Consider the following 83,382-nt stretch of genomic DNA (forward strand, 5'->3'; position numbering starts at 1 on the left):
CGACGTAGAGACGGTTGTTGGTGGAGGTGACCCACTCACAGAACTGGTTCCACACCGAAGCGCCGGAGCGCTGCTGGAGAGTGGCGGTCATGAGTGCGTAGAAGGAAGTCACCGAGCGCTGGCGTCGAAACGCCGGGCCGGTGGAAGGAGATGGGGGCGGTATCCCGTCCCCGCAGCACTGTAACAGTGTGTTGCGGAGTGTGAGGGCCGCCTTCATGAAGAAAAGCTTTGCTTCCCGGCGCGCCTCCCCCGGCCCCCTCCCCTGGTACCTCCCGGGCCCGGTAAGCCAACCGCCCACCGGCGGCCCGGGCGCGCTTGTTAGCGTCCAGACACCCCCTCGAGCTGCGTCAGCCGTGAGCGATCAACGGGTGCTGCTCGTGCGGCTGCCCTGCAATCCGATCTTCCCGATCGGCCCGATCTACCTGGCCGATCACCTGCACAAGTGCTTTCCAGGCTTGCCCCAGCGGATCCTGGATCTGGCGGCGGTGCCCCTGCTCGATGTCCAGCGCGTGCTCCTGGAGGTGGTCGACCAGTTCCGCCCCACCCTGCTGGTGTTCTCCTGGCGGGACATCCAGATCTACGCCCCGGTCGATGGCCGGGGCGGCAATCCGCTGCAGAACTCCTTCGAGGTGTTCTATTCCGCCAGCCCCCTCAAGCGTCTGCGGGGGGCGATCGGCGGGCTGCGGCTGATGGGCTCCTATTACGGCGAGCTGTGGCGCAACCTGCGGCTGGTGCGCCGGGGCCTGCGGCGCGCCCGCCGCCACAACCCCGGGGCCCGGGTGGTCATCGGCGGCGGGGCGGTGAGCGTCTTCTACGAGCAGCTGGGCCGCGGCCTGCCCACCGGTTCGGTGGTGTCGGTGGGGGAGGGGGAAGGGCTGCTGGAGAAGCTGATCCGTGGCCAGTCGCTCACTGGCGAGCGCTGCTATGTGGTGGGCGAGGCGCCCCGTCCGGGCCTGATCCATGAGCAGCCGGCGGGCCTGGAGAAGACGGCCTGCAACTACGCCTACATCGAAGCGATCTGGCCCCAGCTGAACTGGTACCTCGACGGCGGTGACTTCTACGTCGGGGTCCAGACCAAGCGCGGCTGCCCCCACAACTGCTGCTACTGCGTCTACACGGTGGTGGAGGGCAAGGCCGTGCGCGTCAACCCGATCGCCGAGGTGGTGCGCGAGATGCGCCAGCTCTACGACCGTGGCGTGCGTGGCTTCTGGTTCACCGATGCCCAGTTCATCCCGGCCCGGCGCTACATCGACGATGCCAAGGACCTGCTGCGGGCCATTCAGGCGGAGGGCCTCACGGACATCCGCTGGGCGGCCTACATCCGCGCCGACAATCTCGATGCAGAGCTGGCCGAGCTGATGGTGGCCACGGGGATGAGTTACTTCGAGATCGGCATCACCTCGGGGTCCCAGGAGCTCGTGCGCAAGATGCGCATGGGCTACAACCTGCGCACGGTGCTGGAGAACTGCCGGATGCTGGCGGCGGCCGGTTTCCGTGAGCATGTCTCCGTGAACTACTCGTTCAACGTGATCGATGAACGGCCGGAGACCATCCGCCAGACGATCGCCTATCACCGGGAACTGGAGAGCATCTTCGGCGCCGGGTCGGTGGAGCCGGCGATCTTCTTCATCGGCCTCCAGCCCCACACCCACCTTGAGCAGTACGCCTTCGACCAGGGGATGCTCAAGCCTGGCTACGACCCGATGAGCCTGATGCCCTGGACGGCCCGCAAGCTGCTGTGGAACCCGGAACCGATGGGTCGGGTGTTCGGCCGGATCTGCCTGGAGGCCTTCGAGCGCAACCCTGCCGACTTCGGCCGCACCGTGATGGACCTGCTGGAGAGGGAGTACGGCGTGGCTCCCCTGGATCAGGCGTTGCGGGCGCCGGTGGAGGGGCGCCGGGCCCTGGCCACGGCGACGCTCTGAGCAGCGAGCAGCCCGAAACCTGTCATGATTGCCGCAAATAGGCGGCTATTAGAGAATTTTAAGGTATTTAAGGTAAACTCATCACTCAAGCGGCATGGCCGCGGTCGCAGGCGCCTGCCCTGCAGGCCTCTTCCACCCAAGGCTCCCCCAAGCGCTTCCCCAGCATGGCCACCATCAACGTCACCCCCTCCGGAATCCCCACCCTCCGTGAGGTGATCAATGCGGCGGCCGCAGGGGACACCATCCTTCTGGCGGATGGCACCTACGCCTCCGTCCGGTCCCTGGCCAAGCAGACCTCTGCCCCTGGGGTCGTCCAGGCCTCCGGCTACGCCGTGACCGGCACCTCCGAGGCGGGCACCATCGTCAGGGACACCCGCATTTTTCAGCGAAACACGGATGGCCCCAACGGGCCCGGCACGGTCGCGAACCTGACCCTGGACTACAGCGCCGGTGGCCTCGCCGATGGCAACGCCCTGCTGCGGGCCACCTCCGGCGCGTTCGTGGTGCAGGATGTCACCTTCCGAGGCACCCACACCGGCTGGAACGGCAACGGCAACCTCTACATGTCGTTGACCTCGTTTTCGGCCACCTCGCCGATCACGACGAGTCTGACCCTGGACGATGTCACGGTCACGATCAAGGGGCAGGGTGGGTTCAACCCCTTGACCGGGGCTGGAGGTTCAGCCTTCCTTCACAGCTGGAACAACAGCGGCAGCCTTCTCATCCGCGACAGCCTCTTCGATGAAGCCGGCTTCCTGAGCAGCTTCAATATCCTCAACTTCACCGGTTCCGTTGCCACCGGTTCGGTTCAGATCTCCGGCAACACCTTCACCCGGTCAGAGAACCAGGCCGTGGTGCGCCCCACGGGCAATATCCTCGGCAATGTCACCGCGACGCTGAGCGGAAATATCTTTGAGAACGGCTCCTATCTTGATCTCTATGACGTCAGCAAGCTCATCACGCTGACATCGAACACGTTTTCGACCATTGCCAATGGCTTCGGCCTTCGCATCAATGGCCCCACCGTCGGGGTGCTGCCAGTCCTGGCCGGCACGAACGTCTTCAGCGGACCGGGCCTTGCCCTGAAATACGTCGACCCTGGGAACAACAAGTCCATCAGCCTGACCGGGACCAGCATTGTCAACGGTGCGTCCTTCACCAAGCTCACCGCCGGTGGGCAGGGCAACGACACCCTCACCCTTGCCGCAGGCTTCACCGACTGGGTGAGCGGGGATGACGGCAATGATTCGATTTCCACCGGTGACCTGGCCGACGTCCTGCTCGGCGGCGCCGGGAACGACACCCTGACCGGTGGCACCGGTAACGACACCATCCGCGGTGGCGCTGGTAATGACACCATCAATCACACCGTCGATTCCGATGGAGTCGACGCGGTGGATGGCGGCGCTGACACCGATGCCCTTGTGCTCACCTCAGGTTCAGGTAATCAGACTCTCACAGTCTTTTTTGACGGGGTCTCCATTACAGGCTTTGAAGGTGGTTCCGTGACGAATGTGGAGTCGGTGACGGCCAACCTTGGCAGAGGCCCGGCTGACCTGCTGGCTTACGATTCAACAACAGCTGCTGTGACCGTCAATCTTGCCCTCGGAAGTGCAAGTGGGTTTACCTCAATCGCAGACATTGAGTATGTTCGCTCGGGTGCGGGCACTGATTCTCTAACGGGTAGCAATGCTGCCAATATTCTGGATGGTAGTACCAATAACGATACGATTGATGGTGGCGGTGGAGACGACACGTTGATTGGTGGCCTCGGGGTCGATCTCTTGACAGGTGGTTCGGGGAATGACTCCTTCCGTTACTTCTCGACCGATGAATCGGGCACGACGGCTGCAACCCGTGACGTCATCACGGCCTTTGAAGGAGCTGGCATTGCCGGCGGAGACCTGATCAATGTCAATGACGTTGACGCGAACACCGGTGCGGGTGGCAACCAGAACTTCACCTTCATCGGCAATGCAGCGTTCACCGCTGTGGGCCAGTTGCGTTTCTTCCAGGACGGCACCAACACCTTCGTTGAGGCCAACACCACTGGAGCCAGTGGAGCGGAATTCACCATCCAGGTGAATGGGTTGCATACCTTCATCGCCACCGACTTCGTCCTGTAGGACCCGTCTTCAGCCGTTGGTGTCGGCGATCCCGTTCTCTCGACACCGCTGCTTCAGGTAGCTCCGCAGCACCAGCAGACCCCCGAGGCCGATCCACCCCACCAGGCCCCCGATCGGGTTGGGCTGGCTGCCCCCCGGGCCCGCCAGCCATGGGGGGGCGCTCGGCAGCAGCTCCAGCAGGCCCGCCTGCAGGGCGAACCAGCCCCCCACCAGTCCGCCGTGCAGGCCGACCGCCCCCCAGAGCACCCCGCCATCGTCCCTGCGCACCAGGGCCAGGTTCAGTCCCAGCAGCAGCAGACCCCCCAGCAGGCCCACCGCCCCCAGTCCGCCGGGCTGACTCCAGGGGTGGACGAGGGCGAAGACGGCCGCCTGCAGCAGCAGCGCCCCCCTGGGGGCCATCTGATGCTGCAGTTCACCCCACAGCCAGCCGCGGAACACCAGTTCCTCGGCGAAGCCCACGCCCACCATCAGGGCCAGGGCGTTCAGCACCTCGCCCCCGTCCAGGCCACCCGGCCCGATCCAGCGGGCGCCTCCCGAGGCCAGCAGGGCACCCACCACCAGGGCCAGCAGCGCCAGGGTTCGCAGCAGCCCCCGCCCGAAGGCCCCCAGCGCCACGGGCAGCGGGGCCAGCACCCCGAGAGCGCGCCACGGCTGGGATTCGCCCCAGACCCGGCGCAACCGCGGCGGCAGGGTCAGCAGCAGCAGCAACAGGGCCACCACCGCGCCGGCCAGATCCACCTGATCGGGGCGCAGGCCCGGGGCGAGGCCGGCCAGGGGGCGCACCAGCAGCCAGCCGAGGCCGTAGAGCAGCGGCACGTAGAGCAGGGTGCCGCTCCAGCGGGGGCCCACTCAGTTCTCCGGCTCGATCGTGCTCGTCAGGCCCTTGGCCTTGAGGGTTTCGCAGTAGAACTCCGCCGGCTCCAGATCGCAGACGATCACCAGTCCCACCCCCGTGTTGTGGGCCTCCAGCATCACGGCGATCGCATCCTGCTCACTCAGGGACGGCACCACCTGGCGCAGGGTGTTCACCACATACTCCATGCTGTTCACGGGGTCGTTGTGAAGCAGCACCTTGTAGCGGGGTGAGGTCTTGCGCACCCGCTCCGGCGCCTTCTCGATCACGGCGGCCCCCCCCGGCGAACGGGAGGGGGTTTCGGTGGCCGCCGGGGTGGTGGAGGCGGTGGCAAAGGGCGGGATGGTCATGGGCATGGCCGCTCCGGTCCTGACAGTGGCCAACTCTAAAGAGCCCGGATCCGACGCATCGCCTCGTCCACGTTGGCGCGGGAGTTGAAGGCGGAGAGGCGGAAATAGCCCTCGCCCGCCGCGCCGAAGCCGCTGCCGGGGGTGCCCACCACATGGGCCTGGTTCAGCAGGTGGTCGAAGAAGCCCCAGGAATCCAGACCCTCGGGGGTCTTGATCCACACGTAGGGGGCCTGCTGGCCCCCGTACACCTGCAGGCCGGCGGCCTCCAGTTCACGGCGGATGATGGCCGCGTTCTCCATGTAGAAGCCGATCAGGGCCCGCACCTGCTCCTGGCCTTCCGGCGAGTACACGGCCTCGGCGCCCCGCTGCACGATGTAGCTCACCCCGTTGAACTTGGTGCTCTGGCGCCGGTTCCAGAGGCCCCACAGCTCCACCGGCTCGCCGGCGGCCGTGGTGCCGGTGAGTCCCCGGGGCACCACGGTGAAGGCGCAGCGGGTGCCGGTGAAGCCGGCGTTCTTGGAGAAGGAGCGGAACTCGATCGCGCAGCGCCGTGCCCCTTCGATCTCGTAGATGGAGTGGGGCAGCTCCGGATCGGAGATGAACGCCTCGTAGGCGGCGTCGAACAGGATCAGGGCGTTGTTGGCCAGGGCGTAGTCGACCCACTGCTTCAGCTGCTCCCGGGTGGCGACGGCGCCGGTGGGGTTATTGGGGAAGCAGAGGTAGATGAGGTCGACCGGCTGCTCCGGCAGCGGGGCCACGAAGCCGTTGGCCGCCGTGATCGGCAGGTAGGTGAGGCCCCCGTAGCGGCCGCCCCCGTCGGCGTCGCCGGTGCGGCCCGCCATGACGTTGCTGTCGACGTACACCGGATAGACCGGATCGGTGACGGCGATGCGGTTGCCGGCCCCGAGGATGTCGAGGATGTTGCTGCTGTCGCACTTGGAGCCGTCGGAGATGAAGATCTCCTCGGCGCTCACCTCGCAGCCGCGGGCCTGGAAGTCGTGGCGGGCGATCGCCTCCCGCAGCCAGCCGTAACCCTGCTCGGGCCCGTAGCCGTGGAAGCCCTCCCGGGTGCCCATGGCCTCGATCGCCCGCTGCATCGCCTCCCGGCAGGCCGCCGGCAGGGGTTCGGTGACGTCGCCGATGCCCAGGCGGATCACGGCCGCCTCGGGATGGGCCTCCGTGAACGCCTTGACGCGCCGGGCGATCTCGGGGAACAGGTAGCCCGCCTTGAGCCGGAGGTAGCTGTCGTTGACCTGAACCATGGGTGGGAAGCGGAAGGCGGGGCGGCGGGGCCAGGCGGCATCTTCCTATGGCGCGGGCCGGCCTGCCTACGCTCGGGTCGCAGCCCGCCGGTCGCCGCCGTGTCCTTCGCCACCGCCACGCCCGCTGCGACGGCCGACGCACCCGTCGCCTTCGCTGAGCTGGTCGACGGCGGCATCGCCCGGCCCGCCCGCTACCTCGGCAATGAGCGGGGGGTGGAGCCCCGCGACTGGTCGGCGGCCCGGGTGCGCTGGGCGCTCACCTACCCGGAGGTCTACGAGGTCGGCGCCAGCAACCTCGGCCACGTGCTGCTTTATTCCATCCTCAATGCCGTTCCCGGTCAGCTGTGCGACCGGGCCTACCTGCCGGCGCCCGATCTGGCGGCCCGGCTGCGGGAGCGGGGGGCGCCCCTTTTCGCGGTGGAAAGCCACCGGCCCCTGACGGCCTTCGACATCCTCGGCTTCAGCCTCAGTTACGAGCTCGGCGGCACCAACATCCTGGAGATGCTGGATCTGGCGGGCATCCCGATCCGCGCCGCCGACCGGGGCGACCTGCCCCTCGACGACCCGGCGGCGCCGCCGCTGATCTTTGCCGGCGGCCCCACCGCCACGGGCAATCCCGAGCCCTTCGCGCCCTTTTTCGATTTCCTCGCCCTGGGGGATGGGGAGGAACTGCTGCCCGAGATCGGCCTGGTGGTGGCCGAGGGGCGGGCCGCCGGCCTGGGCCGCCGGGCCCTGCTGCGGGACCTGGCCGAGGTGCCGGGGGTCTATGTGCCCTCCCTGTACGCCCCCGGGCCCGACGGCGTGAGCCTGCTGCCGCTGGAGCCGGGCCTGGCGCCCCGCATCCAGCGGCGCACCGCCACCCCCATGCCCCACTACGCCATGGGCCTGGTGCCCCACATCGAGACGGTCCACGACCGGCTCACGGTGGAGATCCGCCGCGGCTGCACCCGCGGCTGCCGCTTCTGCCAGCCGGGGATGCTGACCCGCCCGGCCCGGGACGTGGAGCCGGAGGCGGTCATCGAGGCGGTGGAGGAGGGCATGCTGCGCACCGGCTACAGCGACTTCTCGCTGCTGTCGCTCAGCTGCAGCGATTACCTCTCCCTGCCGGCGGTGGGTGTGGAGCTGCGCAACCGGCTGGCGGAGCACAACGTCAGCCTCACCCTGCCCAGCCAGCGGGTCGACCGTTTCGACAACTCCATCGCCCACATCCTCGGCGGCACCCGCCGGGCCGGGCTCACCTTCGCCCCCGAGGCCGGCACCCAGCGCCTGCGGGACATCGTCAACAAGGGCCTCACGGACGCGGAGCTGCTGCGCGGCATCCGCACCGCCATGGAGAACGGCTACAACCGCGTGAAGCTCTATTTCATGATCGGTCTGCCGGGCGAGACCGACGCCGACGTGCTCGGGATCGTCGACACCTGCCGGGGGCTGCAGCAGCAGTGCCGTGATCTGGGTCGGCTGCAGCTCAACCTGACGATCAGCAATTTCACCCCCAAGCCCCACACGCCGTTCCAGTGGCACAGCGTGTCGACGGCGGAGTTCCGGCGCCGGCAGCAACTGCTGCGCGACGCCCTGCGGCCCCTGCGGGGCATCAAGACCAATTACACCGACGTGCGGCTGTCGGCGGTGGAGGACTTCGTCGGCCGCGGCGACCGGCGGCTGGCGCCGGTGATCGAGGCGGCCTGGCGGGCCGGGGCGGGGCTGGATGCCTGGTTCGAATCGGCCGAGCGCACCCATGCCGCCTGGACCGGCGCCATCGAGGCGGCTGGCCTGGGGGGCTCCTATCGGGCCCTGGAGATGGGCGGCTGGAGTGCGGCGGAGGCCTTTGCCACCGGCGACCTGGAGGCCTTCTGCCGCCAGCCCCTGCCCTGGGACCACATCGATTCCGGGGTCGACAAGGCCTGGCTGGCGGAGGACCTGGGTCGGGCCCTGGCGGCCGCCGTGGTGCCGGACTGCTCCTTCGAGGGCTGCAGCAGCTGCGGGGTCTGCGGTCCGGAGCTGGGGCACAACGTGGTGATCCCGCCGCCCCCCGTGCCGCTGCCGCTGCCGCCGCGGGCGCCGTCCAGCGAGCGGGTCTGCCGGCTGCGCTTCGCCTTCGCCAAGACCGGCTCCCTGGCCCTGATCAGCCATCTCGATATCCTGCGGCTGATGGAGCGGGCCCTGCGCCGCAGCGGCCTGCCGGTGAGCTTCACGGGCGGCTTCCATCCCCTGCCGCGGCTGCAGGTGGCGCTCCCTTTGCCCCTGGGGGTGGAGGGCCTGCACGAGTGGCTTGACCTGGACTTCGCCGCCCCGGTCGACCCCGAGACGGCCCGGGAGCGTCTGCAGGCGGAGCTCAGCCCTGAACTGCTCCTCCTGTCGGTGCAGGCGGTGCCCCTGGCGACCCCCGGTCTGGCCCAGCAGATCCGTTCCGCCGAGTGGCGGTTCACCCTGCGGCCCGCCCCCGATCCGGCGGCACCGGCTCCGGCTTCACTGACCCAGGAGCGCTGGGCGGCGGCGGTCGCGGCGCTGCTGGCGGCCACCAGCCTGCCCTGGCAGGACCAGGACAAGAAGGGGCGCCCAAGGGAGCGGGAGTGTCGCCCCTACCTGCTCGACCTCCGCCTGGTGCCCGCTGAGGGCCCGTCCGGGGCGGACCAGGTGCTGGATCTGGAGGCCGCCGTGGATCCCCAGGGCCGCAGCCTGCGGCCGGACCATCTGCGCCACTGGCTGAGCACCGGCCTCGGCCAGCCGCTGGTGCTCGGTCCGGTCCAGCGCCGTTGCCTCCGGCTGGACGCATGCTAAGTTCGCCCTAGACGGAGACAGGAATAGCGGGGTTCCCTCCCTTCTTCCTCCCCCGCCCAGACGCTTCTGCATCAGGGACGCTTTCTAGAAGCTCCTCGGCGAAAGCGCTATCAAAGTCAACATTGCTTGGTTCGGTCTTCGTCGCTTTGCATCGGGAAGGAACGTCATTCCTTCCGTCACGCTGCCGGCCCGACGACATCCCTGCTCCCCTCCGGGCCCCTTGGCTTCTGGGGGCCAGACCAGGCAACCAGCCGATTCCCTTGTTTCCGGGGTCCGGCCTGATCCTCTCCAGTGGCTGAGCGACCGCCACGGTCGCCGCCCGATTCCTTCCCCCACCTGCCCCCCGGCAGGGCTCCACTGAGCCCACCATCTCTTCCATGCCCCAGCAGATCGTCATCGCTGAGCAGTTGCGGATCGCCGCAGTGCTCAACGACGAACGCGTCGATGAACTGATCGTCGCCCAGGGTCGTTATCAGATCGGTGACGTCTACCTCGGAACCGTCGAGAACGTGTTGCCCGGGATCGATGCCGCCTTCGTCAACATCGGTGAAAGCGAGAAGAACGGCTTCATCCACATCACCGATCTCGGTCCCCTGCGCCTGAAGAAGGGGGGGGCCGGCATCACCGAGCTGCTCGAGCCCCGCCAGAAGGTGCTTGTCCAGGTGATGAAGGAGCCCACGGGCACCAAGGGGCCGCGCCTCACCGGCAACCTCTCCCTTCCGGGACGTTTCCTGGTGCTCCAGCCCCACGGCCAGGGGGTCAGCATCTCCCGGCGCATCAACGGCGAGAACGAGCGCAACCGGCTGCGGGCCCTCGGCGTGCTGATCAAGCCTCCCGGCGCCGGCCTGCTGATCCGCACCGAGGCCGAGGACGTCAGCGAGGAGATGCTGATCGACGACCTCGAGGCCCTGCTGCGCCAGTGGGAATCGATCCAGCAGGCGGCCGAGACGGCCTCGCCGCCGGTGCTCCTCAACCGCGATGAGGACTTCATCCATCGGGTGCTGCGCGACCTCTACAGCCCTGACGTGCTGCGGGTGGTGGTCGACAGCGCCGATGCGGTGGCCCGCGTCAACGCCTTCCTCGGCGCCGACCAGGCCAACCTCCTGGTGGAGCACCACGGTGAACCCACCGAAATCCTTGAGCACTACCGGGTCAACGCCGCCATCCGCGATGCCCTCAAGCCCCGGGTGGATCTCCCCTCCGGCGGCTACGTGATCATCGAGCCCACCGAGGCGCTCACGGTGATCGATGTCAACTCCGGCTCGTTCACCCGCTCGGCCAACGCCCGCGAGACGGTGCTCTGGACCAACTGCGAGGCGGCGGTGGAGATCGCCCGCCAGCTGAAGCTGCGCAACATCGGCGGCGTCGTGATCATCGACTTCATCGACATGGAGTCCCGGCGCGACCAGCTGCAGCTGCTGGAGCACTTCACCCAGGCCTCCCGGGACGACACGGCCCGCCCCCAGATCGCCCAGCTCACCGAGCTCGGTCTTGTGGAGCTGACCCGCAAACGCCAGGGCCAGAACATCTACGAACTGTTCGGCCGGGCCTGCCCCAGCTGTGGCGGCCTCGGCCACGTGGCCGTGCTGCCCGGCAAGGACACCCTCCAGCCCCTGGCCACGGTCTCCGGCCTGGTGCGCTCGGCGGCCTCGGCCCGGGCCGAAGTGGCCAGCCCCTCCACCGGCGCCGGCGAGTCCGGCGGTGGCGGCCGGCGCCGCCGTGGCGGCCGCGGTGGCCGCGGCTCCGACGGGGCCGAGACCCCCGCCCTGGGCGGCTACGGCGAGGGCGGCGGCAACGGCAGCGCCGTCCTCCCGGCGGCGGCCCAGGAGAGCCCCGCCAGCGATGCCCCTCAGCGCCGCCAGGAGCCCGAGGTGCTGGCCGTGCCGATGGATCCCGAACAGGAGCTGGTCTTCGGCTGGATGGGGCTGAGTCCGGCCTTGCTGCTGGATCCGCTCCCCACCGGCGACAGCCTGATGGTGCGTGTGGTGCGCCCCGACGCCGACCCCGAGGCCGTCCTGGAGGAAGCCCGTCAGCAGCTGGCCGCCAGCGGCTCCCGTCGCCGGCGGCGCGGCCGCGGCGGTGAGGGCCGCAACGGCATGGCCGACGCGAATGGCATGGCCGACGCGCCCGAAGCTGCCGAATCCCCCGTGGTCTCCGGATCCTTCGACTCCCCGGTGCCGGAGGCGATGCCCATCTTCGAGATCACGCCGGCCCCGTTCGAACCCCTGCCCACCCCCGTCCCGTCCGAACTGGTGACGGTGGCCGTGCCCAGCCGCCGCTCCTCCAGCCGGTCCACACCGGCGGCGGTGGCGGCCCCGGTGGCGACGGCGGCTCCGGTCCCGGTGGCAGCCTCTGCCGCCGCAATTCCCGCGGCCGATGCCGCTGCCGCCGACGCGGGTGAACCCCGCCGCCGCCGCCGCCGCTCCTCCGCCGCTGGCTGATCGCCCCGGCCGCAACGCCCTCGGGCGCCCCGGCCCCGAGGTCCTCGCTCACCCCGACGCAGATGTCTGGGGGGGGCTTGAGCCCGCGGATTGTGCCGGAGTGGACGAGGTCGGCCGGGGCAGCCTGTTCGGACCGGTGTTCGCGGCGGCGGTGGTGTTGCCGGCCACGGCCCTGGCGACCCTGGCGGCGGCGGGCCTGAACGACAGCAAGAAGCTCAGCGCCCGGCGCCGCGAGGCCCTGGTTCCCCTGCTGCGCCACCATGCCCTGGCCTGGGCCCTGGGGCAGGCGAGCGCCGGCGAGATCGATCGCTGGGGGGTGCGCCAGGCCACCGAATGGGCGATGCTTCGGGCCCTGCAACGGCTGGCCCGCCCCCCCCGGCTGTTGCTGGTGGACGGGGTCCTTCCCCTGCGGGGCTGGCCCGGCCCCCAGTCCGCCCTGGTGGGCGGGGATGGACGCTGCGCTGCAATCGCCGCCGCCAGCGTGCTCGCCAAGCAGGAGCGGGATGCCCTGCTGCGGCGCCTGGCGTTGCGCCACCCCGGCTATGGCCTGGAGCGCCACGCCGGCTACGGCACCCGCCAGCACCGGGAGGCGATCCAGCGGCTGGGACCCACACCCCTGCACCGCCGCAGCTTTCTCAGGTCGATCGGCACCAGTGCTGGAAATCCCCCAGCAGCTGCTGACTCACCCGGGTCCTGATGCCCAGCAGGATGCCGCCGAGCACCGAGCGGCCCGTGGCCTCCAGCACCTTGGGCGGGATCAGCTTCAGCAGGGTGGGGCGGCTCACGGTCACCGAGAGGCTGGCCTCACCGGTGAGGCCGCCGTCGGCCGCGGCCAGCCAGGAGCAGAGCCCGAGGCGGAAGTCCTCCACCAGCCCGAGTCCTTCGAGCTGGCAGTCGAGGGCCTCCAGCTCCAGCCGGCCATGGCGACGCACCACCTGCAGCTCCACCACCGGCTGGATCTTCAGCTGGAACACCCGCACCTGGCTCACGGTGTAGCGGTAGCGGCCGGGGCCGAGGGGTTCGAGCTGGGTGGGGTCGAGCAGGGCCTGCACGACCCGCTGCTCATCGTCGAGGTAGGCGGGCAGGCGATCCGCCTCGCTGGCCACCGGAAGGTCGAGTTGCTGGCTGGCGCTGAAGGCCAGGGACATGGCCTGCGGGCCGGCAGGCCATGATCCTACCGATCACCCCAGAGCGTCCCACCGCCATGCGTCTTGCCTTTCTCGGTCCCGTCGGCACCTACGGTGAGCAGGCGGCGCAGCGACTGGCGGCCCTCGAGGGCCTCGAGGCGGTGGACTTTGTGCCCCAGCAGGGCATCCGCGCCGTGATCCGGGCCCTGGCCGACGGCGACTGCGATCTGGCGGTGGTGCCGGTGGAGAACTCGGTCGAGGGGGGCGTCACCAGTTGTCTCGATGCCCTCTGGGAGCACCCCGACCTGGCGGTGGCCCGGGCCCTGGTGCTGCCCATCCGCCACGCCCTGGTGGGCAGCGGCCCCCTCGACGCCATCAGTGAGGTGCTCTCCCACCCCCAGGCCCTGGCCCAGTGCAGCCTGTGGCTGGGCGAGCACCTTCCCCAGGCCCTGCAGCTGCCCACCAGCTCCACCGCTGAAGCGGCCCGGCTGGTGCGGGGCAGCCGCTTCCGGGGCGCCATCGCCTCGCTGGAGGCGGCCGCCGAGCACGGCCTCGAGGTGCTGGCCCACCCGATCAACGATGTGCCGGGCAACTGCACCCGCTTCCTGCTGCTGCGTCGCGGCGAGCGCTCCCACCAGGGCCCCTATGCCAGCCTGGCGTTCTCGCTCCATTCCAACCAGCCCGGTGCCCTGCTGGAGTCGCTGGGCTGCTTCGCCGGCCAGGGGCTGAACATGAGCCGGATCGAATCCCGTCCCTCCAAGCGGGAGATGGGCGAATACATCTTCTTCGTCGATCTCGAGCTTCCCGAGGGGGCCGCTCCCCTGGACGGGGCGATCGCCGACCTCACCCCCCTCTGCGAGCACCTGGCCCTGTTCGGGGCCTATCCCCTCACCAACCTCGCCGCCGAGGAGAAGGCCGACTGAGTCAGCCCGGCCCGGGCACCGGTCCGCGGAAGACGCCGAACTGCATCAGCCCGTTGCGGAAGGCCCAGTCCATCAGCAGCAGCGTCGGCGTTTCCCGAAGCCCCTGGATCACGGCCCGGGGGCCCAGCCCCAGCACCGCCCCGGGGCGACGCACGCCTTCGAGGATCGAATCCACCCAGGAGGGCAGGGTGGCCACCGTCCAGTCGCCGGTGCTGATCGGCAGGCCCCGGTTCCAGGGGCTGATTTCCAGATTCCTCTTCAGGGAGGGGATGCTGGCGAACTCCGGATGCGCCCACTGGTCGAGCAGCTGGCGCATCACCCAGCGCTCCAGCCGGTTCATCGGGGCGACGCCCGGGTCGCGGCGGTTCCAGTCGGCCACCGCCAGAGCGCCGCCCGGCCGGAGCACGCGCAGCATCTCATCGGCGTAGCGCTGCTTGTCGGGCATGTGGGGGCCGGCTTCGACACTCCAGACCGCATCGAAGCCCGTGTCGGCGCCCCCGTCCGGCAGCTCCAGGGCCAGGGCATCCATCACGGCGAAGCGGCAGTTCGGCAGGTCGGCCGGTGTGAGCTCCCGGGCCCGGGCGATCTGGGCCGGGCTGATGCTGATGCCCAGCACCTCGAAGCCGTAGTCGCGGGCCAGGATGCGGGCGCTGCCGCCGATGCCGCAGCCCACGTCCAGCACCCGGCTGCCGGGGGGCAGACGGTCGAGGCCGCTCCAGCGCACCAGCTCGTGGACGAAGGCGGCCTTGGCGGCGCGGAAATCCCGGCTACCCGGCGGATCGCCGTAGTGGCCCAGGTGCACGTGCTCGCCCCAGAGCCGCTCCAGCAGACGGTCGTCCGTCCAGCGGTCGTAGGCGGCGGCGACGCTGGCCGGCGACAGATAGGCCCGGGAGCGCCGCTGCCACAGCAGGGCAGCGAGGAGGGTCGCCAGGGCACCCCCCGTCAGGAGGAGGGGCAGCAGGGCGCCGCCCGGAAGAAGGCTCGGCATGGGTCAGGTCTCGCTGCTGCCGTCGCCGAGGGTGGAGAAGGTGTCCTTCAGGACCGTGCGGGCCGCCAGCTGGCGCCGGGTCTGGTCGAGCAGTTCGAATTCCTGGCGCAGCCGCTCACCGGTGTCGGTGATCTCGAGCAGGGCCTGCTGGTGGTCGGCCACCGGCCCGCCGAGATGGGCACCGATCCAGAAGGAGAGCTCCCGCGGCAGATCGGGCAGATCGGCGGGCAGCGAGGAAGGCTTGCCGATCAGCTTGCCGGTGAGATCGACCACGTCGCGCAGGGCCCGGGTCACGTCGCTGGTGAGGGTCTCGAGCTCCTCGTGGCTTTCGCTCACCGTGTCCTCGATCCAGCTGACCATGCCGACCCGGAACGGGGTGTCGCGCACGATGTCGAGCACCCGGAAGCGCTGCTGGCCCATGGTGACGATGTTGCTGCGGTCGTCGTCCTGAACCTGGCAGTGCAGGATCTCGGCACAGCAGCCCACTTCCGCCATCTTCTTGCTCTGGGGATCCCAGCGCACCACTCCGAAGCGCCTGTCCTCCGACATCGCCGTGCGCAGCATCATGCGGTAGCGCGGCTCGAAGATGTGGAGCGGCAGCACTTCCTGGGGGAAGAGCACCACATCGGGGAGGGGGAACAGGGGCAGCTCCCTGACGGCCAGATCAGTCACGGGAGCAGGATGCCGCTGGCGGCAGGGGGGAAGGGGCGATCGGAGGTCGGCAGCGAAAGGATCAACCAGGGCAACTCGGGATGTGTCGCGATCCTAGAGAGAGCGACCAGCCCGGCGAAGCCCCGTTGAGCCCATCGGCATCAGAGCTTGACTTCGATGTCCACACCGCTCGGCAGGTCGAGCTTCATCAGGGCGTCGATGGTCTTGGAACTGGGGCTGTAGATATCGATGATGCGGCGATGGGTGCGGGTCTCGAAGTGCTCACGGGAATCCTTGTCGACGTGAGGCGAGCGCAGCACGCAGTAGATCTTGCGCTTGGTGGGCAGGGGGATGGGACCGATGGCCGTGGCAGCGGTGTGATCGGCGGTTTCGATGATCTTTTCGCAGGACAGATCCAGCATGCGGCGATCGAAGGCCTTCAGGCGGATGCGGATCTTCTGCTGGGGGATGGAGGCGGTCATCGGAGGGGAAACGCGGACGAAGGGCGGCGGTAGGCCGTGGAAACGGGTTGTCGAGGTGCGGACGGAACCGACGGTTCCGGAAGGGGGAGCCCCACCGTGGTGAGACTCCCCCGAAAAGGCTAGATCAGCCTCACAGAACGATCTTGGACACCACGCCGGCACCGATGGTGCGGCCGCCTTCGCGGATGGCGAAGCGCATGCCCTGCTCGATGGCGACCGGGCAGATCAGCTCGGCGGACATCTTGATGCGGTCGCCGGGCATCACCATTTCCACGTTGGTGCCGTCATCGGCGGTGAAGGCCGTGATCTGGCCGGTCACGTCGGTGGTGCGGATGTAGAACTGCGGGCGGTAGCCGGCGAAGAAGGGGGTGTGGCGGCCGCCTTCTTCCTTCTTGAGCACGTAGACCTCACCCTCGAACTTGGTGTGGGGCTTGATGGAGTTGGGCTTCACCAGCACCATGCCGCGCTCGATGTCCTCCTTCTGGATGCCGCGCAGCAGCAGGCCGACGTTGTCGCCCGCCATGCCCTCGTCGAGCAGCTTGCGGAACATCTCCACGCCGGTGACGGTGGTTTCCCGGGTGTCGCGGATGCCGACGATCTGGACGGTCTCGCCCACCTTCACCTTGCCGCGCTCGATACGACCGGTGGCGACAGTGCCCCGACCGGTGATCGAGAACACGTCTTCGACGGCCATCAGGAAGGGCTTGTCGATCTCACGCTCGGGCTCGGGGATGGACTCGTCGACCGCATCCATGAGGTCGAGGATCTTGTCGACCCACTCATCCTCACCGCGCACGGCCTTCTTGCCACCCTGGATGTACTCGAGGGCCTTGAGGGCGGAGCCGGCGATCACGGGGATGTCGTCGCCGGGGAAGTCGTAGCTGCTCAGCAGCTCACGCATCTCCAGTTCGACGAGCTCGAGGATCTCCTCGTCGTCGACCATGTCCTTCTTGTTGAGGAACACCACCAGGGCGGGCACGCCCACCTGCTTGGCCAGCAGGATGTGCTCCTTGGTCTGGGCCATGGGGCCGTCGGTGGCGGCCACCACCAGGATGGCGCCGTCCATCTGGGCGGCACCGGTGATCATGTTCTTGACGTAGTCCGCGTGGCCGGGGCAGTCCACGTGGGCGTAGTGACGGTTCTCGGTCTCGTACTCGACGTGGGCCGTGTTGATGGTGATCCCCCGCTCCTTCTCTTCAGGGGCGCCATCGATCTCGTCGTAGGCCTGGGCCTTGGCCATGCCCTGGGACGCCAGCACGTTGGTGATGGCGGCGGTGAGGGTGGTCTTGCCGTGGTCAACGTGACCGATGGTGCCGATGTTGACGTGAGGCTTGTTCCTCTCAAACTTCTCGCGTGCCATGGAAGGAAAGAATCGGGGGGGTGGGTTGGATGGAAAGAAAGATCAGGAATTGCCCTGATTCTTGGAAATGATGGCTTCCGCCACATTGCGAGGAACTTCCTCGTAATGGCTGAACTCCATCGAGAAAATACCCCGACCCTGGGTCATGGATCGGAGCTGGGTGGCGTAGCCGAACATCTCGGCCAGAGGCACCTTGGACTGGACTTTGGACTGTCCGTTGTCGACGGACTGTCCTTCGACCTGGCCGCGGCGAGAGGAAAGGTCGCCGATGACCGAACCGAGGTAATCCTCGGGGACCTCGACCTCAACCTTCATCATCGGCTCAAGAAGTACGGGATTGCACTTCTTGACGCCGTCCTTGAAGGCCAAGGAACCGGCGATCTTGAACGCCATCTCCGAAGAGTCGACGTCGTGATAGGAGCCGTCCACCATGGTGACCCGGACATCGATCATGGGGAAACCGGCAATCACACCGGACTGGCAGGTTTCCTTCATGCCGGCTTCCGCCGGACCGATGTACTCCTTGGGAACGATGCCGCCAACAATCTTGTTGACGAACTCGAACCCTGAACCCGGCTCGCCGGGCTGCATTTCGATCACCACGTGGCCGTACTGGCCCTTGCCTCCCGTCTGGCGGGCGAACTTGCCCTCACCCTTGGCGCTGCCGCGGATGGTTTCCCGGTAGGACACCTGGGGGGCACCGATGTTGGCCTCCACCTTGAACTCCCGCAGCATGCGGTCGACAAGGATCTCCAGGTGCAGTTCGCCCATGCCGGCGATCACGGTCTGGTTGGTTTCCGGATCGGTGGAGACCCGGAAGGTGGGGTCTTCCTCAGAGAGGGACTGCAGCGCCTTGCCGAGTTTCTCCATGTCGCCCTTGGTCTTGGGCTCCACGGCCACGGAGATCACCGGTTCGGGGATGAACAGGGATTCCAGAATGATCGGATCGGAGTCGACGCAGAGGGTGTCGCCCGTGGTGGTGTCCTTGAGGCCAAGAACGGCGCCCAGGTCACCGGCCCGGAGCTCGTCGACTTCTTCGCGCTCGTCGGCCTTGAGCAGGATCAGGCGGGAGATGCGCTCCTTCTTGTCCTTGGTGGAGTTGAGCACGTAGCTGCCCTTCTGCAGCACGCCGCTGTACATGCGGACGAAGGTGAGCTTGCCGTAGGGGTCGGCCATCACCTTGAAGGCCAGGGCACTGAAGGGAGCGCTGTCGTCGCAGGCACGGGTGGCTTCGCTGCCGTCGGCCAGCAGGCCATGGATCGGCGGCACATCGACGGGGGCGGGCAGGTAGTCGACAACCGCATCGAGCACCAGCTGGACGCCCTTGTTCTTGAAGGCGGAGCCGCAGAGGATCGGGACCATGCCGTGATGCAGCACCCCGAGGCGGATGCCACGCATCAGCTGCTCCTGGGTGAGCTCTCCGTTCTCAAGGAAGGATTCGATCAGCTCTTCGTCGGTTTCGGCCACCGACTCCATCAGCTTCTGGCGCCACTCCGCAGCCTCGTCCTGCATGTCGGCGGGGATCTCCTCTTCGAGGATGTCGGTGCCGAGGTCATTGGTGTAGATGATCGCCTTGTTGCGCACCAGGTCGATGATGCCCTTGAGGTCGCCCTCGGCACCGATCGGCAGCTGGATCGGCACGGCGTTGGCCTTGAGGCGATCCTTGATCTGGTCGTAGACCTTCAGGAAGTTGGCGCCGGTCCGGTCCATCTTGTTGACGAACACGATCCGGGGCACGTTGTAGCGATCGGCCTGGCGCCAGACGGTCTCCGACTGGGGCTGGACGCCGCCCACGGCACAGAACACGGCGACCACACCATCGAGGACGCGCATCGAGCGCTCCACCTCGATCGTGAAATCGACGTGGCCAGGGGTGTCGATGATGTTGATCCGGTTGTCCTTCCAGCTGGTGGAGATGGCGGCGGCGGTGATGGTGATCCCCCGCTCGCGTTCCTGCTCCATCCAGTCGGTGACGGCGGCGCCATCGTGCACCTCGCCCATCTTGTGGACCACGCCGGAATAAAACAGAATCCGTTCGGTCGTGGTGGTCTTGCCCGCGTCAATGTGAGCGGCGATACCGATATTTCTGACGCGTTCCAGGGGGTAGGCGCGGGCCACGGGAAAGTTCTCCGGGGGTGGGTCGACGAAAAGCGGGCGTAACTCTACAGACCGGTGATGGCTCAGGTCTGGGGGAACCGGATCAGCCCAGGCATCCGGTTCCCGGGGTCGCTCAGTAGCGGTAGTGGGCGAAAGCCTTGTTGGCCTCGGCCATCTTGTGGGTTTCCTCCCGCTTGCGGACGGCACTGCCGGCCTCGTTGGCCGCGTCCATCAGCTCGCCGGCCAGTTTCTGGGCCATGCTCCGGCCGTTGCGGGCGCGGGAGAAGTTGACCAGCCAGCGCAGCGCCATGGCGGTGCCCCGCTCCTGACGCACTTCCATCGGCACCTGATAGGTGGCGCCGCCGACCCGACGGGCCCGGACCTCCACCAGGGGGGTGGCATTGCGGACCGCCGTCTCGAACAGGTCGAGGGGATCGGCGCCGGTGCGCTCGTTGATCAGGGTGAAGGCATCGGAAAGGATGCGCTGGGCCGTGGACTTCTTGCCGTGCTTCATCAGCCGGGCCACGATCATCGAGGCCAGACGGCTGTTGAACTGGGGATCCGGGAGAACCGGGCGCTTCTCGGCGGCGTTGCGGCGGGACATGGAACGGAGGGAGAAAAAGCAGGAGGAGGGAGTCGGCCGCGGAGAGCCGGTGGCGCGAAGGCTCAGGCCTTCGGTGTCTTGGCGCCGTACTTGGAGCGGGACTGACGCCGGTCCTTGACCCCGGAGGTGTCGAGGGTGCCGCGGATGATGTGATACCGGACACCGGGCAGATCCTTGACGCGGCCGCCGCGGATCAGAACCACCGAGTGCTCCTGAAGGTTGTGGCCGATGCCGGGGATGTAGGCCGTCACCTCGAAGCCGGAGGTGAGGCGCACGCGGGCCACCTTCCTCAGCGCCGAGTTGGGCTTCTTCGGGGTGGAGGTGTACACCCGGGTGCAGACGCCACGCCGTTCGGGGCAGGCGCGCAGGGCGGGCGACTTCGTCTTGCGGGTGAGACGCTGCCGCTCGGTGCGGATCAGCTGCTGAATAGTGGGCATCGAGGGCCGGGTGCTGCTCGGTGGGGACTTCTGGGTGGACAGGTCGGACGTCCGACCGTATCGACAATCCGACACCTTACTTCGTCGTCGTCCCGCTCAGTTCTCACGGCTGAAGGCGGCGCCGCAGGCGCAGCTGCGCACCCCCGGTCCGGAGCGCACCAGGAACCCGCCGCCGCTGAGGTCGCCCCGGTAGTCGAGCTGGAGGCCCTGAAGCAGGGGCAGCTGGTCGCCGGGGGAATAGAGGGTGATGCCGTCGGCCCGGGCCACGGGAGTGCCGGACAGGTGGCCGGGGCGCAGGCGGATGGCCCAGGCCTCACAGGCGCCCTCCAGCAGCTCCAGGTGCATCAGCCCGGGGGTGCCCGCCACGGCCGCCTGCCGGCAGAGCTCGGCGGCGGCGGCGGCGGTGAGACGGAGGCTGTGGCCCCTGGGCACGGCGAGGCGGCGAATGGGGTGAGTCTGCCAGTGGGGGAGATCTGCCCAGGCCATCAGTCCGTCAAGGCCATCAGTCGGCCAGCGGCCGGCCGGCCGGCCCCAGGCTCGTGGCCGCTCCCCCGCCCCCGATGGGCACCAGGCCCAGGCCGTTGTGCACGGAGCCGGCCACGCCGCGCCCCTTGACCCGGTGGCTGCCGCCCATCACCAGGCCCGTGGAACTGCCCCCGTCGAGGTTGAGGGCATCCACCAGCCCCAACTGCTGCAGCAGCCAGGCGGTTTCGGAGAGGGTGGGCCCGGCGCCCCCCCCGGCGCCCTCCAGGGTCACCAGCCACAGCAGGGTGCCGTCGCTGCCCACCACGGTGCGGGGCGCCCCCTGGCGCAGGAAGGCGGTCCCGAACCCCTCGGCGCCGCCGTTGAGCACGATGCGGCCGTTCTGGAGCAGCAGCGGTCCGCCCCCCATCACGGAGGAGGCGTTGCCCACCGGATCGCTCGGCCGGCTCTCGATCCGCAGCCGATCCCCCTCGCCCCAGGGCAGGTCGGCCCCGCCGCGGGCCACCACCAGGGTGTCCTCCGGCCGCAGCGGCACCCCGGCCGCCAGCTCGGCGCTGCCGATCCGGCGCTGCACCTGGCCGCCGCTCAGCAGCAGGCCCGTCTCCGAGCCGGTCAGGGCCTGGTAGAGCCGGCCCCACTCGCCCGTGTAGCGGCTCAGGCCCCGCTGGGCCAGGCCGCTGTTCACCGTCAGCAGCGGCAGGCGCTGGCCGCGGTCATCGCTGATCCATTCCTCCAGCCGCAGGCGGCCGAAGCGGGGCAGGCTGCGGGGCTCCCAGCCCACAACGCCGCGGTTGAGGATCGGCCCGGACAGCCAGCGGCCCTGGTCCCGCAGGGCGCCGAGGGGAAGCCGGCGCACCCGGTTGAAGAAGCCGCCGTTGATCGCCACCAGGGCGTCCTGGCGCTGGGCCAGGGCCGTCAGGGAGCTGAGCCCCGCCATGCCGTCGGGGCGGCTGAGGGTGCGCAGCTCCAGGGGACCGCTGCGCGGATCGATCCGGACGGCGTTGACCAGGAACCGGCTGCCGCCCACGTTGCGCACCTGCTGGTCCCAGCGCAGCTGGGACCCCAGCATGGCCAGCAGCCGCGGATCGATCGGAGCCGGTGCCTCCGGCGCCGTGCCGACGCTGCCGGCGCCCTGGGGCAGATCGATGACCACCCGGGCCGGATCCCCCAGGGTGAACGTGCGCAGGGGCGCGGCAGCACCGGGCACCGCCAGGGTCAGGTCCGTCCCGTCGCTGCCGCTGCGCAGGCCCCGGGCGGTGAGCAGGGCCAGCTGGTCGGGCCGGCTCAGCAGGGACAGCTGCAGGCCGCCCTCGCTGCTGCGCACCAGGGTGGGGCCATCGAGGTCGAGCACCACCCGCCGGACCCCGGCCTGCTCCGAGCTGCGCACCTGGAGCAGCCGGGGCGCCGGCAGGCGCAGATCCAGCCGCTCGCCGCGGCGCTCCACCGTCACGCCCACGTCCAGCAGGAGGGCGGCCACGTCGACGGCCACCTCGTCCGCCAGCGAGCGCTGCTGCGCCGGCGGCACCAGCAGCTCCCGGCCGAACCATTCCAGGGCCAGGGCGCCATCGGGCCGGGAGCGGCTGCTGAAGCCCAGCTGGCCTTCGAGCACCTCCAGCGGCAGCCACAGGGCCATCGGCCGGCGCGGGTCATCGCCGCTCCAGCGCCAGGCGGCCTGCTGGCTGCGGCCGTTGAGCGTCAGCCCGGTGCCGCCGACCTCCGCGGCGGAGCCCGCGCGCATCGGCACGGGCCGGCTTGGACGCGGGGCCGCCGGTTCCGGCAGGGGCGGGGGCATCGGCGGCGGGGCTGCCCTGGTGACCGGTGGAGCTCCGATCAGGGCCAGCAGGGCCAGGGTGATCGGGAGAGTCCTGGCCATCGACGACGTCCTGCCTCTTGAGGCATAAATCCTGCCCCTTGAGGCAAAAAGTTAGTCCCATCGCTCCGGGGAAGGGCGGCTGCCTAGGATCGATGGCTCGCCCTGTCGTCGCGGACACGGCTGCTGCACGGGTGACACGGCAGCTCCTCGGCAGACCCTTCCTGCCGGCTTCTTTAGGCTTGTTGTTTTCAAGCCATCTCCAGCTCCGTTTCAGCAGCACCAACCCGGCCTATGTCCTCCTCCGTTCCGCTCTGGCCCCATCGCGACAGCTCGTCCCCAGGCCCTGGAGAAACGGACGCGTGCGGCGTGGGCTTCCTGGCCCACCTCGATGGGGTGGCCAACCACTGGGTTCTCCAGCAGGCCCTGCGGGGCCTCCGCTGCATGGAGCACCGGGGCGGCTGCGGCGGCGATGGTGATTCCGGCGACGGCGCCGGCCTGCTGACCGCCATCCCCTGGAGCTACCTGGAGGCTGTCTGGCCGGCGGCGGCCGCCTCCACGGCGATCGTGCGGGGACTGGGGATGCTGTTCCTGCCGGCGGATCCCGACCGCCGCGACCAGGCCCGCCGGATCTGCGACGAGGAGGCCGAACGCCTCGGTCTCCTCAGCCTCGGCTGGCGGCAGGTCCCCGTGGTTCCCGAGGTGCTCGGTCCCCTGGCGCGGGAGAACGCCCCGGCCATCGAGCAGTGGCTGCTGGCCGCCCCCGATGCGGTGCCCGGCGTCATGGCCGATGTCGACGCCCTCGAATCCCTGCTGTTCCGCCTGCGGCGCCGCGCCGTCGACCGGGTGCGGGAGGTGTGGGGGGCCGACACCACCGACCTCTATTTCGCCTCGATCAGCGCCCGCACCGTCGTCTACAAGGGCATGGTGCGCTCGGAGGTGCTCGACGCCTTCTACACCGACCTCCGCGACGAGCGCTTCAGCGTCGCCTTTGCGGTGTACCACCGCCGCTTCAGCACCAACACCCTGCCCCGCTGGCCCCTGGCCCAGCCGATGCGGCTGCTGGGCCACAACGGTGAGATCAACACGCTGCTGGGCAACATCAACTGGGCCCGGGCCGCCGAATCCCACCTCGAGGCCGTCTGGGGCGATGCCGCCCGGGACCTGCGGCCCCTGGTCAACGCCGCTTTCAGCGATTCGGCCAACCTCGACGCCACCCTCGAGCTGATGGTGCGCAGCGGCCGGCCGATCACCGACAGCCTGCTGACCCTGGTGCCGGAGGCCTTCCGCGACCAGCCCGAACTCGACGAACGGCCCGCGATCAAGGCCTTCTACGAATACAGCGCCTGCCTGCAGGAGCCCTGGGACGGTCCGGCCCTGCTGGTCTTCAGCGACGGCCGCATGGTGGGGGCCACCCTCGACCGCAACGGCCTGCGGCCGGCCCGCTACTGCATCACCAGCGACGGCTACGTGGTGATGGGCTCGGAAACGGGCGTGGTCGAACTGGAGGAATCCCGGATCATCGAAAAGGGGCGCCTCGGCCCCGGCCAGATGCTGGCCGTCGACCTGGAGCAGCACCGGCTGCTGCGCAACTGGGATGTGAAGGAGGAGACGGCGGCGCGCCTCCCCTACGCCGGCTGGCTGCTCGACCACCGCCGCAGCCTGTCGCCCGGCGTCTGGGAGCAGGAGCGCACCCTCGGTGAGCTGGAGCTTCTCCAGCAGCAGACCGCCTTCGGCTTCACCGCCGAGGACCTGGATCTGGTGATCGAGGACATGGCCGGCCAGGGCAAGGAGCCCACCTACTGCATGGGGGACGACATCCCCCTGGCGGTGCTCTCCGCCAAGCCCCACCTTCTTTACGACTACTTCAAGCAGCGCTTCGCCCAGGTCACCAACCCCCCCATCGACCCGCTGCGCGAGAAGCTGGTCATGAGCCTGGAGATGCACCTGGGTCGGCGCGGTTCCGCCCTGCGGCCCGATGCCTCCGGCGCCGCCGTGCTGCACCTCACCACCCCGGTGCTCAACGAGGCTGAACTGGAGGATCTCGGCTCCCACGGCCTTGGTCTCACCACCCTCTCCACGCTCCTGACGGTGTCCAGCGGACCCGAGGGGCTGGAGCAGGCCCTGCATCGGCTCTGCTTCGAGGCGGAGGCCGCCGTGCGCAGCGGCTCCCAGATCCTGGTCCTTTCCGACCGGGCCGATGGCGGCATCAGCGCGGGCACCACGGCCATCCCTCCCCTGCTGGGGGTGGGGGCCGTGCACCACCATCTGCTGCGGCTCGGCCTGCGCCTGCAGTGCTCCCTGGTGGTGGACACCGCCCAGTGCTGGAGCACCCACCACCTCGCCTGCCTGATCGGCTACGGCGCCAGCGCGATCTGCCCGTGGCTCACCTGGGAGACCACCCGCCACTGGCTGGCCCATCCCCGCACCCAGTCGATGATCGAGCGGGGCAAGCTCCCCCGCCTCGATGCCGACACGGCCCAGTCCAACGTGCGCAAGGCCCTGGAGGAGGGGCTGCGCAAGATCCTCTCCAAGATCGGCATCTCGCTGCTGGCCAGCTACCACGGCGCCCAGATCTTCGAGGCCATCGGCATCGGCGCCGATCTGATCGATCTGGCCTTCACCGGCACCACCAGCCGCGTCTCCGGCCTCAGCCTGCAGGATCTGGCCAGCGAAACCCTGGCCTTCCACGCCAAGGCCTACCCGGAGCTGAACCGCACCAAGCTGGAGTTCATGGGCTTCGTGCAGTACCGCACCGGCGGGGAGTTCCACCTCAACAACCCGGACATGTCCAAGGCCCTGCACGCCGCCGTGGCGGCGGGCCCCGGCTACGACCACTTCACCACCTACCGCACCCTGCTGGAGAACCGCCCGGTCACGGCGCTGCGGGATCTGCTTGAGCTGCGCCCGGCCCCGACGCCCCTGCCGATCGACCAGGTGGAGAGCGTCGAGAGCATCTGCAGCCGCTTCTGCACCGGCGGCATGAGCCTGGGGGCCCTCTCCAGGGAGGCTCACGAGGTGCTGGCGGTGGCGATGAACCGCATCGGCGGCAAGAGCAACTGCGGCGAGGGCGGCGAGGACCCGGCCCGCTACCACCCCCTCCACGACGTCGACGGTGAGGGCCATTCGCCCACCCTCCCCAGCCTGCGCGGTCTCCGCAACGGTGACAGCGCCTGTTCCGCCATCAAGCAGATCGCTTCGGGTCGCTTCGGCGTCACCCCGGCCTACCTGCGCAGCGGCCAGCAGCTGGAGATCAAGGTGGCCCAGGGCGCCAAGCCCGGCGAGGGCGGCCAGCTGCCCGGCCCCAAGGTGGACACCTACATCGCCTGGCTGCGCAACAGCAAGCCCGGCGTGGCGCTGATCTCACCGCCGCCGCACCACGACATCTATTCCATTGAGGATCTGGCCCAGCTCATCCATGACCTGCACCAGGTGAACCCCGCCGCCCGGGTCTCGGTGAAGCTGGTGGCCGAGATCGGCATCGGCACGATCGCCGCCGGTGTGGCCAAGGCCAATGCCGACGTGATCCAGATCTCCGGCCATGACGGCGGCACCGGAGCCTCGCCGCTGAGTTCGATCAAGCACGCCGGCAGCCCCTGGGAGCTGGGGCTCACGGAGGTGCACCGCAGCCTGCTGGAGAACGGCCTGCGGGACCGGGTGCTGCTGCGGGCCGACGGGGGCCTCAAGAGCGGCTGGGACGTCCTGATCGCCGCCCTGCTGGGGGCCGAGGAGTACGGCTTCGGCTCGGTGGCCATGATTGCCGAGGGCTGCATCATGGCCCGCGTCTGCCACACCAACAACTGCCCGGTGGGCGTCGCCACCCAGAAGGAGGCCCTGCGCAAGCGCTTCACCGGCCTGCCCGAGCACGTCGTCAACTTCTTCGTCTTTGTGGCCGAGGAGGTGCGCCAGCTGCTGAGCGTGCTGGGCGTGGCCCGGCTCGAGGATCTGATCGGCCGCACCGATCTGCTGGCGCCCCGCGCCATCGGTCTCACCAAGACCAGCGCCCTGGATCTCTCCTGCCTGCTGGATCCGATCCCCGCCGCCGCCGACCGCGCCTGGCTGCGCCACGACGACGTGGCCCACGGCAATGGTCCGGTGCTCGAGGACGGGCTGCTTGCCGACCCGGAGGTGCGCGCGGCGATCGAGAGCCACGGGCAGGTGGCGCGCCAGCTGATGATCGTCAACACCGACCGCAGCGTGGGGGCCCGACTCTCCGGCGAGATCGCTGCTCTGCACGGCAACACCGGCTTCCAGGGGGGCCTCGCCCTCACCTTCCACGGCGCCGCCGGCCAGAGCTTCGGCGCCTTCGTGCTCCAGGGCATGGACCTGCGCCTGGTGGGCGAGGCCAACGACTACGTCGGCAAGGGCCTCAACGGTGGCCGCATCACCGTGGTGCCCCCGGCCGCGGTCCGTGACCCCGGCAACCAGGTGATCCTCGGCAACACCTGCCTCTACGGCGCCACGGGCGGGGAGCTGTTCGCCCTCGGCCGGGCCGGTGAGCGCTTTGCCGTGCGCAACAGCGGCGCCCGCACCGTGGTGGAGGGCGTCGGTGACCACTGCTGCGAGTACATGACCGGCGGCGTGGTGGTGGTGCTGGGCAGCACCGGCCGCAACGTGGCCGCCGGCATGACCGGCGGTGTGGCCTTCCTGCTCGACGAAACCGGAGGCCTGGCGGCCCGGCTCAATCCCGAGTCGGTGGCGCTGGTTTCCCTCACCACCCCCGAGCAGGAGGGGCTGCTGCTGCCGTTGCTGGAGGCCCATCTCCAGGCCACCGGCAGCGCCAGGGCGGCGGCGATCCTGGCCGACTGGCCCACCTGGAAGGCTCGCTTCCGGGTGCTGGTGCCCCCCAGCGAGACGGCCACGGTGGGTCTGGCCCAGCGGGAGGCCGTGGCGGCCTGAGCGGGTCTGCCGCTCAGGCTCAGAAGTCGTCGTAGACCTTCTGGAAGGCGGCGAAGGTGTCGTCGTTGTTCATGCCGGCCACGGCGATCGACGCGGCACCCAGGTGGGTGCTGCAGCTGATCGACAGGGCCATCGGCAGGCTGGCGTGGTCGGCGTACACCGAGCGGCTCTTGCCGGTGCCGACCACCTGGACGTCCTCGCTGAAGCCGTTCTTGCTCGCCACCTTCTTGGCGGTGTCCACGCAGGCCATCAGGTCGTTCACGCCCAGCACCACGTCCGAGTAGACGTGCGGCACCGCCAGGGCCGGCTCAGCCGGTGCAAGCAGGGCCAGCAGCAGGCCGAAGGAGGCGAGTTTGCTCATGACCGGACCGTGGGGCTGCGGGATTCTCATCCTGCCCCGGAGTCCGGTTCGGCTCAGCGCGGATGCTCCTGCATCAGGCGGCGCACCTCGCCGGCGTGGTAGCTGCTGCGGGTGAGCGGACTGCTCACCACCTGGAGGAAGCCGAGGTCGCCTTCCCCGTGACGGCGGAAGCTCTCGAACACCTCCGGCGACGCGAAGCGCTGGACCGGCAGATGTTTCGGGCCGGGGGAGAGGTACTGGCCGATGGTGACGATGTCGACGGCGTGGGCACGCAGATCGGCCATCACGGCGCGGACCTCGTCGTCGCTTTCGCCCAGGCCCACCATCAGCCCTGACTTGGTGTAAGTGCGCGGCCAGCCCTCCCGTACCCGGCGCAGCAGTTCCAGCGAGCGCTCGTAGACCCCCTGGGGCCGCACCTGCCGGTAGAGCCGGGGCACGGTCTCGATGTTGTGGTTGAGCACCTCCGGCGCCGCCGCCATCACCGACGCCAGGGCCTCCCAGGCGCCGCACAGATCGGGCAGCAGGATCTCGATCGTGGTGAAGGGGGACGTGCGGCGCACGGCCTCGATGCAGGCCACGAACTGGCTGGCGCCGCCGTCGGCCAGGTCGTCCCGGTTGACCGAGGTGATCACCACATGGCTCAGGCCCATGCGTCGCACCGCCTCCCCGAGGCGCTCGGGCTCGGTGGGGTCCAGCGCCCGCACGCTGCGGTCGAAGTCGATGTCGCAGTAGGGGCAGGCCCGGGTGCAGCCCGGCCCCATGATCAGGAAGGTGGCGGTGCCGCCGGCGAAACACTCGCCGATGTTCGGGCAGCTGGCCTCCTGGCAGACCGTGTTGAGCTTGAGGTCGACCAGCAGATCAGCCACCGCCCCGATCCGCTCCCGCTGCGGCGCCTTGACCCTCAGCCAGGGCGGCTTGGCGGGGGCGGGCCGGGGGTCGCTGACGGTCACGGGCATCGCTGGGCTGTGCGGACTGTAGGGACGCCGGTCACGGTGGCCGGTCGCCGCGGGCCATCCCCTAAAGTCTGGCCATCGGGATGTGGCGCAGCTTGGTAGCGCACTTCGTTCGGGACGAAGGGGCCGCAGGTTCGAATCCTGTCATCCCGATTTTTTCTTCTGACTCTCAGGCCAGGGCTGCTCCTGGATAGCCCCGCGGGGTGACCATGCGGCCGTCCTGAACACGGGTGGAGCTGTTGCCCACCAGCACCAGGGTGAGCATGTCCACCTGGTCCTCGGGCAGGGTGCCCAGGGTGTGGAGGCTGAGCGCCTCTTCGGCGCGTCCCAGCTGGCGGGCCAGCAGCACCGGCGTGCTGGCCGGCCGGCCCTCCCCCAGCAGTTCGATGGCCCGGCCCAGCTGCCACGGCCTGCCGAGGGAGCGGGGGTTGTAGAGGGCCACGACGAAATCGCCGCTGGCGGCACCCTTCAGCCGCCGTTCGATCACCTCCCAGGGGGTGAGGCGGTCGCTGAGGCTGATGGTGCAGAAGTCGTGCATCAGCGGGGCCCCGGCCCGGGCGGCGGCCAGCTGCAGGGCCGAGAGCCCCGGATGCACCGTGAAGGCCGGACGGTCGAGGACCGGCAGCTGCAGCCAGAGCTCCAGGGCCAGGCCCGCCATGCCGTAGATGCCGCTGTCCCCGGAGGAGATCAGGGCCACGTCGAGGCCCTGGCGGGCCAGGTCGAGGGCCTCGGCGCAGCGGGCCCGCTCCTCCGTCAGACGGCCTTCGCGGCGCAGCTGGTCGGGGCGCCGCAGGGGTTCCAGCAGATCGAGGTAGAGCCCGTAGCCCACCCACACCGTCGTGGAGGCCAGGGCCCGGCGGGCATCGCCGCTGAGCAGATCGATCGGGCCCGGACCGCTGCCCACCAGATGCAGGCTGCCCCGCTGCGGGGCCCACTGGCGATCGGCCAGGGCCACCGCCAGGGTGGCGGCACCCCGCTCCCCGCTGGCGGCCCGCCCGATCCGCTTCTCCACCAGCAGCCGGGGCGCGGTTCCGTCCTGGTCCGTCCCGGCCAGCTCCGTCAGCGGCCGGCCCGCCTCCCCTGCCGCCTGCAGGGCGGCGGCTTCGGCCACGCTGGGCGTGCCCATCTCCCGCGCCACCGCCTCCGAGGGATGGGGCACGGCGACCGCCGCCAGGGTGGCGGCGTCATAAAGGCGCAGGGGCCAGCCGTGCTGCGCCGCCAGGGCCAGCAGGGCGGGCTCATCCCCCTTGCGATCGATGCTTGCCAGGCCCGCCACGGCCTCCCGGGCCAGTCCCTGCTGCTCCAGGCCTTCCGCCACCAGCCGTTCCAGCACGGGCAGGCTCGTGTCCCGCTCGCAGCCGATGCCCAGCCAGAGGCTGGGGGGATGCCAGCGGCAGCCCGCGCCGCTGCGGGGCCCGATCACCAGGGCCGCCCCGCCTTGCTGGCTGCTCTCGTCCTGGCTGCCGTCGTCGTCGCCGCTGACGTTGGCCTCCAGCTCCTGCCACAGCGTGCTGCCCCCCTCCTGGCGCAGGAAGGGGCGGCGACCGCCGGCCGCCTCCACCATCAGCTCTCTCCAGTCGCCGGTGCCGAGGCGCCAGCCCCAGGCCTGGCCGAAGGCATCCAGGGGCAGCCGGCCCAGGCCGGCGCCGGCACCGGTGAGCACGGCCTGGCCACCGACCAGGGCGGCGATCTCCTCGGCGAGGCGGTCGCCGCCGGCGCCATGGCCCCCCAGCAGGGGCACCACGAAGCGGCCCCTGGGGTCCACCACCAGTACGGCCGGATCGCTCTGCTTGTCACCGATCAGGGGGGCGATCAGCCGGGTCACCAGTCCGCAGGCCCCGACGGCCACCACCGCGTCAGCGCTCCCCCAGTGCCGCGCCAGCCAGGGGGCGGAGGCCTCCTCCTCCGGGCCCCGCACCACGGCCAGCAGACCGGCCTGGCGCAGCCGCTGCAGCATCGCTGCGGCCGTCGGGCCGAAGCCGAGGCCGATGTGTCGCCGCGTCGTGTCGCTCAAGGCGTCACCCCCCCGTCGAGGGCGGCCAGGTCCTGGCTGTCCGGGGAGTCCTCTGGGCCGGTCTCCGCGCTGCCATCCGCTGCCCTGTCAGCTGCTGGGATGCCGCCCGCCATCGGGCTTCCCTGCGGGGCCGGCACCTCCGCCTGGCCCGGGAGTCCCGGGTCGCTGTCCGGGCCCCCAGCCTCACCGGCCATGGCCAGCGGCGGCAGCGGCTCGGGCTGCGGCTCCTGCGGCTGCGCCGGTTCCGGCATCGCCGTGGCCTCCGGCTCCAGGGTCCCTTCGGATTCCTTCGTCTGCTCCGGCTCTGGCTCCGGCTCTGGCTCCGCCTCCGGCTCAGGGGCGGCCGGCGGCGGGGCCTCGCCCAGCAGGATGGCCAGCTCCGAGGCGGTGAGCCGCCCCTTCTGCCAGCGGGGCGGTTCGGCGCCGGGCTCCAGGATCACCTCACCCACCAGGCTGTTGAAGGGAGGGTTGAGGGGCTCGCCCAGGCCATCGAGCAGGTCGAGCTGGACCGCATTGCTGCCCGTGCGCCAGCCCTCCAGCCACAGGGGCGTCTGGCGATCCACCAGGAAGCTGTCCCCGTTGATGCTGACCCGCAGCCGCCAGCTGGCATCGCCGCTGCGCAGGTTCTGCAGCGGGGCCTCCAGCAGCAGCCAGTCGAGCAGCAGCGGTGTGCCGGCCGCCGTGCCGCGGGGGCTGACGGCGATCAGCTGGGGGCTGCCCGGGGCGGGTTGGCCGAGGGTATTGGCCGCGACCCTGTGCAGCCGGATCTGGCGCTGGGCACCGGGGTCCTTCACCGCTTCACCCCAGGGCCTGGCGGCGTAGACCGTGAGCCGATGGCTGCCGGGTTCCAGCGGCCGCATCGTGGTGGAGGTGGCGGTCAGCGGCAGGGGGTCATCCCCATCCAGCTGCACCACCAGGTGGGGGCCGAGGCCGATGGGGCCGGCATCCACCAGGGGCCAGTCCTCCACCCGCAGCTTCAGGGTCCAGGGACCGGCCGGCAGCAGGGCGCCATCGGCGGGCGAGACGATCTCCACCCGGGGGCGCCGCGTCTCCAGGGCCTCCTGCAGCTGCTGCACCGCCAGGGGCGGGGCCACCTCCTGCTGGCTGGAACGTCCCATGGCGGGTGTGGCCGGGGCCGCGGCGCTCGGGCGGCGGCCCGGCAGGGAGAAGGCGAGGGCGGCAGGCGGCGCCAGGGTGAACACCAGCAGCAGGGCGGCCGCCAGCAGGCCGGCTCGGCAGACGTGCCTACGGACCGACCGTCCCGCGGCTCCACGCCCCTCTCCCCTGTCGCCCACGCGCGCTCCGTCATTCGTGGAGCCATTCTGCTTCGGGGGCCGAAGAGGGGTAATCGGCTGTTGAAATCGCTGCAAAATGCAGCAAGGGGTTATAGAAACCCCGCGGTTTTCCTGATTGTTACGTTGTTGACAACATGTCGCCAGACCGCAGTCGCAGCCTTGGAACCGCCGGGATTAAACCTTTGTAACTGGCGGCCGATTCGCCTTGTTTTCGACCCCTATACTTCCGCCAGCGGTCCCCTTTCGGGGCCCAAAGCCCCAGTCGTGGCAAGGGATTTCTCCCCCATCGCGACTGGTGCCCATGGTCGGGGCTTCCCGGCCATGGGGCCCACCGATGGGGCCGGGACGGTCGCATGACCTGTCCCCGGCGTCCGTCGAAGGGGTGGACCCTCCACCTCGACCCCGTCCCTCGAGGAACGTCTCGATGACCATCAGCCCACCAGAGCGTGGGAAAACGGCGAAGGACATGGTTGACCGGAACCCCGTTCCCGTCGACTTCGATGTTCTCGGCAAGCCCGGGCACTTCGATCGCTCCCTCGCCAAAGGTCCCAAAACCACCACCTGGATTTGGAACCTCCACGCCAACGCTCACGATTTCGACAGCCACACGAGCGATCTTGAAGAGGTCTCCCGGAAGATCTTCAGCGCTCACTTCGGCCATCTGGCCGTCATCTTCATCTGGCTGAGCGGCGCCTTCTACCACGGAGCCCGCTTCTCCAACTACACCGGCTGGCTGGCCGACCCCCTGCACGTCAAACCCAGTGCCCAGGTGGTCTGGCCGATCTTCGGCCAGGAAATTCTCAATGGCGATGTGGGTGCCGGCTTCCACGGCATTCAGATCACCTCCGGCCTCTTCCATGTGTGGAGAGCCTGGGGGTTCACCAACGAGTTCCAGCTCCTCTGCACCGCCATCGGTGCCCTGGTGATGGCCGGCCTCATGCTCAACGCAGGGGTCTTCCACTACCACAAGGCAGCTCCGAAGCTGGAGTGGTTCCAGAACGTTGAGTCCATGCTCAACCACCACCTGGCCGGTCTGCTCGGGCTCGGGTCCCTGTCCTGGACAGGCCACCTGCTGCACGTGTCGCTGCCCACCACCCAGCTGATGGACGCCATCGACGCCGGCAACCCGCTGGTGCTCAACGGCAAGACCATCGCTTCGGTGGCCGACATCCCGCTCCCCCACGAGTTCCTCAACCAGGATCTGCTGACCCAGTTGTTCCCCGGCTTCGGCGCGGGGATCTCCGCCTTCTTCACCGGCAACTGGGCCGCCTACAGCGATTTCCTCACCTTCAAGGGTGGTCTGAATCCTGTGACCGGCAGCCTCTGGATGACCGACATCGCGCATCACCACCTGGCGATCGCGGTGCTGTTCATCGTGGCTGGCCACATGTACCGCACCAACTGGGGCATCGGCCACAGCATCAAGGAAATTCTCGAGGGCCAGAAGGGCGATCCCCTGCTGTTCCCTGCGCCCAAAGGACACGATGGGCTCTATGAATTCCTGACCACCTCCTGGCACGCCCAGCTGGGTCTCAACCTGGCGCTGTTCGGTTCGCTCACGATCATCGTGGCGCACCACATGTATGCGATGCCTCCGTATCCCTACATCGGTATCGACTACCCGACCCAGCTGTCGCTGTTCACCCACCACATGTGGATCGGCGGCTTCCTGATCGTCGGAGCCGGTGCCCATGCGGCCATCGCACTCATCCGCGACTACGACCCGGCCAAGAACATCGACAACGTGCTGGATCGGGTGCTGAAAGCCCGTGACGCCCTGATCAGCCACCTCAACTGGGTGTGCATTTTCCTGGGCTTCCACAGCTTCGGCCTCTACATCCACAACGACACCATGAGTGCCCTGGGTCGTCCCCAGGACATGTTCAGCGACACCGCGATCCAGCTGAAGCCCGTCTTCGCGCAATGGATCCAGGGCCTGCACGCCGCTGCCGCCGGCACCACCGCACCCAATGCGCTGGCCGGTGTGAGTGAAGTGTTCAACGGCGCTGTCGTCGCCGTCGGCGGCAAGGTTGCCGCTGCACCGATCCCCCTGGGAACGGCGGACTTCATGGTCCACCACATCCACGCCTTCACGATCCACGTCACCGTGCTGATCCTGCTGAAGGGTGTGCTCTACGCGCGCAGCTCCCGCCTCGTCCCCGACAAGGCGAACCTGGGCTTCCGCTTCCCCTGCGACGGCCCCGGCCGTGGCGGTACCTGTCAGGTGTCGGCCTGGGACCACGTGTTCCTCGGCCTGTTCTGGATGTACAACTCCCTGTCGATCGTCATTTTCCACTTCAGCTGGAAGATGCAGAGCGACGTGTGGGGCACCGTCAATGCCGACGGCAGCGTCCAGCACATCACCAACGGCAACTTCGCCCAGGGCGCCATCACCATCAATGGTTGGCTCCGGGACTTCCTCTGGGCTCAGGCCGCCCAGGTGCTGAACAGCTACGGCTCGTCCTCCAGTGCCTACGGTCTGATGTTCCTGGGTGCCCACTTCGTCTGGGCCTTCAGCCTCATGTTCCTCTTCAGCGGCCGCGGCTACTGGCAGGAACTGATCGAGTCCATCGTCTGGGCTCACAACAAGCTGAAGGTGGCTCCCGCCATCCAACCGCGGGCGCTTTCCATCACCCAAGGCCGTGCCGTCGGTGTCGCCCATTACCTGCTGGGCGGTATCGCGACCACCTGGGCCTTCTTCCTGTCCCGACTCATCGCGGTCGGCTGACCTCCACCTGACCTTTCCCAATGGCAACGAAATTTCCTTCGTTCAGCCAGGGTCTGGCACAGGACCCGACAACCCGCCGTATCTGGTACGGCATCGCCACGGCTCACGACTTCGAGAGCCATGACGGAATGACGGAGGAGCGGCTTTACCAAAAGCTGTTCTCCACCCACTTCGGTCACCTGGCGATCATCGGCCTCTGGGTTTCGGGCAACCTGTTCCATATCGCCTGGCAGGGCAACTTCGAGCAGTGGGTCGCCGATCCGCTGCACGTCCGTCCCATCGCTCACGCGATCTGGGATCCCCACTTCGGCCAGGGCGCCATCGACGCCTTCACCCAGGCGGGCGCCTCCTCTCCGGTGAACATCGCCTACTCCGGTCTGTACCACTGGTGGTACACGATCGGTATGACGACCAACATGGAGCTCTATCAGGGTTCCATCTTCATGCTGATCCTTTCGGCATGGGCCCTGTTCGCCGGCTGGCTCCATCTCCAGCCCAAGTTCCTGCCTTCCCTGGCCTGGTTCAAGAACGCTGAATCGCGGCTCAACCATCACCTGGCTGTGCTGTTCGGCTTCAGCTCCATCGCCTGGACCGGTCACCTGGTCCACGTCGCCATCCCTGAGTCCCGGGGACAGCACGTCGGGTGGGACAACTTCCTCTCGGTCGCTCCCCATCCCGCCGGTCTGGCTCCGTTCTTCACCGGCAACTGGGGCGTCTATGCCCAGAACCCCGACACCGCCAACCAGGTGTTCGGGACCTCTGAGGGAGCAGGCACCGCGATCCTCACCTTCCTGGGTGGTTTCCACCCCCAGACCGAAGCTCTGTGGCTCACGGACATCGCCCACCACCACCTGGCCATCGGCTGCATCTTCGTGATCGCCGGCCACATGTACCGGACGAACTTCGGTATCGGCCACTCGATCCGCGAGATCCTCGACGCCCACAACCCCCCCAAGGGCACCCCTGGTGACCTGGGCGCCGGCCACAAGGGCCTCTACGACACCGTCAACAACTCCCTCCACTTCCAGCTGGGCCTCGCCCTGGCTGCCCTGGGAGTCGTGACCAGCCTGGTGGCGCAGCACATGTACGCGCTGCCGTCCTATGCGTTCATCGCCAAGGACTACACCACCCAGGCGGCCCTCTACACGCACCACCAGTACATCGCCATCTTCCTGATGTGCGGTGCCTTCGCCCACGGTGCGATCTTCTTCATCCGTGACTACGACCCGGAAGCCAACAAGGACAACGTCCTTGCCCGGATGCTTGAGCACAAGGAAGCCCTCATCAGCCACCTGAGCTGGGTCTCCCTGTTCCTCGGCTTCCACACCCTGGGTTTCTACGTCCACAACGACGTGGTGGTCGCCTTCGGTACCCCCGAGAAGCAGATCCTCATCGAGCCGGTGTTCGCCCAGTTCGTCCAGGCCTCCAGTGGCAAAGCCCTCTACGGCATGGATGTGCTGCTCGCCAACGCCGACAGCATCGCCTCCACGGCGTGGCCCAACAACGGCGCCGTCTGGCTGCCGGGCTGGCTGGATGCCATCAACTCGGGAACCAATTCCCTGTTCCTGCAGATCGGTCCTGGCGACTTCCTCGTGCACCACGCCATCGCGCTGGGTCTGCACACCACCACCCTGATCCTGGTGAAGGGTGCCCTGGACGCCCGGGGTTCCAAGCTGATGCCCGATAAAAAGGACTTCGGCTACTCTTTCCCCTGCGACGGCCCCGGCCGTGGCGGCACCTGCGACATCTCGGCCTGGGACGCCTTCTATCTGGCGGTCTTCTGGGCCCTGAACACCGTGGGTTGGGTCACCTTCTACTGGCACTGGAAGCACCTCGCCATCTGGCAGGGCAACGTGGCCCAGTTCAACGAATCCAGCACCTATCTGATGGGCTGGTTCCGTGACTACCTGTGGCTCAACAGCTCCCAGCTGATCAACGGGTACAACCCGATGGGGTCCAACAACCTGGCCGTCTGGGCCTGGATGTTCCTCTTCGGTCACCTGGTTTGGGCCACCGGCTTCATGTTCCTGATCTCCTGGCGGGGTTACTGGCAGGAGCTGATCGAGACCATCGTCTGGGCGCATCAGCGCACGCCCCTCGCCAACCTGGTGGGCTGGCGCGACAAGCCCGTCGCTCTCTCGATCGTTCAGGCCCGTGTGGTGGGTCTCGCCCACTTCACGATCGGCTACATCCTCACGTACGCGGCCTTCCTGATCGCGTCCACGTCAGGCAAGTTCGGCTGAGCCTCCGGCTCCCGAATCCCGTCAACGCCCCTTCTCGAATCTTCGAGGGACACCCAGACCCCCGGTTACCACCGGGGGTCTTTTCTATGCCGCCGTGTTGTGCCGTGATGTTCTCGATCGACGTCTCCCCGAACACCTCGAGACGTGCCGGGGCCGCCGATCCCCCCATCCCTTCAACACACATTTGTCTGGGCTTAACCTTGCGTGAGGGTGCTGCTGCCAAGTTGAAAAAGTCTGCAGCAGCTCTCAATGGGACTCACCTTCTCCGCACTGGATTCTTTCATTCCAGCGACAGGCGGAGTGATCTCCCTGGCCAATCTCGGGGCCAATGCTGAAATCTCTGCCTACAACCCTGCCAGTGGATATCTCTATACCGTAGGCGGTGGATCCGGGGCCATCGTTGTCTCCGACCTCCGTGATCCAGGCAGCCCCCTTGCCGTTGCTCGCGCCACGTCCACCGGCAACGGCGAAACCCTGCAGAGCGCGGCCGTGTTCGGCAATCTGCTCGCCGTTGCGGTGCAGAATGCTGTCAAGACGGATCCAGGCTTCGTTCAGTTCTACGACCTCAGTAATCCCGCCCTCCCCGTTCATCTCAGCACCGTGACCGTGGGCGCCCTGCCCGACATGGTGAAGTTCAGCAGCGACGGCCGCAGGCTGCTGGTGACCAACGAAGGGGAGCCGAATTCCCTCTACACCATTGATCCCGTCGGTTCGATCTCCCTGATCAACACCAGCGGCTATCTGGCGAGCACGCCCGTGGCTCCCGCCGCCGCCGATGTGCAGACCGTGGGCTTCGAAGCCTGGGAGGGCCGCCGCACCGAGCTGATCAACCGCGGCGTCCGGATCGGCACCCGCCTGGGCGTCACCACCACGGTCGCCCAGGACATCGAGCCGGAGGCCATCGCCATCAGTGCCGATGGCAACACCGCCTGGATCTCCCTCCAGGAGAACAACGCCATCGCCGTGCTTGATCTGAGCGGTACGGCGCCGGTGATCAGCACCATCTTCTCCGCTGGGATCAAGGACTGGTCCCGCGGCGTTGCCAGCGCCGAGAACTTCACTTACGAGCTGGAGTATGCCGCTGGCGCCGCCAATCAGCCCGCTGGCGTGCTGGCCGGCGGCCTTTCCGGCCTGTTCTTCGCCGGTAAGGAGATGCTGAACGGCACGGAGCTGGATGTCTACTACTCCATCACCGATCGCGGCCCCAACGGCGCTCTGATCGCCGGTCAGCGCCAGTTCCTGGATCCGGACTTTCAGCCCAGCATCTACAAGCTGGGCATGAATCGCGCCACTGGCGCCGTCACCGAGCTGGGCCGCCTCGGCCTCAACCGCCCCGATGGCACCCCACTCACCGGCCTGCCCCAGCTGGCGATCAAGGATGACGTGCCGATCGATGGGGCCAATGCGCCGCTGGCCTACGACCCCTTCGGCATCGACTCGGAAACCGTCTCGCTGTTCAGCCTCACCATTGGCGGCAGCACCCGTCAGGTGTTCGCGGTCGGCGATGAATACCGCGGCCAGATCTCGATCTTCGACGCGCTCAGCGGCAACCTGATCCAGCGCTACATCCCCGCCGGCCAGAAGGCCCAGCTCGCGGCCCAGCACAACGTGGGCGGTGCGACGCCGATCGGGGCGGAAACGATCGACAGCCTGCCGGCCATCTACGGCAACCGCTGGAGCAACCGCGGCATCGAGGGCATGGCCTTCAACCCCACCGACGGCCTGCTCTATGCCTTCCTGCAGAGCCCCCTGGATGTGGATGCCAACGGCGACGGGGTCACCGAAGGCCGCAGCCGCTCCGAACTCACCCGCATCCTGGCCATCAACCCGGCCACAGGCGCCCCGGTGAAGGAGCACCTCTACCTGCTCAGTGGCCGCGCCGGCCAGGACAAGATCGGCGATGTCGCTTTCGACGCCGCCCGGGGCGTGTTCCTGGTGATGGAACGGGACAGCAGCCGCAGCCTCACCGGCTTCAAGCACGTCTACGAGGTGGATCTGCGCGGTGCCACCGACACCCTGCCGCTCACCACCGCCGCCAACCAGTCCACGGGCGGCTGGCTTGGGGCGATCGGCGTGGTCAGCCCCGAGCTGCTCGACAACCGCCGCACCCTCGTCGACCACGACAGCAACGCCGCCACGGCCCCGATCTTCACCACCTCCAGCGCCGACGTTCTGGCGGCCGCCGGCATCCGCCTGGCCCACAAGATCGAACTGTTCAACCTGCCCTCCATCGGCGGCAGCCTGGCCTACGACAAGCCGGAAGGACTCACCATCCGCGATGACGGCGCGCTGGTGATCAACTACGACAACGACTTCGGCACCGAGGGTGCCCGGGGCAACGCCTTCACCGTGGTGAGCTTCGATGGAGCCGGCTTCGACAGCTCCGACCGGGACGGCTCCTCGAACACCAATCTTTACAGGCCGATCTCCGGTCTGCCGCTCTACGGCCTCACCATGCCGGACGGCATTGCCGCGTTCACCGATGCCCAGGGCCGCAGCTTCCTGCTGGCGGTGGGTGAGGGTGATTCCCGTGAATACGAACCGGACCGGGGCAACATCTTCACCGACCTCACCCGGGCTGATGCCAGCACCGCGGTCAACGGCACCCCCTTCCGTAACCACCCGGGCGTCAGCGCCCTCAACGCCGCCTTCGCCGCCGCCACCCCCGGCATCAGCCGCACCCGCCTCAACCTGCTCAACGACACCGGCGACATCAACGGCGATGGCCTGATCGACAAGCCCTTCAGCATCGGCTCCCGCTCGCTGCGCATCTACGACGTGCAGGGCAACGTGGTGTTCGATTCCAGCGACGCCCTCGAGGACCTGGCCGCCAGCCTCGGCCTGATGGCCAGCAACCGTGACGACGACAAGGGCACCGAGCCCGAGATGGTGGAGATCGCCACCGTGGCCGGCCGCACCTATGCCTTCGTGGCCCTGGAGCGCACCACCACCAGCGTGGCCGCCGTGTTCGACGTCACCGACCCCTACAACGTGGCGGCGGTGGATCCGGTGGTGTTCCCCGGCGCCGAGCGGATCGAGGGCATCACCTTCCTGCGCAGCGCCGGCGGGGAACCGGCGGGCGTGGTCGCCAGCAGCGAAGGCAACGATGTGGTGAGCATCACCACCGCCGCGCCCCTGGCGACGGGCAGCTCTTTCCGCCTGCAGCTCTTCCACCTGGCCGACCAGGAGGGCGGCATCGCTGCCCTGGACGACGCCCCCCGCCTGTCCGGCGTGCTCAATGCCCTGCGGGCCCAGGACATCGATCTCGATGGCATCCCCGGCTTCGTCAACACCCTCACCCTCTCCAGCGGCGACGCCTGGATTCCGGGCCTCTTCTACGGGGCCTCGGCCCAGGCCTACGGCGCCGTGGGCCGGGGTGATGTGCTGATCCAGAACGCCCTGGGGGTGCAGGCGATCGCCTTCGGCAACCACGAGTTCGACCAGGGCACCGCCGTGGTGCGGGACCTGATCCAGCCCAATGCGGCCGCCGGTTACCCCGGCACGGCCTACCCCTATCTGAGCGGCAACCTCAACTTCGCCACTGACGCCAACCTGGCGGGGCTGGTGGTGCCCGCCGGCCAGGCGCCGCGGCCCAACAGCATCACCAGCAGCGTGGTGTTCGATGTCAACGGCGAGACGGTGGGCGTTGTGGGCGCCACCACCCCCTGGCTGCGCACCATCTCCAGCCCGGGCGGCGTGGGCGTGGCCCCGGCCCCCTTCAGCGGCACCCCGACGACCGCCGAACTGGATGCCCTCGCCGCCGAGATCCAGGCCGACGTGGATGCCCTGATCGCCGCCAATCCGGGCCTGAACAAGGTGATCCTGCTGGCCCACATGCAGCAGATCAGCATCGAGCAGGCCCTGGCCGAGCGCCTGCGCCACGTCGACATCATCGTGGCCGGCGGCTCCAACACCCGCCTGTTCGACGGCGATGACGTCACCCGCCCCGGTGACAGCGTCCAGGGCCCCTACCCGATCGTGAAGGCCGGCGCCGACGGCCGGCCCGTGGCGGTGGTCAACACCGATGGCAACTACAAATACCTGGGCCGTCTGGTTCTCGACTTCGATGCCTCCGGTGTGATCATCCCGGCCAGCTACGACCCCACCATCAGCGGAGCGTTCCGCACCGATGCCGCGGGTGTGGCGGCCCTGAACGCCGAGGCCTTCATCGATGCGCGGGTGCAGGAGGTGGTCGACAACCTGCGGTCGGTGATCGTCGCCCAGGAGTCGGAATGGTTCGGCGTCAGTGAGGTCTTCCTCAATGGCAACCGCAACCCGGGCGTGCGCAGCGAGGAGACCAACCTCGGCAACCTCACGGCCGACGCCAACCTGGCCTATGCCCGCCAGATTGACTCCAGCGTGGTCGTCTCGCTGAAGAACGGCGGCGGCATCCGCAACTCGATCGGCCAGTCGGTCGTTCCCACCGGCTCGGTGAACGGTGTCCCCGAGCTCCTGCCCACGGCGGCGGTGTTCGACGCCCAGGGCAACGTGGTGAAGCCGGAGGGCGGCATCTCCCGCAACGACATCGCCAACGCCCTCAGCTTCAACAACGGCCTGACCCTGGTCAGCGTCACCCCCGGCGAGTTGAAGGCGCTGATCGAGCACGGCGTCGCCGCCGGCATCAACCAGGGACGCTTCCCCCAGGTGGGCGGCATGGCCTTCAGCTACGACCTCAGCCGACCGGCCGGCTCCCGGGTGGTGAGCCTGGCGATCCAGGACGCCGCCGGCAACGATCTCGACGTCGTGGTGCGAAACGGCGAGGTGGTGGGCAATCCGGCCCGCAGCATCCGCATGGTCACCCTGGACTTCATGGCCAGCGGCGGTGACGGCTACCCCTTCACCAGCCTGTCCAACCCCAACCGGGTGAACATCACCCAGACGGGCTCCGCCCCCCGTACCGGCGTCGCCACCTTCGCCGCCAATGGCTCCGAACAGGATGCCCTGGCCGAATTCCTGGCGGCCAGCCATTCCCCCGCCAACCCGTTCACGGCGGCCGACACCCCGGCCGCCCTCGATCGGCGCCTGCAGAACCTGGCGGTCCGCAGCGACGGGGTGATCGACCCCGTGATCACCCTCACGGGTGCCGCGGTTCTGGAGAACCTGCCCGCCGACACCCTCGTTGGCCTGCTGACGGCGACCGACCCGAACCCCGCCAGGACCTTCAGCTTCTCCTTTGCACCGAACGGCAACCCGGGTGGCCTGTTCCGCCTCGACGGCAACCGGCTGCTGACCACGGCCTCGCTGGATTTCGAGGCGTCGGCGACGCGCAGCCTCATGCTGCGGGCCACCGACAGCGCCGGCAACAGCTTCGACAAGCCGTTCACCATCACGGTGGGCGATCTGGCGGAAGGGGCCGCCGTGCAGCCGGCGGTGATCAATGCCCCCGGTTTCGCCATCAGCCAGCGGCCGGGCGGCAGACCTCGGGGATCCCAGCCTGGAGGGCCCGCCCTGTCCACCGGCGCGCTGGGAGCTGTGGCAACCACCCCGATCACCCTTCCCGGTGAAAACGTCCCTCGGGCACGGATCGAGAACACCGGCTCCTGGAACGACCTCAAGAACCTCACCCTCGGCGCGGACTACTGGACACCGGCCCTGGGCACCAACCTGCTGGTGGCCAATTTCGTCGACGTGCGCTGGGATCTCTCCGCGGCGCCACCCCTGGACTTCGATCTCCAGGTGGTGGGGGCCAAGCGCGGCGTCGTCGACTTCGGCGCCGGCGACGACACCCTCACCTGGCTGTTCCACAGCGATGCCCCCAGCCTTGTCAACACGGCCACGGTCACGGCCGGAGCCGGCAATGACACGCTGACCTTCGCGGCCGTGGGCAGTTCGTCGGTTGACGAGGCGCTGCTCGCCGACAACCCCGGGGGCCCCGGGAACGGCCCCCGCTGGGATGCCGCCTACGACGGTCGCTTCAGCACCGCCATCGCCTTCGGCGGCGCCGGTGCCGACCGAATCGAAAGCCAGGGGAGCGTGCGGCTCCAGGCCGATGGCGGCGAGGGGCACGACACCCTGATCGGCTCGCTGCGCAACGACACCCTCATCGGTGGGCTGGGCGAGGACACCCTCACCGGAGGCGGTGACGGGGGCAGTTTCCGCTTCTCCGGCAGGAGGGTCGCGCGCAGTGTTGTGGTGAACGGTGGCGACCTGATCGACCTGCGCGCCCCTGGCGGCGGCGGGGACGGGGCCGCCGACACGGTCGTCTACGACGTTCAGGGCGGCGGCGTCGACCGCGTCGTCGGCTTTGAAGCCGGCCGCGACAAGCTCACCCTGCTCGGCGGAGCCGGCGTGACCGAGCTGAGGGAGTACCGCAACGGCACTTTGCTGACCTTCTCCGGACGGCCGCTGCAGGGAGTACTGCTTGAGGGAGTCACCGGCCTCAGCCTCGGCGGCCCGGCCGCCGACATCCAGTTGCTGGCCTGACACAAGACGGCCCCGAGTGATGCTGTCAGCGTGGATCCGCCCTAGGCGTTGGCTGTTGCCCGTGCCCGGCAGCTTTCCCCTGGTGGGGGCGGACACCCAGCTGAACATTTCGGGGGTGGCCGTAGCTCACTTCACGACGTTCAGCATTTCGACTCTCAACATCCAGGCCAGCTTCTGCCTGGTTAAGAACATCTTTCCACAAGGCATTCCAGGCTACAGAGATAGTGTCGGCCGCATCACTCCACGGCCGATCCGGTGGTTTGAGAATACAGGTGTCCGGCTGAGTGAACGGCCGGTCTGAGCATTCCAGGTCAGAGCGATTCTCGTCTGATTCATTTCTATCTGAGTCATTCCTGTCTGAGCCATTCCCGCCCAGGCGATTCCCGACATCGTCCCCAGGTACGGGTACACCGCTTCTCACTCCCTCTCCCTTAGAGCCATGACGACCTCTGGAAATCACGTCATCTTCATCCATCCGGATGGAGCAAGTCCGTCGCACTTCGGCTTTGCCCGCTTCATCGACCATGGTCCCGATGGTCGCCTGAACTGGGACAAGATGGAAGCCGCCGGTGTCTATCTCGGGCACATGGAGGACCAGCTGGGTGGCACCTCCAATGGTGGTGCGATCACCCATGCGACCGGGGCCAAGGTCTATGCCGAATCCTTCGGGTATGAGCAGGGGAATCTCCCTATCACCTCCCTGGATGGCAGCAACATCACGATCGTTGAGGCGGCCATCCAGGCCGGCAAGGTGACGGCGCTGGTGCAGTCCGGAGCCATCTTCGAGCCGGGAACGGCCGCCTTCGTCGCCAAGACCGAGGAGATCGTCAATCCCAACGGAACGCGCGTCGTTCCCAGGGCCCAATCGGCTGAGATCGCCAAGCAGGTCATCGAGTCAGGCGTCAACTTCATCTTCAGTGGCGGCGAGCTCAATCTGCTGCCGGTCGGCGTGGCCGGATTCCATGGCACCGCCGCCCAGTACGACGCCCTGAGCACCAGTTCAAGTCTTCGGCCGAGCCAGAATCTGATCGAGCTGGCCCAGAGCCTTGGCTACACCGTTGTCTATACCAAGGATCAGCTCAACAGCCTCATCAATGGCGCCGTCCTTCCCCAGAAGGTTCTCGGCGTCTTCGCCCCCGTTCATACGTTCAACGATCGCGCCGAAGAGCAGCTCGCCGCCGCAGGTCTGCCGTTCTATTCCCCCACGGCTCCTGCGATCGCCGAGATGCTGGCGGCGGCGCAGCGCCTCATGGAGGCCCACCCCAACTTTGACAAGGGGTCGATCACGATCGTGGAAGAAGAAGGCACGGATAATTTCGGCAACAACAACAACGCCGCCGGCAGCCTTGAGGCCCTGCGTCGGGCCGATGCGGCCATCGGTGTCGCCCTGAATTTTGTTGAGCGCCATCCCAACACGCTGGTGATCACGGCGGCCGACAGTGATGCCGGCGGCCTGCAGGTTCGGGACCCGCTGGCCTCTGATCGGCCGGTGGGCTCCATCACGAACAATCCGATCGATGGCACGTCGGGACGCAATCTCCCCACTGATGGCGTCACCGGTGTCGGCAGCCTGCCGTTCCTGTCGGCTCCTGATCAGAATGGCGATCGCTTCAGCCTCAGCATCGCCTGGGCGGGCCTGCCGGATTTCAGTGGTTCGATCGTCTCCAAGGCCCACGGCCTCAATGCCGATCGGCTGCCGGCCACCCTGGACAACACGAAGATCTACGAACTGATGTACGAGACTCTGTTTGACACAGAGATCGCGTCTCGCCTCCCGGATCAGGTCAAGACGGCTCCGGCGGCGAACAAGAACACGGGCAATGTGATTTTCATCCATCCCGATGGCTCGACTCCCTCGAGCTTCATGGCCTTGCGGAACATCGACAAGGGCCCGGATGGTCGGCTGAACTGGGACAAGATGACCAAGGCCGGTGTCTACCTCGGCCACATGGAGAACCAGCTGACCGGCACCTCCAACGCCGGCGCCGTCACCCATGCGACGGGGACCAAGGTCTTCAACGAATCCTTCGGCCTCGAGGAGGACAACACGCCCATCCGCTCGGCCTCCGGGAAGCTGGGCTACACCATCCTCGAAGAGGCCATTGAGTCAGGGAAGGCCACGGCCCTGATCCAGTCGGGCCACATCGGCGAGCCGGGCACGGCGGCCTTCGCCGCCGCCACCACCAACCGGGATGGCAACGCCATTCGTGCCCGCGAGAAAACGGCAGAAATTGCCGAGCAGGTGATCCGCTCGGGAACCCAGGTGATCCTGGCCGGTGGCGAGGTCTACCTGCTGCCGAAGGGCACCCTCGGCTTCCACGTCACCGCCGAGATCGACGCCCGGTTCTCGGACGCCGAAGACCGCCCGACCCAGAACCTGATCGAACTGGCCAGGTCTCTCGGTTACCAGGTCGTCTACACCAAGGAGCAACTGCTCGAGGCGGCCCAGAACTCGACACCCGCGACCAAGCTGCTCGGCATCTTTGCCGCCAACCACACCTTTGACGATCGCCGGGAGGAGAGCCTTGGCCTGAACACGGACACTCCCCTGCCCCTGTATGTCTCCACGGCCCCCACGGTCGCCGAGATGCTGGCGGCCACCCTGGAGATCGTCGGCAAGAGCGACGACGGCTTCTTCGTGGTGGTGGAGGAGGAGGGAACCGACAACTTCGCCAACAACAACAACGCCATCGGCTCGATTGAGGCGACCCGACGGGCGGACGCGGCCATCGGCGTGGCCATGAACTATGTGGATCAGAAGGATCCCAACACCCTGGTGATCACCGCGGCCGACAGCGATGCCGGCGGCATGCAGGTGTTCCAGTTCGCGCCTTACGTCAGGCCGACCGGCAACTTCGACGTCTCCAACCCCAACCTCGCCGATACCCAGCCCGAGGTGCCGTTCATCAATGTGAACCGCACCACCACCAACACCTCCAGGGCCTTTCTCGACGGCCCGGAGGGAAGCACCGCCACCCCGGGCCAGCCCTGGACCGCCTTCGGCTCGGTCAACAGCGCGGATGGCCCCATGGGCAACTTCGGCATCGCCTGGGCCGGGACGCCGGACTTCCCGGGCAGCATCGTCGCCAAGACCTACGGCATGAACGCCGGCCTGCTGCCCTCCACGGTCGACAACACGGGCATCTACGGCCTGATGTACACGACCCTGTTCGGGATCGACCCCCTGGTCCTGGCCCAGCGCGGCGAGGTTCTGGTGGGCACCGAGGCCAACGACACCACCCTGCCAGGCCAGTCCACGGTTCCCGGCTTCGACGGTCGGGTCAGCACCGTGTTCACCGGCGCCGGCAATGACGAGGTGGATGTGGCGATCACCAATGGCTTCGATAACAAGATCTTCACCGGATCCGGTGCCGACGTGGTCTACGCGGGCAGCCGCGATGTGATCACCGGCGGCAGCGGCAGCGACCAGATCTGGGCGATCGACGGTGGTCAGAACCGCCTCAGCGGCATGGCCGGCGACGACGAATTCATCCTCGGCAGCTCGGGCAACCGGGCCCTGGGAGGTGCCGGCAACGACATCTTCACCGTGCTGGCCGGGGCCGGCACCAACCACCTCAACGGAGGCGCCGGTGCCGACCAGTTCTGGCTGGTGAGCGAGCCGGGGGACCGGCCCGCGGCCAAGCAGTTCGTGATGGACTTCACCGCCGGTGTGGACAAGGTGGGCCTGCGGGGTGTGGCCTTCACCGACCTCGGCTTCTCCCAGGTGGGAGCCGACACCCTGCTGCGTGTGTCGGGGGTGGACGTGGGCCACTTCACGAACATCAGCGCCTCCGCGCTCAACAACCAGGGCAACTTCGCCCTGGTCTGAGCACGTCCTGGGGGCCCATCCCCTGGGCCCCCTTGCGTCTTCGTCTTCCTCCCTCGCCCTCCCCCCCCCGGACCATGCCAGCCCTCTTCACAGGCCTGTACAGCCAGAGCTTCGATGCCCTGGCCGCCTCCGGATCCGGGAACGCCTGGGCGAACGACGTGACGCTGCCGGGGTGGCACCTGTTCCGGCAGCCGGTGGCCGCCCCCGTCGCCCTGGCCACCTACAACGCCGACAGCGGCACCGGCAATGCCGGCGCCGTCCTGAGCTACGGGGCGACGGGCAGCGGCGACCGCGCCCTGGGGGGCCTCGGTTCGGGCGGTGCCTTCTTCGGCTCGCCCGCCAGCGGGTCGGTGGCCGGCTGGTTCGCCCTGGCCCTCAGCAACACCACCGGGGCGGCGATCGCCAGCCTCGATCTCTCCTTCAGCGGCGAGCAGTGGCGCAACGGCGGCAACACCGCGGCCCACACGATGGAGCTGCAGTGGGGCTTCGGTGCCGGCTTCGAGCAGGTGAGCCTCTGGTCCACGCCGGGGGGCAGTTTCAACTGGACCTCGCCGGTGACCGGCAGCACGGCCGGTGCCGTCGATGGCAACGTCGCCGGCCGGGTGGCTGGCGTGGGCGGCAGCCTCGACCTTTCGGCCACTCCCTGGGCGGCCAACGCCACCCTCTGGCTGCGCTGGGCGGAGATCAATGATCCCGGCAACGACCACGGCCTGGCCATCGACGATCTGCGTCTGTCGGCGGCGACGCCGCCGGCGCTGCCCGAGGTCTCGATCGCTGCCATCGACGCGGTGGCGAGCGAATCCGGCGATGGGGCCAGCCTGCGCATCAGCCGCAGCGGCTCCACCCTGGCGGCCCTGACGGTGCCGATCAGCCTGGCTGCGGGCGCCGGGCTGGCCGAGGCCAGCGACCTCACCAGCCCCCTGCCGGCTTCGGTGCTGATCCCGGCGGGGGCGGCCAGCGTTGATCTGGCGATCGCGGTGCTCGATGACGCCCTCGATGAAGGCCCCGAGACCCTGCGCATCGAGCTGGCCGCACCGGCCGGCCACACGGTTGCCGCCGGGGCGGGCAGCGCCACCGTCACCATCGCCGACAACGACCGCATCAGCCGGATCTCGGCGGTGCAGGGCGACGGCAGCAGCAGCCCCCTCCTGGCCCAGAGCGTCACCCTCAGCGCCGTGGTGGTGGGCGATTTCCAGGCCACCGGCGAGCTCAGTGGCTTCTTCCTGCAGGAGGAGACCGCCGACTGGGACACCAGCGCCCTGACCTCCGAGGGGCTCTACGTGGCCTACCCCCTGACGGGCACCAACGTGGATGTGGTGATCGGTGACCGGGTGCGACTCACCGGCACGGTGGCCGAGCGCTTCGGCCAGACGGCGATCACCGCCGTCAGCGCCCTGACGGTGGAAGGGCAGGGCCGCCTGGGCGACACCCGCAGGGTCGACATTCCCGATCTGCTGGCCCAGCGCAGCAGCGCTCTGGATCTGGAGCCCTACGAGGGCATGTGGGTGCGCTTCCCGGAAACCCTCAGCGTCAACGGTCTGTTCGGCCAGTTCCGCTTCGGCGAGGTGGAGCTGAGCGCCGGAGGACTGCCGCTCCAGCCCACCAACGTGATGGAGCCGGGGCCGGCGGCCTTCGCCGCCGAGCAGGCCACGGCCCGCCGCGAGCTGGTGCTCGACGACGGCAGCAACAGCGCCTACCGGCCCGCGGCGGCGGCCACCCCGGCGGCGCCCGTGCGCGACCAGCTGCTGCGCCGCGGCGACACCATCACCGACGTGGAGGGGGTGCTCGGATTCGACTTCGGCAAGTACCGGCTGCAGCCCACGGCGCCCCTCAGCTTCGAGGCCGGCAACCCCCGTCCGCCGGCACCGGCGCCGGCCGGGGCGGGGCAGCTGCGCCTGGCCAGCTTCAACGTGCTCAACACCTTCACCACCCTCAACGCCGGCGGCGCCCTCACGGACACCGGTCTGGCCCCCCGCGGGGCCAACACGGCCGAGGAGCTGGAGCGCCAGCTCAGCAAGCTCACCGCCGCCCTCGTCGGCCTTCGGGCCGATGTGATCGGCCTGATGGAGCTGGAGAACGACGCCGACGACGCCACCCTGGCCGTGATCGTGGCACGTCTGAACGCCGCCCAGCCCGGTGGCTCGGGGCGCCTGTACAGCTTCGTGCCCACCGGCCTGATCGGCAGCGACGCCATCAAGGTGGGCCTGATCTACGACAGCCGGGCGGTGGAGCCCACCGGTCTGGCCCGGGTGCTGGACAGCGCCGGCTTCACCGATCCCCTCGCCACCGGCAGCCCGCTCAACCGGCCGGCCCTGGCCCAGGGCTTCCGGGAACTGGCCAGCGGCGAGGTGCTGAATGTGGCCGTCAACCACCTCAAGTCGAAGGGCAGCGGCGGTGCCACCGGCCCTGATCTGGACCAGCGGGATGGCCAGTCGGCCTTCAATGCCACCCGCACCGCCGCCGCCAGCGAACTGGTGCGCTGGATCGGCACCGACCCCACTGGCACCGGTGACAGCGACTGGGTGGTGCTGGGTGACATCAATGCCTACGCCAAGGAGGACCCGATCCGGGTGCTGGAAGCGGCGGGCTTCCGCAACGCCCTGCCCACCTTCACCGCCGAGCCCCCCTCCAGCTACGCCTTCTTCAACCCGGTCGACATGAGCGGGGCCCTCGATCACATGCTGATCTCCCCTTCGCTGGTGAGCCAGGCGGTGGCCGCGACTGACTGGAGCATCAACGCCGCCGAGGGTGCCTTCCGCGATTACAACCTCGACACCAACAGCAACGGCAATGCGGCCTCCCGCGATTTCTTCGCGCCTGATCCGTACCGCACCTCCGACCACGACCCCCTGCTGCTGGACCTGGATCTGGGCCGGGCGCTGCCGGCCGGACTCGCCTTCTCCCACGGCGTCGCCTCCGGCGATCCCTATGCCGATTCGGTGATCCTCTGGACCCGGATCACGCCGCCCGCCGGTTTCGCCGGACTGCTGGACGTGCAGTGGGAGGTGTCCCGCAGCGCCGGTTTCGAGGCCGGCTCGATCGTTGACAGCGGTGTGTTCACCACCAGCGTCGCCCGCGACTGGACCGTGAAGGTGGAGGCCGACGGCCTCAGTGCCGACACCGTGTACCACTACCGCTTCCGCGCCGGTGCGGCGCAGTCGATGGTGGGGCAGACCAAGACCCTGCCGGTGGGCAGCGGCCCGGTGCGGCTGGCCGTGTTCTCCTGCGCCAACTTCACCGCCGCCGAGGAATTCCTCGCCTATGGCCGGGCCGCCGCCGTCCACGCGGTGAACCCCTACGACGCCCTGGTGCATGTGGGCGATTACATCTACGAGTACGGCCCCGGGGGCTTCGGTGAGGCGGAAGATGCCGCCGGCGACCGTGGCTTCCTGCCCAACCGCGAGATCGTCAGCCTCGACGACTACCGGCTCCGCTATGCCCACTACCACACCGATGTCAATCTTCAGGCGCTGCGGGCCGCGGCGCCGCTGATCGCCATCTGGGACGACCACGAGACCGCCAACGACAGCTGGGCCGGTGGCGCCCAGAACCACCAGAGCGCCACCGAGGGCGACTGGATCGCCCGGCGGGATGCCGCCCTGAAGGCCTACCACGAGTGGCTGCCGATCCGGGAACCCGGCCTGCGCCAGAGCGAGGACGGCGCCACCGCCCTCACGCCGCTCACCCAGGGCTACCGCTCCTTCGATTTTGGCGACGTGCTGGCGCTGCACATCCTCGAAACCCGTCTCACCGCCCGCGATGAGCAGCTGGAGTACCCCGATGCCGCCGCCGTGCAGGCCCGCATCGGCGCGATCCTCGCCGACCCGGCCCTGGTGGCGGCCTATGCAAGCCAGCTGGGGCTCACCCCGCCGGCCTCCCCCGCGGCGGTGCCGGCCTTTGCCGCCGCCCTGGTTCCCCGGGTCACCCAAGAATTGGTGCTGGCCACCGTGCAGCAGGCCTGGGGTGATCCGGGCCGTGATCTGCTCGGCGACGGCCAGATGGCCTGGCTGCAGCAACGGATGGCCGGCTCTTCCGCCGCCTGGCAGGTGCTGGGCCAGCAGGTGCTGATGCAGTCGATGGCCGTGCCGGCGGAGCTGCTGCTGGATGCCGGCAACCCCGCCCTGCTCGACAAGTACGCCGCCCCGCTGCAGAAACTCGCCACCGGGACCCCCTTCAACCAGCTGAGCCCGGCGGAGCAAGCCCTGTTCGCCGAGGCCGGCAAGATCCCCTACAACCTCGACGCCTGGGATGGCTACGGGGTGGAGCGGGAAACGATCCTGCAGAGCGCCCTGGCCCTGGGCAAGCGGCTGATCAGCCTGGCCGGCGACACCCACAACGCCTGGGCCGGCGTGCTCGACACGATGACGGCGGGCACCCGCCCCGCCGGCAGCCTGGCCGGCCTGGAGTTCGCCACCCCCGGGGTCACCTCGCCGGGGCTGGAGAAGTATCTCCCCGGCGCCGATGCCTACATCCGGGCGAACTACCCCGCCGTCGATGGTCTCGATGGTCTGTTCATGGGTTACATCAACGGGCTGGCCTACGCCGACGTGAACCGGCGCGGCTTCCTCGATCTCACCATCACCACTGACAAGGTCGACGGTGCCTTCCACCTGCTCTCCGGCACCGACCCGATCACCAACCAGCCGGCCTGGGCCATCGAGACGGTGACCGGTGCGGCCGACCTCAGCCTGACGCTGGCGCCCGAGCGGGGCGGCCCGATCCTCTGGCAGACCGGCTGGAAGGAACTCGATCTGGTCTTCGGCGCCGCGGTGGACAGCAGCGGCAACGTCCTGCTGCTGGACCCGGCCGCCTACGGGGCCGTGCCCGAGCAGGGCATCCAGCTCGCCAACGTGACGGTGATCGGCTCAGAGGCGCCGGACAGCGTCTATGTGGGTGTGGGCTCCCGCATCGAGGGCCGGGGCGGCAGCGACCAGTTCTTCAACACTGAAAGCCTGGGCGGCAACGTCCTGGTGGGCGGCGGCGGCGGTGATCAGTTCTTCCTGGGCCAGGCCAGGGATGTGGCCATCGGCGGCCGCCTGATCGATCCTGCCGCCACCCCTGGGCTGGCGCCCGCCACGGCCCTGGCGGACCGCGAGGCGGATCAGTTCCTGATCGACAGCTCCGCCGCCGTGGCGATGGCCGCGCCCCTGCGGATCAACGACTTCGAAGTGGGCCGGGACACGGCCTTCATCGATGGCCAGCAGCTCCAGGGCAGCTGGGGCCAGATCAGGCAGGCCCTGGCTGCGGCCGGCATCCAGGCCAATGCGGCGCCGGACCTGGCCACGCCATCGACCCCTCCGGGCCTCACCGTGATTCCCGGTGTCCAGGTGCTTCAGAACCTGGGCCCCCTCGGCATCGATGCCGATGGCGACAGCCTGCAGCTGGTGGTCCTCGAGGGCCCCGACTGGATCCGTGCCGACCGCACGACCCTCAGCCTCACGGCCCCCGCCGGCTTCGGCCCCGCCGACCTGGCCAGCCTCAACCTGCGTCTGGGCTTCTTCGATGGAACGGCGATCACGGCCTTCACGCCGGCGCTGACGATCGCTGCCGTCCCCCCTTCCGATCCCGGCAACCCGGTTGTGGTGGTCATCACGCCCGGAGGCGATGCCGAAGCGATTGCCGTCAACATCACCGGCGGGAACTTCCAGGCCGACCGCCCCTTCCAGGTGGTTCCGACGCCGGCCCCTGCCGTTGGCCTCGGCGACAGTGCCGTTGATTTCGGCATCGATCTGGACCCGGGGCTGGAGCGGGCGACGGTCAGCTTCGAGCTCGCTGCCCTGACCGTCGGGGCCCCGTTCGCCGACACCCCGTCCAGCCGCTGGGTTGCCGTCTCCAGCGACGCGGATTCCGGCGTGACCACACCGCTGACCTACAACCCACGCCAGGGCGGCGGTGCCCGTTTCTATGACCTCGACGCCGATGGCGCCGCGGAGTTCCTGCACCTCTCCCTGGCCGATGGCGGCCCCGGTGATCAGGGGCCGGCGGCCGATGGCGAGATCCTGCAGTCGGTGACGGCCGGGACGGTGGATCTGGCGCCCGTCTTCCGGCGCGTCGATCCACTCACCCTCACGGTGGCGGACCCGTCCAAAGGCAACGCGGCGGCCAGTCTCGTGCTGCGGGCCACCCTGTCCGGCCGGCCGGCCAGCTCCAACCAGATCGGCTACGTGGTGCTCGAGGCCAGCGAGCTGGCCAGCGCCGACACCCTTCTGGCGGATCTGGCCGCCATCCGCTCCCGCGCCCAGACCCTGTTCTCCACCCTGGAGAGCAGCGACGTCACCCTGGCGGCGGGCACCAGCTTCGATCGCGAGATCCTGCTGGTCAACGGCCAGTCGGTGCGCTTCTTCGAGGTGGTCGATGCCAGTCTCGCGGACCTCACGAGTGCCGCCGACACGCGTCTGCGTTTCTTCAGCCCCGCCGCCCCGGCCAGTTCGAACCGTTCGGTGGGTTTCGCCTCCCCCAGCGGCGTGACCATGGCCCTCGATCTGCTCGACACCGACCAGGGGCTCGATGCGCTGATCGGTCAGGAGCAGGGCCTGGCCCCGGTCCTGGATTTCACCGCCTTCTCCGCCGCCCAGGCGGTCGAGGGCACCGTGGTGCTCAGCCGGGAAGCCGACTTCGATGCCATCACCGGCTTCTACCGCGCCCTCGATGCCCAGGGCACCGTGCGCGATGCCGCCGGCAACCTGGTGCGTCCCGGAGAGGCGAACTACCGCCAAGCCGCCCTGCGCGCCGACAACCTCGTCACCGAACTCCAGGGGCTGCGGGTGGGCGATAACCAGTCCAGCGCCGCGTCGGTCACCATCTCGGAATCCACCTTCCTGGCACCCTTTGCCCAGGTGAGGGGCCGCACCTTCTTTGCCTATGCCGGAGCCAATGCCGACGGCATCAGCCACTTCCGGACATTGGGAACCAACCTGTTCGGCCTGGAGGACACATTCGGTGGTGGTGACCGCGATTTCGACGACCACGTGATTGGCTTCAACTTCAACCAGCTGGTCTGAGTCCGTCGCTGCAGGGTGTGGATGGCCGCATTTTTGCCTGCTACGCTCTTGCGGTTGCCGGCTGGAAATGCAAATAAAGTCCCAGGATCTTCCGGGCTTGTTCAAAAAGAGTTGCCTGCCATTACTGCTTGTCATTGCCATCGTCGTCTCGTTTGCCGGGATCCTGAGTCAGAGCGGCCAGGTGTCCGAATGGCCCATGGACCAGTCCTTTGTGACGAGGGCAGATCTGCGCCTTGAGCGACTGCCGACGGGCTGGGTCTTTCAATATCCCCGCTTCAAGTGGTCCGGCGGGGTGTCCGCCAGCCTGCTGATCGGCCTCTACAAGTTGGTTGTCTCTCCAGCTCCGGAGACACTCAACTGGCACGCCAAGTGCATCACCACTCTGTTGTTTCTGGGATCATCATTTTCCCTTTGTCGGCTGTTCATTCGTCACTGGATCTTCCAGGCTCTGGCCTTCTCCGTCATCGCCAGTTCCGGCCTTCAGTTCGCTGAGCCTTCCAGTGACATCATCGCGGCGGCATTCTTCGCCTTTTTCATGCTGTCCGTGCGGTTGGGGTGGCCACGGCTGATTTCCTCTGGCCTACTGGTCCTGTTTGGGCTCTCCAAGATCCAGTTGCTCCTCTGCTCCCTGGGGGTGGGTGCTGTCTGGTATTGGTGGGATTTCCGTGAGAACCGGATGCGATGGCAGGTCCCGCTGGGGATGGCCTTCTGGCTGGTGTTGCTGATGGCTCCCGGTTTCAGGCTCTATGGGATGGACATGGTCAGGACGGTCAAGGGACTGCGAACCTTTGCCTCATCCTATGTGTTCATGTTCAGTCCCCATCAGTTTTCTTCTGGCTCCGAATCGCTGGCTGCCAACTCCGCGAATTGGCAGGATGTGATGCGTACGGTGTTCCCGGGGGCTCGCACCGTGAGCGAGGTGATGCTTCGCTATCCCAAGAAGTATCTTGATTTTGTATTGGTGGCTGGCGGCTTCGGCGTGGTTTCCGTGTTGCAGACGATGGGATTGATGCTGATCCCCTTTTTCCGGGCGTTGCGCCTTGGGGTCTTCCCTGCAGCCACCCGGCTGAGCCTGAGGTTTCTCGGTGCGGCGGCTTTCCTTGCCCTGACGCCGCCGCTGCTGTTGCGATTCATCAGTCCTCGCTATCTCGCCGTGGTCTTCATTCCGCTGGTGGTACTGTCCGCCGCGGCTGCCGGAGCCCCCCAGGCGCCACGGTCCCTGAAGATCACGTTTCTGATCTGTTCGTTGCTGACCCTTGTGCTGAACCTGGCCGTGTTCAGCGAGCGCCTCATCGAGTCACCACTGATGCCCTTTGGTTGAGGGCACGGCACCGGGCGGCAGCCGGATCGATCGGGGGCAGCCACGGCGATCGCTGTCAGGCGCTGAACCATGAAAAAGCCCTGCCGAGGCAGGGCTTGAAGGAAAGGATTGGAGGACCATCCCAGGGTTGACCCGGGGATGGCTGACCATCGCGGAACTCAGCCGACGCTCCAGACGCCACCGGCGATGTTGGCCAGGGGCGATTGGATGGCGGTGCTGCAGAGGAACCAGGCGAAGGCGGCGCCACCGCAGCCACCCAGCCAGAAACCGCTGGCGAATTCCGCCCAGCCGGCTTTGGTGAACAGGTCGGCCGGGGGGTTGTCGATGGTGGCGTCGGGGGGCTGGACGTTGGGACCGCTGCCGGCGGTGCCGTAGATCGACAGGCAGATGGTGAGGATCGACACCAGGCCGATGGCGGCGAGCAGGCCGGCGGTGCTGGCGAACTCAGTGGCGCGCAGGGGGCCGGTGTAGGCGAAGGGGCCGTAGAGCAGGTAGCCGTGGGCCATGCCCACCTCGAGACCGCGACGGTTGGGCGAGAGGGACGGGCGGTAGGCCGGCAGGGCGTTCAGGAAGGCCTTGGTGAAGTAGCTGCTGTTGACGGGGGTGGCCAGATTGCCGACGGTCGGGTCGGCCACGGGGGTCACGGTCATGGGAAGCGGATCGGGGGGTCGGCGGATCGGGGGTCGTCGGATCAGGAGGCGAATGACGCTGGGGCCGGAGCCGGCGTCAGTCGGTCGCCTCGATCACGTTGAACAGCAGGGCCATGGCCACCGCCGCGCCGAGGATTCCCACCAGGGGAACCATCACGGACGGCATCCAGGCAACGGCAAATTCACCAGTCATGGCTTGGGCCAATAGGAACCGCCGGTACTGTAAGGACCCCTTCCTGCCTGGCTTCTCAGGCGAGCGGGGGTGACATAAAAGTTCAGCCGCCGCCCCCAGCCGCCCTGCTCACCCGCCCCCGCGCAGGGTCGCCCGCACCCGGTAGATCGGCCGGCCCTGGCTTTCGTGATAGGTGCGCATCTGCAGTTCCGCCAGCAGCCCGAAGCTGAACAGCTGCACGCCGCTGAGGATCGCGAACACCGCCATCAGCAGCAGAGGTCGGTTGCCGATGTCGGCCCCCAGCAGCAGCTTTTCTCCCACCAGCCAGGCGGCGATGGCCAGCCCCGACAGCAGGGCCAGGAGGCCGGCGAAGCCGAACACGTGCATCGGCCGGGTCAGGAACCGCTTCATGAACCAGACCGTCAGCAGGTCCATCAGCACCCGGAAGGTGCGGTCGATGCCGTATTTGCTGCGGCCATAGCGGCGGGCCTGGTGGGACACCCTCACCTCACCGATCCGAGCCCCTTCGATGAAGGCCAGGGCCGGCAGAAAGCGGTGCAGTTCCCCGTAGAGGTTCATGTCGCTGACCACCTCGCGCCGGTAGGCCTTCAGGGAGCAGCCGTAGTCGTGCAGGCGCACCCCGGTGACCCTGGCGATCAGGCGGTTGGCCAGCAGGGAGGGCAGCAGCCGGTCCAGGGCCCCATCCTGGCGCTGGTGCCGCCAGCCGCTCACCAGGTCCAGCTCGTCCTGCTCCAGCCGGGCCAGGAGCATCGGGATGTCGGCGGGATCGTTCTGGAGGTCGCCGTCGAGGGTGACGATCACCCCGCCGCCGCTGGCATCGAAGCCGGCGGCCATGGCGGCCGTCTGTCCGTAGTTGCGCCGCAGCAGCACCGCCACCAGCTCGGGCACCCGGCCGGCCAGATCCCGCAGGACCACGGGGGTGCCGTCCTTCGAGCCGTCATCCACCAGGACCAGCTCGAAGGTGCGCCCCAGCGGCCGCAGGGCCGCCAGCAGTTTCTCCACCAGGTGGGGAAGGCTCTCCTCCTCGTTGTAGAGGGGGACGACAACGGAAAGTTCGGGGGAAAGCTCGGGAACGGAGAGTTCCGGACTGTGGGCCAGGGCTGCCCCCGCCATGACCGTTCCCCAGGACTCGTGGCCTGAACTTACCTCAGGGCGGCAGGGGGCTGCCGTCGTGGCTGTGCATCACCCGCCCCGCGCCCCGCAGTTCGGCCCGGTAGTGGCACGCCACCGGATCCCGGTTGCGGGGGTTCAGGTCGTCGATGCCGATGCCGTCGCGTCCGTGCTGGCGCCCGGAGCTGTGCAGATAGCGGCCCCCGCCCAGGTGCAGGGCCACGTGGGTGCAGCGCCGCGGGGTGCCGAAGAAGATCAGGTCGCCCGGCCGCAACAGGCTGGTGACACCGCTGGCCACGGCCACCGGGCGGCAGAAACGCTCCTGCAGGTAGGCATCGCGGGGCAGCCAGATGCCGGCCTGGGCGAAGGCGGTCTGCACCAGCCCCGAGCAGTCGAAATCGGGCCCCAGGGTGCCCCCCCAGAGGTAGCGGTTGGGGCGGTGGCGGGCGGCCTCGGCGAAGGCGAGCACCGCCTCCAGGCGGGCGGCGATCCGGGCGCGATCGAGGCGGGGCAGCGGCGGCGGCGCCGCCGCCTGGTGCCCGTGGCTCGCCAGGGCCACCGCCTCCACCCAGCAGGGGTAGCCGTCCTCGTGCAGGCGGACCCGCAGGCGGGTCTCGGCGCCGCCGCCCCCTGCGGCCCCCAGCACCCTCAGGCTCCGGCCGGCGTGGATCTCGGTGGCCAGCCCCGGGCCCTGGGGCCGGCTGTAGGCCGGCAGCGGCCGGGTCAGGGTCCAGACACGGCCCGGCGCCGGCAGGGTGCCTAAGGTCGCCATCGCAAGGTGCCGCCGCTGATGGCGTTCTACAGCCCGGATCCGGCCATGGGCGAGGCCCTCCGCCAGCTGATCGGCCGACTGGAGGAGGAGGGGCGCCCGGGGCTGGGGGAGCAGATCTCCGTCACCTGGCTCCGCTACGGCGATTCCCTGGTGGGCGCGGCCGAGGGTCTGGGCCAGGAGGAGTTCTGGGGCCGGGCAGTCACCGGCGCCTCCTGGGCGGGTCCGACGCCCCGCTATCCCGCCAGCGTCGTGAAGCTGGTCTATCTGGTGGCGGCCGAAGCCTGGCTGCAGCGCCAGCTGATCGAGGACGGACCGGAGCTGCGCCGGGCCCTGGCCGACATGGTGCGCGATTCGGGCAACGATGCCACCAGCCTGGTGGTTGATCTGCTCAGCGGCACCACCAGCGGTCCGTCCCTGCCGCCGGAGCGCCATGCCGCCTGGTGCCGCCAGCGTCAGGTGGTCAACGACTGGCTGGCCCGCCTCGGCTGGAGCGAGGTGGCGGGGGTGAACGCCTGCCAGAAGACCTGGGCGGAGGGCCCCTACGGGCGCGAACAGGACTTCTACGGCGCCGAGCTGGAGAACCGCAACCGCCTCAGCACCGATGTCACGGCCCGCCTGCTGCACGCCGTGATGGCCGGCGCGGCGGTCTCCCCCCCGGCCTGTCGCCGCATGACGGCGCTGCTGCACCGCTCCCTCGATCTCCAGGCCCGGGCCGCCGATCCCGAGAACCAGGTGGATGGCTTCCTCGGGGCCGGCCTGCCCGAGGGGGCCCGGCTGTGGAGCAAGGCCGGCTGGATGAGCCAGGCGCGCCATGACGCCGCCTACGTGGAGGTGGACGGGAGGGCGCCGATGCTGCTGGTGGTCTTCAGCGAGGGTCGGGTCCGGGCCGCCGACGAGACCCTGCTGCCGGCCATCGCCGCCGCCCTGCTGGCCGCCTGACCCTGCCCCGCTGACTGCCCCGCCCCAGTGACGTCCCCGCCCCTCGATGTGGTTCCCCTCGCCCTGGGGGCGGCGGTGAGCCCGATGCTGCTGGTGGGACAGATGCGCACCCTCACCGCGCCGGGGTCCGGCGTGCGTCAGAGCTGGGCCTACGTCGCCGGCAACGCCGTCGTGGTGGCGGGCTGGGCTCTGGTGGGGCTGGGCTCGGGGGGCTCCCTGCCGACCCGCGCCGCCGCCGGCGCCGATCCGGTGTCCGCCGGCCTGCGGCTGGTTCTGGCCGCCGTGCTGCTCGCCATCGGCGCCCGGGCCCTGCAAAGTGAGGGGCCATCGGCCTCCACCGCCCCGGGGGGGCAGTCCCTGGGCCGATCCTTCGGGCTGGGGATCGCCCTGATGGCCGGCAACCTCACCTCCCTGGTGCTCTACCTGCCGGCACTGCAGGACCTGGCCCGTTCCGGCCTGGCGGCGGCCCCCCTGGCCGCCCTGGTGCTGCTGGTGAGCCTGGTCACCCTGGCGCCTTCGCTGCTGCCGCCGCTGGTCCTGGTGCTCACGGGGGCCTGGGGTCGGGCCCGCCTTGAGCAGCTCTGCCACTGGACCGTGGCCCACCAGGGCCGGATCAATGGCGGTCTGTGCTTTGTGTTCGCGGCCTATCTGGGCTGGAGCGGTGTCGCCAGGCTCTGAGCGGACCTGGCGACGGGGGCCCGGGAAGGGCCCTGGGGTCGGCCCACCGAAGGGCCTGGAACGGAGAGGGAGGGATTCGAACCCTCGACAGAAGTTGCCTCCTGTAACTCCTTAGCAGGGAGCCGCTTTCAACCACTCAGCCACCTCTCCAGTGGCACAGCGAGCTTATCAGGGCTCGGACTCGGACCCCGGCGGCAGGGGCGCCCCCGGGTCCGGGGGCACGGCCAGACGCGGCAGGCGGTGCTTGAAGCCGCAGAGGATCTCCCAGGGGATGGTGCCGCAGCGCTCGCTCCAGTCGAGGGGGCTGATCGTCTCCCCCTCCTGCTCGCCCAGCAGGGTGACCATGCTGCCCACCTCGATGCCGGGGGCCTCGGTGGCGTCGATCACCAGCTGGTCCATGGTGATGGCGCCCACCTGGGGCAGGCGCCGGCCCTCGAAGAGGACGTCCATGCGGTTGGAGAGCTGGCGGGGCACCCCGTCGGCGTAGCCGATCGACACCACCGCCAGCCGGCTGGGCCGGCTGGTGCGGTAGCGGTGGCCGTAGCTGACGCCGACCCCCGCCCCCACCTGGCGCAGCAGGGTGACGCGGGCGTGGATCTGCAGGGCCGGCCGCAGGGGCACCACGCCGGCCAGGTGGGCCGCCGGAGGCTGGCCGTAGAGGGCCAGCCCCACCCGGACCAGGTCGTAGTGCTGAGCGTGCCCCCGCAGGGTGGCCGCCGAATTGGCAAGGTGACGGCAACCGGCCTCCAGGCCCTGTTCGGCCAGGCTGGTGAGGACCGTCTCGAAGCGCTGCTGCTGCAGCGCGTTGAGGCCGTCGTCCTCCCCGGGGGCGGCATCGGCGCAGGCCAGATGGGAGTAGAGGCCCGCCAGCTCGAGGGCCTCCATGCCCTGCAGGGCCGCCACCAGCCTGGGTCCCTCCTGCCAGTCGGCGCCGAGGCGGGCCATGCCGGTGTCCAGCTTCAGCTGCACGGTCATGGGGCGGCCGCTGCCGCTGGCCAGGTTCTGGCAGAGCAGGGCTTCCCGCATGCTGCTGAGGGTCGGCATCAGCTGCCAGCGCAGGCAGCTGCGCAGCTCCTCGGGCTGGGTGAGGTTGCCGAGCACCAGCACCGGAGCGGAGATGCCGGCGCGGCGCAGCTGCAGCCCCTCACCCAGGGTGGCGACCCCGAAACAGGACGCCCCCGCCTCCAGGGAGGCGCGGGCCACCGTCAGGGCGCCGTGGCCGTAGGCGTCGGCCTTGACCACCGCCATCAGCTGGGTGGCCGGGCCGATGTGGCGCCGCAGGGCCCGCACGTTGGCCTGGATGGCCGCGGTGTTCACCTCCACCCAGGCCCGCTGCCGCGACTGGCGGGTCTCCTCCGTCGCACTGGCGCTGGCGAGCGAAGCGGTGGTCATGGGCGACGCCTGAGGGGGTGGACCATGGAAATCATGGGAATCCCGTTAGCATGCCGCGTATCCAGCGGACGGGAATGGGCCACGTACTCGTTCTGAATGCGTCCTACGAACCGCTGAACATCACCACGTGGCGGCGCGCCATGGTGATGCTGCTCAAGGGGAAGGCCGAGGGGCTCGAGCACGACCCCGAGCGGACGATCCGTCCGGACCATTTCCTGCCCACGGTGATCCGGCTGCGCCAGTTCGTGCGGGTGCCCTACAAGCCGCTCCCCCTCACCCGCCGCAACGTCTTCCATCGTGACGGCCACGCCTGCCAGTACTGCGGCTACAGCGGCGAGCAGCTCTCCATCGACCATGTGGTGCCCCGCAGCCGGGGCGGCACCGACGTCTGGGAGAACGTCACCACCGCCTGCCTGCCCTGCAACGTGCGCAAGGGCAACCGCACCCCGCGGGAGGCGGGGATGCCCCTGGCCCGGGAGCCCCGCCGCCCCCTGGGCAGCCTGAGCTTCGAGGCCAACCGCCGCATCCGCTCCGGTCAGCACCAGGAGTGGGCCAAGTACGTCATCGGCGCCTGACCCGACTCGCGTCGTCACCGGGCCCCTCAGCCGCCGGTCCCGGTGGCTTCGAGGGCGAGGGCCTCCAGACCCTGGCGCTGCTCCTCGGCGATGCAGGCGCCGATCAGGTCCTCGATCTGGCCGGCCAGCACGGGCTCGAGGGAGAAGTTCCGCCCCAGACGGTGGTCGGTCACCCGGTTGTCCTTGGCGTTGTAGGTGCGGATCTTCTCGCTGCGGTCGCCGCTGCCCACCTGGGCGCGGCGCACGGAACGCTCGGCGGCGTTGGCTTCCGCCAGCTGGCGCTCGTAGAGCTTGGCCCGCAGGATCTCCATGGCCCGCTCCCGGTTCTGCAGCTGGGAGCGCTCCTGGGTGCAGAACACCCGGATGCCGGTGGGCTTGTGCAGCAGGTCGACCGCCGTCTCCACCTTGTTGACGTTCTGGCCGCCGGCGCCGCCGGAGCGGGCCGTGCTGATCTCCAGATCCCCAGGGTCGATCTGCACCTCCACCGGGTCGGCTTCGGGCATCACCGCCACGGTGGCGGTGGAGGTGTGCACCCGCCCCTGGGATTCGGTGGCCGGGACCCGCTGGACACGATGCACGCCCGCCTCGAACTTGAGCCGGCTGTAGACCGCTTCACCGCGGATGGCGAGGATCAGCTCCTTGTAGCCCCCCAGATCGGCCTCCGAGGCGCTCACCGGCTGCACCTGCCAGCCCTGGCCCTGGGCGTAGCGCTCGTACATGCGGGCCAGATCCCCCGCCCAGAGGCTGGCCTCATCACCGCCGGCACCGGCGCGGATCTCCAGCATCACGCTGCGCTCGTCACGGGGATCCGAGGGCAGCAGGCTCAGGGTGAGGCGGTCGTTGAGGGCGTTGATCAGGCCCTCGAGGCTGACCAGCTCCTCCGTGGCCAGGGCCGCCAGTTCCTCGCCGGCGGGGTCGTCGCGGTGGGCCCGCAGCAGGGCGCGGGCCTCCTCCCGTTCCTGCTCCAGCTTGCGCAGCCGCTGGTAGTCGTTGACCAGGGGCTCCAGCCGCGCCCGTTCCCGGGCGATCGCCTGCAGCCGGGCCGGATCGGAGGCCACCGCCGGATCCGCCAGCTGGCGCTCCAGTGTCTGGAAGGTGCGGCAGGCGGTGTCCAGCCGGGATTGCAGCAGCTCGGAATCCATGGGGCGGCACCGGCAATAAAAAGGGCCGGGTGCGTCAGGCACCCGGCCAAAGCAGAACCGGACCGTCGCGTGGTCCGGGGGGCCGAGGGATCGCTCAGGCCTAGAGACGCGTCAGGCTTCGGAGGCGGCCGGCTCTTCGGCCGGGGTGGCGGCGGCTTCGGTGGCCTTGGCGGCCTTCTTGGCACCCGAGGCGGAATCGGTGCTGCCCATGCCGTACTTGCGCATGAAGCGGTCGACCCGGCCCTCGGTGTCGAGGATCTTCTGGGTGCCCGTGTAGAAGGGGTGGTTGCCGCTCCACACGTCGACCGTGAGCTCGGGCTGGGTGGAGCCGGTGGTCATCACCACCTCTCCGTTGCAGATCACCTTGGCGTCCGGATACCAGGTGGGATGGATGTCGGCTTTCGGCATGACGGAAATCAGCGCTTGGAGAACTGGGGAGCCTTGCGGGCTTTCTTGAGGCCGTACTTGCGACGCTCCTTGGCCCGGGGATCGCGGCTCAGGTGGCCTTCGATCTTGAGGGGTTTGCGGTTGTCGGGGGAGAGATCGCAGAGGGCACGGGCCGCACCCTGCTTGATGGCATCGGCCTGGCCGGTGAGGCCGCCGCCGCGCACGTTGACCAGGAGGTCGTACTGGGCTTCCAGACCCAGGGTCTGCAGGGGAGCCTTGACCGCCGCCAGGTAGACGGGGTTGTAGTTGAGGTAGTTGTCGCCGGGGCGGCCGTTGATGGTGACGCTGCCGCTGCCGGGCACCACCCGCACACGGGCGACGGCGGTCTTGCGACGGCCGGTGCCCCAGTAGACGACGCGGTTGGAGGTGCTGGTCATTGGGCGGCGGCGGCGGGATCGAGGGCGAGGGGCTGGGGCTGCTGGGCGGCGTGGGGATGCTCGGCACCCTTGTAGACCTTCAGCTTGCGGAACAGCTGGCGGCCCAGGGCGTTGTGGGGAAGCATGCCCTTGATCGCCTTCTCGATGATCCGCTCCGGCAGGCGGGCCTGCAGGTGCTCGAAGGTTTCGGTCTTCATGCCGCCGGGACGGCCGGAGTGGCGCCGGTAGATCTTCTGGGTGGCCTTGTTGCCGCTGACGCGCACCTTGTCGGCGTTGATCACCACCACGAAGTCACCCGTGTCGAGGTGGGGCGTGAAGGTGGGCTTGTTCTTGCCGCGCAGCACCTGCGCCACTTCACTGGCGAGACGGCCGAGGGTCTGGTCCGCTGCGTCGACCAGATACCACTGGCGCTCGAGCGAATCGATGGAGGGTGGGGTTGTCTTGTTCATCGCGCCGGCGGGCCGGTTTGGGGTGAGCCCATCGCAGCCGGATGGGTCGGGACAGGAAGATTCGACCCTACCGTGTCGCCGGATCCGGCGAATTCGGAGAGGCACCGGCTGCCTGGGGCCACCGGACGGGGCTCCCTGCAGGGCACTCAACCGATCGGATCGTCGCCGAAGGGATCGGCGGGAGGATCGCGCGATTCCAACAGAAATCGCGGTTGACAATCATACCAGGCGGCCTCAGGGAACACCGGCTCCGGGTAGCCCACCCGCAGCAGGCAGAGACCCTGGGGCGGTGCGGCCTCCTTCACGGCGTGGCGGGCGCCGCTGCGCCAGCGGTGCAGAAACTCCGAAGCCGCCAGGCGACCCTCGCCCACGGCCACCAGCTGGCCCATCAGCAGGCGCACCATGCCGTAGAGGAAGCCGCTGGCCTGCACCTCGGTGACCAGGAGATCACCGCGGCGCTCCACGTGCACCTCCTGGAGGGTGGTGCGGGCATGGGCGCGGCGGCTGCCCGCGCGCTGGAAGGCGGAGAAATCGTGCTCGCCGAGGAGGGCCTCGAGGCACCGGGCCATCAGGGCCTCATCCAGACGCCACTGGTAGCGGTGCCAGCTCCAGGGGGCCAGGAAGAGGTTGGGGGTGCGGCCGTTGTGGATCGTGTAGCGGTAGCGCCGGTAGGTGGCGCTGAAGCAGGCGTGCCAGTCGCCGGTCACCTCGGCGGCGGCCCGCACCCGGACCGTGGGCGGCAGGCGGCCGTTGAGGGCCTTGGCCCAGCGGGTCACGGGGATGGGGCCAACGGCATCGAAGTGCACCACCTGGGCGGCGGCATGCACCCCGGTATCCGTCCGGCCCGCCGCCACCGCCCGGACGGGCCGGTGCGGGTCGAGGGCCTCGATGGCGGCCTCCAGGGTTTCCTGGACGCTGATGTGATGGGCCTGCCGCTGCCAGCCGTGGAAGGCGGCTCCGTCGTACTGCAGCGAGAGGGCGATCCGTTTCAGACCAGCTCGATGATGGCCATCTCGGCGTTGTCGCCACGGCGGCGCACCGTGCGGATGATGCGGGTGTAGCCACCCTGGCGATCGCCATAGCGGTCCTGGGCCTTGTCGAACAGGGCGTGCACCAGCTGCTTGTCGTAGATGTAGCCGATGGCGCGGCGGCGGGCGGCGAGGGTGCCGTCCTTGGCCAGGGTGATCATGCGCTCGGCTTCGTCACGCAGGGCCTTGGCACGGGCCTTGGTGGTGGTGACGCGGCCTTCACGGATGAGCTGGGTGGTGAGACCACGCAGCATGGCCTTGCGTTGGTCGGCGGGGCGTCCCAGCAGGGGGACTCGGCACTGGTGTCGCATGGTGGGGACGGGGCGGGTGGCGAAACGGGGAAGGGGAAACCGCCTTTCAGCCGCTGGTGCGGCTCTGGGGCAGGGAGATGCCGATCCTCTCGAGAGCCTCGATCACCTCGTCGGCGGACTTGGAACCGAAGTTCTTGATCTCCAGCAGGTCTTCGTAGCTGAAGCCCATCAGGTCGGAGACGGAGTTGACCTGGGCGCGCTTGAGGCAGTTGTAGGCGCGCACGGAGAGGTTCAGCTCCTCCAGGGGGATCTGGGCCTCGGCCGACGGCTCGGGTTCCAGGCCGGGCTCCTCGGTCATGGTGAGGGTGGCCAGGGGCTGGAACAGGCTGATCAGCTGGTTGGCGGCCTGGGCCATGGCGTCGTCGGGGGTGACGCTGCCGTTGGTCTCGATCTCGATGCGCAGGCGCTCGTGGGCCGAACCGCCCTCGCCGACCGCCGTCTCATCGACGGTGTAGTTGACCCGGCGGACGGGCATGAACACCGCATCGATCTGCAGGAGATCGATGGCGGAGGTGTCCTCGTTGTGGCGATCCACCGGCCGGTAGCCGACGCCGCGCTCGACGTGAACCTCCATCTCCAGGCTGTGGCCCTCGGCCACGGTGGCGATCTCCCGGTCGCCGTCGATCACCTGAACCTGGGGAGAGAACTGCAGATCCGAGGCGGTGACCCTGGCCGGGCCGTTCACCATCAGGCGGCCGATCTCCAGGTCGCGGCTGCGGCTGTTGACCGGCACCGACTTGCAGTTCAGCAGGATGTCGAGCACGTCCTCGCGCACACCGGGAACCGTGGCGTACTCGTGGTTGACCCCGGAGAGACGCACCGCCGTGATGGCGCTTCCCTCGAGACCACCGATCAGCACGCGCCGCAGGGCGTTGCCGAGGGTGGTCGCCTGACCCCGGTCCAGGGGGCCGATCAGGAAGACGCCCGTCTGGGAACGGTCGTCGGCGACCTGGTGCTCGACCCGATCGATCTGGTAGTGCAACACGGTCTGAGGAGGTGAAAAGGGAACGGTGGCCGCGACGGCGGCCCGGGGAAGGCGGGAAGGAGGCCGGAGGATCTCCGGGGGCTCAGACCCGGCGGCGCTTGGCCCGGCGGCAGCCGTTGTGGGGCAGGGGGGTGACGTCGCGGATCAGGGTGATCTCGAGACCGGCCACCTGCAGGGCGCGGATGGCGGTTTCACGGCCGGAGCCGGGGCCGCGCACCAGCACTTCGATCTGACGCATGCCCTGCTCGAGGGCGCGACGGGCGGCGGCTTCGGCGGCGGTCTGGGCGGCGAAGGGGGTGCCCTTGCGGGCTCCCTTGAAGCCGCTGGCGCCGGCCGACGACCAGCTCACCACCTCACCGGCGGTGTCGGTGATGGAGACGATCGTGTTGTTGAAGGTGCTCTGGATGTGCGCGACGCCGTTGGGCACGTTGCGCTTGGCCTTCTTGGGGCCGGTCTTCTTGGCTGGTTTGGCCATGGCGGTGACCCCGCGGCTGCGGGGAGGTGATCGGAGGACTGGGGGGGAGCCCCGGTGACGACCTCAACAAAGGGAGGGCGGCGGGACTGGGGCCCGGTGGCTGCCGCGAGGGGCCACGGGCCGGGAGATGGTGCAGGCAGGAAAGGGAGGGCGGGCCCGGAGGCCCGGACCTCACTTCTTCTTGCCGGCGACGGTCTTGCGGGCGCCGCGACGGGTACGGGCGTTGGTGCGGGTGCGCTGGCCGCGCACGGGCAGGCCCATGCGGTGGCGGCGACCCCGCAGGCAACCGATGTCCTGCAGGCGCTTGAGGGCCATGCCCTCTTCGCGGCGCAGGTCGCCCTCGAGGACGAAGGAGTCGGCGGCGCCGCGCAGCTTCTGCACGTCGCCGTCGCTGAGGTCCTTCACCCGGATGTCGGGGCTGACCCCCGACTTGGCGAGAATCTTGCGGGCCCTGGTGAGCCCGATCCCGTACACGTAAGTGAGTGAGATCTCAACCCTCTTGTCACGAGGGATATCGACACCGGCGATCCGAGCCACGTCAGGAAACGATCAGAGGGCAAAGGGGGTGGCGGCCGAAGGCGGCCGCCGTGGAAGCGTGGGGGGTCAACCCTGACGCTGCTTGTGCTTCGGGTTGGTGCAGATCACCATGACCCGGCCGTGGCGACGGATCACCCGGCATTTGTCGCACATCTTCTTGACTGAGGCACGCACCTTCATGGGCGTTGTGCTCTCCGAATTTGCAAACAGCTACCTTATCACATCAGTCCGTCAAGCTGGCTACGATCCTCTCCGCGATCGCCTCCACGGTGCCGGAGGCCTCCACGCTGCAGAGCAAGCCCAGCTGGCGGTAGTGGTCGATCAGGGGGGCGGTCTGCTCCTGGTACACCACCAGGCGGTTGCGGATCACCGCTTCGTTGTCGTCGGCCCGGCCGCGGGACAGCAGGCGCTGGATCAGCACGCCGTCCTCCAGCTCCAGCAGCAGCACCCGTTCGATGCGCTGGTCGAGCTCCGCCAGCAGGTCGTCGAGGGCCTCGGCCTGGGCGAGGTTGCGGGGGAAGCCGTCGAGGAGCCAGCCGCCCGTGTGGCCCTCGAGGCGGCTGCGCACGATCGCCAGCACCAGGGCGTCGCTGACCAGCTCGCCCCGGGCCATCACCGCCTCGGCCTCCTGGCCCAGGGCGGTGCCGGCCTTGACCTCCGCCCGCAGCAGATCACCGGTGGAGAGATGCAGCAGCTGGTGACGTTCAGCCAGGAGCTCGGCCTGGGTGCCCTTGCCGGCGCCGGGGGGACCGAGGAAGAGGAGTCGCTGTTTCATGGGAAGGGAAACGGGAGAAGGGGCCTACTGGCGGACCAGTCCTTCGTAGCGCTGGGAGATCACGTAGGTCTGGACCTGCTTGGCGGTGTCGATGGCCACGCCCACCAGGATCAGCAGGGAGGTGGCCCCGAGCCCCTGGAAGGTGCGCACCTGGGTCGCGCCTTCCACGGCTGAGGGGATGATCGCGATGGCGCCCAGGAACAGGCCACCCAGCAGGGTCAGGCGGTTGGACACGCCCGAGAGGTAGTCGGCCGTGGCCGAGCCCGGCCGCACCCCGGGGATGGCGACGCCGGAGCGCTTCAGGTTGGTGGCGATGTCCACCGGGTTGACGGTGAGGGACGCGTAGAAGAAGGCGAAGCCGCAGATCAGGGCGAAGTACACCACCGCATAGACCCAGGGGGTGCTGCTGGTGGGGTTGAGGTAGCCCGCCACCCGGATCAGCCAGGGGCTCTTGGTGAGGTTGGCGATGGTGAGGGGCAGGAACACCACCGCCGAGGCGAAGATGATCGGCATCACGCCGCCGGCATTGAGCTTCAGGGGCAGGTAGCTCTGGCGGGAGGCCAGGGTGCTGGCCCCGCCCACCTGACGCTTGGCGCTCACGATCGGGATACGGCGGCTGCCCTCCTGAAGGAAGATGATCCCCACGATCGTCACCAGGAAGACGAGCACGAGCACGACGATGCCGCCCACCGTGGCCCGGTCGCCGCTCTGGGCCAGCTGGATGGTGGAGCCGAGGGCCTTGGGCAGGGTGGCGACGATGTTGATGAAGATCACCAGGGAAGCCCCCTGGCCGATGCCCCGCTCGGTGATCACCTCGCTGACCCACATCACCACCATCGATCCGGTCACCAGGGCCAGGCTCGTCTGGACGACGAACAGCCATTCCGGCAGGCCCGGCAGGGCGTACTGCCGCAGGATCAGGGCGAAGACGATGCTCTGGAGGATGCCCCAGCCCAGGGCCACGTAGCGGGTGATCTGGGCCAGCTTGCGGCGCCCGGCTTCCCCCTCGTTCTTCTGCAGCTCCTCGAGCTGGGGCAGGGCCGCCGTCATCAGCTGGATGATGATCGAGGCGTTGATGAAGGGCAGGATGCCGAGGGCGAACACGCCCAGGGTAGACAGGCCGCCGCCGGTGAAGATGTCGAGGAAGCCGATCAGCTGGCCCCCCTGGCGGATGAAGTCCTGGAAGGCGACCCGGTCGATGCCGGGCACCGGGATGTAGATGCCGAGTCGCACCAGCAGCAGCAGGCCCAGGGTGGTGAGCACCCGATCCCGCAGGCCCTTCGACTGGACCAGCTGGACGAGGATTTCAGCGGCGCTCGGATTGCGCCCCCGGCTGAGGAGCATGGTGATGTCGGGAGTGGAGGGAACGGGGCGCTACGACCGGAGCCGCCTGCCGCAGCACAAGGCTACGGGCAGGCGGCTCGCGGCTGGGGGCAGGGCAGGGCCCGGCCTCAGTCGATGATCTCGCAGGTGCCGCCGGCGGCTTCGATCTTGGCCCGGGCCGAGGCGGTGAAGGCGGCGGCGTGGACGGTGAGTTTCACCTTCAGTTCGCCGTTGCCGAGCACCTTCAGCGGATAGCGGGGGCTGGTGACCAGACCCGCCTGCTCGAGGGACTCGAGGCTGACCGTGCTGCCGGCCTTCAGCTCACCCAGCCGCGACACGTTGATGACGGTGTAGTGGGTGGGGTTGATGACCGGGAAGTGCTTGAGCTTCGGGATCCGGCGGTAGAGGGGCATCTGGCCACCCTCGAAGCCGGGGCGGGTGGGCCGGCCGGAGCGGGACTTCTGGCCGCGCATGCCGAAGCCGCAGCTGGCGCCCTGGCCGGCGGCGATGCCGCGACCCTTGCGCAGCTTGCGCCGGCGCGAGCCCGTCTGGGGCTGGAGACTGTTGAGAGAGAAGGACGTCATGGCGGGCCTCAGGAGTAGATCTGCTCGAGGGAGATGCCCCGCTCCTTGGCGGTCTCCTTGTGGGTGCGCAGGCCTTCGAGGGCCTGCATGGCGGCGCGGGCGTTGTTGAGCGGGGTCTTGGAGCCCAGCCGCTTCGCCAGCACGTTCTTGATGCCGGCCAGCTCGAGCACGGTGCGGATCGAACCGCCCGCGATCACCCCGGTACCGGGGGCGGCCGGCCGGATCAGCACGCTGGCGGCGCCGTCGCGGCCGTTGCTGAGGGTTGGGATCGAGCTGGTGCGGGTGAGGGGCACCTTGACCAGATGCTTCTTGCCGTCGGCCACGCCCTTGCGGACCGCACCGATGACATCGCCGGCCTTGCCGACGCCCACGCCCACCTGGCCGCGTTCGTTGCCGACAACGACGATGGCCCGGAAGCTCATCTTCTTGCCGCCCTTGACGGTCTTGGAGACGCGGCGGATCTGCACCACCCGCTCCTGCCATTCGGAGTCACGTTCCTGGCCGCGGCGGTTGTCGCGGCCACGGCCGCCGCCACCGCGGCGGTCACCCTTGGCATCGCCGCGGCCACCGCCGCCGCCGCCCCGGCGCTGCTCCTGCTGGCCTTCGGCAGCGGCGGGGACGTCGGAGGCCGCAGGCACGGCGCCGGTCTGGATCTGGTCGTTGGTTTCGGTCATGGTGAGAGCAGGGATCAGAACTGAAGGCCCGCTTCCCGGGCGGCGTCAGCAAGGGCCTTGACCCTGCCGTGGTACAGGTTGCCGCCGCGATCGAAGACCACCTGCTGGATGCCCTTGGCGAGGGCGCGCTGGGCGACGAGCTGGCCCACCGCGATGGAGGCATCGCAGTTGGCGCCCACCGTGACGCTGGTGCGCAGGTCCTTGTCGAGGGTGGACGCGGCACAGAGGGTGCTCTGGGCGTCGTCGTCGATGACCTGGGCGTAGATGTGGTTGTTGGAGCGGAACACGGCCAACCTGGGACGGTCGGCGGTGCCGGAGAGCAGACGACGCAGGCGGCGGTGACGCTTCTGGGTCTGCTGTTTGCGGGAGAGGGTAGACATGGGGGATCAGACGGATGACGCTCGAGCAGACCTCATTTCTTGCCGGTCTTGCCGGCCTTGCGCAGAATCCGCTCACCTTCGTACTTGATGCCCTTGCCCTTGTAGGGCTCGGGCGGACGGATGCCGCGGATCTTGGCCGCCTCGTTGCCCACCAGCTCCTTGTCGGGGCCGGAGACGAAGACCGAGGTGTTGTTCTCGACCGAGAAGGTGACCCCTTCGGGGGGAACCATCTCCACCGGGTGGCTGTAGCCGGCGCTGACCACGAGCTTGCGCCCCTGGACCTGGGCGCGGTAGCCCACGCCGACGATCTCGAGCTTGCGGGTGAACCCCTGGCTGACCCCTTCCACCATGTTGGCGACGAGGGTGCGGCTGAGGCCGTGACGCTCCCGGGAGCGGCGGTGGCTGCTGGTGGGACTGACCACCACCGTGCCGCCTTCCTGGCTGACGCTGACGCCCTCCGGGAGAACGCGGCTGAGTTCCCCCTTGGGGCCCTTCACGGTGACCGCCAGGCCATCGAGGCTGACGGTGACCTTGTCGGGGATGGGGATCGGGGCTTTACCGATACGAGACATGGAACAACTCCTGGGATCAGTAGACGTAGCAGAGCACTTCGCCGCCGACGCCCTGCTTGCGGGCATCACGGTCGCTCATCACACCCCGGGAGGTGGAGATGATCGCCACGCCGAGGCCGCCCAGCACCTTGGGCAGCTGGCGGGTGTTCTTGTAGATGCGCAGGCCGGGCTTGCTCACCCGCTGCACGGAGCGGATGGTGGGCTGACGGTGCTTGCCGCTGTACTTGAGCTCGAGCACCAGCTGGCGCTGCACACCTTCACCTTCCTCGGCGATGGCGCCGATGAAGCCTTCCTGGTGCAGCACGTTGGCGATGCTGCGGGAGAGCCGGGAGGCGGGAATCCTGGTGCGCTCGTGGCGCTTCTCACTCGCATTGCGAAGGCGAGTGAGCATGTCTGAGATCGGGTCGTGGTTGGCCATGGTCGTGTCCGGGAGGGGGCTCAGGTATTGCGGAACGGCATTCCCATTTCGCGGAGGAGGGCCCGGCCCTCTTCGTCGTTACGGGCGTTGGTCACGATCGTGACGTCCATCCCCCGGATGGCATCGATCTTGTCGAAGGAGATCTCGGGGAAGATGATCTGCTCCCGGATCCCCAGGGTGTAGTTGCCCCGGCCGTCGAAGCTCTTCGGGCTCACACCGCGGAAGTCGCGGATGCGAGGCAGCGCCAGGTGGATGAGACGCTCGAGGAAGGCATACATCCGCTCGCCCCGCAGGGTGACGGCCACGCCGATCGGCATGCCCTGGCGGATCTTGAAGGCGGCGATGGCCTTCTTGGCGCGGGTCACCACCACCTTCTGACCGGTGATGGTCGCCAGTTCGGTGATCGAGGCCTCGAGGGCCTTGGCGTTCTGGGCGGCTTCACCGAGGCCCCGGTTGACGGTGACCTTGACCACCTTGGGAACCTCGTGGACGTTGGAGAGGTTGAGATCCTTCAGCAGCTTGGGCTGGATCGTCTCCCGGTAGCGCTGTTTGAGTGACATGACGGGGGGATGGGGGGGCGCTTCTGGACGTGGTCAGAAGGCGGACGGGGGAGGGAGGCAGGGACGCGGAGCGTGGGGGGCGTCGCGGAAAGGTGTGTGGGCGGCGACGCGTTCGGGGGCGGTCAGTCGAGCACCTCCCCGGTCTTCTTGAGGCGGCGCTTCTTGCTGCCGTCCTCCTGGACGACGATCTCCACCCGGCTGGCCACCTTGTTGGCGGTGGAGTACAGCATCACGTTGGAGGCGTGCAGGGACGCCTCTTCGGTGACGATGCGGCCGTTCTCGCCCTCCTGGGTGGGCTTGACGTGGCGGGTGCGCAGGTTGATGCCCTGCACCACGACACGGTTCTCGTTCGGCAGGGTGCGCAGCACCTCGCCGGTCTTGCCCCGGTCCTTGCCGGCGATCACCTGGACGGTGTCGCCCTTGCGGATGCGCATCTTGACGCGCTGGACGGGCCGGGCCTTGGGGGTTGCGGTGGCCATCTCAGATCACCTCCGGGGCGAGGGACACGATCTTGGTGAAGTTGCGCTCGCGCAGCTCACGGGCGACCGGGCCGAAGACGCGGGTGCCCTTGGGGTTGTTGTCGTTGCCGAGGATCACCGCGGCGTTGTCGTCGAAGCGGATGGCGTTGCCGGTGTCCCGGCGCAGCGTGGCCCGGGTGCGCACCACCACGGCCTTGACCACATCCGACTTCTTGACGCCCATGTTGGGCATGGCGTCCTTGACGGCGGCCACGATCACATCGCCCACGTGGGCGTAGCGACGGTTGGTGCCGAGCACCCGGATGCACTGGATGCGCTTGGCGCCGCTGTTGTCAGCGACGTTGAGGAAGGTTTCCTGCTGAATCATGGGGAGTTCCTCAGCCGGCGCTGGTGGGGGAGAGAACCTCAGCGACGGCCCATCGTTTGGTGCGGCTGAGGGGGCGGGTCTCGGTGATCCGGACCCGGTCACCCACGCGGCAGCTGTTGGCTTCGTCGTGGGCTTTGTAGCGGGTGGTGCGGCGGACGGTCTTCTGATAGATGGGATGGGGGAAGCGGTTTTCCACCGCCACCACCACCGTTTTGTCCATCTTGTCGCTGACGACGGTGCCGACCCTTTCCTTGAGTGCCATGGGGATCGAGGGGGGAATCAGGAGGCGACGGTGGAGCGTTGACGCTCCTCCTGCACCGTCAGCAGGTGGGCCAGCTTGATGCGGGACTCCTTGAAGCGGTGCGGGTGCTCCAGACGGCGGGTGGCCTGCTGGAAGCGGAGGTCGAACAGTTCGCGACGGACGCCATCGATCTGTTCGGCGATCTGGGCGTCGCTGAGCGAACGCACATCGGTGATGGTGGGACGGGCCATGGTCAGGATTCCACTGCGAGGGCGGGTTCGGGGGCGGCTGCCACCTGATCGGCCAGGGCGAGGAACTTCGTCTTGAGCGGCAGTTTGAACTGGGCCAGACGCATGGCTTCCTTGGCGATTTCGGGCGTGATCTCGGGGCCACCCATCTCGAAGAGAATGCGGCCCGGCTTGATCACGGCCACCCAGAATTCCGGGTTGCCCTTACCGGAACCCATGCGGGTTTCGGCAGGCCGCATGGTGACGGGTTTGTCGGGGAAGATCCGGATCCAGATCTTGCCCCCCCGCTTGACGTAGCGGGTCATGGCACGGCGGCTGGCCTCAATCTGACGGGAGGTGATCCACCCGCACTCCTGGGCCTGCAGGGCGAAATCGCCGAAGGCGATGGTGTTGCCGCGCGTGGCGATGCCGCGCATGCGGCCTCGCTGCTGTTTTCGGAACTTGACGCGTTTTGGACTCAGCATGGTTCAGGCCTCCTGATCACTCCTCGTTGGAGCGGTCTTCGAACTGTTGCGGCCGGCGGTTGGCGCGGCGTTTCGGTGCTCCACCCACGGGCAGCTGGTCTTGCTGACCGGGAAGCACCTCCCCTTTGAACACCCAGACCTTGATGCCCAGGACCCCATAGGTGGTGGTGGCCACCTTGGTGGCGTAGTCGATGTCGGCGCGGAGCGTGTGCAGGGGCACGCGACCCTCGCGGGTCCACTCCGTCCGGGCGATCTCGGCGCCGTTGAGGCGTCCGCTCACCTGGAGCTTGAGACCCAGCACCCCGGCCCGCTGGGCGCGCTGCACCGCCATGCGCATGACGCGCCGGAAGGCCACCCGCTTCTCCAGCTGCTGGGCGATGTACTCGGCCAGCAGGAAGGCGTCGGCGTCGACCCGCTCCACCTCGACCACGTTGATGCGCACCTGACGGTGGGCGTCGCCGAGGGTCTTCTGGATGCCGGTGCGCAGCTCTTCGATGCCGCTGCCCTGGCGGCCCACGAGAACGCCCGGACGGGCGGTCTTGAGTTCCACTTCGAGCTGGTCGGCCTTACGGGCGATCAGCACGTCGCTGATGCCGGCGGCGGCGTACTTCTTGTTGATGAACGACCGGATCCGGTCGTCCTCCTGAAGGAGGACGGGGTAGGTCTTGCTTGGGGCGTACCAGCGGGAGCGGTGTTCCTGGGTGATCCCCAGGCGCAGGCCGGTTGGATGGATCTTGTGTCCCATCGGGCGGTGTCCTCGGGGGTCAGGCGGTGGGCGCTGCCACAGCAATGCTGATGTGGCAGGTTTGCTTTTTGATGGCGTAGGCGCGGCCCTGGGCCCGGGGCCGGAACCGCTTCAGGGAGGGTCCCATGTCGGCGCTGGCCTGGCTGATGACCAGGGTGGCCGGATCGAGGCCGAGGTTGTGCTCGGCATTGGCGACCGCGGAGCGGAGCACCTTGGTGATCGGGCCCGTGGAGCGGTAAGGCATGAACTCGAGCATGATCAGGGCGTCGCGGTAGGTGCGACCCCGGATCTGATCGAGAACCCGGCGCACCTTGGACACGGAACCGCGGATGAAGCGGCCGTGAGCCAGGGCCTGGGTGTCGGGTGTGGTGGTTGCCATCGGATCAGCGGCCTCCCTTCTTGTCTTTGATGTGACCGCGGAACGTGCGGGTGGGGGCGAATTCGCCCAGCTTGTGGCCCACCATCTGCTCCGTCACGTAGACGGGCACGTGGGCCTTGCCGTTGTGAACGGCAATGGTGTGGCCGATCATCATCGGCAGGATGGTGGAGGCCCGTGACCAGGTCTTGATCACGGTCTTGTCGTCGGCAGCGTTCTGCTTCTCCACCTTGCGAAGCAGGTGGTCGGCGACGAACGGGCCTTTCTTGAGTGAGCGTCCCATGGCGGATCAGGCGAACAGCAGAGCGGTGTGGGTCATCAGGAGTCGCGTCCGCCACGGCTCCGTTTGGAGGTGCGGCGTCGTTTCCGCAGCACGAACCGGTTGCTCGGCTTGTTGCGCTTGCGGGTCTTGAGGCCCAGGGCGGGTTTGCCCCAGGGCGTGACCGGACCGGAACGGCCGATCGGTGCCCGGCCCTCACCACCACCGTGGGGGTGGTCGCAGGGGTTCATCACGCTGCCGCGCACTTCCGGACGGCGGCCCAGCCAGCGCTTGCGGCCGGCCTTGCCGAGGCTGGTGTTGCGCTGCTCGGCGTTGCCCACCTCACCGAGGGTGGCGTAGCACTCGCGGCGCACCAGCCGCACCTCGGTGGAGGGCAGCTTGAGGGCGACGTAGTCCCCTTCCTTGGCCACCACCTGGGCGCTGGCCCCGGCGGTGCGGACCATCTGACCGCCGCGACCGGCGTAGAGCTCCACGTTGTGGACGCTCGAGCCCAGGGGGATGGCCGAGAGGGGCAGGGCGTTGCCGTTCTCGATCGGGGCGTCCGGGCCGGAGATGACGCTCTGGCCCACCGCCACGTTGGCGGGGGCAAGGATGTAGCGCTTCTCGCCGTCGGTGTAATAAAGCAGCGCCAGACGGGCGTTGCGGTGTGGGTCGTAGTGGATCGCGGCCACCTTGGCGCTCACACCGTGCTTGTCGCGACGGAAGTCGACGATGCGGTAGAGGCGCTTGTGGCCACCGCCGCGGTGGCGGCAGGTGATCACGCCGCGGTTGTTGCGGCCCTTGTGGCGGTGCTTGGACACCACCAGGCCCCGTTCCCGGTTCTTGCCCGTGATGTCACTGAAATCAGTGACGACCAGCGTGCGGGTGCCGGGGGTGTTGGGCCTGTAGTTGCGGATTGCCATGACGTTTCAGACCCCTCAGGACTCAGGGAACAACTGGATGGCGTTGCCTTCGGCAAGGCGCACCACCGCTTTCTTCACCTGGGCACGTTTGCCGGCGAAGCGCCCCACCCGACGGGAGCGGCGGGGGGGATTCATGGTGCTGACGCCGACGACCTTGACGTCGAACAGATGCTCGACGGCCGCCTTGATGTCGGGCTTGGCGGCCCGATGGTCCACCTCGAAGGTGTACTGGTTGATCTCGATGGCCCGGGTGGCCTTCTCGGTGATCAGCGGGCGACGGATCACGTCCGCCAACCGGCCTGCAAAACGCTCAGACATCGCCGTAGACCTCCTGAATCTTCGCCAGTGCCTCTTCGCTGAGCACCAGCTTGTTGGCATGGAGCAGATCGAACACGTTGAGCTGATCGGCGGCGATCAGCTTCACCTTCTCGAGATTGCGCACCGAGCGGGTCACCGCCTCGGGAGCGCCATCGAGGATCAGCAGCACCTTGGCGCCGGCCTCGATGCCGAAGCGGGACAGGGCGGCGGTGATCTCCTTCGTTTTGGGGGTGTCGAGCCCGGCGCCGAAGCCCTTCACCACGATGATGTCCGCGACGCGGCTCATCAGGGCGGTGCGCAGGGCCAGGCGACGCTCCTTGCGGTTCATCGCCACGGCATAGCTGCGGGGCTTGGGTCCGAAGATCACGCCACCGCCGGGCCGCAGGGGGGTGCGGATCGAGCCCTGGCGGGCCCGGCCGGTGCCTTTCTGCTTGTAGGGCTTGCGACCGCCACCGGCCACTTCGGCGCGGGTGAGGGTGCTGGCGGTGCCCTGACGGGTATGGGCCAGCTGGCGCACGACGGCGCGGTGGAGCAGGCCGTTGGCGGATGTTTCCTTGGCGACCTTGAGGTCGAGGGGAGCTTTGCCGCTCTCCTTGCCTTGCCAGTCGCGAATCACACAGTCAGTCATGGGTGTTCTCCTCAGTTCGCTGCGGGGACGCCCACCCGCCGGGCCGGGCGGATGTCGAGCAGGGCGCCGGGCTTGCCGGGTACCGAGCCCTTGACGACGAGCAGATTGCGTTCCGCATCCACCTTGAGGATGGTGAGGCCGCGGGTGGTGATCTGCTTGCCGCCATAGCGACCGGCCATCCGCTTGCCGGGGTAGACCCGGCCTGGGGTGGTGCCGGCGCCGATGGAGCCTGGCTCTCGGTGGTTCTTGGAGCCGTGGCTCATGGGACCGCGGCTGAAGCCGTGGCGCTTCTGGAGGCCCGAGAAACCACGACCGATCGTGTCGCCGCTGACGTCGACCTTCTGGCCGGGGGCGAAGTCACCGACGGTGACGGCGGCCCCGAGCTCGAGGCCGTCGATGGCCTCCAGCCGGTACTCCTTGAGGTGCCGCAGGGGCGCCTCGCCGGATTTGGCCAGGTGGCCCTTGGCCGGCTTGTTGACGAGCTTGTCGCGCGTCTCGCCGAAGCCGAGCTGCACCGCGGTGTAGCCGTCGGTGGCTTCGCTCTTGAGTTGGGTGATGCGGCAGGGACCCGCTTCGATCAGGGTGACCGGAATGGATTTGCCTTCTTCGTCGAAGAACTGGGACATACCCAGCTTCTTCCCGAGAATGCCGATGGACATGGGAGGGAGAACAACACCAGCTGGACTGCCGAGGCGTGCCGCCATGGATCTGGGCCGAGGCCCGACATCCGTGGAGGACCCGCTGGACGGCGGGGGGGCTGAATTCGTGGAATCGCAGATTGACCCGAGGGTCAGGAGCTAGCGAGGCGAATCAGCGGGCTGGGACTTGCCGGAAGCGGTGAGGCCTCGGGCAGTATCCCGACGGTCCGGACAGCGACGAGCGCTGCAGGAGTCGTACGGGCCGGGAAGGGTTCGTCACCACTGACGGACCCCGTACCGTTCTCTGGAGGCCCGGCTAGCGGACGGGCACAGATCTTCGGCACAAGAGACAACAGTACCCCATGGTGTGCACCACCACCCCTGGGACCCTCATCGGCTGCCAGACTCAGCCCCGATTCGCCTGCCGCTCCCGATGCCCCTGCTGATGACCGGCCGTGGTTTCCGCACCGAGCTGGAGCGCTGCGGTGCCCTCGCCCTGTTCGTTCCGCTGGAGGGCGGCGCCGAGACCCGGCTGCTGCGGCGGCTGCGGGCGGCCGGCTACCGGGCCCACCTCACCTCCGCCCGCGGGCTGGGGGATCCGGAGGCCTACCTGCTCCAGATGCACGGCATCCGGCCGCCCCACCTGGGCCACCACAGCGTCGGCCAGGCGGCCGCCGTGGGCGAGGTGCAGCGGGTGATGCCCCAGCTCGGCCCTGCGCTGGCCGGCGAGGGCCCGGTGCTTCTCTGGCTGCTGGAGGGCCAGGTGCTGAGCAGCTCCGAGCTGGCCGCCCTCTGCGAGCTCTGCCGCCGCGAACCGCGCCTGAAGCTGGTGGTGGAGATGGGCGGCGCCCGGGCCCTGCGCTGGCAGCCGCTCGAACAGCTCGTGCCGGCCTGAGCTGAATTCACCCCATAGCCTGGGTCCGTTCCGCGGACTCCCAGGCCTTGAGTGAGCGGCTCGGATTGATCTGGGGTTCGGCCTTCTTCGCCGGCTCCCTGGCCCAGGCCACGGCCTGGCTCACCGGCCAGCCGGCGGTGGTGCTGCTGCTGGCGGTCGGCCTGATCACGGGCCACGCCGGGTTCGACCTGGTCCATCCCGAGAACCTGGGGGCCGGCCTGGAGCCCCTGGTCGGCCTGCTGGTGAGTCTGGTGCTCTTCGACGGGGGGCTCAACCTGCGCCTGGCCGGCCGCGATCTGCAGCGGTCGGTGCTGCAGCTGGTGCTGGTGCGCCTGGTGCTGGGGCTGCCCCTGGCGGCCCTGCTGGCCCATGTCCTGGCGGGGCTGCCCTGGCCCCTGGCGTTGGTCTACGGCGCGATCGCCCTGGCCACCGGTCCCACGGTGGTCACCCCGATGGTGCGCCAGCTGCGCCTGGCTCCGAAGCTGGGCCAGCTGCTGGAGGCGGAGGGCCTGATCCTCGAACCGGTCAGTGCGGTGCTGGGCCTGGTGCTGCTCCAGGTGATCCTGGGGGACCTGGGCAGCTGGCAGGAGGTGGCCTCCCGACTGCTGCTGCGCCTGGGGGGCGGAGTGGTGCTCGGCGGCCTGGCCGGGCTGCTGCTCTCGGAGGCCCTGCGGCGCCTGGGGGCCGTCGCTGCCTCCCGGGACTCCGAGGGGGCGCCCGCCGCCGGTGGCAACGGACTGGAACTGCAGCTCACCCTTGGGGTGCTGTTTCTGATGTTCAGCGGCTGTGAGGCGCTGCTGCCGGAGTCGGGCCTGCCGGCGGCGGTGAGCGCCGGGGTGGTGGTGGGGCTGCGCCTTGATGGGGCCGCCACCCAGCTCGACGCCCTGATCCGCCAGCTGGCCATGCTCGCCATCACCGTGCTGTTTCCCCTGCTGGCGGCCGATGTCTCCTGGGCCGAGCTGAGTCCCCTCGGCCTCGGCGGTCTGGGCTGTGTGCTGGGCCTGATGCTGATGCGCTGGCCCCTGATCCAGCTGACGGGGCTCGGCCTGCCCAGCCTCGACTGGAAGGAGAAGGCCCTGCTCAGCTGGATCGCGCCGCGGGGCATCGTCACCGCGGCGGTGGTGAGCCTGTTCGCCCTCGAGCTCGACCGGGCCGAGGTCCCCGGCGGCGCCACCCTCAAGGGGCTGGTGTTCCTGACCATCCTGCTGACCGTGGGCCTGCAGGGGTTCTCCGCCCCCTGGCTGGTGCAGCGCCTCGGGCTGGCCCAGCCGGAGATCGCGCCGGAGCTGCCCGGCACCGGCTGAGGGCCCTGCCGGTGGCAGGATCGTTTCCCCCCACGCGCGCCATCCATGGGTGCCTTGCTCCGGGGCCCCGCGCCGATGCTCCGGCAGCACCCCGAGCAGGCCCTGGCCGCCGGCGGCTGGGTGAAGCTGATCGGCGGGGCCAGCAACCAGGATCTGGCCGCCATCGAGGACCTGGCCGGCATCCATGCGCTGGCCGGGGTGCACTGCATCGATGTGGCCGCCGATCCGGCGGTGGTGGCCGCGGCCCGGCGGGGCATGGCCTGGGCCGAGGCCCGCGGCGCGGCCCGTCCCTGGCTGATGGTCAGCCTCAGTGACGGCCTCGACCCCCACTTCCGCAAGGCCTGGTTCGATCCGGACCGCTGCCCGCCCGCCTGCCCCCGGCCCTGCGAGCGGGTCTGCCCCGCCCTGGCCATCGGCGGGACCGGGGTGGTGGAGGAGCGCTGCTACGGCTGCGGCCGCTGCCTGCCCGCCTGCCCCCTGGGGCTGATCGAGGAGCGCAGCCAGGTGCTGGAGGCCGCCGGCGTGGGGGCCCTGCTGGCGCAGTTGGCCCCGGACGCGGTGGAGCTGCACACCCGGCCGGGGCGGCTGGAGGCCTTCGGCGATCGGGTGGCCCAGCTGGCCGCCAGCGGGGTGCCGCTGCGCCGGGTGGCGGTGAGCGCGGCCCTGGAGGGAGGGGCCACGGTGGAGGAGCTGGCGGCGGAGCTCTGGCAGCGGTTCCGCCTGCTGCGTGGGGCCGGCTTCCGGCCGCTCTGGCAGCTGGATGGCCGGCCGATGAGCGGTGATGTGGGGGCCGGCACGGCCCATGCGGCGGTGGCCCTGCTGGAGCGGCTGGGGCCGCTGGCGCCGCCGGGTCCGCTGCAGCTGGCCGGCGGCACCAATGCCCACACCCTGGCGGTGCTGGCCCGCTCCCCGGCGGCCCGGCCCCGGGCGGCCGGGGTCGCGTTTGGGGGGGTGGCCCGCCGCCAGCTCCAGCCCCTGCTGCAGGAGGCCCTGGCTGAGGGGCGACGGCTGCTGGACCTGCCCCTGCTCTGGCCCCGGGCCCTGGCCATCGCCGAAGCGCTGGTGGCCCCCTGGCTGGCCCGTGGTGTCAGCGGCCCCCGGGGTCTGGCGGGCCCCGGGCCCGGCTAGAACGAACGGACAGCTCCCCCCGCCGCCCTCTGGAGCCTTCGCCCCCCCCCTCCCTCTCCCCCCAGCGGGTCACCGACGACCTGGATCGTCTGCTGGCCGTGCTGCCGCCTGTGGTGCAGCGGGCCCTGGCGGGGCCGGAGCAGCGGGAGGGCCTGCTGGAGGTGGTGCTCGACCTGGGGCGGGTGCCGGAGGCCCGCTACCCCGGCCGGGTTCTGGCCCTGGGCAACGACGCGATCGCGCGTTCCGATCTGGCGGCGGTGCTGCAGCGCCTCGGTCCCTTCGGCGGTGACAACCGGGCCGGCATCGAGCGCACCCTGCACCGCATCAGCGCCATCCGCAATCGCACCGGCGACGTGGTGGGGCTCACCTGCCGGGTGGGCCGGGCCGTGTTCGGCACCGTGGCGATGGTGCGCGACCTGCTGGACACGGGCCAGTCGCTGCTGCTGATGGGCCGCCCCGGGGTGGGCAAGACCACGGCCCTGCGGGAGATCGCCCGGGTGCTCGCCGACGACCTGCAGCGCCGGGTGGTGGTGATCGACACCAGCAACGAGATCGCCGGCGACGGCGACATCCCCCACCCCGCCATCGGCCGGGCCCGGCGGATGCAGGTGGCGCGCCCGGAGCTGCAGCACCAGGTGATGATCGAGGCGGTGGAGAACCACATGCCCGAGGTCATCGTCATCGATGAGATCGGCACCGAACTGGAGGCCCAGGCGGCCCGCACCATCGCCGAGCGGGGCGTGATGCTGGTGGCCACGGCCCACGGCAACGAACTGGCCAACCTGATCCGCAACCCCACCCTCAGCGACCTGGTCGGCGGGATCCAGTCGGTGACCCTGGGGGACGAGGAGGCCCGCCGCCGGCGCACCCAGAAGACCGTGCTGGAACGGGCGGCCGAGCCCACCTTCCCCCTGGCGGTGGAGATGCACAGCCGGCACCGCTGGCTGGTGCACCGCGACGTGGCCGGCACCGTGGATCTGCTGCTGCGCGGCCAGCCCACCCATCCCCAGGTGCGGGAGCTGGGCGGCGACGGCCGCCTGGTGCTGCGCGACGACGGCCCCGCCCGCCCGGCCGCACCGCCCGCCTGGGCCCCCGCCGCCGTGCCCCCCCGGCGCCCCTGCCCCGCCCCCCTGGCGGTGGTGCCCCTGCCCGATCCGGCGGCCCCCCGGCCGGCCGCTGCCACCGCCGCCCCGGCGCTGCCCGCCCTGCGGGTCTACGGGGTGGGGCTGGCGGCCCAGCAGCTGGAGGAGGCCGTGCGC

The 83,382-nt window shown here is 69.1% G+C and carries 72 protein-coding genes and 2 tRNA genes; 21 read left to right on the forward strand and 53 right to left on the reverse strand.

Annotation, left to right across the window (positions count from 1 at the left end; all coding sequences use genetic code 11):
- The first annotated feature begins 353 nt into the window (after window positions 1-353).
- Entirely contained in the window at window positions 354-1,925 is a 1,572-nt protein-coding gene (locus CJZ86_RS10875) for a photosystem II high light acclimation radical SAM protein (protein ID WP_094585974.1), read from the forward strand.
- 164 nt (window positions 1,926-2,089) lie between these two features.
- The gene (locus CJZ86_RS10880) at window positions 2,090-4,051 is read left to right on the forward strand and encodes a beta strand repeat-containing protein (RefSeq protein WP_094585975.1); all 1,962 of its coding nucleotides are present in this window, start codon (window positions 2,090-2,092) and stop codon (window positions 4,049-4,051) included.
- A gap of 9 nt (window positions 4,052-4,060) precedes the next feature.
- On the opposite strand, the gene CJZ86_RS10885 is transcribed toward CJZ86_RS10880, so the two are convergent.
- Genes CJZ86_RS10885 through CJZ86_RS10895 form a run of 3 tightly spaced genes read right to left on the reverse strand, consistent with a single transcriptional unit; the run spans window position 4,061 to window position 6,516 of the window.
- Window positions 4,061-4,900: a CPBP family intramembrane glutamic endopeptidase gene (locus CJZ86_RS10885; RefSeq protein WP_094585976.1), complete on the reverse strand. Its 840-nt coding sequence runs from the start codon at window positions 4,898-4,900 to the stop codon at window positions 4,061-4,063.
- Window positions 4,901-5,260: an ATP-dependent Clp protease adapter ClpS gene (gene clpS, locus CJZ86_RS10890; RefSeq protein WP_190611481.1), complete on the reverse strand. Its 360-nt coding sequence runs from the start codon at window positions 5,258-5,260 to the stop codon at window positions 4,901-4,903.
- 29 nt (window positions 5,261-5,289) lie between these two features.
- A complete protein-coding gene (locus tag CJZ86_RS10895) occupies window positions 5,290-6,516 on the reverse strand; it encodes an LL-diaminopimelate aminotransferase (protein ID WP_094585978.1) in 1,227 nt (408 codons plus the stop codon).
- 99 nt (window positions 6,517-6,615) lie between these two features.
- Here CJZ86_RS10895 and CJZ86_RS10900 point away from each other — a divergent pair, with 99 nt between their 5' ends.
- The 3 genes from CJZ86_RS10900 (at window position 6,616) to CJZ86_RS10910 (ending at window position 12,432) form a co-directional block, all read left to right on the forward strand.
- Window positions 6,616-9,294: a TIGR03960 family B12-binding radical SAM protein gene (locus CJZ86_RS10900; protein WP_094585979.1), complete on the forward strand. Its 2,679-nt coding sequence runs from the start codon at window positions 6,616-6,618 to the stop codon at window positions 9,292-9,294.
- A 377-nt stretch (window positions 9,295-9,671) separates the two neighbouring features.
- A complete protein-coding gene (locus CJZ86_RS10905; protein ID WP_094585980.1) occupies window positions 9,672-11,735 on the forward strand; it encodes an Rne/Rng family ribonuclease in 2,064 nt (687 codons plus the stop codon).
- On the forward strand, window positions 11,671-12,432 hold the full coding sequence (locus CJZ86_RS10910) for a ribonuclease HII (protein WP_199297134.1): 762 nt from the start codon (window positions 11,671-11,673) through the stop codon (window positions 12,430-12,432). Before CJZ86_RS10905 ends, CJZ86_RS10910 begins: the two co-directional genes overlap by 65 nt.
- Here CJZ86_RS10910 and CJZ86_RS10915 read toward each other — a convergent pair.
- Window positions 12,371-12,883 (reverse strand): DUF1997 domain-containing protein, encoded by a 513-nt coding sequence (locus tag CJZ86_RS10915; protein WP_094585981.1) that lies wholly within the window; start codon window positions 12,881-12,883, stop codon window positions 12,371-12,373. The two genes, CJZ86_RS10910 and CJZ86_RS10915, sit on opposite strands and share 62 nt — an antisense overlap.
- A 56-nt stretch (window positions 12,884-12,939) precedes the next feature.
- Here CJZ86_RS10915 and pheA point away from each other — a divergent pair, with 56 nt between their 5' ends.
- A complete protein-coding gene (gene pheA, locus CJZ86_RS10920) occupies window positions 12,940-13,785 on the forward strand; it encodes a prephenate dehydratase (RefSeq protein WP_094585982.1) in 846 nt (281 codons plus the stop codon).
- A 1-nt stretch (window position 13,786) separates the two neighbouring features.
- On the opposite strand, the gene CJZ86_RS10925 is transcribed toward pheA, so the two are convergent.
- The 9 genes from CJZ86_RS10925 to CJZ86_RS10965 form a co-directional block, all read right to left on the reverse strand.
- On the reverse strand, window positions 13,787-14,773 hold the full coding sequence (locus CJZ86_RS10925) for a methyltransferase domain-containing protein (protein WP_094585983.1): 987 nt from the start codon (window positions 14,771-14,773) through the stop codon (window positions 13,787-13,789).
- Between the two features lie 3 nt (window positions 14,774-14,776).
- Window positions 14,777-15,445 carry an LON peptidase substrate-binding domain-containing protein gene (locus tag CJZ86_RS10930; protein ID WP_094585984.1) on the reverse strand — a complete coding sequence of 223 codons (669 nt, stop codon included), beginning with the start codon at window positions 15,443-15,445 and terminating at the stop codon, window positions 14,777-14,779.
- A 140-nt stretch (window positions 15,446-15,585) separates the two neighbouring features.
- Complete coding sequence (rpsJ, locus tag CJZ86_RS10935; RefSeq protein ID WP_015109452.1) at window positions 15,586-15,906, reverse strand: 30S ribosomal protein S10; 321 nt, start codon at window positions 15,904-15,906, stop codon at window positions 15,586-15,588.
- 130 nt (window positions 15,907-16,036) lie between these two features.
- On the reverse strand, window positions 16,037-17,266 hold the full coding sequence (gene tuf / locus CJZ86_RS10940) for an elongation factor Tu (protein WP_094585985.1): 1,230 nt from the start codon (window positions 17,264-17,266) through the stop codon (window positions 16,037-16,039).
- Window positions 17,267-17,308: 42 nt separating this feature from the next.
- On the reverse strand, window positions 17,309-19,384 hold the full coding sequence (gene fusA / locus CJZ86_RS10945; RefSeq protein WP_094585986.1) for an elongation factor G: 2,076 nt from the start codon (window positions 19,382-19,384) through the stop codon (window positions 17,309-17,311).
- A 112-nt stretch (window positions 19,385-19,496) separates the two neighbouring features.
- Window positions 19,497-19,967, reverse strand: coding sequence for a 30S ribosomal protein S7 (gene rpsG / locus CJZ86_RS10950; protein ID WP_015109449.1), 471 nt, complete (start codon window positions 19,965-19,967; stop codon window positions 19,497-19,499).
- 62 nt (window positions 19,968-20,029) lie between these two features.
- On the reverse strand, window positions 20,030-20,404 hold the full coding sequence (gene rpsL, locus CJZ86_RS10955) for a 30S ribosomal protein S12 (protein WP_015109448.1): 375 nt from the start codon (window positions 20,402-20,404) through the stop codon (window positions 20,030-20,032).
- 96 nt (window positions 20,405-20,500) lie between these two features.
- Complete coding sequence (locus CJZ86_RS10960; RefSeq protein ID WP_094585987.1) at window positions 20,501-20,836, reverse strand: AIR synthase; 336 nt, start codon at window positions 20,834-20,836, stop codon at window positions 20,501-20,503.
- A gap of 70 nt (window positions 20,837-20,906) precedes the next feature.
- Complete coding sequence (locus CJZ86_RS10965; RefSeq protein WP_198960123.1) at window positions 20,907-22,760, reverse strand: phosphodiester glycosidase family protein; 1,854 nt, start codon at window positions 22,758-22,760, stop codon at window positions 20,907-20,909.
- 231 nt (window positions 22,761-22,991) lie between these two features.
- Here CJZ86_RS10965 and gltB point away from each other — a divergent pair, with 231 nt between their 5' ends.
- A complete protein-coding gene (gene gltB / locus CJZ86_RS10970) occupies window positions 22,992-27,596 on the forward strand; it encodes a glutamate synthase large subunit (RefSeq protein WP_094585988.1) in 4,605 nt (1,534 codons plus the stop codon).
- A 19-nt stretch (window positions 27,597-27,615) separates the two neighbouring features.
- On the opposite strand, the gene CJZ86_RS10975 is transcribed toward gltB, so the two are convergent.
- Both CJZ86_RS10975 and lipA read right to left on the reverse strand, forming a co-directional pair.
- The gene (locus CJZ86_RS10975) at window positions 27,616-27,957 is read right to left on the reverse strand and encodes a hypothetical protein (RefSeq protein ID WP_094585989.1); all 342 of its coding nucleotides are present in this window, start codon (window positions 27,955-27,957) and stop codon (window positions 27,616-27,618) included.
- Between the two features lie 53 nt (window positions 27,958-28,010).
- Entirely contained in the window at window positions 28,011-28,913 is a 903-nt protein-coding gene (lipA, locus tag CJZ86_RS10980) for a lipoyl synthase (RefSeq protein ID WP_094585990.1), read from the reverse strand.
- A gap of 76 nt (window positions 28,914-28,989) precedes the next feature.
- Here lipA and CJZ86_RS10985 point away from each other — a divergent pair.
- Window positions 28,990-29,063 (forward strand) — tRNA-Pro (locus CJZ86_RS10985).
- Window positions 29,064-29,079: 16 nt separating this feature from the next.
- Here CJZ86_RS10985 and cobJ read toward each other — a convergent pair.
- Together cobJ and CJZ86_RS10995 are read right to left on the reverse strand one after the other, a co-directional pair.
- Entirely contained in the window at window positions 29,080-30,867 is a 1,788-nt protein-coding gene (gene cobJ / locus CJZ86_RS10990) for a precorrin-3B C(17)-methyltransferase (protein WP_502690431.1), read from the reverse strand.
- Window positions 30,868-30,920: 53 nt separating this feature from the next.
- Complete coding sequence (locus CJZ86_RS10995) at window positions 30,921-32,219, reverse strand: hypothetical protein (protein WP_233133981.1); 1,299 nt, start codon at window positions 32,217-32,219, stop codon at window positions 30,921-30,923.
- Window positions 32,220-32,643: 424 nt separating this feature from the next.
- Between CJZ86_RS10995 and psaA the strand changes: the two genes are divergently transcribed.
- From psaA to CJZ86_RS11025, 6 genes are all read left to right on the forward strand, one after another.
- Entirely contained in the window at window positions 32,644-34,947 is a 2,304-nt protein-coding gene (gene psaA / locus CJZ86_RS11000; RefSeq protein ID WP_094585993.1) for a photosystem I core protein PsaA, read from the forward strand.
- 20 nt (window positions 34,948-34,967) lie between these two features.
- Complete coding sequence (psaB, locus tag CJZ86_RS11005; protein ID WP_094585994.1) at window positions 34,968-37,190, forward strand: photosystem I core protein PsaB; 2,223 nt, start codon at window positions 34,968-34,970, stop codon at window positions 37,188-37,190.
- A 249-nt stretch (window positions 37,191-37,439) separates the two neighbouring features.
- Entirely contained in the window at window positions 37,440-43,613 is a 6,174-nt protein-coding gene (locus tag CJZ86_RS11010) for a choice-of-anchor I domain-containing protein (protein ID WP_094585995.1), read from the forward strand.
- A 439-nt stretch (window positions 43,614-44,052) separates the two neighbouring features.
- Window positions 44,053-47,442: an alkaline phosphatase gene (locus tag CJZ86_RS11015; protein ID WP_094585996.1), complete on the forward strand. Its 3,390-nt coding sequence runs from the start codon at window positions 44,053-44,055 to the stop codon at window positions 47,440-47,442.
- 74 nt (window positions 47,443-47,516) lie between these two features.
- Window positions 47,517-54,443 (forward strand): ExeM/NucH family extracellular endonuclease, encoded by a 6,927-nt coding sequence (locus tag CJZ86_RS11020; RefSeq protein ID WP_094585997.1) that lies wholly within the window; start codon window positions 47,517-47,519, stop codon window positions 54,441-54,443.
- A gap of 97 nt (window positions 54,444-54,540) precedes the next feature.
- Window positions 54,541-55,764 (forward strand): hypothetical protein, encoded by a 1,224-nt coding sequence (locus CJZ86_RS11025; RefSeq protein WP_143594138.1) that lies wholly within the window; start codon window positions 54,541-54,543, stop codon window positions 55,762-55,764.
- Between the two features lie 158 nt (window positions 55,765-55,922).
- Here the strand turns inward: CJZ86_RS11025 and CJZ86_RS11030 are convergent, their stop codons facing one another.
- The 4 genes from CJZ86_RS11030 to CJZ86_RS11045 form a co-directional block, all read right to left on the reverse strand.
- A complete protein-coding gene (locus tag CJZ86_RS11030) occupies window positions 55,923-56,414 on the reverse strand; it encodes a photosystem I reaction center subunit XI (protein WP_094585999.1) in 492 nt (163 codons plus the stop codon).
- A gap of 76 nt (window positions 56,415-56,490) precedes the next feature.
- On the reverse strand, window positions 56,491-56,607 hold the full coding sequence (locus CJZ86_RS11035) for a photosystem I reaction center subunit VIII (RefSeq protein WP_015109434.1): 117 nt from the start codon (window positions 56,605-56,607) through the stop codon (window positions 56,491-56,493).
- Between the two features lie 108 nt (window positions 56,608-56,715).
- Window positions 56,716-57,720: a glycosyltransferase family 2 protein gene (locus CJZ86_RS11040; protein ID WP_094586000.1), complete on the reverse strand. Its 1,005-nt coding sequence runs from the start codon at window positions 57,718-57,720 to the stop codon at window positions 56,716-56,718.
- Window positions 57,721-57,754: 34 nt separating this feature from the next.
- A complete protein-coding gene (locus CJZ86_RS11045; protein ID WP_094586001.1) occupies window positions 57,755-58,489 on the reverse strand; it encodes a C40 family peptidase in 735 nt (244 codons plus the stop codon).
- An 18-nt stretch (window positions 58,490-58,507) separates the two neighbouring features.
- Here CJZ86_RS11045 and CJZ86_RS11050 point away from each other — a divergent pair, with 18 nt between their 5' ends.
- The gene (locus tag CJZ86_RS11050; protein WP_094586002.1) at window positions 58,508-59,428 is read left to right on the forward strand and encodes a serine hydrolase; all 921 of its coding nucleotides are present in this window, start codon (window positions 58,508-58,510) and stop codon (window positions 59,426-59,428) included.
- Window positions 59,429-59,455: 27 nt separating this feature from the next.
- Complete coding sequence (locus tag CJZ86_RS11055) at window positions 59,456-60,106, forward strand: GAP family protein (RefSeq protein WP_094586003.1); 651 nt, start codon at window positions 59,456-59,458, stop codon at window positions 60,104-60,106.
- Window positions 60,107-60,167: 61 nt separating this feature from the next.
- Here CJZ86_RS11055 and CJZ86_RS11060 read toward each other — a convergent pair.
- Both CJZ86_RS11060 and alr read right to left on the reverse strand, forming a co-directional pair.
- Window positions 60,168-60,256: transfer RNA gene (locus tag CJZ86_RS11060), tRNA-Ser, on the reverse strand.
- Between the two features lie 18 nt (window positions 60,257-60,274).
- Window positions 60,275-61,498 (reverse strand): alanine racemase, encoded by a 1,224-nt coding sequence (gene alr, locus CJZ86_RS11065; RefSeq protein ID WP_094586004.1) that lies wholly within the window; start codon window positions 61,496-61,498, stop codon window positions 60,275-60,277.
- A 74-nt stretch (window positions 61,499-61,572) separates the two neighbouring features.
- Here alr and CJZ86_RS11070 point away from each other — a divergent pair, with 74 nt between their 5' ends.
- Window positions 61,573-62,073, forward strand: a complete 501-nt coding sequence (locus CJZ86_RS11070) for an HNH endonuclease (protein WP_015109429.1) — start codon at window positions 61,573-61,575, stop codon at window positions 62,071-62,073.
- 26 nt (window positions 62,074-62,099) lie between these two features.
- On the opposite strand, the gene prfA is transcribed toward CJZ86_RS11070, so the two are convergent.
- The 30 genes from prfA to rplC all read right to left on the reverse strand — a co-directional run bounded on the left by prfA (window position 62,100) and on the right by rplC (window position 78,817).
- The gene (gene prfA / locus CJZ86_RS11075; protein ID WP_094586005.1) at window positions 62,100-63,215 is read right to left on the reverse strand and encodes a peptide chain release factor 1; all 1,116 of its coding nucleotides are present in this window, start codon (window positions 63,213-63,215) and stop codon (window positions 62,100-62,102) included.
- A gap of 111 nt (window positions 63,216-63,326) precedes the next feature.
- Window positions 63,327-63,623 (reverse strand): 50S ribosomal protein L31, encoded by a 297-nt coding sequence (gene rpmE, locus CJZ86_RS11080; RefSeq protein WP_094586006.1) that lies wholly within the window; start codon window positions 63,621-63,623, stop codon window positions 63,327-63,329.
- A gap of 8 nt (window positions 63,624-63,631) precedes the next feature.
- The gene (rpsI, locus tag CJZ86_RS11085) at window positions 63,632-64,039 is read right to left on the reverse strand and encodes a 30S ribosomal protein S9 (protein ID WP_015109426.1); all 408 of its coding nucleotides are present in this window, start codon (window positions 64,037-64,039) and stop codon (window positions 63,632-63,634) included.
- Entirely contained in the window at window positions 64,036-64,488 is a 453-nt protein-coding gene (gene rplM / locus CJZ86_RS11090) for a 50S ribosomal protein L13 (RefSeq protein ID WP_015109425.1), read from the reverse strand. The genes rpsI and rplM overlap by 4 nt, the downstream gene beginning before the upstream one ends.
- Window positions 64,489-64,634: 146 nt before the next feature.
- Window positions 64,635-65,480 (reverse strand): tRNA pseudouridine(38-40) synthase TruA, encoded by an 846-nt coding sequence (gene truA / locus CJZ86_RS11095; protein ID WP_094586007.1) that lies wholly within the window; start codon window positions 65,478-65,480, stop codon window positions 64,635-64,637.
- Window positions 65,477-65,827, reverse strand: a complete 351-nt coding sequence (rplQ, locus tag CJZ86_RS11100; protein ID WP_015109423.1) for a 50S ribosomal protein L17 — start codon at window positions 65,825-65,827, stop codon at window positions 65,477-65,479. Before rplQ ends, truA begins: the two co-directional genes overlap by 4 nt.
- A 46-nt stretch (window positions 65,828-65,873) precedes the next feature.
- On the reverse strand, window positions 65,874-66,812 hold the full coding sequence (locus CJZ86_RS11105; protein WP_094586008.1) for a DNA-directed RNA polymerase subunit alpha: 939 nt from the start codon (window positions 66,810-66,812) through the stop codon (window positions 65,874-65,876).
- Between the two features lie 82 nt (window positions 66,813-66,894).
- Window positions 66,895-67,287: a 30S ribosomal protein S11 gene (gene rpsK, locus CJZ86_RS11110; RefSeq protein ID WP_094586009.1), complete on the reverse strand. Its 393-nt coding sequence runs from the start codon at window positions 67,285-67,287 to the stop codon at window positions 66,895-66,897.
- 171 nt (window positions 67,288-67,458) lie between these two features.
- A complete protein-coding gene (gene rpsM / locus CJZ86_RS11115; protein WP_094586010.1) occupies window positions 67,459-67,824 on the reverse strand; it encodes a 30S ribosomal protein S13 in 366 nt (121 codons plus the stop codon).
- Window positions 67,825-67,890: 66 nt separating this feature from the next.
- A complete protein-coding gene (gene rpmJ, locus CJZ86_RS11120) occupies window positions 67,891-68,004 on the reverse strand; it encodes a 50S ribosomal protein L36 (RefSeq protein ID WP_006173336.1) in 114 nt (37 codons plus the stop codon).
- Window positions 68,005-68,047: 43 nt separating this feature from the next.
- Window positions 68,048-68,599 carry an adenylate kinase gene (locus CJZ86_RS11125; protein ID WP_094586011.1) on the reverse strand — a complete coding sequence of 184 codons (552 nt, stop codon included), beginning with the start codon at window positions 68,597-68,599 and terminating at the stop codon, window positions 68,048-68,050.
- 24 nt (window positions 68,600-68,623) lie between these two features.
- Window positions 68,624-69,943 (reverse strand): preprotein translocase subunit SecY, encoded by a 1,320-nt coding sequence (gene secY / locus CJZ86_RS11130; protein ID WP_094586012.1) that lies wholly within the window; start codon window positions 69,941-69,943, stop codon window positions 68,624-68,626.
- A gap of 107 nt (window positions 69,944-70,050) precedes the next feature.
- On the reverse strand, window positions 70,051-70,506 hold the full coding sequence (rplO, locus tag CJZ86_RS11135; RefSeq protein ID WP_094586013.1) for a 50S ribosomal protein L15: 456 nt from the start codon (window positions 70,504-70,506) through the stop codon (window positions 70,051-70,053).
- Window positions 70,507-70,514: 8 nt separating this feature from the next.
- Entirely contained in the window at window positions 70,515-71,180 is a 666-nt protein-coding gene (gene rpsE, locus CJZ86_RS11140) for a 30S ribosomal protein S5 (protein WP_015109416.1), read from the reverse strand.
- 14 nt (window positions 71,181-71,194) lie between these two features.
- Window positions 71,195-71,560, reverse strand: a complete 366-nt coding sequence (rplR, locus tag CJZ86_RS11145; RefSeq protein WP_094586014.1) for a 50S ribosomal protein L18 — start codon at window positions 71,558-71,560, stop codon at window positions 71,195-71,197.
- 32 nt (window positions 71,561-71,592) lie between these two features.
- Window positions 71,593-72,132 (reverse strand): 50S ribosomal protein L6, encoded by a 540-nt coding sequence (gene rplF, locus CJZ86_RS11150; RefSeq protein ID WP_094586015.1) that lies wholly within the window; start codon window positions 72,130-72,132, stop codon window positions 71,593-71,595.
- 16 nt (window positions 72,133-72,148) lie between these two features.
- Window positions 72,149-72,550: a 30S ribosomal protein S8 gene (gene rpsH, locus CJZ86_RS11155; protein ID WP_015109413.1), complete on the reverse strand. Its 402-nt coding sequence runs from the start codon at window positions 72,548-72,550 to the stop codon at window positions 72,149-72,151.
- 20 nt (window positions 72,551-72,570) lie between these two features.
- Window positions 72,571-73,110, reverse strand: a complete 540-nt coding sequence (gene rplE, locus CJZ86_RS11160; protein ID WP_094586016.1) for a 50S ribosomal protein L5 — start codon at window positions 73,108-73,110, stop codon at window positions 72,571-72,573.
- A gap of 122 nt (window positions 73,111-73,232) precedes the next feature.
- Window positions 73,233-73,589 carry a 50S ribosomal protein L24 gene (rplX, locus tag CJZ86_RS11165; RefSeq protein WP_094586017.1) on the reverse strand — a complete coding sequence of 119 codons (357 nt, stop codon included), beginning with the start codon at window positions 73,587-73,589 and terminating at the stop codon, window positions 73,233-73,235.
- Between the two features lies 1 nt (window position 73,590).
- Window positions 73,591-73,956: a 50S ribosomal protein L14 gene (gene rplN / locus CJZ86_RS11170; protein WP_015109410.1), complete on the reverse strand. Its 366-nt coding sequence runs from the start codon at window positions 73,954-73,956 to the stop codon at window positions 73,591-73,593.
- Window positions 73,957-73,966: 10 nt separating this feature from the next.
- A complete protein-coding gene (gene rpsQ / locus CJZ86_RS11175) occupies window positions 73,967-74,218 on the reverse strand; it encodes a 30S ribosomal protein S17 (RefSeq protein WP_094586018.1) in 252 nt (83 codons plus the stop codon).
- A 17-nt stretch (window positions 74,219-74,235) separates the two neighbouring features.
- Window positions 74,236-74,448: a 50S ribosomal protein L29 gene (gene rpmC, locus CJZ86_RS11180; protein ID WP_094586019.1), complete on the reverse strand. Its 213-nt coding sequence runs from the start codon at window positions 74,446-74,448 to the stop codon at window positions 74,236-74,238.
- 2 nt (window positions 74,449-74,450) lie between these two features.
- Complete coding sequence (rplP, locus tag CJZ86_RS11185; RefSeq protein WP_094586020.1) at window positions 74,451-74,909, reverse strand: 50S ribosomal protein L16; 459 nt, start codon at window positions 74,907-74,909, stop codon at window positions 74,451-74,453.
- A gap of 16 nt (window positions 74,910-74,925) precedes the next feature.
- The gene (rpsC, locus tag CJZ86_RS11190) at window positions 74,926-75,654 is read right to left on the reverse strand and encodes a 30S ribosomal protein S3 (protein WP_094586021.1); all 729 of its coding nucleotides are present in this window, start codon (window positions 75,652-75,654) and stop codon (window positions 74,926-74,928) included.
- A gap of 19 nt (window positions 75,655-75,673) precedes the next feature.
- Window positions 75,674-76,033, reverse strand: coding sequence for a 50S ribosomal protein L22 (gene rplV / locus CJZ86_RS11195; RefSeq protein WP_015109405.1), 360 nt, complete (start codon window positions 76,031-76,033; stop codon window positions 75,674-75,676).
- 4 nt (window positions 76,034-76,037) lie between these two features.
- Window positions 76,038-76,313, reverse strand: coding sequence for a 30S ribosomal protein S19 (gene rpsS / locus CJZ86_RS11200; RefSeq protein WP_015109404.1), 276 nt, complete (start codon window positions 76,311-76,313; stop codon window positions 76,038-76,040).
- A gap of 35 nt (window positions 76,314-76,348) precedes the next feature.
- Window positions 76,349-77,212, reverse strand: a complete 864-nt coding sequence (gene rplB / locus CJZ86_RS11205) for a 50S ribosomal protein L2 (protein ID WP_094586022.1) — start codon at window positions 77,210-77,212, stop codon at window positions 76,349-76,351.
- A 15-nt stretch (window positions 77,213-77,227) separates the two neighbouring features.
- A complete protein-coding gene (locus CJZ86_RS11210) occupies window positions 77,228-77,530 on the reverse strand; it encodes a 50S ribosomal protein L23 (protein WP_094586023.1) in 303 nt (100 codons plus the stop codon).
- Complete coding sequence (gene rplD / locus CJZ86_RS11215) at window positions 77,523-78,158, reverse strand: 50S ribosomal protein L4 (protein ID WP_094586024.1); 636 nt, start codon at window positions 78,156-78,158, stop codon at window positions 77,523-77,525. The genes CJZ86_RS11210 and rplD overlap by 8 nt, the downstream gene beginning before the upstream one ends.
- An 11-nt stretch (window positions 78,159-78,169) precedes the next feature.
- Entirely contained in the window at window positions 78,170-78,817 is a 648-nt protein-coding gene (gene rplC, locus CJZ86_RS11220; protein ID WP_094586025.1) for a 50S ribosomal protein L3, read from the reverse strand.
- A gap of 412 nt (window positions 78,818-79,229) precedes the next feature.
- Between rplC and CJZ86_RS11225 the strand changes: the two genes are divergently transcribed.
- The 4 genes from CJZ86_RS11225 to CJZ86_RS11240 all read left to right on the forward strand — a co-directional run.
- Window positions 79,230-79,691, forward strand: coding sequence for an NAD(P)H-quinone oxidoreductase subunit N (locus CJZ86_RS11225; RefSeq protein WP_094586026.1), 462 nt, complete (start codon window positions 79,230-79,232; stop codon window positions 79,689-79,691).
- Window positions 79,692-79,738: 47 nt separating this feature from the next.
- Window positions 79,739-80,995 carry a cation:proton antiporter gene (locus tag CJZ86_RS11230; protein WP_094586027.1) on the forward strand — a complete coding sequence of 419 codons (1,257 nt, stop codon included), beginning with the start codon at window positions 79,739-79,741 and terminating at the stop codon, window positions 80,993-80,995.
- A gap of 75 nt (window positions 80,996-81,070) precedes the next feature.
- Window positions 81,071-82,123: a Light dependent period protein LdpA domain-containing protein gene (locus CJZ86_RS11235; protein WP_094586030.1), complete on the forward strand. Its 1,053-nt coding sequence runs from the start codon at window positions 81,071-81,073 to the stop codon at window positions 82,121-82,123.
- A 29-nt stretch (window positions 82,124-82,152) separates the two neighbouring features.
- The coding region (locus tag CJZ86_RS11240; RefSeq protein WP_094586031.1) for an AAA ATPase domain-containing protein at window positions 82,153-83,382 on the forward strand (1,230 nt) is incomplete at its 3' end.

The organism is Synechococcus sp. BO 8801 (genome assembly GCF_002252675.1).
In the GTDB taxonomy this organism is placed as follows: Bacteria; Cyanobacteriota; Cyanobacteriia; order PCC-6307; family Cyanobiaceae; genus Cyanobium.

What these genes read in the sequence shown, in the direction of transcription:
- rplC (WP_094586025.1), bottom strand. Translation starts at nt 78,817, where the DNA reads ATGTCCATCGGCATTCTCGGGAAGAAGCTGGGTATGTCCCAGTTCTTC.
- rpmJ (WP_006173336.1), bottom strand. Translation starts at nt 68,004, where the DNA reads ATGAAGGTGCGTGCCTCAGTCAAGAAGATGTGCGACAAATGCCGGGTG.
- CJZ86_RS11015 (WP_094585996.1), top strand. Translation starts at nt 44,053, where the DNA reads ATGACGACCTCTGGAAATCACGTCATCTTCATCCATCCGGATGGAGCA.
- rplR (WP_094586014.1), bottom strand. Translation starts at nt 71,560, where the DNA reads ATGTCTACCCTCTCCCGCAAACAGCAGACCCAGAAGCGTCACCGCCGC.
- rplP (WP_094586020.1), bottom strand. Translation starts at nt 74,909, where the DNA reads ATGCTGAGTCCAAAACGCGTCAAGTTCCGAAAACAGCAGCGAGGCCGC.
- rpsI (WP_015109426.1), bottom strand. Translation starts at nt 64,039, where the DNA reads ATGACCAGCACCTCCAACCGCGTCGTCTACTGGGGCACCGGCCGTCGC.
- rpsG (WP_015109449.1), bottom strand. Translation starts at nt 19,967, where the DNA reads ATGTCCCGCCGCAACGCCGCCGAGAAGCGCCCGGTTCTCCCGGATCCC.
- psaA (WP_094585993.1), top strand. Translation starts at nt 32,644, where the DNA reads ATGACCATCAGCCCACCAGAGCGTGGGAAAACGGCGAAGGACATGGTT.
- clpS (WP_190611481.1), bottom strand. Translation starts at nt 5,260, where the DNA reads ATGCCCATGACCATCCCGCCCTTTGCCACCGCCTCCACCACCCCGGCG.
- rpsL (WP_015109448.1), bottom strand. Translation starts at nt 20,404, where the DNA reads ATGCCCACTATTCAGCAGCTGATCCGCACCGAGCGGCAGCGTCTCACC.
- rplB (WP_094586022.1), bottom strand. Translation starts at nt 77,212, where the DNA reads ATGGCAATCCGCAACTACAGGCCCAACACCCCCGGCACCCGCACGCTG.
- rpmE (WP_094586006.1), bottom strand. Translation starts at nt 63,623, where the DNA reads ATGCCGAAAGCCGACATCCATCCCACCTGGTATCCGGACGCCAAGGTG.
- pheA (WP_094585982.1), top strand. Translation starts at nt 12,940, where the DNA reads ATGCGTCTTGCCTTTCTCGGTCCCGTCGGCACCTACGGTGAGCAGGCG.
- CJZ86_RS11035 (WP_015109434.1), bottom strand. Translation starts at nt 56,607, where the DNA reads ATGACTGGTGAATTTGCCGTTGCCTGGATGCCGTCCGTGATGGTTCCC.
- rplE (WP_094586016.1), bottom strand. Translation starts at nt 73,110, where the DNA reads ATGTCACTCAAACAGCGCTACCGGGAGACGATCCAGCCCAAGCTGCTG.
- gltB (WP_094585988.1), top strand. Translation starts at nt 22,992, where the DNA reads ATGTCCTCCTCCGTTCCGCTCTGGCCCCATCGCGACAGCTCGTCCCCA.
- CJZ86_RS11040 (WP_094586000.1), bottom strand. Translation starts at nt 57,720, where the DNA reads ATGGCGGGGGCAGCCCTGGCCCACAGTCCGGAACTCTCCGTTCCCGAG.
- CJZ86_RS10905 (WP_094585980.1), top strand. Translation starts at nt 9,672, where the DNA reads ATGCCCCAGCAGATCGTCATCGCTGAGCAGTTGCGGATCGCCGCAGTG.
- CJZ86_RS10975 (WP_094585989.1), bottom strand. Translation starts at nt 27,957, where the DNA reads ATGAGCAAACTCGCCTCCTTCGGCCTGCTGCTGGCCCTGCTTGCACCG.
- rplX (WP_094586017.1), bottom strand. Translation starts at nt 73,589, where the DNA reads ATGGCCACCGCAACCCCCAAGGCCCGGCCCGTCCAGCGCGTCAAGATG.
- alr (WP_094586004.1), bottom strand. Translation starts at nt 61,498, where the DNA reads ATGACCACCGCTTCGCTCGCCAGCGCCAGTGCGACGGAGGAGACCCGC.
- CJZ86_RS11045 (WP_094586001.1), bottom strand. Translation starts at nt 58,489, where the DNA reads ATGGCGACCTTAGGCACCCTGCCGGCGCCGGGCCGTGTCTGGACCCTG.
- rplN (WP_015109410.1), bottom strand. Translation starts at nt 73,956, where the DNA reads ATGATTCAGCAGGAAACCTTCCTCAACGTCGCTGACAACAGCGGCGCC.
- rpsJ (WP_015109452.1), bottom strand. Translation starts at nt 15,906, where the DNA reads ATGACCGCCTCCATCCCCCAGCAGAAGATCCGCATCCGCCTGAAGGCC.
- tuf (WP_094585985.1), bottom strand. Translation starts at nt 17,266, where the DNA reads ATGGCACGCGAGAAGTTTGAGAGGAACAAGCCTCACGTCAACATCGGC.
- CJZ86_RS11235 (WP_094586030.1), top strand. Translation starts at nt 81,071, where the DNA reads ATGCTCCGGCAGCACCCCGAGCAGGCCCTGGCCGCCGGCGGCTGGGTG.
- lipA (WP_094585990.1), bottom strand. Translation starts at nt 28,913, where the DNA reads ATGCCCGTGACCGTCAGCGACCCCCGGCCCGCCCCCGCCAAGCCGCCC.
- CJZ86_RS10965 (WP_198960123.1), bottom strand. Translation starts at nt 22,760, where the DNA reads ATGGCCAGGACTCTCCCGATCACCCTGGCCCTGCTGGCCCTGATCGGA.
- rplF (WP_094586015.1), bottom strand. Translation starts at nt 72,132, where the DNA reads ATGTCTCGTATCGGTAAAGCCCCGATCCCCATCCCCGACAAGGTCACC.
- psaB (WP_094585994.1), top strand. Translation starts at nt 34,968, where the DNA reads ATGGCAACGAAATTTCCTTCGTTCAGCCAGGGTCTGGCACAGGACCCG.
- CJZ86_RS11125 (WP_094586011.1), bottom strand. Translation starts at nt 68,599, where the DNA reads ATGAAACAGCGACTCCTCTTCCTCGGTCCCCCCGGCGCCGGCAAGGGC.
- CJZ86_RS11020 (WP_094585997.1), top strand. Translation starts at nt 47,517, where the DNA reads ATGCCAGCCCTCTTCACAGGCCTGTACAGCCAGAGCTTCGATGCCCTG.
- CJZ86_RS10880 (WP_094585975.1), top strand. Translation starts at nt 2,090, where the DNA reads ATGGCCACCATCAACGTCACCCCCTCCGGAATCCCCACCCTCCGTGAG.
- rplM (WP_015109425.1), bottom strand. Translation starts at nt 64,488, where the DNA reads ATGAACAAGACAACCCCACCCTCCATCGATTCGCTCGAGCGCCAGTGG.
- CJZ86_RS11050 (WP_094586002.1), top strand. Translation starts at nt 58,508, where the DNA reads ATGGCGTTCTACAGCCCGGATCCGGCCATGGGCGAGGCCCTCCGCCAG.
- rplQ (WP_015109423.1), bottom strand. Translation starts at nt 65,827, where the DNA reads ATGCGACACCAGTGCCGAGTCCCCCTGCTGGGACGCCCCGCCGACCAA.
- CJZ86_RS11030 (WP_094585999.1), bottom strand. Translation starts at nt 56,414, where the DNA reads ATGACCGTGACCCCCGTGGCCGACCCGACCGTCGGCAATCTGGCCACC.
- CJZ86_RS11070 (WP_015109429.1), top strand. Translation starts at nt 61,573, where the DNA reads ATGGGCCACGTACTCGTTCTGAATGCGTCCTACGAACCGCTGAACATC.
- rpsQ (WP_094586018.1), bottom strand. Translation starts at nt 74,218, where the DNA reads ATGGCACTCAAGGAAAGGGTCGGCACCGTCGTCAGCGACAAGATGGAC.
- CJZ86_RS10925 (WP_094585983.1), bottom strand. Translation starts at nt 14,773, where the DNA reads ATGCCGAGCCTTCTTCCGGGCGGCGCCCTGCTGCCCCTCCTCCTGACG.
- rpsK (WP_094586009.1), bottom strand. Translation starts at nt 67,287, where the DNA reads ATGGCCAAACCAGCCAAGAAGACCGGCCCCAAGAAGGCCAAGCGCAAC.
- CJZ86_RS10895 (WP_094585978.1), bottom strand. Translation starts at nt 6,516, where the DNA reads ATGGTTCAGGTCAACGACAGCTACCTCCGGCTCAAGGCGGGCTACCTG.
- CJZ86_RS11010 (WP_094585995.1), top strand. Translation starts at nt 37,440, where the DNA reads ATGGGACTCACCTTCTCCGCACTGGATTCTTTCATTCCAGCGACAGGC.
- rpsS (WP_015109404.1), bottom strand. Translation starts at nt 76,313, where the DNA reads ATGGGACGCTCACTCAAGAAAGGCCCGTTCGTCGCCGACCACCTGCTT.
- rpsC (WP_094586021.1), bottom strand. Translation starts at nt 75,654, where the DNA reads ATGGGACACAAGATCCATCCAACCGGCCTGCGCCTGGGGATCACCCAG.
- CJZ86_RS10915 (WP_094585981.1), bottom strand. Translation starts at nt 12,883, where the DNA reads ATGTCCCTGGCCTTCAGCGCCAGCCAGCAACTCGACCTTCCGGTGGCC.
- rplD (WP_094586024.1), bottom strand. Translation starts at nt 78,158, where the DNA reads ATGACTGACTGTGTGATTCGCGACTGGCAAGGCAAGGAGAGCGGCAAA.
- CJZ86_RS11210 (WP_094586023.1), bottom strand. Translation starts at nt 77,530, where the DNA reads ATGTCTGAGCGTTTTGCAGGCCGGTTGGCGGACGTGATCCGTCGCCCG.
- cobJ (WP_502690431.1), bottom strand. Translation starts at nt 30,867, where the DNA reads ATGCTGCAGCGGCTGCGCCAGGCCGGTCTGCTGGCCGTGGTGCGGGGC.
- rplO (WP_094586013.1), bottom strand. Translation starts at nt 70,506, where the DNA reads ATGACGTCCTTCTCTCTCAACAGTCTCCAGCCCCAGACGGGCTCGCGC.
- secY (WP_094586012.1), bottom strand. Translation starts at nt 69,943, where the DNA reads ATGCTCCTCAGCCGGGGGCGCAATCCGAGCGCCGCTGAAATCCTCGTC.
- prfA (WP_094586005.1), bottom strand. Translation starts at nt 63,215, where the DNA reads ATGGATTCCGAGCTGCTGCAATCCCGGCTGGACACCGCCTGCCGCACC.
- CJZ86_RS11225 (WP_094586026.1), top strand. Translation starts at nt 79,230, where the DNA reads ATGCCCCTGCTGATGACCGGCCGTGGTTTCCGCACCGAGCTGGAGCGC.
- rpmC (WP_094586019.1), bottom strand. Translation starts at nt 74,448, where the DNA reads ATGGCCCGTCCCACCATCACCGATGTGCGTTCGCTCAGCGACGCCCAG.
- CJZ86_RS10910 (WP_199297134.1), top strand. Translation starts at nt 11,671, where the DNA reads ATGCCGCTGCCGCCGACGCGGGTGAACCCCGCCGCCGCCGCCGCCGCT.
- rpsH (WP_015109413.1), bottom strand. Translation starts at nt 72,550, where the DNA reads ATGGCCAACCACGACCCGATCTCAGACATGCTCACTCGCCTTCGCAAT.
- rpsE (WP_015109416.1), bottom strand. Translation starts at nt 71,180, where the DNA reads ATGACCGAAACCAACGACCAGATCCAGACCGGCGCCGTGCCTGCGGCC.
- rplV (WP_015109405.1), bottom strand. Translation starts at nt 76,033, where the DNA reads ATGGCAACCACCACACCCGACACCCAGGCCCTGGCTCACGGCCGCTTC.